The organism is Vibrio tapetis subsp. quintayensis (assembly GCF_030409945.1).
Classification (GTDB): domain Bacteria; phylum Pseudomonadota; class Gammaproteobacteria; order Enterobacterales; family Vibrionaceae; genus Vibrio; species Vibrio quintayensis.
Genome location: NZ_JAUFQV010000025.1, coordinates 1 through 115,343, shown reverse-complemented (window position 1 = coordinate 115,343; position 115,343 = coordinate 1). Strand labels below are relative to the sequence as shown.

The window sequence follows — 115,343 nt, the reverse complement described above, 5'->3', positions numbered from 1 at the left end:
TTGGGGACTATTTTGCATTGAGTGTGGACTATGACCTAGTAGAAAGAGAAAAGTTTGTCGGTGTTAATGATAATGAACAAATGCTTCGCGTGGGAATTGAGGGTGACATCATGAGACAAATGCAGCTAAGGGCAGGTTACTATACTAACTTAGCACGTGCAGATGATGATGGCACGATCACCGCAGGTATTGGCTTATCTCCACTTAATATCATCACACTCGATATCGGTGCAAGTTACACGAACAAAGATTCAATGGGCGTATACATTAATTTCCTTTCCAATTATTAAAATATTCGCTATTCTCGGCCTCCAATTATGGAGGCCGACATGTTTCAAGATATAAGCTTATCTCACCAAGAACAGCAACTCGCAGTAGAGCGAATTCAAAAACTTATGGAAGAGGGCATGAGTACCGCCCAAGCCATCAAAGTCGTTGCTGAAGATATCCGCAAAGAACAAAGTGAAAGTAAAGAAGACTGATTTTTAGAAGCACCCAATAGGGTGCTTTTTTACATTTAGTGCACTATAACTAAACACCGCATACACGGACTGTAATTGAACTCTTTCTACCTCTCTACATAAACCCCCATCCTTTTGTTACCCAGAATGCAATAACCAAAGCTACGACGTCCATAAAATCAACTATTGGTCAGTGTGTACCAGAGAATAAAGAAGTGACAGTGCTAATGTGTGACAAGGTGAGCTAATTACTAAAGTGAGCACTTACTATCTAGTGAGATAAACTGCATTTGTATCTCTCTACTTTTAAAACAAAGACTTAGTAGTGTTTGTTTTGATGGTTGGATTAGCGTGAAGCATTATTCTACGGTACGAGTTAGCATAATCCTGTGGGGGATGCTTACTATCTCACACCAGAACTCAAACTTATACACAGGTTATTCATGAGCTGTAATTTTATTACGTAAAGTCTTCGACGAGGTTTTTTATATTGGATATAGTTAAATACGAGTTACGATGTAACTTTTCGTGTATTGAAATAGTAACGAGACGATGTGTTTTGGTATCGTTGGAGCCGATAAGGTGACAAGTGTACGTATTTGAGTGGGCAAGAAAAGAAGAAGTCCAGCTACTTATGTGGCGCTGGACTTAGGTATCAGTGGATCAATGAAAATTCAATTAAGGGGATGAACTTTTCATTGAAGATACAAATTAATGTACCCAATGTAAAAACGCACACCGTTAATAGTGAACGAAAATGAATTGGATGAGCCTATAATCACAGAATTATCAGCAAAGTGATGTGGGAACTTTGTAAGGGTATGTAATGAATTGTAGCGCTGGGATTTTCGGCTCGTTTCGACAACTTTGAGAATGTTAGCGAGCGCGTTTATGCATCGTTAGGTGGCTAACGTATGAATAACGACGGCCAATACTAATAAGTCGTAATTTTTGCGCCTTCAACGCTAGGCAGATCTCTATATTTAGAGCTGTCTCTGACATAAAAAGACTCATCTCCTAGAGATAAGGCAACTTCCTTACTGTAAATTAGAGGGAATAAATCTTCATAACGCCAGTTTTTGATGTCAAAGAGGAGGGGTACGTTTAGGCTGTTTACGTCTTTTTGACAAACTCTTAGGGCGACAAACCAATCCTTATAAATCGGAACTTGGCCGTTAGGAATCCTCATTGAACGGTCAATATCTACCGCCTGGCTAGCAATACGTTGGCAGGCGTTATTAGCTTGGTTATGGCTAGCTATGACGATAACTCCTCTTAAAAAGAACACAGCCATCAATATGGCAGAAATTTTTCTATAAGTCATAGTTTTACTAAGTTCTCTAAGTTATTGTTGCGTAAGATAATATAACATATTCAATGATAGGAAACTAAAACTAAGATCCCAAGAACAAATGCACGGCCAGAGACACTAAGCGAGTAATGCCGTTAGATTTAGTTACGGGGTAACTGTTGATTGTCATAATGCTCGTTGATTAAGCTTAAACCTTCGCAGCATCAATATTAGACCCTAAAGTGGAACGCAATGGTTAAGCTTAATAGTACATTTTAAAATAGGTCAAACCGGAGATTACTAAATTGCTCTTACAACCTCAGTGCGCATTATGTATATTATGTTAAATAAGGTATTGTAGTAATCGATTGGATCCCCAATCACTATCCCCCTATAACCCAACAAGCTACTTACGTAGGCTATTTAACTATAACCGGTATTTACCATAAAATAGCTAATAATCATTACTTTAATCAAAGATTAAGTCCTGACTATTAGCTGATGTCTGTAGCTATTCTTAGATCACGCCGAGTTCGCGTAAGCGTTCCATTAGATAGCTATCTGCTGTGTATTTTTCTGATAACACAACTTCTGGTTTTGGATGCAAAAACAATGGAAGAGAAATTCTCGATTGATCTTGTCGTCCACCGGTTGGATTTATCACGCGATGCGTTGTACTTGGGAAATATCCAGCAGACGCTTCCTGGAGCATATCGCCTATGTTGATGATCAAGTTGCCAAAATCACAAGGCACATCTAACCACTCACCGTCTTTACTCTTCACTTGCAGGCCTGGTTCATTTGCGGCTGGTAAGACAGTCAGTAAGTTAATATCTTCATGAGCGGCTGCTCGAATGGCGCCAGGCTCTTCTTCACCAGTCATCGGTGGATAATGAAGTACACGCAAGAGTGTTTTATCACTTTCTCTGATCATTTCAGATAACGAAACAGAGAATTTTTCCTGAATTTCCTTTGGTGCGTGAGTTTCTACCCAACCGAGGAGCTCTTGTGCAAATGCGTCGGCTCTTTGGTAATAGTCTAAGATCTGCTCTTTTAACTCTTCAGGAATTTGGCCCCAAGGATAAACATGGAAATATTCTTTAATGTCTTTTACGGAATGTCCTTTCGCAATCTCAGAAACACTTGGTGGAAAGTATCCATCCTGGGTTTCTGCGTTGAATCTGAATTCGTTTTTGCGCTCAGTCAAGAAGAACGCATGCCAATTTGAATAAATGGACTCTACGAGCTCCTTTGGCACAGGATGATTTTTGAGAACACCGAATCCGGTCTCTCTTAGTGATTTTACGAATTGCTCGGCGGCGTCAGCAGCAAGGTAATCGACAGTTTCCAATTTCATGACTTTACTTCTTATTATGATGTAGGTGTTGAAGTCGAAGTTTAAAATTGCGCGAGATGTAAATCAAATATTAATGAAATGTTTTTGTCTGACTGCGTCATTGTTGCTCAATAACTCTCACTATCAACACGATCAGTAACGAAAACCTGTTTTGGAATGATACAAAAAAGCCAAGCAGAACGCTTGGCTTTGAAACGAGGAATTTAGCCTCCGGCTAGTTTCACTGTGTGGCCTTTCTTTTCCAAGTGCGCTTTGATTTTGTCTCGAGCGTCACCTTGAATTTCAATGGTTCCATCTTTGACTGAACCACCACAACCACAAACCTTTTTAAGTTCAGCTGCCAGTAGTTTCAGAGGTGCATCATCTAAGTCTAACCCGGAGATAATACAAACCCCCTTGCCTTTTCGGCCTTTAGTTTGTCGTTGGACACGGACAACACCATCGCCTTTTGGACGTTCTTGTTTTGGTTCTTCTTGCTTAATTCTGCCGACATCAGTCGAATATACGAGGCTCATAAACTTCTTTTCTACTTGTTAGTCACTCAGGTATTTTAGCCTTTTCTAGCGGCCGCCGCCAAGTGAGCATCAATATGTTTTTGAATAGCCGCCTTGCCGCCCTTAATTAATCGTCCATTAAAGAAGCAATACCAAGCATTCGCAGCTCCGGTATCATTTTTTAAGCTATAACCGTTGTAGTTTTCTTCTGAACTACCACCAGAAGCTGGACGATTAGCAGCAAGAGACGAAAACTCTTTAGGGTCAATGAGGGACGCAGTATCACACCACCAATCAACGCTCTTTTTAACGGCAGCAAGATTGCCAGCTAACACTCTGTTCTTAATACGAACTTGCCAAATATCTGGATTAGCGTTAGATGACTGTATTGTATAACCACGATGCATTGTATTAGCCATTAGCATGCAACTCTTAGTTTATTGTTTCTACTAATAATAATTGTAAATTTGTGTTTATCAAGTAGAATTTGTTCAATTTATCTGGTTATAGTGCGCCAACTATGAAGAAAAACATCCCTCTGATCACAGATAAACAAAAACTTTATAAAAGTTGTCAAATATTCTCTCGGCCGATTAGTTTCAATGATTTGAACACCCTTACCCACGGGTTATATTCTAGTAACTCACTTAAGTCGATGGTGAACGATTGGAACCGCTTTGTGGAATTTTGCGCGTTAAAACAAGTACATTGCCTACCAGCATCTGTGTCAGCTGTTCGGATTTTTCTGGAAAGTGAAGCCAAGCAACGAAAGTACTCGTCGATTAGGCGCTATGCACTCACAATAGGTGCAATTCATCGTTTGCATTCTATTCCTGAGCCGACCAATCATCGAAAAATTAAGTTAACGCTTTCACAATTGCGTGTCGATAAATCTGGTGATGGCCGTAGTGCAAACGCATTTACCTGTGGTCATCTAGATTCTTTGTTTACGATACTAGGAAACTCATTAGACACGAAAGACATACGAGACTTGGCGATCTACTCGCTCATGTTTGAGTGCGCAATGAAGCGCTCCGAGCTGAAACACCTGACGAACAATGACATAGTTCACACCCAATCCGGTATACAGTTATTAATAGGTGATCAGCAATACGTACTGAGTGATAGGGCCAATGGAGTTTTATGTAAATGGCTGGAGCTCAACACGGTGGCTCCCGGAAATGTGTTTTGTCGTGTGGATAAGCATGGAAATCTATATCACGGGGCGCTGGATGACTCTTCAATATACCGAGTCTTTCGAAGAGCAAGTGATTTACTTGGCTTACCTAACGACCTTAAGTTTTCGGGTCAATCAACTCGCGTCGGTGCGGCACGTGAGTTAGCATCCCAAGGATACAATATTCAAGATATTAAGGATTTTGGGAGGTGGCTGAGCCCTGCTATGCCCGCCCAGTATCTAGGGCGGAAACGTAAAGCAGAACAAGAAATTATGAAGTTTACGTTAATTAAACCGTGGGATTAACTTAACGCTGAATCTATGGCTTCTTTAAGAAAGTCGCTAAACACAATACCATGATTAGATACCATTTTAGGGAACATAGAGATTGGAGTCATTCCTGGGAACGTATTCACTTCGTTCAGGTAAATATGCCCGTCTTCCGTCAAAAAGAAATCGATTCGTGACAAATCTTTCAGGTTCATTTGTTTGAAAACTTTATAAGCGAACTCTTTGATTTGGCCGAGTTGCTCATCAGTCAGATCTTTGGCTTCAATCTCGGTTAATGAGTGGCTATCAGAACTGTATTTTTCTTCGTAGCTATAGAACATGCCCTCAGGGGCTATGACTTCACCGGGCTTACTAATATTGAGCTCACCGTTGTACTCAAACCCAGCAACTTCTAATTCACGAGGCTTAACGGACTGTTCAATAAGTACTTGGTCTGAATAGCTAAATGCATTGGTAACCGCATCATCCAACTCTTGCTTTGAAGTGACACTGTAGCAACCAACAGATGAGCCTTGGCAAGCGGCCTTAACGAATACTTTGCCCCATTTATCGAATGCAGAATGCGCTTGCTTATGCGCCTCTTCGTTGTTTTCTGATAGGAACAGGTATGGAGTATTTGGGATGTTAAGTGCGTCATACCAAAGTTTGGAAGTGATTTTGTTGAAGCTATTGGTGCTTGCTTCTGGTCCGCAGCCTAGATATGGGATTTTTGCCAGTTCGAAAAGAGATTGAACGTCCCCTGTCTCTCCTGGGTAACCATGGATGCACGGCACGATATAATCGATCGGAAAATTGTGCTTGTCGCCTTTTAGGGCCGAATGGGCGATATCAAGTTCCGTTTTTTCACCGTTTTCTAAGCGCCAGTCTGTCTTGCTCATTTCAACACGAATAACGTTGAAGTGAGAAGTGAGAGACAGTTGTTGCTGCAAATAATTTGCAGAAATCAGCGATACTTCGTGTTCGCTAGAGCCACCACCACACAGCAGCAAGATGTTTTTTTGATTCATTGCGAGGTTCTTTCCATGAAAAAACATGATTGAAACCAGTTTATAGGTTTCAACATTGAGATTCAGTAAAAATCATGTCAAACAATTCTAATTTGAACGCGACTGATTACATACCCATCAAACAGACATAAAAAAGGGGCAAACGCCCCTTTCTCTTTTCGCTTAAACTCTGTTACTTCAACTTATTCATTGATGGATAATCAGAGTTCTTAATATCGTCGATGCTTTTAGCAAAAGGTTTTAGTTTTTGGAATTCTTTTGGCAACGTAGCAATCGCGGCTTTAGCTTCGGCTCTTGATGCGTAGTCTCCATAAAGAATTGTATACCAATTAGTGCCTTTAACTTGCTTGTAGTTGCCCCAGATCGGCTGCCCGTCAGGGAGTTTATCTGCAAAACCGTTCAGTTTGCTTTCGCGATCTAATGCGATAACTTGGATTGTATAGCCGTAACGCGGGCTCATTTTCATTTGCTTGTGAGTCGGCGGTACAATTTTAATTTTTTTCTTCGCAGTTTGAGGAGCAAGTTGAACCGGCTTTTGTTCCTGTACAACAGGCGCAGCTTTCGCTGTAGCTGCTGACTCAGAGGCCATCACCGACTCTTCTTTAATCATAGTCTCGCTTTTAGCCGTGATCGGCTGCGCGATAGTGTCTACCTTGTAGTCTTCTTTGTAAGACTCGCTAGTCACACCTTTTTCATACGTATCAGAGGCACACGCTGTTAAAAGAACGGATAGCCCTATAATGGTAATTTTTTTCATAAGTCACACGACGCTTAAATGAATTTCTGTCAAATCATGCCCATTGATCGTTCCAGAATCAAGTACATAGTCAGTAAATTCTAGACTATCTCGTGACTTATCCCACAATATTTTGTGATTATTACGAGTTATTGATCACATAGCGAAAATATGGGCAATTAGTGTTCGTTACTATTGCTTTAGACTGAGTAACTAACATCTCAGTGTAAGGGTAGATCATGAACAGTTTGAATAAGCTCCTAAAGCCTAATTCCATCGCCGTCGTCGGAGCATCTACTCAACCATATCGCTCCGGTGAAATTGTTATGAAGAACCTCCTCCAAGGTGGTTTTCAAGGCGCAATTTTACCTGTAACGCCAAAATACAAATCGGTCTGTGGTGTATATGCCTACGCGTCGATCGAACAGATGCCTATTACCCCTGACCTTGCGGTTTTGTGTACTCATGCCAGTCGTAATATCGAGATCTTTAACCAGCTTGCTGAGAAAGGCATCGGTGCGGTGATCATTCTTTCATCAGACATGCACAGGCTCGCTGAATCTGGCAATACTATCGAGCATGAGTGCTTGGCGATTGCAAAACGGCATGGCATTCGGATCTTGGGTCCAAATAGCCTAGGCATCATGCTGCCTTGGCAAAATATCAACGCATCGTTCTCGCCTGTGACAGCGTCACGTGGGAAGATCGCGTTTATCTCTCAGTCTGCGGCGGTTTGTACCACCATTTTGGATTGGGCCAATGATAAAGACATCGGCTTTTCAGCGTTCATTTCTTTGGGTAACGCCTCCGATATCGATTTTGCAGAGTTACTTGATTACCTATGTACAGACAGTAAAACCGATGCCATTTTGTTGTATGTCGATGCAATAAAAGATGCAAGGAGGTTTATTTCAGCTGCTAGAGCAGCAAGCCGTAACCGAAGAATATTAGTTTTGAAAAGTGGACGTACGCTGGCAGGCCAACAAGCTGCCCTACTGCACACTCGAGCCACACCAAGCCTTGATGTGATATATGATGCGGCGATACGCCGTTCGGGCATGTTGCGAGTTAACAATACACACGAATTGTTCGCCGCCGTAGAAACGTTGACACATTCCGTGCCACTTAGGGGCGAGCGACTAGCCATCATTACCAATGGCGGCGGCCCTGCAATCATGGCTGTCGATACTTTGCTTGAACGTGGTGGAAAGCTCGCAGAGCTGTCAGAAGGCGTCATCGCACAGTTAGATAAGCAGTTACCTGAAAGTTGGTCTGGCAGTAACCCAATCGATATGATTGGCGATGCCAGCAGTGCGCGTTATGTCGATTCAATTAATACCATATTGAACAGCGATGATTGTGACGCACTTCTTATCATGCACAGCCCATCTGCCATTGCTCATTCTACGCAAACTGCGCAAGCCATTATTGATTGCATTAAAAATCACCCGCGTCATCGTCATTTCAATATTTTGACCAATTGGTCTGGGGAACACACGACTCGGGAGGCCCGAAGCCTGTTCACTCACGCGGGAATTCCTACTTATCGAACGCCTGAAAGTGCCGTTGTGGCTTTCATGCACTTAGTTGAGTACAGACGAAACCAAAAACAGCTGATGGAAACGCCGGTATCTGTGGGGCAAATACAGGTTGAAGAAGTCAGCGAAGCAAAAGACTGGATAAATAAACAGTTGATTGAGGATCGCGTCATTTTAGACACTCACCAAAACGCACCATTGCTCAAGCACTATGGTTTTACGGTATTACCGACATGGATAGCCAGTGAGGTTAGCGAGGCGGTCCACATCGCAGAGGGCATTGGCTACCCTGTTGCTGTCAAAGTGAGATCTCCAGACATTGCACACAAATCAGATGTACATGGCGTCATGCTCAATTTGAGAAACAGCGTTGAAGTTGCTAATGCGGCGCAAGGAATTCTCGATCAGGTTTCTCTAACCTACCCATCTGCACGCATCCATGGCTTGTTAGTGCAAGGTATGGCGAGCCGAGCTGGTGGGCAGGAGATCCGCGTAAAAGTGCACAATGATGCTGTCTTTGGCCCGGTTATTATGCTTGGGCAAGGTGGCTCTGAGTGGAACGAGGCACTTGATGCTACCGTCGCTATCCCGCCGTTGAATACCACGCTTGCTCGCTACCTGATTATACGAGCGATCAAGGGAGGCAAGTTACGACCACAGCAATTGCCCAACCCGATGGACATTGAGGGGCTCAGTGACTTTTTAGTTAGGATCTCCCAGCTGGTGATTGATTGCCCTGAAATAGCAGAACTGGATATACATCCAGTACTGGCGAACGGAAACGAATTTACCATCATCGACGCAGACTTAACATTGCAACGTTATGATGGGCATGCTCACCAAAGATTGGCCATTAGGCCTTACCCTGTCGAATTTGAACAACACGTCGTCGCGAAAGACGGCAGTGACATATTACTGCGTCCTATTTTGCCAGAAGACGAGCCATTGCATGCAGACTTTATCTCGAGTGTATCCAAAGAAGATTTGTATAAGCGATTTTTCAGTGATGTAGGTGAATTTAACCATGAAGCGTTAGCCAACTTAACGCAAATTGATTACGACCGTGAGATGGCTTTTGTCGCAACTCAACAAAAGGATGGCCAGGAAATCATTATAGGCGTAGCACGCGCATTGGCTGATTCAGAAAATATTGATGCAGAGTTTGCTGTATTGATCCGCTCTGACCTAAAGGGGCTTGGTTTGGGCCGAGTCTTGATGGAAAAAGTCATTGATTACTGCCGTCAGCGTGGCACCAAGCAGCTGTCTGGAATGACAATGCCAACAAATCGTGGAATGCTGATGTTGGCACAGAAATTAGGTTTTGAGCTGGATGTTCAATTTGAAGATGGGGTCGCGGATATGAGGCTTCCTTTGAACGAATAGTCTAGCTTCCAATGTTCTTTCATGTATTGGATGCACCAGGACTTACTCTTACCCATTTTATTGCGTCGCCATGCTAATACGATATCTATGTCGGCGTATTCTGAATCCACGATTTTGGCCAGTACGCCCTGCTCTATTAGTTTGTCAGCAACATGAGTCGGAATGGTACCAATGCCAAGCCCAGCGACGAGTGCTTCTATTTTAGAATGGAAGCTTGTTACCGTTAATCGAGGTTGGTCGTCTAAGATATTTCGGCTCAACGTGGGCGTGTCTCTTGCGGTATCTGCAATAACGATGGCTCTGTATCGTTTCTTCGCTTCGAGGTCGAAATCGCCCTTACGCTTGTGTATGTAGTGATCTTTGGCGGCAACCCAGGTCATCGACATCTTACCAATGGTTTCTACTTTCATATCTTGAGGAACAGTTTCTGGTTTCGGGCAGATAAGCAAGTCAGAACGGTCGGAGATCAGTGATTCCCAACCACCGGCCAGTATTTCTTCCTGCAGTTTTACCCGTGTTTTTGAAATGGCACCTAAATGTTCAACGAGCGGAAAGAAACAGCTTATGGGAATGATACCGTCATGGGCTATTGTTAGGTCAAGCTCCCACCCATGAGCAAGGATATTTGCGTCAGAAACCATTTCCTGAGCAGCATTCAGTAATTCTCTACCTCTTTCAAGTAGAAGTTTTCCGGCTTCTGTAAAAACGGCTTTGTGGCCTGAACGGTCAAAGATGTTCAGATCCAATTCTTGTTCTAGCTTTTGAATTTGATACGTAAGAGAAGACGGCGCTCTATCCAATTCATTCGCTGCAGACGCAAAACTGCCACGTCTGTCTATGGCGTCTAGGATGTGCAGTGCTTCTAATGTGATTGGGCTATTCAATGAAACAATCCTGTAGCTTCGGGCAAGAAATACATAAAGTTGATAATGCGTTTATTGAATCATTAACACAAGAACTTGCTTAGTATCTGTGACCAAAATGTTTAAGTTTACATTGAGCGGTTTTGTACAGGCGATAAAAAAGCCAGCATAAGCTGACTTTTCTCTATTAAGTTCATAAAAAGTAAAATAAAAGTGAAATGAACTAAATGTATACAGTTATCTCTCTGCCATCTCTTTCTTTACCATTACCACTGCAGCAACGATAAAAGCGATGATTAGCGCGAGCTCCATGAGCATTCTCCACAATCGGTTGATTAACAACTTTAGTTAGAATAGTTAAAAAAATGTTTTTTAACCTCTAAAAATAAGCAACATATATATTCTAGCAGTTCCAATTGTTATAGGAAGTAACAAATCCAATTAATCGTAAAAATGTCGATTTAGATCAAAAAAGAGTCAGGACGGCTTCTTTTTAGACTTATTGCTTACAAGTATTTGTAATATCATTGGACGTGCGTGGCTGGCGTAAAGTGAACGTTTTGAGCGATTATCACTAAGGAAATGCATTAATTGGTCATTAGTCATTCAATCACTGAATGTTAGTTTAAACATGAAATTATGTCCAAAAACGTTGTTTTCGCAACAAGTATCATACTTTTAAGATCTTCGACTAATATTTATCTTGGTAAATGATTAAGCTCATAGTCATGAAGACGATGGAAGCAAGTGGGTTAAACATAAAGTGACGATCAACAAAGCAAGAATAAAACTTAACTGCGACATCGGCGAAAGCTTTGGTCAGTGGTCTATGGGAATGGATGAAGACGTAATGCCATGGGTTGATATGGCCAACATAGCCTGTGGATTTCATGCCTCTGACCCAGATATTATGGCGAAAACCCTCTTGTTAGCGAAACAGCACAATGTCATGATTGGCGCTCACCCAAGTTATCAAGACTTACAAGGGTTTGGCCGGCGAAGTATTCCCCTTTCTGATGATGAAATAACGCATTGTGTTATTTATCAAGTCGGTGCGCTAGTAGCGATGGCAAGAATGTACGACTGCAAAATCGAATACATTAAGCCCCACGGTGCCCTCTATAATGACATGATGAGTCGCGAGTCGGTATTCGTTGCCATCTTGGCTGCAGCGGAAAACTTTGGCCTCCCTGTTATGATTTTGGCGGGCGTGAATAACAACCGCTACTTAGACCTTGCCGATCAGTTCAATGTTCCTTTGTTGTTTGAAGCCTTTGCTGACCGAGCCTACCAAGATAACGGCCTACTTCTTCCTCGAACTCACCCGAAAGCGGTACATCATTTGCAAGATGACATATACCATCAAGTCATTCAACTCGCTCAGTATGGCAGTATCACGAGTATTAACGGCGCTAAGATCACACTTGAAGCTGACACCATCTGTGTTCATGGTGATAACGCCGACTCAATTGCGATGGTACAAAGAATCTCTCAAGGGCTAAAAAGCTTAGGAGGCTAGATGTGAAATCTTTTCGTATTGATCCTGTAGCAGAATGCAGTGTCATGGTTCAGCTTGGCGACCGTATTGATCCCAAGTTTTCTTTACACATTGGTCATATTGCCGACACCATTAGAATTGAATTGATGGATGTGATCATGAACGTCACGCCATCGTATGCCAACATACTTGTTGATTACCTGCCGTTTCTGATGTCAGAACAAGAGGTGATCGCTAGGCTTTCTTCTATCGTAAAAAGAGAGCTGGAATACCCCCCAACCCAACCTGCCCATCATATAGAAATTCCTGTTTACTACCATGAAAGCGTTGGACCTGATCTTAAGCGTTATCAACAAGAGCGGGGTCTGACAGAAGAAGAAGTTGTCGAGTTGCATTGTGGCCACCTTTATCACGTGTGTGCGATGGGTTTCGCGCCTGGCTTCGCTTTTTTGGCTGAAGTACCTAATGAGCTTGTTCTACCGAGGCACAGTACGCCTCGCTTGTCGGTGCCTGCTGGTAGTGTTGGCATTGCAGCAAACCAAACGGGCATTTATCCAGAAAGCTCGCCTGGAGGTTGGAATATCATTGGTAACTGTCCGATCCCGCTTTATAACCCTACAGGCGAAGTTATCAGCCCCTTTAGCATTGGCGATACCGTTTCTTTTTGTGCCATTGAAAGAGAAGAATTTGACGAATTGGGAGGCAAACTATGGGACTTATAGAAGTCATCAAACCTGGTCAATTAAGTCTTATTCATGATTTTGGTCGTTTCGGACATAGTCAGTTGGGATTAACCCAAGGCGGACCAATAGACGACTACGCCTACAGTTGGGCTAATTTCCTGCTTAAAAATGACAAAAACAGCGTCGTTATTGAGATTACGTTAGGGCAAGCTGCTTTTTTTATCCATCATGAATGCTTGCTTTCGATATGCGGAGGAGATTTACAGGCTAAGTTAGATGGTAAGCCAGTGTTAAATTGGTCATCTTTTGTTGCTAAGAAAGGTCAATTGCTGTCATTTTCGTTACCACGTAACGGACTTAGGTCCTATTTGGCGGTCAAAGGTGGGTTTGAAGCACCAGAACATTATGGAAGCTGCTCTACCGTTCAAAGAGACCAACTTGGTGGGCTTAACTGCGATGGACAAAGCTTAAATGCGGGAGACCTTATACCCTTTCACCAGCATGAAACCAAAGCTAAACAAAGGCACGTTACATTTAGGTTTACACCTGACTATAACTTACCATTGGTACTTCGCCTTATAGAGTCGTATCAAGCCGACACATTCAGTAATGCTGCAAAATCAACGCTGTATGAAAGTGAATACATGGTGAGTCAATCATCAAATCGTATGGGATATCGGCTTGAGGGCCCTGCGTTAGATACGCCTAAACAGAGCTGCCTTTCTGAAGGAATTGCTTTAGGTGCGGTTCAGATCCCTCCAGATGGGCATCCCATTATTTTGTTAAACGACAGGCAAACAATTGGTGGGTACCCAAAGATGGGTTGTGTTGCTCGCATCGACTTACCGCGCTTAGCACAAGCTAAGCCAGGGCAGAAAGTCTTTTTCACACAAGGGGATCGAGAGGGCTTGCAAAAGGTGTGGTGTAAGTGGGCAAGGTTCTTCGGATACTAGTAACGGGTTCTGACTTTTATAAGCTGACTGATTGCCCCTTAATGACAGCTAGGTAAAATAAAGCGTTCAGTTATTAAGATAACTGAACGCTTTTTGTTGCTATGGTATTTGTAAACTTCGTTAGCTGCTCTTAATTGATATCAAGTGGGTTTAGTATGATCACATCCCCTGCTTGTACCCCCTTTCGTACCATATTGTTGGCGGCTAGTTGTACTAGTTGGGTGCGAATAACCCCTTCCTTTATCACTTTGACGTAATCAAGTTGGCCGACTTGATAGACAGCCTCTTCAGGTAGTTGTAATGCCTGTAGAGCGCCACTCTGCACGGAAACCTTGCCGAAAACGCCGGGGTACACGTTGTCGATTCCCTCAAGTGCAATTTTTACCAAAAAGCTCCTAGAAGTGGTGTCAGCAGCCGGCGCAATTTCAACAACTTTACCTATGCCTGATTGCTTAAACGTGGGTAACTCGAAAGACAGTTCCGTGCCAATTTGAATATCACTAATTAAAGACTCAGAAATGTTTACCTCTAGTTGTAGCGTTTTCGGGTTATACAAGGTAACAAGTAGCATTCCCGGAGATGCGGTGTCTCCTTGGTTGATCGGCCTTGTTGTAATCACTCCATCAAACGGTGCGGTAATGATACTGAAACCAAAGGTCGCCTCTGCTTCACGAACGGCAGCCTGAGTTTGTTTGTATTTGGCTGTGGTGGTATCTAGTTGGCTTTTCACACGATCATATTCCGATTGAGGCAGCAGTTTCTTACTCACGAGTTCGGTCACTCGTTGATATTCTTTACGAGCCGCATTAAGTTGCGCTTGTGCAGAGGACAACCCCTGTTCCGACTGCATCACCCGCGCATCTAGATCATCACTTTCTAAGCGCATGAGTACATCATCCTTAGTGACATTGTCACCTGAATGGGCAAGTACTTCTGCTACTTTCGCTGTTAATCGGGCGGATAATGACGCTTTTTGGTCAGCAACTACAGTACCGGTAAATTGTCTGTGTTGATCATAAACTGACGACTGCAATTCAATGGTTGTTAATGCGGAAATCTCATGATCAGACAGCTTAGATGGTGCTTCCTGTGTACCAAGCTTCGGCGTAAAGAAGCCCGCCATATAAAGAAACAACACACCGAGTATTGAGAACAGCGCTATACCTAACGTTAGTTTTGATGATTTCATGCTTCTTCCTCCTTGTGTACTGGTAAACCATGGCCTTCAACGTTTTGGTACGCTAAATGGTAAACTATGGGTATAACGGCTAGTGTGAATACCGTTGATGCGGTAATACCGAATATGATTGACCACGCAAGACCATTAAAAATCGGGTCTAGTGTTATCACAATGTTTCCTAGCAATGTGGTGCCTGCTGTTAATAGAATAGGCCTCATTCTTACCGCTCCAGCTTCAATAAGGGCATCTTGAAGTTTTTGCCCTTCCGCTAGAGACTGATGAATAAATTCAATCAATACCAGAGAATTACGAACCACTATTCCGGCAAGTGCTATCATGCCAATCATTGCAGTCGCGGTGAACAAAGCAGGGTTTGGGTAACCGTTAATATCAATGCCCATCATGTTAAGTACCCAAAACCCGGGCATGATACCAATGACTGTTAACGGAATGGCCAACATGATGATGCCAGAAACCGCTGGTAGCCCAGTTTGAATCAACATGACAATGAACACACCAAGCAACGCTGCGCCATAGGCAATTCCGAGATCCCTAAATACATCTACGGTGATTTTCCACTCGCCCTCACCTGACCAGACGACGTCTATGTCTTTGCCGACGCTCCAGCCATCGCCAGCGCCATTGTTAAAATAGGTGCGATCTGATGTTGGAATTCGTTCATCGCTAGGCGGTGTATCTTGGTCAGATAATACATCAGCAATGATTTCGCCCGGAACTCGGCCTACACTTTCTGCGTATACATAGACCACTGGTTTTAAATTCTTATGGTAAATCGGCTGATCTAAGTCTCGTTTTTCAAATCGCCCCAATTCAGATATTTGAACCAAAGGTTGTGGTGTATCTTCTAGTGCACCATTCACTGAAACTTTAGTGATACCAGCTTGACCACGGACGTAAAGCGCCAATAGGCTATCCAATCTATCTCGCTCATTTGATGGCAACCTAACACTGACTGGCAGTGGCTCTAGTTCTCGTTCAGCTTTTAGATTGGCAAGCACGAAACCTTGGTTAGCAGCCGAAATGGTTCGGTTGATGTCTGCAACGGAAATACCCGACAGTGCGGCTTTTTCGCGGTCGACCACAAATTGCCAGACTTGACTGTCCCCTTGTACTGAGCTGTCGACTTCCGATACAAACTCTTCTCGTTTGAGCCTATCAACGACAACTTGTGCTTGTTGCTGAAGGCGTTCATAGCTTGTGGTTTCTTTGCCGTACACTTCGGCGGTCAGGGTTGCAATTACTGGTGGGCCTGGAGGCACTTCAACTAATTGGATATGAGCTCCATATTGTTGTGCGATAGTTTCAAGATCAGTCCGCAATCTTGTAACAATTTCATGAGACTGCATGTCCCTTCGGTCTTTCTCTGCTAATACAATTCGCAATTCACCTTGGCTAGGCTGGCTTCGCATAAAATAGTGGCGAACCATACCGTTGAAATCCATCGGAGATGCAAGGCCTGAGAACGCAGACACAGACTCCACTTCTGGCACCTCTACTAAGAAAGAAGAGAAATCACGCAAAGCATTCGATGTACTGACAAAACTACTGTTGTCTGGCATATCAAGTACCAGTTGGAATTCATTTTTGTTGTCGTAAGGCAATAGCTTCAATGGCACCTGCCTCATTGCGGGTAACATGGCGGCCGAGACAAATAGAAGTGCGACCACACCCAAAAACATCCAGCTTTTTTTACGGCTTGCGAGTAGTGGTGTTAAGCCCTTTTTGTAGACTTTATATAAGAAAGTCGTTTGGACATTGTATTCGCCTTGATCTTGGGCTGACCTCAGAATTTTCTTAGCAAGCCAAGGAGTAATCATAAACGCAACGATCGTACTAAATACCACACTGATCGGCACATTGAACGCTAACGGCGCCATATATGGTCCCATCATTCCTGTAATGAAGAACATTGGCGTAAATACGATAACGATCGCAACGGTCGACATTAACAGCGCGCTGCGTATCTCGGCCATTGCCAAGACAATCGCCTTTGTACGGCTGAGGTCTTTACGTTTTAAGTAACGTTCAATGTTGTCAATACTTGCAATCGGATCATCCACAATCAGGCCAAGCGCTAAAATGAGAGCAAACAGGGTCACGCGGTTGATGGAGTAGCCAAACGCTAAGTCCATACCCAACGCTGCACCATAGCTAATAGGTATCGCGATACCCACGACCAACGCACTTCGCCAGTTTAGAAACAATCCAACAAAAACGACCACCGTTAGAATTGAAATGCCCAAGCTAGATACTAAGTTAGACACTTTGTCATCGGCGGTTTGTCCGTAATTACGGATAATATCGATTTCGACGCCGTCAGGTAATTGTTCACCTTTTAGTGTATCGAGTTCAGCTAACACATCTTTTGCCACTGAGACGGCATTCGAGCCCTTCTGTTTGGCGACAGATAGGAATACTGCAGGGTGAGTGTCGCTTACTTGCCCACTGGCAGAACCTTTTTGATACCAAGTATCATTTTCTGCTTCGCTCGGCCCATCGGTGATGGTTGCGACATCTCGTAAGTAAACCGGTTTGCCGTTCACTACGTTGACGACTAACGAACCAAGCTCTGACGCATCACTAAAAAATTGGCCGGATTCGAGATGGAACACGTTGCCTGCTTGATGCGTGATGCCTGCGTTCTGTTTTTGATGGCTGAGCTGAAAGGCATTCTGCAGGTCATCAATAGTGGTCATCCGGCTTGCCATTGCACTTGGGTCGAGTGCGACTTCTATGACACGTGGTTGCCCGCCGAATACTTTTACTATATTGGTACTATCGAGTGCCTTTAAGCGTTGAGTGGCTTGTTGCGCGATACGGCGTAATTCAAAGGTAGAAATGCCGTCTGGCTTGGTTGAATACAGTGAGGCTACAACAATCGGGACGTCGTCTATTTCGACTGGTTTGATGGCCCAATTTGTCACCGACGGCGGGATCTTATCTTGATTCGAATAGATCTTGTTGTATAGCTTGATCAAAGCACCTTCGCGGCTTTCACCAACATAATAGCGCACGATGACTTGGGCACCATTTTCCATTGACGAAGAATAGACATCTTCTACGCCATCTATTTGGCTTAGCAGCTTTTCTAGTGGCTCAGTGACTTGCTTTTCAACTTGTTTGGCACTTAAACCGGGCGCTTGAATCAGCACATCGGCCATTGGCACAATGATCTGAGGATCTTCTTCTTTCGGTGTTAACCATAAAGAGATGCCACCAACAACAAGGGCTAATACAATGAGTATGGGTGGGAAATAGCTGTTCATGACTTTATGAACAAATCCCTGATTAGTTGCGTGTTTCATTTTGCCTCCTTGCGATGTTCAATCTTTCGTAATACATACTTAATGTCAGCCCTAATCAACTAGATCACACTAACGCTAACTTGCGTTGTTGGCTTTTCTCTAACGCCATGACCAGCATAAACCCAACACACATACTGGCAAAAAATAACCAAAAAGCCGTGTTGCCGAGCGCTAATGATGAAACAACCGGCCCAGGACAAATACCAGCAAGCCCCCATCCCATTCCAAATAGTGCGCTACCACCTATGAGTTTACGGTCTACGTTTTTTTTGCTTGAAACGCAAAATTCATTACTGACCAGAGGTTGTTGATTTTTCTTAATAACCAAAAAATACATCGGCAAAAAAACTGACAATGCGCCACCCATCACAAAAGCCAAACTCATATCCCAATTACCGGCTATATCTAAAAAACCAATCACGTTAGCAGGGTCAGCCATACCTGAAATGGTCATCCCTAAACCGAACAACAATCCGGACAACAAAGAAATCACTCTAAACATCATAAAACCTTCAACTACTGCTTAAAATTACAAGAGATGTAAACGCACGAACACAACTAAAGCCGCGACCAGCATAAATACGCAAGTTGCGATGATAGAACGCTTAGATAAACGGCCAATGCCACAGATCCCGTGACCACTGGTACAGCCATTGCCCAACTTTGTTCCGACTCCGACTAATAGGCCAGCTAATGCGATTAACCACATAGGTTGGTCCGTTTCCATTGGCACATCGGCACCAAATCCAACGACCCCAAATAGACCTCCGGCGATCATTCCCATAACGAAAATGAGCCGCCATGAGAAATCACGTTTCTCTGCTTTTAACAGACCACTTAATATTCCACTGATCCCCGCTATCTTACCGTTCAACAGTAAAAGCAAGGTCGCTGACACGCCGAGTAACATGCCACCAATTAACGAATGCATAGGAATAACGTCGAACATTGTTTACCTCATTACCAAGTTATAAATAGATAGAGTAATTAGCTGTGCTAACTGCAAAAGACATCATGTAAATTAGTAATCAGCTTCTCAACTCTTGGATCAGCCAATGAATAAAAAACCTGTTGGGATTCTTTGCGAACTTTGACCAGTTCATGCTTTCGTAAAACGGTTAAGTGCTGCGAAAACGCGGATTGGCTCAATGGAGACTGGCTTTGCAACTGTCCTGCTCCTACTTCGCCGTCAACAAGCTGGCAAAGCACCATTAGCCTATCTGGATGTGACATTATCTTTAATATTTCAGCGACTTCTGTCGCATTGGCTTTCATTTTTTCCAATTCCATATCGGCACCTCATTGCTAACTCTAAATTAGATATTACTAAATTAGAGTTGAGTGTCAATAGTTAATTAGTAATAACTAAACTACTTGAATTTTTATTAGACATTTCTAAATTAGTCAAATATAGTTAACTTGGTTGAATGGAGGACGCAATCATGAAAATAGAAAATGGCATTCGAGTTTTAGCAGGATCAATGGTAATACTGTCGGTAGTATTAACGGCTTTTGTTAGCCCTCATTTTGTGTGGCTATCCGTTTTTGTCGGTGTGAACCTCATTCAAAGCGCTTTTACAGGCCTGTGCCCCGCCGCTTTTGTTCTCAAGAAGTTGGGTTTGCAATGATAGGCCAAGAAATTTTAGATATTGGAGTAATAGTGAAATGACCAAGATTGTAATTGTTGGTGGTGTTGCTGGTGGCGCATCGGCTGCTGCACGCGCTCGTCGTTTAAGTGAAGATGCCGAAATTATCATGTTTGAGCGTGGCCCGTTTGTTTCCTTTGCAAACTGTGGTTTGCCATACCATATCGGTGGAGACATCCAAGAACGCAGCAAGCTACTTCTGCAAACGCCAGAAAGCTTTTTGGCCCGTTTCAATGTTGATGTTCGAGTGATGAACGAAGTCGTTAGCATCAACAGACAAAACAAATCGGTCACGATTAAAAACTTGCTCGACAATTCCGAGTATACCGAAAGCTACGATTTTCTTTTACTAAGTCCAGGCGCAGCTCCTATTGTTCCACCTATCCCTGGTGTCGATAATCCCCTCACGCACTCACTGCGTAATATTCCTGATATGGATAAAATATTGCGTACTTTGGAGATGAATAAGCCAGAACACGCAACAGTTGTAGGTGGTGGCTTTATCGGGCTAGAGATGATGGAAGCATTTCATCAGCTAGGAATCAAAACGACATTAGTCGAAATGGCTGACCAAGTGATGACGCCCGTCGATAAAGAAATGGCTGGTTATGCGCATGCAGAAATCCGTTCTAAAGGCGTAGATTTGCGGTTAGGTGTTGCATTAGAGTCTATCGTTTTTGAGCCAAACACTTCTGTCGCCAGTTTTGATTCTGGTGAAAGTACTGAGCACCAGCATTTAACGGGTAAATTGACTCTGAGCCTCAATAATGGCGACTCATTTGATACCGACGTATTGATAATGGCCATCGGCGTGCGCCCTGAAACCACTTTAGCCAAAGAAGCTGGGCTGCAGATTGGGGCATTAGGTGGTATTTATACCAATGATCAAATGCAAACCAGTGATCCTGCTATTTATGCAGTGGGTGATGCGATCGAAGAAAAAGACTTTGTTACCGGAAACCAAACACTGGTGCCGCTAGCAGGGCCTGCCAACCGTCAAGGTCGAATGGCTGCAGATAACATGTTGGGTAGAAGCGAGACTTATCAGGGAACTCAAGGTACAGCGATATGTAAGATTTTTGATTTAGCTGTGGCATCAGTGGGTAAGAACGAGAAGCAACTTATTAAAGAGAGCATCGACTACGAAAAAGTCTACGTCCATACTGCAAGCCATGCTAGTTATTACCCAGGAGCTGAAATTATTTCTTTGAAACTGCTTTATGCACCAGACACGGGAAAAATATTGGGTGCTCAAGCGACAGGTAAAGATGGAGTAGATAAGCGTATTGATGTTCTTGCTGTGGCTCAGCGTGCTGGAATGACCGTCGAGCAACTTCAACATCTAGAACTCACTTATGCTCCCCCGTACGGAAGTGCAAAAGATGTGATTAATCAGGCGGCATTTGTTGCGACTAACTTGATGAATGAAACCGCCAAAGGTATTCATTATGATCAAGTCGATACACTCAATGATGACCAAATGATGATTGATGTACGTACACCCGGTGAAGTCGCGAACGGTTTCATTGAAGGCGCGATTAATATCCCTGTCGATCAACTTCGTCATCGCATGAATGAGCTACCAAAAGACAAAGAAATTGTGATTTGTTGTCAAGTTGGGTTACGCGGTCATGTTGCGTATCGTCAGTTAGTTAATAATGGCTTTAAAGCGCGTAATATGATTGGCGGATACCGCACTTACAAGTTCGCTCAAGCGTAATAGCATCAACAGGTGCCAATTTTGTATCTGGTACGCCAAGCCTAAAAAAAACCAGCACTCAACGTGCTGGTTTTTTTATGAATTAAAGTCGAAATTTTAAGGTTTAGTTTCTACACCTTAAATTTTTCCAAAATCGACTCTTGTTTTTTCACTTCGTTGACTTGATCTGAGACTCTGGCATTGGTCGCATCAGAAATGGTTACGATTTGCTTACTGAGTTCGTTGATCATCAGTGTATTCTGATTAATTTCTTCCGCAACAAGGCTTTGTTCTTCTGAAGCCGCCGCAATCTGGCTATTTCGATCAGATATTTCCACTATATGGTTACGGATGTTTTCAAGCGCTAGGTTCGCTTCTTGGGCACTGGTGACTGCCCCTTCGACATTGCTCTCACTGACTTTCATTGCCGTTGATGCCGAGTGTGTTCCTGCTCTTAGCTTTTCTATCATCGTATGGATTTCTGTGGTCGATTCTTGAGTCCTATTAGCAAGAGAGCGCACTTCCTCGGCAACCACTGCAAATCCACGCCCTGCATCTCCAGCCCTAGCCGCTTCAATCGCTGCGTTCAACGCCAAAAGATTGGTTTGGTCAGCGATGCTGTTGATCACATCTAGAATCTTCCCGATATCTTCAGTTGAAGTAACAAGTGAATCCACTTCTGTTGCCGCTTCCGCCATTGTTAATGCTAGGTTTTGAATGATATTGCTTGTATTTGATACGACCAATATGCCTTGGCCACTGATAGAGTCAGCAGATTGGGCAGAACTCGCTGCAGATTGAGCGCTCTGGGCCATTTCTGTTGAGGCTGCTGTCATTTGGTTCATCGCCGTAGCCAGCTTTTCTACCTCTAGAGTTTGCTTACCCATGGTGTCATTTGACTCATTGGCCGCATCTTTAGTGAGTTCCGCTTGCTCTCTTACGGTTGTCGCGATGCTTTTAGACTCCCGCATTTGTTTCTGTAAATTGCTCACAAAAATGTTGAAATTGTTTGCAAGATCCGCAAACTCTTCATCGGTATCTGTATTAAGCCTACGAGTGAGGTCACCCTCTCCGGTCGCGATGTCTTTAATTGCATCGTTCAGTGCGTATATCGGCTTAAACAAATGGTGTATCAATGCGCTCAAAATCACCGTAGCCAGTAGTACAGAAACGATAGTAAATATGATCAGCAAATTTTGCAGATCGTCGATTGTAGAAAATACGATTTCTTTATCGATTAACGAGCCGACAAACCAGTTTTCATTCGGAACCTCTTCCAAATTAATAATGAAGTCTTTACCGTCAATCTCAATTTCTTGTCGGCCACTAACAATCTGAACGCCGGGCGCATAGTTTTCGATAGCCACGCCGTAATTTGCTTTATTTGGATGCGCAATGGTGCTGCCATCACTCGTGATCACGAACAAGTACCCTGCATCAAACAAGTTTGTTTGATTGACCAACTGAGTCAATGGCTCTAACGATACGTCAAAGACAACATTTCCTATGAAGCCTCCGTCAATATTGCTCAAAGGGGATGCAACCGAGATAATCACTTCCTGGGTTGATGAATCGACATACGGTGTGGTCAATATTGTGGCGTTGTTATTCTTTGCATCGATGTACCAAGGCCTTTGCCTAGCGTCGTAGCTACCATCCGGTTGCCAGTTGGTATTGGTGACTAAGGTCCCGTCTGATTCATAACCAATACCGATCGCCTGAAAACTCTTTTGGAGTGTGTTAGAGCCGATGATATTAGTAACAAATGACGTGTTAGTGGCATCGAGATTTAACGATTCAACCGTTGAATTGACCAGATCTCGAGTTGAACTTAACTCGAACGATATGGAGTTCATTACCGAATTGATCAGCTCATGAATACTTTGGTTGATCTGTAAATCAGCCGTCGCTCTAACCTTACTTTGCTGCATGACACCGCCAATTGTCAGCGTTGCTAAGAACAAAGCGCTAGTAGCGATAACAATTTTCGAACGAAACTTCATAGTACAAATTCTTATATTATCTAGACAAAAGAATTGTACAGCGAGCCAATATAACTATTAGGTATATTAGATATAACTTTTATTTATGTTGTTAAGCCTAATATTTGAGAAATTGTCGTGCTTGCCGATTGGTAATCAACGGGAAGCTCAGTGATCGTGCCATTTTTTTCAATAAATAAAGACGGAAAGCTGTTCCCACCGATTGAGCGTGTAACGGATATTTCGCTAAGTAACCGTTTATGGATGTCATCAGATAAAAACTCGCCCTTAAAAATGTCGCTATCTAGCCCGATGTCATCAGCTAACTGAATGAGAACCTGATCATCGCTCGGGTTCTTAGCGTCTAGGTAATAGGCCTTTTGAATCGCCTCTAACATTTCGATCTCTTTACCTTGAGTTCGTGCCGCCAACGTCGCTCTGCATGATGGGTAGGTTGACCGGCGCGGTGTGTTATTGGTCCAGAAGTCGTAATTAAATGGAGTGCCGAGATAGTTTTCGATTTTCTTCCAATATGATGCAATTTGTTTTTGCATTTCTATAGGCATAGGAATGTCTGAATCCGGAGCAAGGCCGCCCAATAGGTATTGGACTTCAACCTCTTGTTGTACCGCTTGTTCAATTTGTTTCCAAACAGGTTTGTAGCCCCAACACCATGAACACATTGGGTCATACACGTAATACAGTTTTACTGTTTTAGACATTCGGTCTTCCTTGATTCGATATTGAGGATGTCCTTTTAGTGTAACAACCTAGCATCAGGATTTCTTTGTCGAATTTTGAGTAATGAATGCTTAGACTTGGTATAGTGCGCCCAATTTCGACAGTTTAGGGACAATTCAGTGAAAACACCTTGTGTGGCCGCATGTAAAAATGCAGGTGGTATTTGTAGTGGGTGCTTTAGAACCATAGATGAAATCGTTCAATGGCAGCATGTGACCGAGCAAGAGCGAGATCTCGCGATGAAAGCGTTATCTGGTGAATTAAGCTCCCATGTCTGCCCGCAATGTGGTGAAAATGCCCAATGCGATATCAGCGCAGGAAATGAAACTTGCTGGTGCTTTTCACTGGAAAAGCGCGATACCTCGCGGATTGAAAAAAGTGATCGTTGTTTGTGTAGGAAGTGTTTGTCTCGCTTGCCGATAGAGTAAATCGATAAGCTTTAGTTAAGTCACTATTTTAAAACAAGTAATTTTAGCGTTATACTCAACGAGTATTCATGGATGATATACAAGAGAGTTTAATTTGAGTCGATACCCTTGGCTAAATGCTGGCATTAAGATGATGATCGCGACTAGCGTATTCTTGTTGCTCCCGAGCTACTTAGAAACGATTGCGACTCAGTTTAATGCGAGTCAACAAGCAATGAGCCGTTTGGCGACCATTGAATTGCTCGGTTTTGCCATCGCGCCATTCTTATATTTGCTTATTCAGAAGACATCCCTTCTCGTCATAAGCGAACGAACAACCATCGTTGCCCTTGCTCTATTTCACCTTGCTAGTGCTTATTGTCAGGATATTGCCTATTTCTACGCATTAAGAGTGGGGGCTGGGATTTGCGCCGGGTTAATTACGATGTTTACCTATGACGCGCTATCTAAATTAGACAGCCCTAGTGCTGCATTTGGGAAAGCAATTGCCATCCAAATGATATTCAGTGCGACTGCATTTTTCATCATGCCATCTTTAACGTCTCAATTTGGTGTTCAAGCGTTTTTTCTATTGTTGGCCATACTATCCGCTGCCCTATACGTATTGCCTAAGCTGCCCAAAATGCTTGCAAGCAATGATGACCTAGGAATAAAGCCAAGTACTCCATTGTTAGTTGTGTGTTTACTCGCTCTGTTCGTCTTTCTCATGACGCATTCTGCAACTTGGGCTGCGCTGAACCAGATCAGCGCGGCAATAAACGTTACAGGGCAACAACAAGGTAACATTTTGGCACTAGGGACAATATTTAGCCTTATGGGTGCATCCTTCTCTGTATATGTTTCCAATATGAGCCATAGAGTAGCGCGAGTCGTCTTATTTTCGGCTATTTCGGCTCAGGTCTTGTGTATCGCATTGCTATTTAACGTTAACGGAGTCGCCGGATACATAGTTTCCGTTTCTATCTTCATGTTTTTATGGAACTTGATCTTACCCCTGCTGATGGGGGCGATTACAGATGCGGATCATTCTGGAGCAGCGATTCGATTTGCCGTTACTGCTCAGACTGTGGGTGCGGCGTTTGGTCCGTCAATACTGATTGAGGGCTGGGGTATGGTTCAGTTAATTGTCTTTTTGGTCATCAATATGGGCCTGATCTACGCGCTAATTCATTACCCGCACCGCTCACATACCCAGCAAACTTGATATCAGACAGTAGTTGTCGCCTGCTAAATAGAAAAAGCCGCGATCGCGGCTTTTTTAGTATTACCTAACCCAAAGTAGCTGAAGGTTGGCAAGCTGTAAATTTTTATTACTCAGGGCGATTTTTACAGTGCGTGATAGCCTGATCTAATAATTCTAATGCACTTTGTTCACAAGGTGGAAGTTGGGCATCAGACTCTGCGATTGGTGTGACCCTGTCACCCCACTTAATGTGCCCTGCACCCCATGTTAAGCCTGCGCCAAACGCTGCAGTAAGGATATTGTCCCCCGCTTTAATATGCCCTTGTTCTACGGCTTCACAAAGCGCGATAGGCACTGTTGCTGCGGACGTATTGCCGTATTTTTGAATGTTAACAAACGCTTTTTCTTGTGCAATACCAGCAAAGTCACACAAAGTTTGAATGATACGAATATTCGCTTGGTGTGGGATAACGACATCAATTTTGTCGGTGCTCAGCTGGGAGCGCTCTAGAACTTGATGAGCAGCAGCCCCCATGCCTTTCACGGCACGTTTGAATATCTCTTTGCCAACGAAGTTGAAATCCCAGTAGCCGTTGTCTGCTGCAAAACGATCCATTGCGGTTCCATATTCAGGAACAGCCAAAATATCACGCCCTTTAGCATCACATCCTAGTTGCGCCTCTTGAAGGCCAACTGGATTTTCAGTACGGCTAAGAACCACCGCACCTGAGCCGTCACCAAACAATACTGCCGTGTCGCGTTGAGTCCAATCAATGTAGAACGACAAACGCTCAGCACCGATTACCAATGCGTTGCGATAATTACCGGCTTGAATCAGTCGAGTCGCGGTTTCAAGCCCATAAACAAAGCCAGTACACGCCGCGTTTAAGTCAAAAGATGCTGCAGTGCGAATACCCAAGTTAGCTTGTACTTTAGATGCAATGTTTGGGATTAAAGTGTCTGGAGAACACGTTGCAACGATGATGCAATCAATTTCACTTGCGTCGATACCGGCACAAGCGATGGCTTGCTTGGCGGCCACGGTGGCAAGATCCGACGTGTTAACATGGCTAATACGACGGCTTTCAATCCCAGTACGGGTGCGAATCCAATCATCCGACGTTTCTAGGAACGTGCCCAAATCGTGATTTGAAAGTGCAGCGGGTGGAAGGCATTTGCCCCAACCTGTAATTTCTGCAAAAACTCGGCTCATAGTTCCTCTCTTGATCTATGTTTTTATAGTGTGTTGTTTTGATCTGAATTGCGTAGCATTAGATATTACTGAAGAAAAACAGATAAAGATAACCAATAGTGACAAACAGACTACCGAAACTGCGTACCAAATAAAACGTAAACGTTTGCTTCGTGATAGCAAGCACACAAAAAAAATGGCCTACATCGAAATGCAGACCGAATTCCCTGTGGAGCAAGGACACATCACCTAAGGGGGAGTGATAGTTAGACTTGAAATACATAGTCCAATGGGCGCCATAACTGCTGAAAAGTTGTTTCAATTGGCATTGTTTAAAACAACCTGACGCTTTAAGCTGCGACGCGCTTTTCTGAGGGAACGTCGATTAGCCAGCAAACATTAATGCTACCCACTCCCTCCATCGACTCCAATTGGGTCATCAGGATTGACTGTATGTTGGCCTGCTCTGCCTCACGTTTAAGTACGAGCGTTACCTGTTTGGCTAACGCCTCATCTTTATAAGGGCTAGCGCTGAAATATTTCGGCATCACACCGCGTAAAATAGTGAGACGATTCAGTAGCGACGGGTTATCTGACAATGCCCATATAACGGCATTACTGCGGCATCGCGACATAAGCAATGGCGTTTCACCTTGTTGTGTGAGTATGGCTACACCAAGGTCTTGGTGAACTTTCGTTGCGGAGATCATGGATGAAAGAGCAAAACTTTTACCGGCATCACTACAAAGATGTTGCAGTTGATCCCAACATCCTTGTGCGCAGGTTTGTTCTTCCTCTGCACCTTTGGCAATTCGAACCATTGCTTCAACGGCTTCAACTGGGTAGTCCCCTGCGGCCGATTCGGCTGATAGCATGATGGCATCGGTTCCGTCGATGATCGCATTTGCAACATCAAGGACTTCTGCTCTGGTCGGCAATGGGTTGTCGATCATTGATTCCATCATTTGAGTAGCGGTAATGACGGGCTTTCCTAAGAATCGTGCACGATTGATCAGTTGTTTTTGAACTGAAGGTAACCGAGCATCTCCGATTTCAACGCCCAGATCGCCACGGGCAACCATGATGACGTCGGATGCATTGATGATATCATCCATATTGTCCTGGTTTTCCACAACTTCCGCTCGCTCAACTTTTGCAACTATCTGAGCATCCGAACCCGCTTTATGTAAAAGATCGCGAGCATCGTTGATATCCGCGCTATTTCTTGGAAACGATACTGCTACAAAATCCGCTTTTAGTTTTGATGCGGTTACAATGTCTTGCTTATCTTTTTCCGTTAATGCAGGTGCAGAAAGCCCTCCGCCCTGCAAATTGATGCCTTTGCGGTTTGAGAGCTTGCCTTTGTTTATAACCCGAGTTTTTGCCCACTGTTCGTGTTTGTTCACTTGTGTGACTTCCAGTTGAATACGACCGTCGTCAAGCAATAGCGTGTTACCAACTATAAGATCTTGAATTAGCTCTGGGTAATCCAAACCTACGCGTACTTTATCGCCGGCATTAGCGTCGAGTTTGGCATCCAAGTAAAACGTGTCGCCTTGATCTAAATACACCGAGTTGTTTTGAAAACTAGAAATGCGAATTTTTGGCCCTTGTAAATCAACAAGTACACCAACGTGTTTGTCTAAATCTGAGGCTATGGTCCTTACCATATTGGCGCGCTCGATGTGTTCTTCGGCAGTACCATGCGAGAAGTTAAGCCTAACGACGTTGACACCTGCATTGATTAACTTTGTGATCATCTCTGGGCTTTGTGAAGCAGGGCCAAGAGTCGCCACGATTTTGGTTTTACACATCATAATGATCCTATTAACGACAACTTATAAAAAGGAGAATTGAATAAATAAGTAGTAGGCAGGAACCAAGGTCCCTGCTCTACGTCTACGTAAGAATCAATTGACGTTGGTGACTTTTTTAGCGTTCCATACCGTAGTGGCAAGAATCATCGAAAGCACACCAGACGCTAGCCAAAAGTATTGAGCTTGGCTGAAGTCGTAGGTTTGCACGCCATCAATTTCAGTAATTTTGATAAGAGAAGCTGAAACAAGCTCTTGTCCTGATGCTGCCATGTAAGAGAACAAGCCGATAAAGCCTTTCACCGCACCAACCGCATTCTTTGGCATTAAATCACAAGCGGTTAAGCCCGCTAGGAATACAACCAAACCACCGATTGCGAAACCAATAAGCCCTAGAGCGACTGCGTCGACCATTCGATTGTCTGGCCCGAAGAACATCAAGCACATACCTGCGATATTCGCGAATCCGTACAATAGTGTTGGAATATGGCGGTTAGCATTAAAAATTTTGTCAGAAACGATACCAGATAAAATTGCCCCAGCTAGACCTGCAATCGGGTAAGTCGACATCGCAAAACCGGCATCAATCAGTGAATAACCTTTTGTTTCTTGCAAGTAAAGTACAGCCCAAGAAGACATAGCGTAGCGAGAGATGTACATACATGCACACGCGGCGGCAATCAACCATACTGTTGGCTGTTTAAGGATAAATAGCTGTGCCTTTCGAGTTGCGTTTGGATCGTCTGTTTTCTTAATTTCGGGCTCTTCACCGAATGCGGTTGCTGCATCTGGCAGTCCATAAGTTTGTGGGCGGTCTTTAAGGACGAAGAACATGCAAAGTGCTGCGGCAATGGCTGCAATACCTGCTCCGATAAAGCCTGCACGCCAACCAAAATAACTTACTAGTGTAGCGGTAAGAACCCATGTAATGCCTTCTCCGATATTTCGTGACCCACCCCAAACTGAGTAACGACTACCGCGTTGCTTAGGCGAGAACCACTGGAATAAAGAGACACAAGACGGTGCAGAACCAACCGACTGGAACCAACCGTTTAATCCCCAAAGTAAAACAAAGAAGAATGCCGTCGTATTAAGCCCCATGGCGATGGCAGTGATGCCTGACAGGAGCAGTGAGAACGACATAAATCGGCCAATATTGGCATAATCAGAAAGGAAGCCGTTGGAGAACTTACCAATTGCATAAGTAAAGAAGAAAGCGGAACCCATAATTCCAAGCTCTTCTATCGAGACAATGCCAGCGTCCAGCATGGGTTTTTTAACAACACCTAAACTCATTCGTACAACGTAAAAAGTCGCGTAGCCAAAAACGAGTCCTAAGAATACTTGCCACTGGTACCGCTTAAAGCGGGATTGCATTGCGTCCGTTGATCCATCCGAAAGCGGAAGGTCTGTACGGGTTTTAAAGAAATTAAGCATATCGCTCTCCATTCAAATGTATAGGCCATTACGTGGCCGTGTTCTGTTGACGGATTGAGTATGTCGATATCGCTTACTATTGTTAAAAGTGTCATTTTGAGACAAAGATGACTCATTTAAGCTTTCTTTGTGGGTCAAAAGTGGGAAACGTACGCTCGGATTTGTTTGATTTGTTGATAGAATTCTAATTCTTGAAATTTTGCATGCGTCACGAATGACCCATCTTAAAAAATACTTTTTTTGTGGTTTCTATTCGAGTTTTGATGAGGCGCACATTTTATAAGGTTTACTGCAATGAAACGGGTTCTTTATGGTTATTTTCCCTCTCTATTGTTCCTCATAGGGGCTTCATTCTGTGCTCCTGCGTACGCGCAAAAAGAGCAACTGGTCATCCTGACCACCTTTTCACAAGAGCCTCTTCTACCATTGGTCGCTGAGTTCAACAAAATCCATCAAGATGTAGAGGTAAAGTTATTACACCGAAGAACATCGTCAAGCATTCAGTTGTTAAGCAAAAGCTATATCGACGACATCGATCTAATACTGACCTCTTCCCCTTATCTTATGAGTCATTTAATAAAGGCAGACAAATTGGTTGATATGCCGTTGAAACTTAAAGCGCCAGAATGGTTGATGCCCTATGTGCTTCCGTCCACCAGCAAGGTCGTAACGATCGGTTATTCTGGGGCGGGTATAGTGTGGAACGAAGATTACTTTGATGGTCACCAACTCCCTTTACCGCAAGGTTTTTCCTCCTTGGTTGACCCTGCGTACTTTGGCCATGTCACAATGAGCACTCCATCCCGCTCAGGGACAACCCAGATGATGTTGGAAAGCATCCTGACTCAATACGGTTGGGATGACGGTTGGCAGATTATCCTTAATGTCGCGGCTAACTTTGCGACCATATCCTCCCGCAGTTTTGGTGTAAGCGACACCATATCTCGCGGTGGCCTTGGGGTTGGCCCGACAATAGACAGTTACGCCCATATTTTGCAGCGGAAACTAGACTATGTGCAATTTAGCTACGATAAAGACTTCACATTAATGCCGACTTACGTTGGGATGATTAAGCAAACGGCCAGTGATAAGCATGCCCTCGCCTTTATCGAAATGTTGCTATCTGACAAAATCCAGTCTCAGATACTCAAAAACAGTTTTTCAAAATATTCGATTAACGATGACCAATTGCTTGAAAATCCCCATGTTTCTTTGAATGTTGAAACACTTATGCGCCGTGAAATTGGTATCAACCTATTATTTGATATCGCCATTACTAAGAGGTTGGCGGTGCTCAGTGACACTTGGTTAGCGATTACCCATTCTGAGCAACGTGCTCAACTCGACCCTGATAAGCTATTGCTCATTCAAAAAGCTAAAGAGCGGATTTTTTCTATGCCAATCTCAATTAGCGAATTTGATGCCCAGATGGCGCTATTTTCAAAATTACAACGTGATCAGTCTGCTGAAGGGCTGGCTCTATTTCTGGCAAATAAAGAAGAGTGGCTTCATCATTTAGGTATCAAGCTTAGCCAAAATCAAATGCTGGCTAACGATCTATTGAAGCAATTGAATGGCAGCGTTAATCCATGATTGGCTCTTCTCGATACCATACCATCGGCACGAAACTGGTACTGGCCTTTGCAACGAGTACATTTCTATTATTGGTTGTGAGCGTCGTGGCTTGGGGAACATGGAACAACTTAGATAGAAGAGTCAGTTCACTTTTTAGCAATAGCCTTCCCTCTTACAATGCAAGTTTTCTTCTTGAAAGTCGTAGTGCACAAATTAGAGGGTTAACGAACCAAATTGCAGAAACCAAAACCAAGTCTGAATTGCAAGCCAACTTGCACAAGGTGCAAACTGAATTGAGTTTTATACACTCAACCTTGGTGACACTCTCTAATCGGAATGATGCGAAGACGTTACAGGGTAGCTATAACTCACTTGCGTCAGTTATTGAAGCTTACTACGGAGATATCTCTCTGGGCATTGATTTAACAAGAGAGCTTGATCTTCTTGATGAGCAGATTGAGTGGATCCACCAAGATATTGTTTCTGAGTTAAAACCATTAAGACAAGAAGTACAGTGGCAACTTCAACGAGAGGTTCATGGTCATTCGTTTGATGGTTTGTTAGAACATTGGAATTCAATCCAAACACTGTTAGATGACGAAGAAACGTTAATAGTACTGACTGAAGACGTTCTAACGGCAAAGCACTTAAGCCAAGTTGATAATGGCGTGAAAGTTATACAGTACAAATTGAAAGAACTGCTGACCAAAAGCGCACCTATTTTTAACCAGCCCTCTGCTATTGCCTATCAGCAGTTACTGACTGAGCTTTCTTCTTTACTTGCGACCAATGGCAGCTTGCATGATAAATTGAAGCAAAAGGTAACGATCGACAAGCGCATCACGCAAAGAAAAACCATCATTAATAACGCACTCAATAACTTGCATGTTCGCATCGCTAACTTAGTTAAAGTCGCTGACACAGAATTTCGCTTGGTTCAACAAGACACAACGGCAATGATCAACTATGGCAACCATATTCTTGTGGTTTGTTTTAGTCTTTCGATTTTGATTAGCCTCTTCCTGACTTATTACTTCATTAACCGACGTATCGTGCGTCGGCTTGCAGCGCTGAGTAATAACATTGATGCCATTACACATGATCAGTCAGAAAAGCCCATCTCTATCGATGGCAAAGATGAGATTGCACGTCTGAGCGACAAACTCCACATACTGTACGACACCATGCAAGAGATGGAGCGCACAAACGCACTGAACTTAATAAACAATACCCAAGCCTGTTTAATTACGTGTAATTTGGACGGTCACGTTGAATCCGTTAACTCCAGTGCAAAACAGCTATTTGGGAATGGCGAATTGAGTTATACCGGCCTAATTTGGGAATGGTTGCCCTTGGAGCAAAGTACTCAACTAGAGCGTGCGTTTGTTAATAGCGCAAAGTTAACTTTTGATGGTGCAGACAGCGTTACCCTTTCGCTTGGTACTCAATCTCAACCACACTATTTACGATTCTTTTTGCGGGTATTTGCCCACGGAAACACGAGTAAAGTGATGATCACCGTAACAGACATTACTGAACAAGCTCACGCCAACTACATACTTGAACAAAGAGTACAAGAAAAGACCCAGTCGTTGAGATTGGCCAACCAAGACTTGCAAAAAGAAGTCGACGTTAGACGGCAAGCGGAAACCCACTTAAAGGAAACCCAAAGTGAGTTAATTCAAGCAGCCAAGATGGCCGTAGTAGGACAAACAATGACAAGCATGGCTCATGAGTTAAATCAGCCACTCTCTTCGATAAATACCTACTTGTTCAGTGTTAAATTAGCCCTTGAGCAAAGTGAGCCAGATTCTGCTACTCATGCTATCGAGCAAGTGGAAGCCATGGCCGCGAGAATGAGCAAAATCATCAACAATTTGCGTCATTTCGCGAAAAAGCCACTGCATGAACCTACACCGGCTCCTATTTCGTTTACCTCTGTATTGGATCAAGCTGAACTGTTGATTGCAACTAAGGCCAAGCGTCAGCAAACCACAATAGTGACGAGCATTCATGAAGACCTACTTATCTATGCAGACGCCATCAGCATTGAGCAAGTGCTGGTGAATCTTCTTGTTAACGCTCTTGATGCGACATTTGAAGTGCAACAACGCATTGTGTCTGTTTCTCATATCAAGACCGAGAGTAACCACCTTATTTGTATTAGCGACACAGGCGACGGGTTTGACTCTGCCGTACTAGACAATTTGTTTACCCCTTTTACGACGACAAAAGAAGTCGGTTTAGGGCTCGGGCTGAACATTAGCCGTTCCCTAGTCGAAAAAAATAACGGTTTTATTTATTTAGCCTCTACCTTAGACCAAGGTGCGATGGTTGTTTTGGAGTTCCCTCATGTCTGATTTTTCTGTGCTTCTTGTAGATGATGACCAAGATGTTTTAGATTCTTACTCTCACTTAATGTCTCTTGCTAACTTAAAGTCTAAGGCGCTCATCGACCCCACACATGCAAGTGGCAACCTTGATAGTGATTGGGCTGGTGTTGTGGTTGTTGACATGTACATGCCTCAGATGCATGGAATGACGTTACTTAAGATCATTAAGTCGATTGATAGTGACATACCCATTATCGTTATTACGGGACACGGCGATATTCCCATGGCGGTCGAAGCGGTGAAGCTAGGCGCGAATGACTTTTTGGAAAAACCAATTAACCCAGGTCAGTTATTGGAACTCATTAAGAAGCATTTAGCGCGTCGGCAATTGTTTGTTGAACAGAAACGAAATTTGAATAAGTCGATAAAAAAAGAGCTAATAGGTAAGTCTGCGCAGATGGAAATCATTCGAGATCATGTCGCTCAGTATTCTATGTTGCGAAATCATGTGGTTATTACAGGTGAGTCTGGTGTGGGCAGGCACAGTATTGCGTATTTGGTGCACCAACTTAACGAGAATCGCTCTCGAACTCTGGTTGAGCTAGAAGGAAGCCAGATAGCGAGTGTCGAGCACCTGGATACGAAACTCAATGCCATTGAATCTGGAACCATCATATTGAGCCAACTAGAAAAACTAGACGAATCAATACAGCAGCACCTTACTCAATACCTATTGCGACAAGAGCGTTTATCAAAAGATAAAATTAGGCTAATCGGAATTTTTGGACAAGATCCTGAATCCCTTATCCGGAACCAGCAATTGCAACCGGAACTTTATTATCTCATTAGCCAAGGTATCATTGATGTACCACCGTTACGGCTTCGCCCTGATGACATCGCAACTTTATTCCATTACTACTTAAAACGGAGTTGCAACAAACTTGGAAAGTCTGTGCCCGATGTCAGTTCACAATACTTGCAAAGCTTAAGAAATCATCTTTGGCCAGGCAATGTAAGAGAGCTGCGCAACGTTGCTGAATTGTTTGCTATTGGCATCATTAAACTTGCAGGCCAAGACCGCATTAAGCATCAAGAGTCCTCAGAACTGCCCTTAGACAGCCTTGTTGATGGCTATGAAAAGCAACTGATTGAAGATGCCTTGTTTTTGTTCTCTGGCAAAGTTAATGACGTGGCGGTTTACTTACAAGTACCGAGAAAGAAACTTTACCTTAGAATGAAAAAGCATGGCATAGACAAAGATAATTTTAAAACTCGGGGTTAGCTTTGGTATGATTCTGTGGAACAGCACAGCTGTCGAAAATACATAATAAAAAGAGAAAGTATATGACCAGTTTCAACACACGCTGCCCTTCTTGCCAAGGGCTAAACCGCATTCCTAACGAGCGCGTTTCAGAATCTGCTACCTGTGGCCGTTGCCAGTCTTCTTTGCTAGACGGTGCACCTATTGAGGGGACAGAAAGCAATCTTTCTGCATTACTAAATAGCGACCAGCCGGTGGTGATTGATTTTTGGGCGCCCTGGTGTAACCCATGTGTCGGGTTTGCGCCTGTTTTCTCGGATGTCGCTCAAGAGCAATCAGGCAATGTTCGTTTTATTAAAGTGGACACAGAGGCTCAGCAAGCATTAGCTGCACAATATCAGATTCGTAGTATTCCTTGCATCATGGTATTTAAAAACGGGCAACGCGTAGATATGTTGAATGGAGCACTTCCTAAGTCTCAGTTCAACGAATGGCTTTCCCAAGCTATCTCTAAATAATATACGACTTCCCTTTTACGTTGCCTGATAACTCAGAGTGTTAGGCAACTCTTGTTCTGTTTCTATTTTCTTTTCCCTCTTTCTGTTTATTTTTGGATCTTCGTACCATCTGTAACTTGAGCTGCATACGAATGCATTGACTCCTTTTATTGGTGGAGTAAATACTCTACCCTGTCACTGTTGGCTCGACTTTATAAGATAAATACTATGAATAGATCGCTATTGTTACTTTCCGCTCTGATCCCTACTCTTTCTTTCAGTGCTGTGGCTTTGGAAAATAGGGATAATATCGTTACCCCTGAAGCCATAACTGCTGCTGAAGTCACTAGTGTTCAGGGTTCAGAGACATATACTTATGTTCGTTGCTGGTACCGAACCCATTTTAATAATGATGATCCCGCGACTACATGGGAATGGGCTAAAAACACTGATGGGAGTGATTTTACGATAGATGGTTATTGGTATTCGTCAATCTCGTTCAAAAACATGTTTTATACCAATACCCCACAAACACAGATCCAACAACGTTGTAACGAAACTTTAAATGTCGACCACCAAGCTGCAGACATAAGTTATTACGCTGCAGATCACAGAATGTCTTACAATCATTCTATTTGGACAAACGACCATGCATTCCAGCCTGATATGATCAATAAAATGGTCGTGTTTGGGGATAGCCTGTCGGATACGGGCAATATGTTTAATGGTTCTCAGTGGTTATTCCCAAACCGAGATTCTTGGTTTTTGGGACGATTCTCAAATGGCTTAGTTTGGACTGAGTACGTCGCAAAAGCTAAAAACATACCGCTTTATAATTGGGCTGTTGGCGGAGCCGCTGGCACCAACCAGTATGTCGCGCTTACAGGGATCTACGATCAAGTAACGTCCTATCTAACTTATATGAAAATGGCCAAAAACTACCAGCCTAAAAATACACTATTTACCTTGGAGTTCGGTCTTAATGACTTCATGAACTACAACCGAGAGGTCGCTGATGTAAAAGCGGATTTCAGTAGCGCAATGATCCGGCTAACGGACTCAGGAGCGACTAACATTTTGCTTTTAACCTTACCGGATGCAACTCGAGCACCACAATTTAAGTATTCAACCGCACAAGAAATCGAAAAGGTCAGAACGAAGATAAACAAATTCAATGTATTTATCCATGAACAAGCCAACTACTATCAAAGCAAAAACATCAACGTCGTATTAGTTGATGCAAACAAAATGTTTGGCCAAATCACAGACAATCCCAAACAATTTGGTTTCGAAAATTCAAGTGATGCCTGCATGAACATCAATCGTAGTAATGCTCTGGATTACCTTTATAGCCACAGCTTGACCAATGATTGCGCTTATCATGGATCTGACAAGTATGTATTTTGGGGTGTAACTCACCCAACCACAGCAATGCACAAATACATCGCAAATCAAATTTTGAAGCAATCGCTAGCGAGTTACGCGCTTTAAATGTGTTCAGTAATAAAGGGGGCATCCTTGTGCTCCCTTCTCTATTAATCTTCCTATCTTGCCAGCAAAACCACCCCCAATTTTTAAGCTCATTCCCCTTCTCCCTCGATAAATTATTTTTGTCGTAAACAATAATATTATTCGTTGTACTCTTTATCCTCTAAGCCTCATATTCGCCCCGAAATACGTTGAAATTTATTCACTTTCGGAGGCTCCAGCGTTGGAAAATACGTTAACCAATCAAACTCAAAATACGATCACTGTACCTGTTCTCGCTCTTGCTTTATTCGCAGTGGCGACGGGATACTTAATGAGTTTGATCCCATTGATGCTTCAACAATATGGCATGGGCACGCATCTCGCGAGTTGGTTGGCGAGCAGTTTCTATGCTGGTTTACTTGTAGGCGCTGTTTGCATTGAAAGCTTGGTCAGTAAATTGGGGCACACCCAATCATTTATTTTTTGCCTGGTTGTGCTGGCCGTAACCGTTATCGTTAAGCCGCTATTTCCAGTAGAAGCTATTTGGCTATTTGCTCGATTCGTTGCTGGTATCGCTGTTGCAGGAGTTTTCGTTATTGTCGAGTCTTGGTTATTGACCGGTGATGAAACCAGCCGAGGTAAGAGACTTGGTATTTACATGGCGGCGCTATACGGTGGCTCTTCAATAGGACAACTTGGTATCAACGTTATCGGTGTACATGGTTATGCTCCGTTCATTACCATTGTGAGTCTAATTGACGTCGCGATCCTTGTTTTGTTTACGGCTAAAACAGCGAACCCGGTTTCAAGTGGTCATGAGAGCCTAACGCTTCGTCAAATTCTTAAAATGAACAAAGCAGCATTAATTGGTTGCATAGTGTCTGGCTTAGTCTTAGGAGCCATTTATGGGTTAATGCCGATTGAATTAAAGCAACGCAATATCGAAACAACGCATATTGGTAGCTTAATGGCATTGGTGATCTTGGGTGGCATGATAGTGCAACCTATCGTCACGTGGCTATTAAAGCATATTGCGCGCACCCTACTAATGGCGCTGTTCTGCTTAGTTGGAGTCTTTGCCGTGGGCTTAACCAGCGTATCAAACAGTGAAGTGATTTTGGCGTTTGCGTTAGCGCTTCTTGGTATGGCGACATTTGCGCTATACCCGATTGCTATCAACTTGGGTTGCGACAAATTACATGAAAGTAACATTGTATCGGCGACTCAAGTCATGCTGTTCAGCTACAGTGTTGGGTCTGTGTCAGGGCCTATTGTTGCGAATCAGTTTATGAATAGCGCTGAAGGATTGATGGGTTACTTGTTTATTGCATTGTTAGCCACCAGCATTTACATGTTGCTCGCAAGCTTAAACCATCAACCTACCGTTATGGCTGGGGAGTAACAAGATAAACAAGGGCACTTAACCTAGTGCCCTTGATGTGCCGTACTTGTTAATTTGTGAAAATAACAGTAAGCTGCGCGCTCTGTAAATTCTGACTGTCTTGACGAGTACTGACATGAACCGTAAAAAGAAGATCAACCAGATCCTTAAGAAAAAACAAAAGAAGATGAACTCTAAACTGCACACTAGCAACAAGCCGAAGTATGTATCTAAGGCTGACCGAGCTAAAATGGAGTTAGAAGAGGCTGCATCGACTTCTGTCGAGACAGAACAAACTGAGAACATTGAAAGCGAAGCGCCATCAGAGCAGTAATTCGCCTTCTATTGGTGTGTATTGCGTAGCGGCTTCTATTAAAGATTGAGCCGTTAATGCGTGCACACCATACACTTCAAAACGCTTACCGTACTTTTCTGTTACTCTTCTGGCTAACACATCAAAATCGCCATCTCCTGATACAAGGATGATAGTGTCAACTTCAGGTGCAATTTCTATTGCATCAATAGCAATACCGACATCCCAATCTGCTTTCGTACTGCCATCGCTGCGTTGAATACAGGGTTTGAGTTGCACTTTGAATCCGATGCCACGCAGAATATGATGAAACTGACGCTGTTTTTCTTGAGTACTTGAAATTGCATAAGCAAACGCTTGAACTACCTCTTTACCCTTAGTCGCTTGACGCCAGAAAGTGTTGTAGTCGAAGTTCTTTCGGTGAGTTTCTTTGCAGGTGTAATAGACGTTTTGCACATCAACTAAAATAGCAACTTTTTCCACGGGATATCTCACAAGTAAAGTTATGCTTGAAGAATACCGTAAAGGCTTCTAATAAGAAATGGTTAGCCTATTGACTGCTAGAACTTTTCTTCCCGCAGTACGTTCCATGCCTCACACAAAACGCGGAATCGGTCAGAGTTCCCTCCGTCTCTATCCGGGTGCCATTTAAGCGCCATTCGACGCCATTGCTTACGGATCTCCAGCCTTGTTGCGTTACTGTCGAGTTCTAATAAACGTAACGCCTTTTCTCTGCCCATGTCTTTATTGTTGGAGCTACCCACATGGTGTTGATAACGCGTCCAGAATTCGTTTAATAAACGCTTGACCTCTCCGTCTTGTGCTTCGTAGTTACTCCAACAGGTGTAGTAATCTCTCAGAGGGTCTTCTAAATCGATGCTATGTCCCGTCGCAGCAGCGGCGTTCATCATTTGAATGTCCATCGCTTGTACTTGTATCCACGCATCTGGGTACATAAAATCCTGCAGTTGATACAAGGCGTTCATCATTAAGAAGTTTCGTTTGAACAGATCTTTTTCAGGGCTGTCGTCTAAAAAAGGGATAAAGCCCAACTCCGCTAGGTGGGAGCATAAAGTGTGAACCTTCCAGCCGCTGGTCTGCTTACGCAGTACTTCCAATGTTGGCCATACTAACGGATTTTCAATGTGAGAGTCTTGACTGCTTACAAGATTGGTATCGGGCATAGTGCTCTATTATATAAGTTTATTCTCTCTACTATTCAAAGCCATTCCAGCTCATTTGTCACTTTTGTTTGATCTGTTGGCGTCACAGAATTGAGTTTGTAACGGGGTTTAATCTATGACAGAATATTTTTTATAACAATAAATCAGTGAGTTATGTTTAGGTGGTAGCATGGAATTAGTTGTACCGAGTATGGAACAGAAATCTCAATTTTTGGACTTCTATTACGACTTAGCAGATAACGACCCGGATAACGCTGACTACTATTCGCTCGCCAACGAGAGTTTTTCCCGTTACATCAAAAGCCTAGAAGACGAAGAGAAAGGGCAAAACTTACGGCCTCAACATGTCCCATGTAGCCATCGATGGTTGTGTGATTCAAATTCGCGTATCGTCGGTGTCATTCGGATCAGACATAACATTAGCACCCCTATCCTAGAAAAATTTTGCGGTCATATTGGCTATGATGTTGCCCCTTCTTATCGCAACTTAGGCTATGCGACCTTCATGCTCGGATTGGGGTTAAAAATGGCAAACCAGTTGTCCATCGATTCCGTTTTGATATCTGCAGACGAAGATAACTTTCCTTCAAGGAAGGTGATTGAACGTAATGGCGGAAAGCTCGATACCATTGTTTATTCTACAGAATTCGAATCAAATATTGCCCGTTACTGGATTCGAACTTAATCCTCAAGTTCACCTAATGTCGATGAGCACAAAACATTAATTGTACAGTGTTCGATAGTGTGGGAGACTATATTTAGTCAATCATGATTCGTCAGGATGAAAAATGGAAAAGCTAAGTTTAAAACAGAACCCTACACTACTATCACTTAGCGGCATGTATGTCGCTGTTTTGATTTTTTCGATGATGAACCCGTTGTCTTGGGCTGTCTGGATTGCCGAGATCATTCCTGTGCTCGCCGTTTTCACACTGATCGTCGTTACCCATTCTAAGTTTCAATTTAGCAACACCGCTTATATCCTGATGTTTGTTTGGTTAGTTATGCACACGATAGGAGCGCGCTATACCTTTGCTGAAGTCCCTTTTGATTGGTTTAATGAACTAATTGGATCAGAGAGAAATCACTATGACAGAGTAGCTCATTTCTCCATTGGATTTTATGCCTACCCAATTGCCGAATATTTGTATCGAAAGGGACACTGTAACGCTGTTTTGGCATCCATGTTTGGCCTGTTCGCGTTAATGAGTGTGGCTGCAAGCTATGAGATTATTGAATGGTGGTATGCCGAATTAGCCGGTGGAGACGAGGGCATCGCATTCTTAGGCTCTCAAGGTGATATATGGGATGCCCAAAAAGATATGCTATGTGACACGTTAGGAGCGGTGTCTGCTTTGGTTTTGTTTCACTTTAATTCAAGACAAATGCTTATCAGTAAAGCTGAATAATATTATGTTTTAGTTGAAGCCTTGATCCAGTCCAGGTATTCGTTAAAGCCTGCGGTTATTGGCAATTGCACGATTTGCGGTACATCGTAATTGTGCAGTTCCTGAATTTTATAGTTAATGTCTTCAAATAACTCGGCCGTTGATTTAATGATAAGCAGGCGTTCATTGTCGCAACACACTTCACCTTTCCATAAATAGTGACTTTCTATCGGCATGACTTGAATACAGGCTGCCAACTTTAGCTCTAATAGTACCTTAATGATCTGTTTTTCTATGGATTCGTTGTTGCACGTTGTCAAAACAGTACAGAACGCATTGTGGTTCATTGTTGTGCTCCTTTTTCTGAGTTGTGAGTTGCTGATTAATTTCGATAATTATTTCATGAAGACTTTACCGCCAATCATTTTAAACGCTGGTACACCTTTTATTAGCGTTTCTCGTGCAAATTCACTTCCGCAAGATGGACAAATACACGGCACCAGAGTGTTGTTTTCGACAATACGTTCGATGAAACACTTAACCAACGTCCCTTTTCCGCCTTTTCTGTATTTATAGAGGTGTTGTTTGCATTTAGAGCAATAAATACCAACCGTCTTTGTTGGCCCTTTTTTGTTTGGTTTTGCCATATTAGTCACTCGATAAAGCTTGATGGATTGGAATGGCTCGCTCGTGGTTCGTTAGGTTTTAGCTAATGTCTGGTTTTACCCATACCCGATGAAAATCAAACCAACCCAGTGCGTTTGCTTTTGCGTTTTGCAACGAACCACAGTGATCCTTACTGAGTCCTAACCAACAATGAAATTGTGGGATCAGTTGTTTGTTTTCGACAAGACTTTTGCCTAGCTGGCGCGCAGGGAAAGAGGTGTTTGGCGAATGACGCCATTCATTAACCAAAGTTCGCCATTTTTCAAAGTCCTGCTCTTCGCTCATACGTTCAATATCGCCGTACCCCAATAACCAACCGAGTAACCCGTCGTCGCGGTTATTGCAAATTCCCATTGGCTTCATCCAAATGTCGACTTCGGCATCATGGGGGAGATCGACATCGTAACGTACGAAGTTTACGTCGAGTCCATCTCTTTTAAGCAGGGTTTCTATGGCTTTAGACTGTAACTTAAAGCCAGGGTGATAACAGTGATAGGCGATGTTCACTTTACGTTGTGCAGGAGGATCGAGTTTTTTGATTGCTGGCTTAGTATGAAACCATCCTGGCTTTAAGCCATACGCAGGCAATAAACCGAGCTCTCCGATTTTGTCTTTAGGGAGCAATTCGAAAATAGCGATACTGTTAAGGGTCGCGCAAAAATACGTTGCCCACTCTTCGTCTTGAGCAAGACCATTCTTTTTATTGAGTAACAGATAGGTACAGCCGGGGTCTAACTCAACCTCTTCGTGATCGTGATTATCAGGTTTCACTGGGTGCTGTAAGCTCGGGTATACCAAGGTAGAGAACGCTTCATCTATCACCCAGACTTCGACTTTATCAAGTAACGGTCGGAAACCATAATAACCATCAAACGCTTCTAAAATAAGTTGCTTTTCATCGTTTATTACCACTTTGAATGGCCCGGTTCCGATAGGCAGCAAATCGAAATTCTCGGGGAGATTGTGTATTGAAGGAACGATCTTGGCTTTGGTCTCTGCAAGTAATACCGGCAAATGCCAATCAGGTTGAGAAAGGTGTATGTCGATGACCCAAGGGGATGGCTGTTCAAATCCAATTAAGTGACTAAAAAGAGGTAGCTTAGCCGATTCGGTTAAACTGGCAATGATATCGCTACACTGTAGTAAGTTACCATTATGACACCTCACCCCTGAGCGCAGGTAGAACCGCCAATGTGTCTCGTTTATCTCTTCCCAATTGTGAGCGAGCTCACCTTGTAGATTTTCATTTTCATCAAGGCGGGTTAAGCCACTAAATACCTGACGAACAATGTGTTGTTCCGATCGACGAGTTGGTTTTTGTGGGTTGAGCATGGAGAGTGGCCGATAGTACGGTAAACGCACCACTTGTTGGCCTTCTTGATGCTGTAGGCCGAGATAATCTTGTATCACTTGCGTAAGCCGACCTGCGTCTCTTTCTAACACATTAAGCGCTTGGCCTATTTTTCCTTCTTCCAAATAGCGCTTTGCCAAGTTTTCGCTGACATCTTGCTTGTTTTGTTTAAAAACCAGTGAAGACAGCTTTCCTCGACCCGCCGCAGGGTGCCACTCTATCCAGCCTTCTTCTTGCAATTTGTTTAGCACAATGCGTGCATTTCGCCTTGTGCAAAACAAAACTTCCGTTATTTCTTCTAATTGCACACCGCTATTTTCACCTTGGTAGTGTTCAAATAGAGTTTCAAATTGGGTACGAAGTCGCGGGCTACTCATAATGAGGAAATCCATTTAGGAATGTTAAACGTACGATTTCCTTATTTTAGCATCTAAGTAGAGTTAACTCTATGATCTTACATACAGCGTAGACCAAAAAACGCTCACCCTATGCCAACGCCTAGCGCATCTGCTACCGCTTTTAGTTGGCTCTCATCATCTAGCTTTATTGACCATGTCGACTCTGCACCTTGCACTGCAATAACATTCGCGCCGCGGCCAATAAGTGAAACCGCGTCAGTTTGAGCTTGCATAGCAATATGGTGCTCCCCTGTAATGCGAACCACGATTTCAAATTGAGTTACGATGATTTTTCCTGCGCTAAATTCAATAACCACTAATTTTTTGCCTTACGCTTTTGTTTTACTGCGATGGTTAATCGGCTGGTGCAAACGAGCCTTTGTTGTTCGTCTACCATGGTTATTTGCCAAACTTGGGTTGAAACTCCGATATGGATTGGGGACGCTGTACCCGTTACGTAACCCTTTCGCATGGCTCTTACGTGGTTGGCATTGATGTCTAACCCCACGCAATAGGCGTTATCATCTACGCAAAAGTTAGCAGCAATTGATCCTAAAGACTCGGCAAGCACAACAGAAGCCCCACCGTGCAACATACCAAGTGGCTGATGCGTTTTAGAGCAGACTGGCATAGTGGCAGAGATGGTTGTGTCTGTTATCTCGCTATACACAATCTCTAAGTGTTCCATTAGTGTATTTTTTGATGAGCTATTTAGGATCTCTAAGCTGATCTCTTTTTTCCAGATACTCATTTTGGTTCCTTTTGGTGAAGCAAGTCGTAAATCAATATATAATCTAAGCAGGATAATTACTTACTACAATATGGAGATAGCGAATGGTTGATTTTCGTGTCGTATCCACTGCTATTTTGCTTAGCGCTCTTACTGCTTGTTCTACTTCTCCTACGGGACGAAATCAATTAATCATGTTTTCGGATCAAGACATGGCACAGTTGGGCGCACAGTCTTTTGAACAAATGAAAAAAGAACAAAAGATATCGACAAACAGCAAAACAAACGCTTACGTTCGTTGTGTGACAGATTCTATAACGGCGCATGTTCCAGCTCAACCCGGCTTTACAGAATGGGAAGTGGTGGTATTTGATAGCGATCAAGTGAATGCTTTTGCCCTACCTGGCGGAAAAATAGGCGTTTATACCGGGTTACTGGCTGTTGCAAAGAACCAAGACCAGCTCGCAACCGTCATAGGTCACGAAATTGCACATGTTTTGGCAGATCACAGCAATGAAAGACTCTCCAGTAGCCAACTAGCCAATGCTGGGCTGCAAATAAGTAGCGCCGTACTAAAAGATCAACAATATCATGATACGGCCATGAGTGCTTTAGGGCTTGGTGTGCAATACGGGGTCATTTTGCCATATGGTCGTACGCAAGAATCTGAAGCCGATATTGTCGGGTTAGATTTGATGGCTAAGTCAGGCTTCAACCCTAACCAAAGTGTTGAATTATGGAAGAATATGGCAAAAGCATCTGGCGGAAATCAGCCACCGGAACTTTTGTCTACGCACCCTTCTCACTCGACTAGAATTAACGATCTACAAGCTCGAATAGGTACCCTGCCAAATACTCAAGTAAAAGCTCCAAACTGCCAATAACGCCTCTTATATAAGTAAAAGCTAGACCAGCATTTGTTAAAATACTGGTCTTACCATGCATTCATTTCTAAAATAGATCTAGACCATTAATATATAACGGTTTTATCATTCCTCACCTCAGAACTTGTTCCATATAAAAACCCATCAAATGTCTCAAAATTTATATTTAATTAAAACATGTGTTTAACAATTCATTTACATTCGTCTAGTATGGAATGTAGCCTAATGGTGAAACGCAAATCTAAAAAACATAATAACCATACCCTAGGGGGTCAAGGATGAATATTAAGCACTGCTCTCTGCTGACAGTTTCGATACTGTTAGCGTGTAATGTTAACGCTGCTGGTTTCCAAGTTGCCGAACACTCAGCTTCTGGTCTTGGACGCGCTTTCTCGGGGGAAGCCGCAGTTGCGGATAACGCCAGTGTTCTCGCTCGCAACCCTGCCGCCATGACGTTGTTCGATACGGCGCAGTTTTCTGGTGCGCTTTCAATTGTGGATCCAGAGGTGAACGTTACCGACGTAACGGACCCATCTAAACCACAAAAATCTAAAGATGTAGCTCCGATGGCATTTGTGCCAGCAAGTTATTACATCAGTCCTATCAATGACCAATGGGCTTGGGGGCTTGCACTCTTTACTACCTACGGCGTAGCAACCGATTATCCAGATGATATCGATGCTGGAGACATGGCGGGTAATACGGCACTCACTTCTGTAAATTTAAACCCTAATATTGCCTACAGAGTAAATGATAACTTGAGCTTTGGTGCTGGTGTGAACCTTGTTTATGCTATTGCGGAGTTAGATCGTCATAAGGGTGCATTACACCCAGCGTTCACCGGAACAGCAGAAGACAAGTTAATTTCTATGGAGGGTACTACTTTTAGCTTTGGTTGGAATATTGGTGCTTTGTACGAGATTAATGAAGACAACCGATTTGGTGCAGCCTATCGTTCTGCGGTTGAATTAGATTTTGATGGCACGTTTACCGATCATACTGGCGCGATCATGTCTAACGGTAGCTCTACGGATGCTAACTTAAAAGTCGATTTGCCCGATATTTTCGAGATTTCGGGTTTCCACAAACTGAATCAGTCTTGGGCTGTCCACTATAGTGTGCAACGTACCATGTGGAGCAAATTTAAAGAGCTGCGTGCAACTAGCGCTAATTGCGATAAGAAAGACGGTATTTGTTTTCTAAAAGAAGAGCACTACGAAGACAGTAACCGCTACTCTATCGGTGCTACGCATTACCTAAACGACCAATGGACTCTGCGTGCGGGCTATGCATTAGATGAAAAAGGCGGAAAAGCAACGTTAAGTATTCCCGATTCAGACCGTAGTTGGTATTCAGCCGGTGCGACTTATCAATATAGCGATAACCTAAGTTTTGATGCTGGATTCGCACTAATTGCAAGTAAGTCTGGCTCGTTCAAAGAAACCGACGCAGCAGGCCAAGAGTACACCTTTGAAAGTGAAGGTAACGCTTACATAACCGCTTTACAAGTTAACTACGTATTTAACTAAGCCAGCACGGAGCATACGAAATGTTAAAAAAACAATACCTAACACTGGTTGCATCGGCAGTCATACTTGCTGGTTGTGGTGACGAAATATCATCCGAGGGTGAGTCAAAAGTAGCCGTTGAACAATACCTAGTTGATATGCAAGCAAGATCGACCACGATAGACTTTACCTTGCAAGGCGGCAATGCTTGGGTTCCACCACCAAGTGCCCTGCTAATGGATGCTCAAGACGCTACTCTTAAGCTACCGACAGGTGGCGATGACGCGCTGTCTAATCCGAAAGCTGCAATGAATACAGCTGATGGTTGGCCGCTTACAATGCCGATATCACTTAGATTTAAAGGCGCTGGTTTTACACCAAATACCTTTATCACTTCTGGTATTACCATTTTGCAGCTTTCTGGTAAGTTAACAGATGACACTCCTCCGACAGTAACGAAGGCTTTAGTTAGCGGTACCGATTACAACGTGATCACATCCGGTGATTCAATAAATATCGCATTCACATCATCGCTTGATGAAAAGGCGAATTATATTTTCGCACTAACAGATAGCATTGTAGATAAAGATGCCAATAAGTTAGGTACATCATCTAGTTATGCCACTCTTAAATCTGCGAATACCAATTATACGGCAGGAGACCTCCAAAGCGCGCAGAAGGTTGTCAAAGGCGTCGAGCAATATATGGCAGGGGCTGGAGTAACGACTACTGAGATCGTCTACTCTGCCTGGTTCACTACCCAGTCTGTCGGTGATTCTCTTTATTCAACTAAAGCGGCTATCGCGAAGGGCTTCGACGCAAAAGATCTTAGTTTAGTTTGGAAAGGTTCCGCTAATCCAAACAATATTGATCTTTCAGGGGCCTATGGCCTTACATTTGGTACAACGCAAGACTTTGCCGCTGCGTTGAATAGTGATACAAACTTCGACAAGTACATTGCGGAAAATACAGATGTAACGGCTAAAAAATCCGCAATACTGGCTAGTTATACAGCGAGTAGTGTGTCGGTCACTAATGGTACGATCAAATTACCTTACTTTTTGGAGTCCTCCCCAGCAACTTTCAGTACCACCCCATTTGTTTCTGCAATGCCTAGCATGGCATTAATATCAAACGGCTTGAAAGATTCCGTTGAAGGTCCATCACTAAAAAGTCAATTTAAAGCGCTTAACATTAACTATGCTAATCTTGAGACAGATCCTAATGAAAGAGCGAAACTGATAGGAATTGATTTGAAAAAGAGTGATGGCTCTGTTTTTGATTCTGAAAGAGTAATCACACAGTACTCACCTATCCCTAAGATTAAGTCTTTGCCAGATGTTCCTTTCTTGTTATTTACACCTACAACACCAACCGGTGCATTTCCGTTAGTTGTCTATAGCCACGGTATAACTTCCGCAAAAGAAAATGCCTATGCCTATGCTGCAAGCATGGTTAATGATGGTAATGCGGTAATTGTTATCGATCATCCTTTGCACGGGCAACGTTCGCTTAGTGATTCGATATCAGCGAATAAGAACATTCTTTACTATTTGAACCTGACTTATTTGCCAGTCGCTCGAGATAACATGCGTCAAAGTATTCTCGATACGCTGGGTTTACGTGCTGCGATAACCTCAGCTCAATCCGCTGGTTTTTCTGGCACTCCGTTGGCATTTTTAGACAATACTGCGACCAATCCACCTCGTTTCTTAGGGCACTCATTAGGCGGGATTACAGGGACAACTGCTGTAGGGATAGCTAATGCTACTATTGGCAATGCGACAGGTGATGCGTTGTTTAAATTCTCAGCAGCAGCTTTCCCTAACGCTGGAGGTCAGATCGGTAATCTTCTACTGGCATCTGAGTCCTACGGACCTCTTATTAAACACAACTTAGCAAAATCTGCGAGCACCGATTACGCGAACTTTGTGACAGCTAACTGTACGTCACTAGACGAGGTTGCTTGTTACAATTTGTTTGACTCTCTTGCTTCAGCTGAAGACAAAGCCAAACTTCAGGCTGGTTTTAATTCGTTTATCTACGCAGCGCAAACCGTTGTAGATGCAATTGACCCGTATACCATGGCACATAACAGTACAGACTATGCTGCTTTGCCTATTCTTATCCAGCAAGCACTAAACGATGACACTGTGCCTAATAATGCAGGATCGTCAGCTCCGTTCGCAGGAACGACACCGCTAGCAACTAAGCTTGGTTTAACGACTGTGTCTGCAAGCTCGACAAATGTAGCCCGTGTATTTGCTAAATTTAATAGCACAGCAAAACACACCACGGTCATCGCTCCAACGGATAAAGTAAGTACTCCTCCTGCTGATTATAATCATCATTTGGAGATGCAACGTCAGTTACGCGATTTCTTTAAGGATAATAAACTAGATTCTGTAGATAACAGTAATTCAGTTTTAGAGTAACCGTTGTTAACGAACTCATGAAGTACTAACAAAAAAGGAGCCATTCGGCTCCTTTTTATTTGCTTCAAACAAACGTTACTACAACCTAGACGTGAAGTTTTCCATCACCGAATCAAGTAACAGATTCAGCTTCTGCTCAGACAACTCATCTATGTGGGCCGCGTTCATGTATGTGAATAGACCTTCCTCTCTCAACATGTGCTCTAGTACGGGTTTTACATCTTTAACTTGAGATTGGAATTTAGGGTCTTCATTTCCCAATACGTTAGATGCGACAATCACCGTCGGGTAATTGTTCGCGTGAGCAATACTAAACACCCACCCTTTCGGATTAATTTGACTCTCGACGGTTGGAGCCGCGAGAATGATCAGCTTCGACCAATACACGTCGTTTGAGATTTCTAACGTGGTATTTTGTTCAAAGCGCTTCTTGATCTCTTTTTCGATCATAACTTGCGCTTCAGGTGTTTCTGCAACGACCGAATAAGATACTTGGGTCGGTTCAGTAGATTCTTGAGCCAGACAAGAGAAGGAAAATAAGAGGAAAATAGAAAGATATCTTTTCATTTTGAGCCTTAGATTAGTTCAGTTTAAGCGGACACGTTAGCAAGCTCGATTTTTTTTACCATCCTAGTTTGGTCATGATTTGTCGCCGTTTTGTTAAACTGTTAACCGTTTGGTAAAACAAAGACCATCAATACTGCTAAAACAATTAATAAGGCATCAAATTTCGTGCTACCCCTTTAATTAATACGGATAAAGTGGATAATACACGCAAATAATACATGTATAAGGTGAGACCTAATGTCTACTGAAACGACGCTTCTTAATCGCTGTGGTTCTAAATGTGAACTATGTTCTGCTGAAACATCTCTGACTCCATTTGTTGTACCACCGCACAGCCACCTAACGGTTGACCACGGCATGATGGTTTGCGACAAATGCATGAGCGAAATCGATGATCCTCAAGACATGAACCACTGGCGTTGCCTGAACGACAGCATGTGGAGCCAAGAGCCTCCTGTTCAAGTGACGGCATGGCGTCAACTGACTCGCCTTTCTGCTGAAACGTGGGCACAAGATCTTTTAGAAATGATGTATCTTGAAGAAGAGACGTCTAATTGGGCTCAAATCGGTATGTCCGCAGATGACAAACCATTAGACATCAATGGCGTTGAGCTTAAAAAAGGTGACGACGTAACGGTAACAAAGGATTTGCCAGTAAAAGGCACGAACCAAGTTATCAAACAAGGCACGGTTATTCGTGGTATCAGCATTGGTGATGACCCGAAACTTGTTTCTGGTAAAGCAAATGGCGGCCAATCTATGTACGTTATCGCTGAGTTCTGCCGTAAAAAGTAAATGTAATTAGTCTTTAAAAGGCACCGATTATCGGTGCCTTTTTTATTAGCCATTAGAAATGGTATGACACGCTCAAACTCGTGATCCACTGATTCGAGCTCTTCACGATTGGTGAGTCACTAATGTTGGATCCTAAACGTGTGTACTTGGTTGTTTGTGAAATATTGATGTTCTCATTAATTGGGAATACCAATTTGTAACCTAAATGGTACGCAGCTCCACCTTTGCCGCTATAGGCTGCGCGACTTGCTGTTTTTTCTGACGCTTTAACGCCATAGTAGTAATCAACATACTTACTGTCTGCGTAACTTAAGCCTACAAACGGAACGAAGTCTACACTGCCCATTGCAAATGGGTGGTAGTAAGCCAAGCTCGACTGAAGTCCTTTGGAAGCGCCGGTTACATCTCGACGAATAGAGGTCGAAATCGTGCCATCTCCCATTACAACATCCAGGTTAAGCCCCAAATCTAGGCTCATTTTACGCTTATCCATTCCTTTCAAGCTTGATGCATCATCTGCGCTGTAACCTAATCCGCCTGGTGCAACAAACGTGCTTAGTTGGAATATTTGGCTTTGAGTGCTATAAAAGCGGTAGTTGATCCCTGCTGCATCAATATTGAAGTCTTCACCATGGTAGCCACCATTTAGCAAGAATCCTGCGGTTTTGTCTTGGCCGTCGTAAAACTCACTAGACTTCGCCCCGCCCACTTCTACAAACCAAGCGCCTTCATTTGTATAGATGTTGCCATTGCGTATATATGTTGTATTAGCATCAGCGAATGCCGACCCCACAGTTATCGCGCTTAGGCAAGAGATTACAAGCGTTGTTTTTTTCAAGTTCATTGTATTTTCCTTAATGAATTACAGTTGTGTCATTGGCGTGTTAACTTAATGAACACTGTACAAAATAAGGTGGATGCAATATATCTAGAATTTGTCGCGAGATTGTCGTTATAGGTAGTTCTTATGTCACATTGGGTCCGAAGATATGACCGAAAGCTTGATTAGCGAGCCAATAGGTAACGGGTACTCCTCCCTCCTGAGCCCGATTTCTCTAAACAACCTAGCTTTACCAACGCAGCCAAGTGCCGAGTCGCCGTAGGTTTGCTCACTTTCGCTACTTTGTGGTACTGAGAAGTGTTGATCCCTCCTGAGAAATCTCCATCTAGCATTCGGTTTAACACTTTAACCTGCTCGGCAGTTAACTGGGTTTGATCAACGTGACGCCAAAAATTGGTTTTGAAAACGGTCTGTTCTATCTCTTTTAATACTTCATCAAATGTCTCGTTTAACGTTTTCAGAAACCACTCAATCCAGATGGTAATATCTACCCCTCCCTTTTGCGTTTGCTCCAAGGTTTCATAATAACTTTTACGATTTGCAAGTATGCCCACAGACATGGCGTAGAACCGAACAGATTGTTGCTCAGCTTGTGCCAATGCCAGATCGGTAAGCAAACGTGTGATGCGGCCATTACCATCATCTAACGGGTGCAGCGTCACAAACCATAAGTGGGTAATCGCGGCTCTTAGTAATGGATCCAGAGACACGTCATCTTTAGAGCGATTAAACCAGTGTATGAATAACGCTATCTCTTGCTCAAGAGTGTCTCTTCCTGGCGCTTCAAAATGAACAACAGGTTTGTCTATACGGCCTGATACCACCTGCATCGGAGCATCTCCGCGTAGTTTACCGCCAATAACAGGGTTGAACATGGTGTAATCAGAAGGAAACAATCTGTCATGCCAGTGAAGCACTCTTTCAAGGGTTAGCGGGGTATCAAGGTTGCTCACCGCATCAAGCATAATCTCGGCGAGTCCATCGGTTTGCTGCGTAGTAGGGAAAGGTCTTTCTTCAATTAGGCCGAGTTTGTTAGCCAAGGACGAACGCACAGAAAAAGCGTTCAATTTTTCGCCTTCTATGGCACTTGAATGAACGATGTTCGCAAGCAATGTATCGAGCATGCTTTGCTTTTCATCTTGGGGCTGACTCATCATTTTCCCCAGCAAGATCCCTTGATTCAGACGAGTTTGCCTTATCATCGGTTCGATGGTGTTTTTATCCCAACTAAAGTTAGGCCAGTCTGCCTGCTTCCAGATCCACATAACGAGTCCTTGATTTGAAAAACAACTTATTCAAATCACAGTATGATTTCTTTACAGAATACTTTCAAATCATAATTTGATTCGATTATGGTTAACTTTCCCATCAATTACTTGAACCGTGTACCAGGTTCCCTTCAAATGCTAAGGGGAATAAGACGTTCAGACAGCATCACAATCGTGCAAGTAGTTATCACGGTTGAATCCATTTATTGTATTAATGGCAGACAAAAAAATAGCCCCAAGAACTCTCGGGGCTATTTTATTCAATCACTTTGTCATCCGTTGTTCGGATTTAATTTAGATTATTCCCAATCAAGAATAACTTTACCTGACAAACCGCTGCGCATTGCGTCGAAACCTGCTTGGAAGTCATCAACCTTAAAGTGGTGAGTGATGATTGGCGTTAAGTCCAAACCAGATTGAATCAAGCTTGCCATCTTGTACCAAGTTTCAAACATTTCACGACCGTAAATGCCTTTAATCACAAGACCTTTAAAGATCACTTGGTTCCAATCAATACCCATATCCGATGGTGGAATTCCGAGCAACGCGATTTTACCGCCATTATTCATGTTCGTTAACATGCTATTGAACGCTGATGGGTTACCAGACATTTCCATGCCCACATCAAAACCTTCAGTCATGCCGAGCTCTGCCATCACGTCTTCAAGTTTTTCTTCCATCACGTTTACCGCTCTGGTCACACCCATTTTACGAGCAAGATCTAGGCGATATTCGTTTACGTCTGTGATAACAACATGACGAGCACCAACGTGCTTAGCAACGGCTGCAGCCATAATGCCGATTGGTCCTGCCCCTGTGATTAAAATGTCTTCACCGACCAAGTCGAAAGACAATGCGGTATGAACTGCGTTGCCAAACGGGTCAAAGATCGACGCTAGATCATCAGAGATCTCAGTGGGGATTTTAAATGCGTTAAACGCAGGAATCACTAAGTATTCAGAAAACGCGCCAGTACGGTTTACGCCAACACCCGTTGTGTTGCGGCATAAATGAGTACGTCCACCACGACAGTTGCGGCAGTGACCACAAGTAATGTGGCCTTCACCAGAAACACGGTCGCCAACGGTAAAGCCACGAACCTCTTGGCCCATACCAACAACTTCACCTACGTATTCGTGACCAACAACCATAGGTACTGGAATGGTTTTTTGTGACCATTCGTCCCAGTTGTAAATATGGACGTCAGTACCACAAATTGCGGTTTTCTTAATCTTGATAAGAATGTCGTTATGCCCTACTTCTGGCATATCGACTTCGTTCATCCAGATGCCTTCTTCAGGCTTAAGCTTAGACAGTGCTTTGATTTTCATTATTTGATGATCTCCATGTCTTTACCAACTTGGATAAATGCATCGATTGCTTTATCTAACTGTTCACGACTATGCGCTGCAGACATTTGAGTACGAATACGCGCTTGGCCTTTAGGTACAACAGGGAAAGAGAAGCCAACAACGTAAATGCCTTTCTCTAGAGCACGCTCTGCAAATTCTGCCGCAACTTTTGCGTCGCCCAACATGATTGGAATGATAGCGTGATCAGCACCACCCATAGTAAAACCAGCTGCTTCCATACGAGTACGGAAATGCGCCGAGTTTTCCCATAGGTGATCTCGTAGGTCGCCACTTTCCGCCAATAGATCTAGAACGCGGATAGATGCAGATACGATTGCAGGAGCCACCGAGTTAGAGAACAAGTAAGGACGCGAACGCTGACGCAACCAGTCGATTACTTCTTTTTTACCAGAAGTGTAACCACCTGACGCGCCACCCATTGCTTTACCCAAGGTGCCAGTGATGATGTCAATACGGTCTACAACGTCATGAAATTCATGAGTACCCGCGCCATTTGGCCCCATAAAGCCAACTGCATGTGAATCATCAACCATGACTAGAGCGTCGTATTGGTCTGCAAGGTCGCAGATAGCAGGAAGGTTCGCGACTACTCCGTCCATTGAGAATACGCCATCGGTAACAATCAAAGTATGGCGAGCACCCGCTTCTTTCGCTGCGATAAGTTGCTGTTCTAGCTCTTCCATGTTGTTATTTGAATAACGGAAACGCATTGCTTTACAAAGGCGTACGCCATCGATGATAGAAGCATGGTTCAGTGCATCAGAAATGATAGCGTCTTCTTTGCCTAGAATCGTTTCAAATAGGCCAGCATTTGCATCAAAGCAAGATGTGTAAAGGATCGTGTCTTCTTTACCCAAGAATGTTGAAAGCTTGTCTTCTAGCTCTTTGTGAGAATCTTGAGTGCCACAGATAAAACGTACCGATGCCATACCAAATCCGTGCTCATCCATGCCCTGCTTAGCGGCTTCGATAAGTGCTGGGTGGTTCGCAAGGCCTAAGTAGTTATTTGCACAGAAGTTAAGTACTTCTTCGCCTGTAGAGATTTTTACTGCCGCTTTTTGCGCCGAAGTAATGATACGCTCAGACTTATACAAACCTTCCGATTTGACTTCAGTAATTTGGTCTTGGATCTGATTATAAAATGCAGAAGACATAGGTCTATCCTTCCTAATTATTCTAAGTGGGTCGTTTCAAAGCCGACCTTGTAGGGAAAACGACTAATTACGCACACATTTTAGGTGGGAAAATCAGCCGCTTGAAATCATTCATTTGATAATAAAGTATCCCAATGAAAAGGATAATGCCTTATCATGGAAAAACATTAGTGAATGACAGGCACAAATAGATGCTAAACCAAAAATTAATTGCGCTACTACCCGACTTAGCTTCATTTATCTTAGTCGTAAACGAAGGGAGTTTCACCGCTGCTGCGCGAAAATTGAACGTGACGCCCTCAGCGCTAAGTAAACTCATTACGCGGTTAGAAAAAGCCCTGTCCGTTAAGCTGTTGGAACGTACAACGCGCAAACTCATCATCACTCAAGCTGGGCAAAAAGTGTATGATCAGAGCGTTGTAATGGTAAATGCGGCGCAGCAAGCCGTCGACATCTCAACATCGGATCACACCGAGCCGTCCGGCGCATTAACGGTCGCCGCGCCTGAGGCATTTTTGAATTCAGTTCTGCAACCGTTTGTTTTGCCTTTTCTTTCTAAATACCCAGAGATCCAGCTACAACTTCGAGCCGCCGATGGTGCGATAGATATCTTCAAGCACAATATCGACATCGCGTTCAGGTTAACTGACAAACCCGATGAGAATTTAGTATCAAAAGAAATAGCAAAAACCAACTTGGTACTGTGTGCTAGCCCTGAATATATTGCGTCCAAAGGTCAACCTAATACACCAAACGAACTCATCAACCATGATTGTTTGTATTTGGCAGAAACAAACCGCGACAACATTTGGGATTTTCTAAAGGACGACGACTTTCACACCATCGCGGTGTCTGGGCGTTATGCGGTTAACCATTCTCAAATGAGGCTAAGCGGAGTAAAAAGCGGTTTAGGTATTGGTATTTTTCACGATTTTGTGATCAAAGATGCATTGTCCGAAGGCAGTGTCGTTGAAGTTCTAGCCGATTGGACTATCAAAAGTAACTATCATGGCGCTATCGCTCTTCAATATGCACAAACGAAGTACATGCCTGCAAGGCTTAGAGTGTTTATTGACTTTGTCGTAGAGAACCTAAAAATATAAGAGCTCTCGACACCATCAGCCGTTAAATTTTTTACTCACTTGGAAGCGTAACCAACGAAAGTCGGCAAGATAATCATCAATTGGCTTTTGCTTGGTTAAACTTGAATTTCTCTCAACCAACCATCTATTCAACTGTTTTCCTGCGTACCATGCTGCGATAACATTTGAAACCGCCAGCGCTACCCAAATAAACACCACTCCGAACTGGTTAGCAATCAGCACCAAAGGAATCGTTAACCCAATGGCTCTAAATAGAATAATTTTGAGTGACTGTTTTGGCTGCTCTACACCGTTAAAAAGTGACGTTGTAATGAGAGCCAACCCAAAAGCAGGAAAAGAAAAGCCAACGATCATAAAGTATTGTTGACCGTATTGAATAACTTGATCATTGTCGGTAAAGAAGTGCATCAAAGATGATGCGCTCATTATCATTATGATGTAAAAAGCCATTCCCCAGTAAACGGTCATTCTACCGGAAGTAGCAATGGCATTATCAATCCGTTGCTGCCGGTTAGCACCAAAGTTTTGCGCCATAAACGAGGTCAAGATGACACTTAAGGCTAAAATCCCTGTGAGCACCAATGATTCCATCCGAGTGACAATACCAAAAGCCGCCACCGCATTGTCGCCATGACTAGAAATTGCCCGAGTTACAAACGCAATGGCAATAGGATTCAAAAGCTGTGCTGCGATTGCTGGCGATGCCATCGTCATTATCTTTTTTAATACCTTTAACGAGTGGCTCCATTGATCGCCCCCAGAAAGCGTTATTAACTTTTCCTTAATTAACAAGGCAATCATTAACAATAGAATACAACTCCAAGAAATCACCGTCGCCAACGCAGCCCCGTTAAGTGCCAATGCAGGAAAAGGACCGACACCAAATATCAATAGATAGTCAAAAACTAGATTGATTACACCACCAGCCGCCATGACTAACGTTGGTTTTAGCATAATGCCTTTAGCCATTAACACCGAATTCGCAATTAACCCGCCGACTAAAGCGAACATGCCCACATACAAAGGAAGCATGTAGCTTTTAACCAATTCCAAGCTGTCTTCAGGTGTGCCGAGTAACCTAAATACCTGATCTGCGGTTGCCACACCCGCTAGCCCTAAAAGCATGGCCAAAACCATAAAAGTAAGTAACGCAATCATGGTGGCTTGATTTGCTTTTTTCGAGTCCCCTTTCCCCAGAAAACCACCGACAACGGCAGAAACCCCGGCAGAACACCCCATAAACAAACTAATGATTAAGATATAGGCAGGATAGGCATAGCTCATTGCAGCCAGTTCTTTGGTGCCTAACTGGCCAACAAAATAACTATCGACTAACTGGAATAAAAATGTCATCAACATGCCGAAAGCGGCGGGCATTGCCATAGTTGTCAGTGAGCGCGTAACCGAGCCTTCAAGCATGTTTATTGACATCATCGACTTCCTATACGTTGATAGCGTTCACAACCGTCTTCAACTCGGATGCGATTGCGTCATCGTGGATCACGCCATTTTCCGCGTCATAGACATTATAAAAACTAGAAATAGAAAGCTGGCCTTTAAGGTTCGCTCCAAAATAGGGAGACGATGCCGTAGCGGCTCCTAATACAGACTTTGCGCCACCAGGACCGGGGGATGTAGATAGCATGACAACCGGCTTGTCTTGAAACACTTTCATGTTTACCCGTGAAGTCCAATCAAACAAATTCTTATATGCTGCCGTGTATGAACCATTATGTTCAGCGAACGATATGATGATGCCATCGGCTTCACCCAGTTTGCCAAAAAACGCTTTTGCCAATTCAGGCTGACCGAGTTCTTTTTCTCTGTCTTCACTAAATAACGGCATCTCGTAATCATTAATATCTATCACCTCAACATCTGCGCCTTCTACTAGGCTCGCGGCATAAGTAACAAGTTTTTTATTGATCGACTCTCGGCTGCTTGAAGCAGAAAACGCAATAATTTTCATTCATTTCTCCTTGATAGTTGTACTTACTATAGTTTGGAAACAATTGTTTATTAAGTCGCTATTCGTGGATTTATTATTTCCATTTGAGGGGTAATAGGATAAATTAACTCAACAGAAATTATGAGTAAGGTGGAGTATGGATACTCAGCTATTTGATGGAATGACGGTGTTTACTGAAGTCGTTAGGAAGGGAAGCTTTACTAAAGCGGCAGAAAGCACCGGGTTTTCGACTTCGTACATTAGCAAGGAAGTGGGTAAGCTCGAAGCTCGTCTTAATCTTCGTTTACTCAACCGAACCACACGAACATTAAGGCTAACCTCAGAAGGACAAGTCTACTTTGATTACTGCCAGCAAATCGTTTCGGATACACAAGATCTGGAAGCGATACTAAGTGGGCAACATGCCAAACCAAAAGGCAATCTGAGAATTTCCTGTCCGACTAGCGTTGGGCTGACCCACCTAAAAGCAATCATAGCCAAATACAGCGAGATGTATCCAGAAGTCAATTTAGAGGTAGACCTAAGCGACCGTAAAGTGGATTTAGTTGCAGAAGGCTATGATGTGTCTATTCGAGGAGGACGGCAACTCGATGACTCAAGCTTAATTGCAAAGAAACTGTTGAAGTCCCATAGCGTCACTATTGCCGCCCCCTCCTATCTTAAAAAGTACGGAACACCTCAGCGACCAGAAGATTTATCATCCCATCATGCTCTTTGTTATAGCCTGACGAAAAATGACGACCAGTGGGCTTTTGAAACACAAGCTGGCGATAGCGTTACAGTAAAAGTGAAAAAAAGGTTTATTACCAATAGCTCTCAGCTTGAACTAGCATTGTGTAAATCAGGGCAAGGCATCACTCGAATGCCCGTTTTTAACTTAAGTGACGAACTAAAAACCGGCGAGCTGATTGAGCTCTTTCCTGAGTTACCCAAATTACCTATCTATATTTACGTTGTTTATGTCAGTAGAAAACACGTATCGGCGACAGTACGAAGCTTTGTAAATTTTATTACGCAAGAAATTGGCGAATAATTATCACTGGAATAAACACATAAAAGGACAATACGCACTATGTTTAAACGAATTCACCACGTCGCGATTATTGCCTCTGACTACCAACGATCGAAGACATTTTATACCCAGATTCTAGGGTTGCGTGTTATCGCCGAGAATTATAGAACGCTTCGCAAATCTTATAAGCTGGATTTGGCTTTACCCGATGGCAGCCAGATCGAACTGTTTTCTTTTCCAAATGCGCCTATACGGCCATCAACTCCTGAAGCTCAAGGCCTGAGACATTTGGCTTTTGTGGTTGATGACGTAGAACACACTAAACGTGAGTTGGAAGCGAAAGGGATTGAGGTAGAAGCAATCAGAGTCGATGAATTCACCGGAAAAGCATTTACGTTTTTCAAAGACCCTGATGACTTGCCGCTGGAACTCTATCAAGCATAGTTTTTTACAAACTAGACTTTTTACAAGCTAGGCTTTTTATAAGTCTGCGTATTCTGTAATGGGCTCACGACCACGAAGCTGCAAAAATTGCAAAAACTGCCTAGGGCTATGAGTAATCACTTTATCGGTAGGCATGTCTATACGATCTAAAAGCGATGCGACCAGATCTAACTTCCCAATATAAGTGCAGAAATGAGCATCAGATCCGGTGGTAATATAGGCCCCTATTCCTTTTGCAACTTCTGCTATTTGTTCGCATCGGTTTTCACTACCAACCCGGCTCGTACCGGTTAACGAGGTATTGTTAAGCTCTATAGCAACGTTATGCTCCTTTGCCACGGAGATGACTTCATGGAAATCAAAATCGAAATTTGGGTTTCCCAGATGACCTAGAGCATCAACACGACCTGACTTAATCGTGTTAATCAGTGCAAGAGTATGTGCTTCGGAACTTGATGGTTTGAATACGGGTTCATGGAAACTGGCGATCACCCAATCTAAGTTTCGATCAACACTCGGATGCAAATCGACTTCACCATCTATGTTAAGAATGTTGACTTCCGCACCACGAATTATCGCAACGCCTTCAAGAAAACGAGGTAATACTCGTTGGTTACTGAAAAACCAGTAATGAGGAGCACCGGGCATAGAATCAGTATGGTCTGTGGTACAAAACATCTTAATCCCTGTTTCTGACGCTGATTTTGCATTTTCAATCAATGTGCTATAAGCATGGCCACTTGCGTAAGTGTGCGTATGGGTGTCTACCAGAAGTTTCATTGTTCGCCCTTTAAATTCGAAACGTCAATTCCTCATATTATACACAAGCAGGCTCACTGGTGGGTAAAGATGAAAATGATTATATCTAACAACTCATTTCTCAAAATTAGAACAACCCTGCAAACTCTTGAACAAACATGCCTTTCGAATTGTGGGTTATTATACGTTTAGAGTAGAGTCAATCAATCGATAGAGATCATGTCATTGAGAGGACTTATGATAATAACAACGACACAAAGCATCGACGGGAAAAACATCAGCCAATATAAAGGTGTTATCGCAGGAGAAGCGATTCTTGGGGCTAACCTGTTTAAAGATTTATTCGCAGGTATCCGAGATCTCGTCGGCGGTCGCTCTGCCACTTATGAGGCAGAGTTACAACGAGCAAGAGAGATAGCACTACAAGAATTAGAACAAAAAGCACTAGAGCTTGGAGCAAATGCAGTCGTCGGAGTCGATATTGATTACGAAGTACTTGGGCAGAAAAATGGCATGTTGATGGTCTCTGCAAGTGGTACAGCGGTCGTTGTTTCTTAAATTTCTGCCAATATAAACTAAAAAACGCAAAGTAGCGGCTACTTTGCGTTTTATTACGTTTCATAGAGCAATGCGTTAAGCTTTTTGCTTAGCCATCGCTTTTACGTATTTCTTAACTTTCTTCATTGCCATGTTGCGTTTAAGCGGAGAAAGGTAATCGATAAACAAGTTCCCACTTAGGTGATCAATTTCATGCTGAAGCGCGATGGCTAGGAATTCGTCATTTTCAATTTTTACGTCGTTACCTTCGCGATCAAGGCCGGTAACAACCACTGAAGTAAAACGCTCAACCTCAGCGTAATAATCTGGAACCGAAAGGCAGCCCTCTTCACCTAGTTGCTTGTTTTCGCCACTCACCACTTTTGGGTTAATCAGAACCAGTGGTTCATTGCGTTCGTCAGACAAATCAATCACGATTACCGCTTCTTCACGGCCAACCTGAGTGGATGCCAGGCCAATACCATTGTCTGTGCTATAAAGCGTGTCTAACATGTCATCGATCAGCGTTTGAACCGTTGAAACATCAGCGACATCTTTAGCGTTAATTTTCAAGCGCGGATCGGGTGCAGTAAGTACTTCTAAAACAGCCATGGTTTTCCTAAATAACGTAAAATAAGCACGCTTTCTAAAGGCGGAATACGGCCTTTCGTTAGCGTAATTATGTGGTAATCAAAATATTGGCGCTGATTATCCAAATACTTGACCATTGATGTCAAGTTTCTTATGTCTTTCTATGCCGTATGTTTAACGCACAGCCTCACATTTACTGTGAATTACGGTTAACCCGTTAGCTTTAAGCACAAGAAAAACGCCATGCCTAGCAACGTTGTTAGCAATACGTTCTTCTTCCAGACGGAAAGCGCAACACAAACTATCGCCGCTAACACGTAAGGGCTTGTCACTTCAAAATTTGGTTCTCCATCAGGTATAAACACGATCGGTGCCCAAATGGCGGTAAGAACGGCAGGGCTGGCGTAACTTAAAAATCGCTGAGCGTTGTGGCTTAACCTGAGAGGAACTCGGGGCTCGATGAATAAATATCTGCTGGCGAATACCACCAGTGTCAACGCAAATATCGTGAAATAGACCATTTACCCTTCCCTCACTTTTTCACAGCCATAACCCGCCATCATCGCAATCACACTAGAAAGCACCAAGCCTGATTCCAACTCAAGGTAAGCAAAGTAAACCGATAGCACAACGGCAACACTAACAGACACAAGAATCGCAATGTTTTTGATAAGAGGTACAACAATACCAATAAACGTCGCGGCGACGGCAAACTCTAAACCATAATCCGTTAAGTTAGGGATGAGGTTCCCGGCAACAATGCCTGAAAACGTTGCCAAATTCCAAATAACATAAAAGCTAAAACCAGCGCCAAACGCATACCATGGCTTAAATTCTTTGACTGATTGATGACCACAAAATGCAAATAGTTCATCGGTTAACAGAAACCCTAAGACGAGCCGCCAGCGCAAAGGCTGTATACTGAGCTTGTCTCGCATTGTTGCACCGTATAAGAAGTGCCGAGAAGTGATGAAAAACGTAGTGAGTAACATCGCACTTAACGTGGCTCCTGATTTTATCATCCCCATCGCTACCAATTGGGCTGCGCCAGCGAAAAGAACCAATGAAAATGCCTGCCCCTCGAGCGCAGTTAACCCAGAATCAATGGCAAATGAACCAGCCAATATTCCCCACGGTACAACTGCAATGCTTAACGGTAACATTCTTAACGCACCCTCTAAGCAAAGCTTAAAGCGGGATTCTTGTTTATCGCTTCTTTTTTGGGGCCTACTTTGCAGATGGCGACCTTCTTGTTTCATTATGGTTCCTAAAAGTGGATGGAAAAGAATCAGAACATAAATATTGCAATCGAACTTGTACAAAATTGCTCACATACTCTTGATGTAATCACCTGGCGTGACACCAATCGCTTTTTTGAAATGGCGATGAAAATGGCTTTGATCGTGGAAGCCTGCTTCCAGTGCTGCATCGGAAATTTTGAATCCTTTTCTCAATAGCCCTTTAGCGTACCGGAGGCGTGATTGTATTTGATAAGAATGAGGAGGCAGGCCAAATTGTTTTTGGAAACAACGAACAAAATAATAGGGGCTTAGATTTGCTAATTTGGCTAGGTCTTCAAGGGATACATCCGCTTGGGGAAAATCATCAAGAAATTCTTTTACAATGATTAAAGTGTTCCCTTGCCTCTTAGTAGACAAGTCAGCTTTTTTCTTACCGTGCCTTTGAATAAGCATCGACAATGTTGCATAAACTAAGCTTTCTCGAAGCAAGCGATTATGATCTTCTTTAAGCGTTTTGAACAGCAATCGAAGTTGTGCCGCTAAATGAGGGTCATGAACAACGGGTTCTGGAAAATAAGGCACTCGATGTTGGGCTTCGTCTAAATACAGGGATTCAAAGTGACAGGGTAATGGGTACATCGCTTTATATGACCAGCCATAATCCGTTGCTGAATGTCCATTATGGACTTCTTCCGCATTGACTAAGATGATGCTGTCTTGAGGAGCAATATGATTACCACCGGTCCGGAAGAAACGTTGGGCACCCTGCTCTATCACGCCCACCGTAAACCCTTCGTGACTATGTCTAGAAAAGTTTTGCTTGTTGTAGCTTGCGTCAAGTAGCTCTAACCCTCCCAATTCCTTTGCTATTTGGAAATCTGCCACTTCGCCGCGCTCATTATCCTTTTTCGTGACCATTCATCCCTCTATGTCGCAGTGATTATACTCTTTCAGTTATCACTACTGCCTTTTTAGCACATCATCCAATGATTGTGTTGTACAAACTTGCTCTATGTAATCTTAGTACTTATCTCTTAAGTTTGTCGCGGCCAACATTTTTAACTCTAAAACCAGAATCGTGGGATAAAAAAAGCACCGGAAAGGTGCTCATAATAGGCTAACAGATGTGGACTTTCGATATCGTTAAAGCAACTCTTTGGCAATCAAATGCAGTAAATAGGTTTCGCGTTCTATGCTCATGCCCTTTTTATCACTCTCTGCGATGGTTTTTTCATTGTGAGCGATGGCTTCATGAATGTTAATCCAAATAGCTTTCATGCCATTTTTTATTTCATAATCTTCGTAGTTGGTTTCACCCATCTGCTTATCCGTTTTGCAGGTATAACAATACGACACCATGTGCATCACATCTGCATTGTCTTTATGCCACGGACGAAACTCTTCATAAATGCCGTAAGGCGCAATTGCGTGAATGTTTTGTGCACCTGTTTCTTCTTGTAGTTCGCGTACCATGCCGGCGATAACGTCTTCATCTTGGTCCAAGCCACCACCAGGGATCGAGTAGTCATGATAGCGTTCAGTGTAAAGCAGAAGTATGTTGTCGCCATCTAATACGATAGCTCGTGCTGCTTTACGTTGAATAATGGTTTTGTTATCAAGATGGTCAATATCTGGATGGGTGGTAATACGTAGATGTCTCATAATACGGCTTCAATTCATGGTAATTGAGCGCAGTGTAATAGGACTGGTGAATAATGGAAAGAGAGAATAAAAAATGCCTTCGAAATTTGTTCAAAGGCATTTGCGTATAAATGGAATCTAGCGCTAACAACTAACCATCGGCAGTGATGGCGTCGATCAATTCTTGCTGCACTCGCTCCGAGTCGGATTCTAGTATCTGGCAAGTACCTGCGGCTTGGTGACCGCCACCATTATATTTAAGCATCAATTCGCCAACGTTGGTTTTAGAACCGCGGTCAAAAATTGACTTGCCTGTTGCAAACACGACATTCTGCTTTTGGAAGCCCCACATTTTGTGAATCGAAATGTTGCACTGTGGAAATAGTGCGTAAATCAAGAAGCGATTACCGGCGTAAATGACGTCTTCATTGGTTAAGTCCAATAACACAAGGTTTCCGTGAACCGTTGCATTTTGTTGTATTTGCTCAGCGAATTTTGTGTTGTGATCTTGATAAAGCTCAATTCGTTCTTTAACGTCTGGCAAGTCTAAGATCTGTTCGATTGAGTGATTCTTACAGTAGTCGATAAGATCCATCATCAAGTTGTAGTTTGAGATTCGAAACTCTCTAAAACGCCCTAACCCAGTCCTAGCGTCCATCAAAAAGTTAAGTAGGTTCCAACCCTGTGCATCTAGAACTTCATCACGCGAAAATTGAGCCGAATCTCCTTTATCGACGGCTTCCATCATGCCTTGCCATTCTGATGGGAACGTATCAAAGCCTCCATAGTATTCCCAAACCACTCTTGCCGCAGAAGGAGCATCCGCATCAATAATATGATTTTCCAATCCATCCTTATTACGCAAGGTTTCAGATAGATGGTGATCGAAAATAAGGTGAGCATTTTCGACGTAAGGCAAATTAGTTACAATATCATTACTTGTGATTTCGACTTTTCCATCTTGCATGTCTTTCGGATGCACAAACTTAATATCGTTAATGAGGTCTAGCTTTTTAAGTAATACAGCACACACCAAACCGTCAAAGTCACTTCGGGTAACCAAACGAAACTTATTCTCAGACATTATTCTTCCTTTAACCTGTCTCAATACGAAAATCATTCATCTAACAAATGATATAGATTTGACATGATATCACTATTCATAAATGCAATATTGTCTATAGTGACTGCCAAGAAAACAATCATTCTCAATTTGAAAGCACAGCGAGTCGGCCTCCATACTTTAATATAGACCGATTGGCTTTATTTTTCTGCAATCATCGTAAGAATTCTTGATTAGATCACTGAAATTTCAGTTTTTTGGAGCCCACAATGAAAAATCTATCCTTGTAACCTCAATGAGTCTTTTAGCCCTATCCACAACGCATGCATCTGCTAACGATTTGGCATCGAAGGCATCTACGTGTTGAGTGATGTGACAGAAATAGGTCAATGGGGCTACTTCCACCAGCGTGAGTCGGGATCTGTTTCAGGGTCAAGTAACCGATTTAGCATGGTCAAATTAACATCCAACGTTGCAAGCCAACTGACGATATCACTACGTGGCTTATCATGAGCGGTTGATTCGACGCTTTGCTTTAATAGAGGCATGATAGAACGGACCACCGTGCATTTATTCGCAAAATCATTGGCTAACTCGATGTTATCAACCTTCGTTAAAATGGAATCTACACACTCAAAAGCATTTGATGCTACACGCAGGGGTTGGTGCCTAACTTCCTCAATTTTCCTCGTAAAACTGTTTGCTACTACACCTTCTAGGTAAACTCTGTATGTGGTTAACGCCTCTATCGCCAAAAATAATTCAGCTTGCATTGTTTTTGTAGGATAAGGCACACAAACATGCCGCTCCAATTGATACGGGATATTAAGCCGCAGTCCTGAACTCAAGCATGTAGCCTTGAGTGTCTTTAACAGGCCTTGTTCATCCAAATAATGTTGAATCTCGAAGATCCGCTCTAGGTGATAGTCGTTGGAGACAAACGTGACTTGTACTGCGCTATTCTCAAGTATCAAATCTGACTTGATGAGCTCTATAGCTAAATGACGAATATTTTCAATGGTGCTGGTAGAAAGCTGTTCTAGTAACACTGGGATATGATCGGCAAGTAAGTTGTAAGCGCTCGCTTGATTCAGATAATACTCGTACATCACCTGCGCTTCTGAGCGTGTTTGCCTTGATGTAACACCACCACAAAAGCCAATAACCGTTTTCTCCATATTATTAGTGGCGATGTAATCAATGAGTGCATTTACCCTTGATCTTCCCTCTGCGGTCAGTTTGTCTTTTTGAAGGCGTTTTCCAAGTACGATGATCAGATGTTCAATTTTCATTACTCTGTTTTTACTCTTTCTATTTGAGGGTTTTCTGATGAAGTCGGCTAAGAAACCGCCTTATTCGCCGTTGCAATTTCACTTAAGCAGCCCAGTAATTTATCAACTTCTATGGGCTTTGCCATGTGATCATTACAGCCACACTCAATGACTCGTATTTTGTCTTCGGGCATCACATCTGCTGTGAGCGCAATAATTGGCAGTACGTTGAGAGGGTAATCTTCTCTTATTTTTCTGGTCGCTTGGTAGCCGTCCATTACTGGCATTTGTATATCCATCAGAATGACATCAAATTTATTACTCTTAACTAGGTCACACGCCTCTTTACCGTTAGAGGCCAATACTGGATCCATACCGGCTCTCTTTAATATGGCTTGGATCATCATCTGATTCACTGCGTTATCTTCGGCAACCAGCACACGTAAGCCTGAAAGGTCATGAGCGTCGTTTTCACTATGATAAGTCTCTTGCGCCGGAGCCTGATCGAACCAACAATTGACAATAAACTCTGAGCCCTGCCCCTCAATGCTTTTTGCCGAAATGTTCCCACCCATTAAGCGTGCGAGTTCACGAGATATCGTCAGCCCCAGTCCTGTGCCACCAAAGCGACGAGAGGTCGATGTATCAGCTTGATTAAATGCTTCAAACAATTTCTCTAGCCCCTCGCTCGATATACCGATACCAGTGTCTCTCACAGTGAATTCAATTAGACTGCGCCCATCTTTTTGGATCTTCTCGTTTACTTCAAGAGCAACCTCACCTTGGCCGGTAAACTTGAACGCATTGCCACATAGGTTGATCAGTATTTGTTCGATTCTTGTTGGGTCGCCACAAAACCAACCATCCCACTTCATGTCAGACGATACGGTCCAATTGAGCTTTTTCTGTACGGCACTTGATTCGAAGATCACTTGTAGCTGGTGCAATATTTGATTCAAGTCGAATGGAATGGTCTCTAACGTCAGTTTTTCCGCTTCAATCTTGGATATATCTAAGATGTCATTAACAATGTTTAGCAAGGTTCTCGATGACAATTCGATTTTTTGTAGATAGAGACCCACTTCCTCTGGCTCGTCAGAATGCTTAACCAACGAAGAAAAACCAATGACAGCATTTAAAGGGGTTCGAATTTCATGGCTCATGTTGGCCAAAAATCTACTTTTAGCTTCGCTGGCTTGTTCTGAAAGTTTACGGGCGAGCTCAAGCTCTTTGGTCCGAACCTCAACCATTGTATCCAACGCGATTCTTCGGTTGTTAGAGATAAGAATGAATAAAACGAGGAATGTGACCACTGTAAACTGCAACAAAATCATGATACGCGTGGATTCTTCTTGATAGTGAAGAAGAAAGTTGTCTCTTGCGACTAAGTTCATGCTCCATGTACGGCCAGCCATTTCTAAAATGATGACTTTTAGGTTGGGTTCGTCTTGTAGACTGAACGTTGGCTCTTGCGTATTTCCAAGGAAAACCTTGTCACTGTCCTGCTCTACCATTTCGTACAAAAATAAACCCGGCGGTACTTTTTCCATTGCAACATCGATCATCTGCTGTACGAGAAAAATTCCCGTTGCGTAACCTACTAACTTTCTTTGTGGGATGGACACATCATTACTCGATGCCCGTTCAGGCACGGCAAAGACAGGGGCAAATAACAAGAAACCAGCTTCACTCGACTCAGATTGAACCAATTGAATGATAGGAGTTGCAAGCGGTCGGAATAAGGAATCCGGTTTAGAGAGCACCGATTTGCGCGATGGGTTTGAATACACGTTAAAACCGATTGCAGCTTCATTCCCTTGCTCTGGTGTGATGATTTTTACAGCGACTAAATGGTCTTCAGCCTTAAGAGGTTCACCTTTTACTTTGATCTCTCTGCCGTATAAATCCGCTAACTGTTTTTCAAACTGGCCGACTTCAGCCTGTGACAGAATAACATTCCAAGACATCCCTTTAATGGCTGATTGCTCTTGCATTAGACCTTTGGCAAAGACTTCAAAGTCACGCTTACTAACGTAGGGGCTGTTTTGAATAAAGCTAGAAAGGGTTTGAATATGAGCCAAGCTTTTATTAATTTCACGGTATAGGCTGTTCTCGATCAGCTTAATTTCGTGTTCAACCATATTTTTTGTCGTTTCTCGGCTGTTTGATGCAAGATAATGACTGGTCATGGTCACCGAGAAGAACATGATGGCCGTAGTTAACATGATGGCAGCACGGGCTTTCTTTATTTGAATGTCTTTGGAAGAGAAATTGAGCAAGCAAAAAAGCAATAACGTGCCAAGTAATACGCCTAACGAATCACCCAACCACCAATTCATTACATTGTACCAATAGCGCTCTGCACTATATTCAATGTTGTACGCACTAAGAGCCATTACTCCAATGTTAGAAGATATTAGGTTCGTCAGCAAACCAATTATGGAGACAAAGAATAATGAGTTAAAGTCGGAGTTTGAGTCTAGTGGGTTACCGAGCCAACGGCGCAAAATTGAGCCGCCAACGATGCCTTGAAGTGATGCTCCTGATGCAATGATAAACACTTCTCGCCAATTATCCGCAACTAAGTGAGCAAGGTCGTGATTAGATAGATTGAACGCCATGGACGCAAAGAAAATGGCAGGAACGAATCGCCAAGACCAGATATAACAACCAAATAGGCCGACGCCAGCAGGTAACCAAACCGAGACAACCTGCGACTGAGTTAAGAACTCAGACAACACAATGCCACTAACAAAGTAACCTATAGCTAATCCCCAAAACCAAATCACCAATTTTTTTGACGAGGGATTAATCATTAAACCGGGTCCTTTTAGGAAAACGCTAGCGTTAGGTATATAAAATCAGTCTGATATTAACAAAGCATAGCATGTGATAACACGTGGCCTCAATATTTCAACGCCTAACCAAGTGTTTGCGCAACGAATTTGTGATAGCGGTACAACCAATGAGACTTAGGCGATGTACAAGAATAAGTTCACTAAGAAAAACGCAAACTTAGACAAAGCGTAAGTTCTTAGTATCTTGAAGTAATCGCTGCACTTTTTGACCAAAAGCGATACCACCGTCACTGGTGTAATGCGATTTGTCGCAAAATGCCGTTACTTCTCGGCGGTTTCTTAACTCGTTAAGCGCGTGGCAAACAAACATCTTGGCCAATGTGTTGGCTAACCGTCGTCCTCTGTAGTCTGGACGAATGTATATATAGTGTATTTGAAAGAAATAAACACCCTGCCCATCATTTCTTGGGCTTTGCACAACGTCCGTCCAAAAAGAACAATAACCGATGGGTTGCTTGTGATCGTCAAGCAGTGTGTGCACGTGAAATAGGTCATGCTCTATCGACTGTTTAAAGCGCTTACTGCACACTCCGGATACATCATCAAATGCGTGAGTCGTAATATGTTTTGCTGCAACCGGATACCCCACCGAATTAATACACACCATGATTATGCTCATTTTCCTTTATGACGCTTATTACAAGTGTTGCTTATTTATGCCATTTTTCAAATTGAAATGGGAAGCGTATCCGGAAAGTGGCGATTTTTATTGAGCGATAGCTTGATTCGCCTTACAATTTTGAGTCAATTTTTAGGAAAATAAATAACCTATGGATGCTCTAATCAGTTACCTGCGTAACGATATCTTTCTGGTGCAGCAATCTTGGTTCAGTGATGTATTGCTTATTACTGGGCTAAGTTTTTGTATATGGATTGCTTGGCGAATTATCTACTCTCGTATTGATACCCTAACGGAGAAAACGGTTAACAAGTGGGATGATGCCGTTGTTCATGCACTTAAAACCCCCATCAGTACGCTTATTTGGTGTTGGCCTGCTATCTCATCCATTGGGCATATTTTACAAACCTACGTCGACAGTGAACTTAATTGGTTAGGCTCAATACAGATGCTGTTTTCAATCGCGATCGCTGTCTGGATCGTATTTCGATTGATTAACAATATAGAAACTGAAATGCTCGAACAGAGTCGTCACGATGAAACAACCGTTCAAGCCATCGCCAAAATCGCCCGCCTTGTTTTTGCGTTACTGGGGCTACTCAGTATTATGCAAAGTTTTGGTCTGAGTTTATCTGGCCTACTTACCTTTGGTGGTGTGGGTGGTTTGATTGCCGGTTTGGCGGCTAAAGATCTGCTGTCTAACTTTTTCGGCGGCGTGATGGTCTATTTCGACCGTCCATTTAAAGTTGGTGATTGGATTCGTTCGCCAGATCGTCAAATAGAAGGGACTGTTGAGAGAATTGGCTGGCGAATGACCGTCATCCGCACGTTTGATAAACGCCCTTTGTATGTACCCAACTCGGTCTTTAGTAATATCGTGGTTGAAAACCCATCACGAATGAAGAACCGCCGCATTCTCGAAACCATTGGTCTGCGCTACAACGATAGTGCGAAAGTTGCTTTGATTATCAGTGATGTCAAAGAAATGCTGCAAAACCATCCAGACATAGATGCCAAACAAACTTTGATCGTCAACTTCAATAGTTTTGGGCCGTCTTCATTGGATTTCTTCATTTATACCTTCACTAAAACGGTTAACTGGGTGAAATTTCATGAAGTAAAACAAGCGATTCTATTAGACGTGATGGCCATCATCAAAAAACACGACGCAGACATCGCATACCCAACTCAAACCGTTAACGTCAACCATCTTCAAGGCTTAACTTTAGCCGAAGAGCACCCTTTGAACCCAAGTTAGTATTGGACTAACGGGTATAAAAAAGAGCCTCTATACTTAGATGGCTCTTTTTCTTTGTATAATAGATTAGTAATTTATTAATTTAGCGTCTCAGATACTTTGTCTGCTAACTCGCTAGCAGCTTCAGTCATGTTATCCGCCGCATCTTTTAGGGTATCAATATGCTCCTGAGCACTTTCTACCTGATCACTGTTGATCACATCTTTAATATCATCGCTGTACGTAACGCCAACATAAACACCCAACCCAACAAGCGCGATAACAATGTACTTAATCATGTTTTTCTTTCCCTTTTACAAAACTAGCAGTTATTCAGTCAATTTTGCTAAATACTTAAGCCGCGAGTCTAACAAGATATCCACCAAGTGTCAGCACCGTTAATTCCTGAAATGCAATGCACCTCATTGCATTTATCACAGTGCTTACTCGCATTCTGCGAACGATTGTCTACTCTTTGAATAATAGAGAATTAATTACGCGACTAAGGATGGGTTATGTTAAAAGTAGCAGCCGCAATAATACTGGGTATCTTCGCAACTAACGTAACCGCGGAGGACATCAGCTTTGGCATTGTGCCACAACAAAGCGCAAAGAAATTGGCGTCTAAGTGGGGGCCTATTTTCAAATACCTTAACGACAAAACCGGCCATCAGATCACGTTTGCGACGGCGAAAGATATTCCAAGTTTCGAGCTTAGATTATTGGAGGGCCAATACGACATGGCCTACATGAATCCTTATCACTTTACCGTTTTTAACCAAAAACCTGGATATCAAGCGTTCGCAAAACAGAAAGACAAACAGATAAAAGGCATCATCGTCGTGCCAAAGGATAGCCCAATTAATGAGTTATCTGAACTAAACACCAAAGTACTTGCGTTCCCCTCGCCTGCAGCGTTCGCCGCCAGCGTACTACCCAGAGCGAAACTGGAGCAAGATGGCATTAATGTGACGCCGAGCTATGTTTCATCTCACGACTCTGTTTACATAGGCGTATCAAAGGGCTTCTTTATTGCTGGTGGCGGTGTATATCGTACCTTTGGCAACGCTGACCCCGAAGTAACAGAACAACTTCGCGTTTTGTGGGAAACGCCGGGATACACCCCTCATGCGTTCGCATCAAATCCAAATTTGGACCCAACCGTGGTGAATGATATCCAACAAGCGATGCTCAATATGAATACTGACCCAGAAGGGAAAAAGTTACTTAAATCCATTAATTTTAATGGCATAGTGACCGCTCAAGATTCCGATTGGGATGATGTTCGTGATCTTGAAATTAAACTTTTACAGCCGCTTCTTTCTAAGGAATAGGTGTTACATTGTCACTTAGACTCAAAACCATTTTGGGCATCGCTGTCATCGAGGCCGTTTTATTGGCTTTGTTGTTGGCGCTTACGCTTAGTTATCTAGAAACAACCAACTTTGATGGTTTGACCAAGCGTGGTGAATCCACCGCAAAACTCTTTGGATCTACCGTTAAAGATGCCGTGTTGTCTTGGGACTTTGCGTCATTAGAAGCTTATACATCCGAACTGATGACCAATGCAGACATCGTTTACGTTCGAGTAATAGACAAAGAAGGCCGACCATTGTCCACAAGAGGGCCAGATGAATTTGTTAATAACTATCATAAGCCTGAACAAAGCGCAGAGTGGGTGACCGATGGTATCTACGATGTATCTTATTCAATTCAGGAATCTGGTATTCAATATGGGTTAGTTCAAATTGGTTTTGATATGTCGGCGCTGAATAAACAAATTAATCAGGCAAAAAAATGGAGTGGTTTGATTGTTGCGGGTGAAATGGCGTTAGTTGCCCTATTCTCCTATGTTTTAGGGGCCTATTTAACACGTCGTTTAACTCACCTTGAAAGAGCTACTCAGCAAATTGCCAGTGGCCGCCGAGACATTAGCTTGGCAGATCATGGGCACGATGAAGTTGCTAACGTCGCTAAGGCTTTCAATAACATGGTTACTAAACTAAGTAAGTCTGAACGCGCATCCGTCAGTTACCAAAAACAACTCGAGTTAATGAATGCGTCGCTTGAAAGCAAGGTCAAAGAAAGGACTCAGGAATTAAGGGCTAAAAACGTACACCTAGAACAAATGAACGTACAGTTAAAGGACACCCAAGCCAGGTTGATACAGTCTGAAAAGCTCGCTGCAATAGGGACGTTAGCTTCTGGCTATGCGCATGAAATTAACAACCCGCTCGCGACAATAAACAGTAACTTACAATCAGCCACTCAATATCTGGCTGATTACCAAAACCTAACGTCTGAGATCAAACTAAAACTTGCGCAACCAACAACTGAAATCCACGATATTACTCCCCTGCTTAACAATGACGATTTCACGTACTTACAGCAAGACTTTGTCGAATGCTTAGAAGAATCTCAAGAAAATGCAAAAAGGATTAAGTCGATTGTCGCAGGATTGAAAAACTATTCTCACTTTGAGAATTCAACCATGTCCCATGACGTGAACATCAATGAATTGGTTGCGCTGGCTGTCAAAGAAAGTGAATTGACACTAAATGCAGACCTTAACTTGAACATCACTTTCGGTACTGTCTCCCCTCTTATTGGGAATCCAACAGAAATTCAGCAAGCCATTGTATATGTTATAAAAAATGCACACCTTGCCACGAAAGACCAGTCGAATTCAAAGATTGAGATCGCGACGAGTCAATACGACAACTTCGTCACGATGGAGATCAGTGATACTGGCTGTGGCATGAATAGTGCTAACCTATCAAAAGTGTTCGATCCATTTTATACCACCCGTACTTTTGGTGATGGGTCTGGATTGGGCCTGACATCAGCGAAAAATATAATCGAGAATCACAACGGGAAAATTGAAATTGAAAGCGTCGAAAACATAGGCACAACGGTAACGTTTTCTCTTCCAGTAGAGACAGACTTAGAAATTGCGTTTCGGTCAGAAACTTAAATGCCTAACGTTAAGTGAGCATAGAAATGAGCGGTCAAACTCGCCTTGATGCTGGAATAGAAACAGAGACTTTGGGAGAAGCAATGGACGTTTCGCTAAATAACTTTATAGACAAACCCAAGTTACTGATTTTGGATGATGAGCCGGATATCGTAAAGGCACTAACACGAGTATTACGAAAGGACTTTGAGATTTCAGCTTTTGTATTTCCGCTGGAAGCACTGGCGTATTTAGCCGATAATGATGTCGACATTATCCTATCCGACATGCGAATGCCTAAAATGGATGGCGCAGAATTTTTTGCTCAGTCTAGAAAGACACAACCACATGCTATTCGGGTTTTACTCACAGGCTACGCCGATGTAGAAGCAACCACCAGGGCAATCAACGATGGAGGCGTTAATAGCTACCTCACTAAACCTTGGGACAATAACAACCTGCGTTTTTCGCTGTTGCAGTCTGCATCTTTGTTCACGCTGCAATCAGAAAAGAAAAGACTTAAGGCTGAAATTGAACAAAAGAACAAAGAACTTGAATTAGCCAATGCGACATTAGAAGACAAGGTCGCATCAAGAACAGAAGCACTAAGAGCTTCCTTTGCTAAGCTTAAATCGACACACCAAAGTCGTTCGGCTTTGTTCCGAGATATTTTGTCTCTGATTACAACGCTAATCGAATACCGAACAGATATCGATGCGCACGATTTAGAACGCATTGCCTATCAATGTAAGCAAGTGGCTATCTTAATGGGCTTAGATGATGGTGACATCAAGCAGACGTATATGAGTGCAATCATGCACAAGTTGGGCTTAATTGGCGAAGACCCGAGTGCTACCAGCAGTCAGAATTTCGCACAATCTCACATAGCACCGACCAATAACCCACTCACTGCCCATGAAATAATTTCAAACATGACTCGATTCAGCGCGCTTGCTAACTTAGTCAAGTATCAAGATGAAAACCTCGATGGCACAGGCTATCCCGATCATATCAAAGGTGACGATATCCCAACACCATCGCGTATTATTCGCGTAGTTAAAGACTATGATTTTATGGTAACCAATAGCAACAAATCGCTAACGAAATCCCCTGCCGCTGCAATGAACTACCTTGAAACACACTGTGGCACCATCTACGATCGCAGTGTACTCACGCAATTCAAAAAGGTACTCAGGGACAGGCCACAAGATGACGTCCATAATATCGTTTATTGTGTGAGTGTTAACGACTTGGCCGTTGGCGTTATCATCAAGCGCGACGTGGTATTACCCAATGGTACAACAATGTTAACCCAAGGCAGTGAGATTAATCAGTCTACTCTTGAACGACTAAGAGAATACGAATCCAATCATCGCACCGCATTAGCCTATTTTATCTAGGAGCATGATATGGATGACAAAAAGCCAAACACCGACGTTGACTATAAACAGTCCTTCTACGAGCAACAGGAAATATCAAAACTGCTTGAAGAAAAACTAAGATTGCTAGAAGAAAAACTGTATCACAGCGAAAAATTGGCCTCTATGGGCTACGTTGCGGCTGGTGTTCATCACGAACTGACCAATCCGCTGAGTGTCTCTACGGCGAACTTCCAGTTGATCAAAGATCAGGTCAATGAGTTGCTACAATTGGATACACTCGCATGGCAGATCATAAGTTATGGTGCGGTGAGAGAAGAGTACCTCATACAACATCAGCTGATGTGTGAGAACGATGGGGTTCAAGAACTAAAGGATTTACTGGTAGATACAGAGCAAGGATTAATGCAAGTCGCCGAAATTAATGACAGCATAAAAACCTTATCAACCACTCATCATGATAGTAGACCATTGTCAGACATCAACCAATGCATTGCCAGTGCACTAATTGCCGTTAAAAATGAGCTAAAATATACAATCACCGTACACCAAGAACTTGAGTCATCACTACCACTAGTGCCCTTTCACTTTGGTAAAATTCAACAAGTATTGGTCAATTTGTTGGTCAACGCCAAACAAGCCATTTCAACGGATCCCCTTAGCGGGCAAAACATATGGATACGAAGCTCGATACAAACCGAGTGTAACGGCCGATACGTCGAAATTTCGGTTATTGATGACGGTATTGGGATCACACAAGAAATACAGAGCAAAGTATTCGATCCATTTTTCACTACTAAAGAAAATGGTGGGGGAACGGGCCTTGGGCTTGCCATATCTAAGAACATCGTCGAACAACATAATGGCGTTTTGCTGTTGAAAGTTGAAGATCCGCAATTTACTCAATTGATTATACGCCTACCGATAGAATGTACATTAAATAACCAGTAAAATATTGATAATACGAAAAATAACTCCATCGACATTTCCCCTATTCACATAGAACTGTCGTACAATGGGCTCACTATCACCTAAGCAGACAAATACAGTGGCTCTTAAACCTACCATTTACAAATTTCGTATCACATTAACGGATATGAATCGCGACTATTACGACTCCCTTAGCCTTACTATTGCTCAACATCCTTCTGAAAACGAACAACGAATGATGGCGCGCGTATTGGCATTTTGTATCAACGCCCATGAAGATCTGCAGTTCTCTAAGGGACTATCTAACATTGAAGAGCCAGCCGTTTGGTTGAAGTCGTTGGACGACCAAGTTCAATTATGGATTGACGTTGGTGAGCCCGACACTGAGCGCGTAAAGAAAGCAACTCGACAAGCAAAGCAAGTGCATGTCTATAGCTTCAATACTAAGTCCGATGTTTGGTGGAACCAAAACAAAGGCAAATTTGGTATGCTAAAAGCTGCAGTAACCCGTTTTGATTGGGAAGGAATCAGCGCCATGTCCCAACTATTGACCCGCACCATGGACATGTCAGTCATGATCACAGGTAACTCTGCATACGTAACAGCAGATAACGGCGATTGCGAAGTAACTTGGGAAACTCTACAAGAATAGAGATATTGAGCCAGATATATAAGATAGTTGATGGTAAAATATCTTGCCATCAACTATCTTTTCATAAATAGCGAGATAGCCCTCGCCGAACGACTAACATGTTAAACAAGGATTTATTTTGACCTCTTTGAGTGATTATTTTGATCAAGCTGGCTTAGGCGAGTTAAATCTGAATCCACAAGATCAGACCATCTATCAAGAATTGTGCGAACGCTATCAAACCACGTTTAATAACGCCTGTGAACACAACCAAGATAAGCCCAGCTTTCACATGTTACTAGGTACGCTCACTCAAGCTCATATCCAACTGTCTTCGCAACTAGAACACCACCTTCAGTCACTACTAAAAATGCAGCAAGCCATTACAGAGGGCGTTGGCGAAGAACATGCAGACAAGTTCAAAAATACGGCCACCGTCGAGTTACTCATGCTGACCAAGCTTTGGGTACTGGTGCAAGGCTATTTAAAAATGGATTTTAGCCTAGCCAATGACCACGCTCTAAACTCGGCCAAGCTTGTTAATAACGTACTCGGCGCCGATCCTGATATTCTAAGAACCGGTATAATGCAAGCATTTTACGTCGGTCAAAAAGCCAGCCCTATTCCAGATAAGGCTCCCAATATTTTCGATAAGTTGAAATCATGGTTGAACTAACTAATAATAAACAATACGCTATTCAACCTAATAGCTAACAAATTACGTACTAAAGCCTGACATTACGATGACGGGAACGTGTTTTGACTGCCGTACTATTAGAAAAATTCTTCTTGATCGTAGGTAGTTATGTCCTCCATCTCGTCTCGATGTACTGTTAGTGCATTAGTCCTTTCGTTATGTTTACCGGCCTATGCACAAGACCCAGTTGCACTGCTTACTGTCACACAACCTATTAGTTACTCCGATTCCGCAAATATCATCAAACACACCTACGAAACACAGCTCTATACCTTGCCTCCTTTTAAAGAGGGGCACTATGGTTTAAGAATGTATAGGCAAACACAAGATCCCAAATACAAATCGGCGATTTGGTCAGACATTGCGCGTGTTGCTGATAATCTGAACAAAATTGCTGATCAGACGTACACCGATAAGCAAATTCACGCTTATTCTATTAATCGCCTCTCCGGTTACCTTGATGAAACCGATGAACGAAGCTTGCGTCGATTTAATGCAACGGTAAAAATGCCTGAATATGTCTTCTTAGGTGTGTCTCTATTGGGCTCGATGGCTCGCGCCAACGAATATGGCCTTAAACACCGAGAAGATGAAAAGCTCAGAGCTATTTTGCAACGACATGACTTTACTCCTTACGTGACAAATCAAAAGATGATTAAAGCCTGGGCTGCTCAATTAGCAAATCAGGTGTTTTGGTTGCAACAGTTAGGGGAACAAGATGTTGTAGAGCCTTTTATCAATGCTTTTCGAGAAACCTACCCAGATAACTTAGACACTTCACTGACCAAGCAGCAATACAGTAATAAGGTGTATGGGTTAACCCATATTATTTTTGCGGATTCAGGCTATTATCAACACCCGATTAACGAGAAAGAATACCAGTGGTTATACGACTATCTAAGAGAAAACATTGATACTATCATCAGCAGAACAAAAGAAGACGTGATTGCCGAAGTGGGCATTGCATTCCTGCTAGCAGGGTTAGACGATGACCCCGTAGTAGAAAAGACAAGAAAGCACATTCAAGCCTCGATAGATAAAGAACACGGGCTCATTCCATCAGAAACCGGTGATTTCGGCCTAGTGTATGGCGAGCATCGAAACGTCTTAGCCGTAATGCTACTTGACTGGCAAGGCGCACACGCCGTACCTAACGTCACGAACAATCCTAAAATCATCACGAATGCTCCGTATGGGTTAATAAAGAAATAACGTCGTCGTAATTTTTAAGTAAACCATTGGACACGGCTTTGATTCTTCAAAGTCGTTTTTTCACGCCCCGACCTACCCTGACTAGAAGTCTATAATTATTTAGCCCCTATAAGTATCACTATAATATTTTTATTATAATCAATAGCTTTAATCAATCACTTCCTGCTAATATATCATTTACATTACCCCAAACGGTATATTATAGTTCTATGGACAGGACATTAATGAACAAGACCAAGATATCACTCCACATCACCGTCGGTAGTATGTTTGTAATCGCAACGATACTTACCGCGCTCATTGCCGTTTCACTTCAGTATCACTTCAGCAAGAAAATGGTCACTGAGCAGACACTCTCAAAATTAACGATGGTATCTGAGCAACTCAATAAGTACATCGGAAAAGTTGATGCCGACGCCGTTAATACGGTCCAGCTATTATCCACGATCAATGAATCGGTAGACCACGTACTTTCCGAGCAGGAAACGCGCGCGATTCTGTCAGAAGCCATTAAAGATAATCCTCTCTTCTACAGCATTTATATCGGTTCTTCCAATAACGATTTCTTTCAGATCATTAACTTGGATTCTGCTCAGGAAATTCGAACCAACCTCGATGCGAAAGCTACCGATCGATGGGTAGTGACAAAAATTAGCGGAGACGGCGATAAGCGAAACCGTATCACCAGTTATTTTGATGAGGCTTTTAATCTAAGAACAGAAACCGTTACTGGTAGTAATTATTATCCAACTACACGCCCTTGGTACGTCGATGCCTCGTTTGATGCAGTCGGTAAGACCAACCCATATCTATTTCAGCACTTACAAATCACTGGCCAAACTTATTCGCTCGCTTTTCAATCGAAAAAAAAACATGTCCACCAACATGTTATCGGCCTCGATATCACCCTCTCTTCTTTATCTGAACAGATATCTGCATCATCATTAGGCTTGGCTAGTGACAGCAACGTCGAGGCATTTATATTCTCAAAATCTGGTCAGATTATTGCGTCAAATAGAGTTCGAGAATCTAAAGGCTCCTTTCTTAGTAGTGCGAGTGTAACTATAACTGATCAGCAACAAACCTTTATCGAAAGTATCAACCCTATCTTGATATCGAATCAAAACGATTGGGGCCCAATGGACTATTCTGTCGCTGGAAAACCCCAAGGTTATGTAATAGACCTACTTTCAATCATCTCTAAAACAACCGGCATTCAGTTCGATTATGTAAATGGTTTTTCTTGGAATGAATTGGTGGATCAATTTGACCGAGGCGACTTACATGCACTTCATTCATTACAAAACCCAAAGGGCAACCTGATAGACAGAATGGGGGGGCTTTATACCGACCCTATATACTCACTGCCATTTTCCGTTGTTACTCGCTCAACAGCTCCCCCCGTAACTCGATACCAACAATTAGCAGGAAAAAAGGTGGCCATACTGGGAGGCTGGTCCATTATTCCATCGTTGAAGAAAGATTTCCCAAATGTTGAATTAGTCGAGTTTCCATCGTTACAAACAGCTTTTGACTCCGTCAATAAGGGTGAAAGTTATGCTGTACTGGACTCTAAAGCGGTACTTTCATTTGTACTGGATAGGCTTTTTCATTCGGACTTGATCGTAAACGAAACTCTGGCTGAACTTGATGAACAGTACTCAAGTGAATTTCATATTGCACTTAGGCCTGAATTTGCACAAATCGTCCCTATCATCAATCTTGCCATTGCCAATATTACTCAGCAGCAACGAGACGACCTTGATCGTAAATGGTTTAATAATCAAAATAAGAAAAGTGATAACACGATCCCCTATAACCAGATTTACGACATGGTACAAGCGTCGGAACTCAATCGGGATATAAGACACGTATTCTTGGGTGGCGAAATGAAACATGTCTACTTAAAACAAATCGATACAGGCAGCAATTATTCAGAGTTTTTTGCCGTAATCATGCCAGAATCGGAAATCTACGATAGTGTCCACAGCCGTGTCATCACCTCTACACTCATTACACTTGCACTCATGTGTTTGATACTGCCGTTGGCTTGGATATTTGGTGCACCTATTGTTAATCCAATACGAAAGCTGAGAATTCAAACGCAAAAAGTACAGCGTCGAGAATATGATGAAGTAGAATTAATCGAAACACGCATCAAAGAAGTGTGGGAACTGTCTCAGGCAATTAAAGAGATGGCATGCGATCTAAAAAGGCATGAAAAAATTCAAGAAGAGTTTGTCGAATCGTTTATTAAGCTTATCGCCCAAGCCATCGATGATAAATCACCATATACGGGCGGCCATTGTCATCGAGTTCCTGAGTTAGGCATGATGCTGGCAGAAGCGGCAGAAAAATCAGACCTTCCAGCCTTTAAAGCATTCCGCTTTAAAAATAGTGATGAAAAACGGGAGTTTAGAATCGCAGCTTGGCTTCATGACTGCGGAAAAATTACAACTCCCGAACACATTGTCGACAAAGGTACTAAGCTCGAAGTCAATTATAACCGTATTCACGAGGTGCGCACTCGATTTGAAGTGTTGTGGCGGGACGCAGAGATAACCGCATTACATCAAGTAGTTGATGGCAAGATAACCAAGGCTGAAGCACTGGCTCAAATTGAGTCAGCTCGTATTATACTGCAACAGGACTTTGAATTTATCGCAAATGCGAATGTTGGTGGTGAGTTTATGAGTGATGACAAAGTTAAGAGGATCAAAGAAATTGCTAAAACCCCCTGGATGCGCCACTTTGATGACCGCTTAGGTTTGTCACCCATCGAAGAACTGAATAGAAACCCGAACAGTTCGCCACTACCTGCTCAGGAAAATCTGTTGTCTGATAAACCCGAGCACATCATTACCCGCGACAGACCTATTGAGTTCGATCCAAGCCATGGAATCAATATGACTGTACCGGTACATCTGTACAACTTAGGCGAAGTCTATAATTTATCTATTGCACGCGGAACGCTGACGTCAGAAGATCGATTCAAAATTAACGAACACATGATTGGCACGATAAAAATGCTTGAGAGCTTACCTTTCCCTAAGGAGTTAAGCCGCGTTCCACGCTACGCATCTACCCATCATGAGACAATGAAAGGCACGGGTTATCCAAGACAACTTACTGGCGATAAGTTATCCATTCCTGAACGCATTCTGGTTGTTTCGGATATATTTGAAGCCTTAACCGCGTCTGACCGTCCATACAAAAAGGCCAAACCTGTCAGTGTCGCCATTGATATCATGCATAAAATGGCATTAGACGAGCACATAGACATGGAAACATTCCTACTCTTTTTAAGCAGTAAAACTTATATGAAATACGCTCAAGAATACTTGAAACCAGAACAATTGGACGAAGTTGACCATAGTAAGTATTTGATAAGTTAAATAACAAAAGACGGGGGGTGCGGATCAAAAAAGGGGCTCTAAGCCCCTTTTTTATTATTTTCTATCAAACAAACTAAAAGTCACTGACTAGGTTCTGTAAAGTACTTTAAGTACATGCCAACCAAATTTTGTTTTGACTAGCTGTGGCGTTAAAATTTCGCCAGAAAACACGGCTTTATCAAATTGAGGCACCATTTGGCCTTTTTTGAATTCGCCTAAGTCACCGCCTTTTTTACCTGATGGGCAAGTAGAGTGCTTTTTTGCTAACACTTGAAATTTCGCGCCCTTTTTGAGCTGTTTGATAATATCTTCAGCTTGCTCTTTATGCTTAACTAAAATGTGCACTGCTGCTGCGGTTCTTGCCATGATATGTCTCTCAATCAATCTTTATCCGCGGAGTTTAACCAAAACAATGAACAAAATCATCCTTTATGGGCTTATTAATAAAGGATACGTCGGCAAAAATTTGATATAAATTAACCCCAAATGCTGTATTAGATTATACACTAGTTATAGAACCTACTCTTGGAATCAGATATGAAAAGTAAGGCTAATCAGTCTCAAGGTATGTTGATGTTCAAGTTGACCATTCAACATAGCTTCGCTATTGGTACATTAAAAGTACGTGAAATTGTTCCGTATGCGCAAACGACTCAAATTCCCTACTCTCATCCTCATGTCATTGGTACAGTACCAATCAGAGAGATCACCGTGCCTGTCATCGATATGGCAGCGGCTATTGGCTTTAGACCAATATCACCTGAAGAATATAAAGACTGCTACTTAATTGTGACCGACTGCCTACGAACAGTCGTAGCGTTCATGGTGCGTGAAATAGAAAAAATAATCGAGTGTGATTGGCGCAACATTGAGCCAACTCCCGATACAGCGGGTGACAACGTATTCGTTACCGGTATTACCCGTCATCAAGATCGTATCGTTCAAATGCTAGATGTGGAATTATTGCTTTCTAAGATCTACCCAGACCATGACTCTGAACGTATTCCAATTTTAACTGATGTTGAACGCGAACGTTTGAAGCCTCTTAGCATTTTGTTGGTAGATGACTCCAGTTTGGCGAGAAAACAGTTATCAGACGCTTTGGATAGTATCAATATTCCCTATCAAGTCTGTAAAAACGGCATGGATGCATTGGCGCTGATGAAAAACGATGCTAACGAACATAAGCCCGTTGACATACTGGTCAGTGATATCGAAATGCCAGGTCTCGATGGCTATGAATTAGCATTTGAAGTCCAAAATGATAATGCTCTTAATCGCTCTTATCGAATTTTACACACGTCGCTGTCGAGTGAAATCTGTGTTGATCAAGCTCATCAAGTTGGTGCCCATGAAGCACTCACCAAATTTGATGCGACAGAATTGGTCAATGCTATGCTTAGGGGCGCAAAGAAACTCGAAGAGACCAGCGCAGCGCTCTAATATTTAAATCTGCCTTTAAAAAATCAGCACATCCGTGCTGATTTTTTGTTTATATTAGACCAAAAAAAGTACTATCTTCGCTCCATATCGATGACTAACCAATCGCTATATCTTTGATATAACGAATATTACTACGAACCGTTAACGAAAACTTATCGTTTAGCTCATGTTTAATCGAACCTAATTCGTTTGGTTTTTCGATTGCGTACTCAATTCGTTGTCGCCAGTGCGCTGATAATGAAACAAATTGCGCCAGATCAACTTAGCACAGCCTCGTTATGTGCAATTTTATCTCCAGACCAGAAAGTTTTATTTCATAAAATCTATAATATTTGGAGCAATACAATGACAAGTGCATTTTACATCCCGACGGTAAACTTAATGGGTGCTGGCTGCCTTACTACGGCAATGGATAACATCAAAGCTCAAGGCTTCAAAAATGGCTTAATCGTAACCGACAAGGTACTCAACCAAATTGGCGTGGTTAAACAAGTTCAAGATTTATTGCATGAACGCAACGTCGACGCGGTTGTATTCGATGGGACACAGCCGAACCCAACGATTGGTAATGTTAAGGCTGGTTTAGCGCTTCTTGAAGAAAACAAATGCGATTTCGTTATCTCACTTGGTGGCGGTTCTCCACACGATTGCGCGAAAGGTATCGCATTGTTAGCCGCCAATGGTGGGGAAATAGGCGATTACGAGGGTGTCGACCAATCTGCAAAGCCTCAGTTACCTCTGATTGCTATCAACACTACTGCAGGCACCGCTTCTGAAATGACTCGATTCTGCATCATCACCGATGAAGAACGTCACATCAAAATGGCAATTGTAGATAAGCATACCACCCCACTTGTTTCAGTTAATGACCCTGAACTGATGCTTGCAAAGCCTGCTTCGCTGACCGCTGCGACGGGTATGGATGCATTAACTCACGCCATTGAAGCGTATGTGTCTGTAGCAGCAACTCCGGTTACTGATGCGGTCGCGATTAAAGCCATCGAATTAATCCAAGCTCACCTTCGCACTGCTGTATCAAATGGTTCAGATTTAGAAGCCCGTGAGCAAATGGCTTACGCACAATTTATGGCAGGCATGGCATTCAACAATGCATCTTTAGGCTATGTACATGCAATGGCGCACCAACTTGGCGGTTTTTATGACCTACCACATGGCGTATGCAACGCTATCTTGCTTCCGCACGTACAACGTTACAACGCACAAGTATGCCCAGAAAGACTAACTGATGTAGCAAAAGCAATGGGTGTAAACGTCGAAGGGATGAGCCCGCAACAAGGCGCACAAGCGGCATTGGATGCGATTGGTGTTCTATCCAAAGACGTGGGTATTCCTGCTGGGCTTAAAGATCTCGGTGCTAAATTGGAAGATATCTCGATTCTTGCGGATAACGCTTTGAAAGATGCCTGTGGCTTTACAAATCCAAAGCAAGCGACTCACGAAGAAATCTCGGAAATCTTTGTCGCTGCAATGTAAGACCATGGATTAAAGTTACTTAACGTGGATTCATACGTATGCGAAAACAAAAATGGCTCAGTATTAGATACTGAGCCATTTTTATTACTGTGAGATTTTAGAATGTCATATGAACTAAGCTTCGACCTAATAGCCCATCAAGATCACTTCTAGAGTGCTCTCCAAATTGATCTTCAATTAAGTTATATAATCTTTCAATGCCCGCTTTTGCAAAAGGGTGCGTACTTTCAGAAATCACCGTATGGTGAAATAGCAAGCGTAGAATGGCCAAAAACTCTCTGTTGTGCAACGCCGCTAACCAACTGTTTTTAAAGCTATCTAAATCGGAATTCAACGTTAGGTGCTCAACAAACATTTTGTAGATACGTCCATCAAGAGCCGCTGTGAAGTCGGTCTTTTTTGGGAAATGATGACTGATCCCAGTACGAGAAATCCCCGTCTGTTGGCTTAGTGTCGTGTACGACATCTTGTCATAACCAAGAGTGATCAGCTGTTCAACCACGGCATCCATTATTGTCTGTACCGTAATTTCCGTATCTTCTTTACTACGCTTTGGCATATTGGGGCTCTTCTCTGTTCATACTTCAACGCCCAACATAATTCACTAATATAAGTCAGGCATTGAACATAATTATTACTATTATGTTCGAAAATAATAAAATCTCAATAAAATGAGAAAAGTTAGCATAGTGAACTGCATTAAGTCTTATATGCAAGCTCTTAACTATGGCAACTAAAATTAAATCGGGTTTAAGTATCGAAAGCACTTTAGCCCATATGTATGGCCAGCATCTAGTTGTGCTGCTAATTGCCTATAAATATGGTGAATACTTTCGAATTGACGAATCTTCTTATAAAATACTTCCACACACAAGACGTTGAATGGTCTTAATGTTCATTATCTCATCCTGTTTGGTATTACGTGATGATGATCACATCAATAACGAGTTCAGGCGATGAGCTAGAAATAGAATGTTACTCAATGGTGAGGATTTAGCCTCGAGGATGACTCAGAAATAAAAGTGTGAACTTGTTCACTTTATTCTAGCTAAGCGCATCATCTATCGGTAAAATGTCCGTAACTTAAAAAGGGGTTTGCTAATGGCTACAGAAGTAAAAGACAATCAAGAAGTATGCGAAGCTTGTGGATGTGCTGGCGAGATCGGTTTTATTATTCAAGAAGGCGACGAAGTGGCGCTACTTGAAATTAACGCAGCCAACAAAGCAGCATTAGAAGTCGAATTCGCTAAATACCTTGAACTTGCAAAGCAAGTGACCAGTGAAGTTGAACATGAAGTTCAGCCAATGGAAGATGACGCAACTCTGCTACAAGCTCGTTTCAAATTTACTTGCAGCGCAGAAAAACTGATTTTTGAACTTAAAACTCGCACTTTAACGCGTTAATCTGTTCGAGCTAAAGTCCTAAAGACAGCGATGTGCTGTCTTTTTTGATCTTACGCCTAATTTTATGGGATAGAGAAAACTGTTCGTGCGATTAACCTATCCCGTTACAAGTTTTCAGCATAAAATGGCACCCAACCTAATTGCCCATTTAGCTCGTGGTCGTTCTGGCTCTGGCATATCAAATACACGTCCCCTACCTGTATCACCGCACCAATAGAGTAGGCTCGGTCTTCGTAATAACAAATTCTAGCGCCCGCTTTTCCGTCGGTAACAACCACGCTGTTGTTTGGCGTGGAGAACTTCTTAGATACTGCATAGCTCTTAGCCCCGCCGTTCGTGACAATTAAGCTCTTGGTATCACTCCAAGCACTCGACAGTGGGAAGAATATCAGCAGTGCGCCTAGTAGGTGAGATTTCAAGCGAGGCTCCTTTGTTAGTAATGAATACGCTCCCGCGTTGGTCATTCTGTTGTATAATCTCAGCAGATAAATATGAGAATTCAGAATGATTAAACGACGGAGCTCAACAATTATAACCTTAAATACCATCACACAACGAGCTATCGTGATGTGTGGCCTGTTAATGGCTTTTTCGTCTGTTGCGACACCGTTGGATCAATACAAAGTACTTAATCACATCGATTCATACGGTAACCTGCACCTACGTAATACTCATTATACGTCACTCCCGGATAACTTTACGGTTAAAGGTAATCTTAATATCGCTAAAACACCGATTAAAAAGCTTCCCAGTGGGCTAGACATCCAAGGTAGTTTAGATGCATCAAACAGTGAGCTCACCTCCATCGCTAGAGGAACTACCATTAAAGGTTACGCAAATTTATTAGGCTCGAAAATAAAATCATGGTCACGTGGGATAAAAGTTGGCGGCTACCTCAACCTTACAGACACTCCAATTGAAACACTTCCTGCCGGGTTAGTGGTTGAGGGTGACTTAAGTATAATAAGAACGAAAATTTCAGAACTGCCCTCTCCGCTCACTGTTAAAGGTGATTTATACATCGGTGGTACTAACATCACCGAATTGCCCGAGCGGCTGCAGATTGACGGTAACTTATACCTTGGTGGAACCGGCATTGTAAAATGGCCAGATGACCTGAACTTAGGCGGTGCAGTAGCGCGCTAAGCTAAAGATACTTCATAACATTGCAATCAAATAAACATTAATAAATAAAAAAGGAACCATTTAGGTTCCTTTTTTATTTATTAATGTGTTGTTGCTTTGCGTATGTACGACTTAATCAGCGATATTGCGATTCTGTACTGGGTAGGCGTACATACCAGTCAGATAATCACGAGCCCCTTCTGGCAGCTGGGCCAGTTTGTCGTCTAGGGTACTTTTGGCTTCTTTGGTACAATCTTCACAATCAACATTGGCTGCACAGTAATTTATCGGAAACAGCTTATAGATATTGTGAATTTGGTCGTCGATTTCTTTCGCTAGCTCGTCGGGCGTTTCGAAGTCGTCTTCAATGACATCGCCAAAGCTAATGTGTACGCGCCCCTTAAAGCCAATCATACCTTTAATGATGCTTTCGATATCCTCGAACTCGCCTTTTTCATAGCTGCCCGACTCAGATTTCTCGAATAGCTCATTGGCTTTAGCGAGATCACAAGGGTCATTTTCATATGAAATAGCCACAGGAACGATCTTGAGTGTTCTAATGTAGTCAGCGAACGGCATTTTTTGTTTGCGGCCCTCGACATGAAGCATTTTCAAGATAGCAGGATCGGTTTGATCATTGCCATCTTTAGCTCGTCCTTCTTTTTGAGCAATCCAGATTGAATTTCCCGTAGAAAGAGAGTGCTTTATGTATGAAGACAACTGGCTCAATGCTTTCATCATTTCACGGGGTGCTTTCGCACTGCGTTTTACGATAAAGCTCTTGTTAATGCGCATCAGCTCGGTTGTGCACGGCTTCTTCAACAAGTTATCGCCAATCGCGATGTGACTTGTACGATGCCCTTCGTTATGAAGACCAAAGTTGACTAAAGCTGGGTCCATCGCAATATCACGGTGATTAGACATGAATAAATAGGAAGCGTTTTTATCTAACTTATCCAAGCCAGAGAACGTCACGCCATTGGTTGTCTCTTTCAAAGACTTACGTAGATACTTACCTACTTCAATTTGAATAGCTTCAACCGATGTGAACTTAGCCCACTTAAACTTTAGGTAGACTTTAAGGATGGGGCTCATTAATGTCTTGAACCAAGCGGCATGATTACTAAAACGATGTTGTAGAATCGCGTTGATGAATTCTTCATCGTTAATCAGGCGTTCAATCGCTGCAGGAATTTCTTCGTCGTTGTAAGGACGGATGTCGTGATACGGATCGTTTATGTCAGTCATCTAATTATAATATCAATACAAAATCGAGCTTATTCTACTCATAGTTAGCGAGTTAATCAGCTAGAGAATTACGGCTTATGTTCAGGTCAGACCAGAACTATAAGAGAAAGTTGCACTATAACACGAACCGTGCCGTCCAAATTACATACAAATATCAATAATGATAACCGCTAGGCAGTATTAACGCTCAAATAATCATGGCATTTCTGTTTCCAGCAATTGGCTTTTGTCGACGAAAAAGCTACTCTAAGGGCGCCAAAAAAATTGAGAAATCACCATGAATTATGCCGTTGAGCACCAACACACCGTCTATTCGTTTTTAGTCAGTACGCCACGTCGAAAAAAAACCAAATTTAGCCTTATTCAGGTTGAAGCTGGATTGGTTTTGGTTAAGTTAGGTAAGAACGAATATGCGTTAGAAGCTGGTGCAACTATTTGGTTGCCATTTGACTGTTTGACTTCCATTAGCTATTTACCCGGCTGTGAAGTGTCACAAATTGATTTTTCGATACGATTGCAAGATAAGTTCCCTACCCAAGCTGGCTTCGTAAACTTACCGCCTGTATCTCAAGCCATTCTTTCTAAACTTCTATCCAGCAAAGTTAGCGATGAGCATAGAAATAATTTGATGGCCGTTATACGCGATGAAGTCCGAACATTACGTCCACTTTTGGATATGTCTCCACTCAGCCAGAAAATTAGCCAATGGTCTGCCGATCATGATTCTGATTTAAGTAAAGAGTTACTTCTGATGCTGAGTTTGCGCGAAGCGAAGAAGCGAATGCAGTCTGGCGTGAAACGCGATGATGTGATTAAAGAGTACTTTGGTGGTTGCGAAGAAGAGTTTGAACAGCTTTCAGGGTTAGTGATGGGTGAGTGCCTTTAAAAAGGCACTTCAACTTGAAGATATACATCCCCTTCCACTTTGTTGTGCCATCGGTAGTCAATACGCATTCTTGGCTCATCACCATTTGGCTCCCCCAAACCTAAGCTGAGCAAAAATCCTTGCGCTTTGAGTTGATCATAGTAGCTGAGATCATCAAACCTATCGGCATATTCTTTTGGAGTCCACACACCAAACCCAAAATGGTTTTTGTCTAACTTAGATGTAAACAGAGGTTCACTTTCGCTGTTTAGTATCCATTCAGACCAGTAGTCCGTTTTCTCCTCTTTTGGTGCAAATTCGCTAATAGCAAAATACCTTCCCACCATTTCGTCCACTTTCTTAATAAGATATGGGCACGAGGAATTCTCTTCCTTACTCAGCATTAAGGAGCTGTTGTTATCACAATATGCCCATGCCTGAAGTGCAAAAGTGCCAGCACAGAAAACAATCACTGGAATTAGAATACGAGGCTTAATGACGGTACCTATAAAGAGACTATGTAAAACAATAAGTAATTATTATTCGAAAAAAGAATGTTCTAATAAGAAATCATTCACTAGAGGCGTTGTCATGGCTGCGACTGACTGACCTCCCACCAATTTATCACGAATCATAGTACTCCGAACCATTATTTTTTCTGGGCATGCCATCACAGACCAACGAGACAATATGTCCTGTGCGCGGTAGAAGTCTACAAATTTGAAGAAATTATCAGGCCCTATAACAAACGTTAGCTCATCTTGGGGGCATTGACGCTGAAGTTCATCCAACACCGCGTAAGTCGTTACGCTCTTTCCCGGCTTCAGTAATAACTCTTCAACGCGAGAACGCGCTACATTTTCTAATTGCAGATCTTGAATAAACAAGTCGACCATCTGACAACGTACGTCATAGGCCAGCATTTGTTTGCCCCATGCATGCGCAACGCTTGGGAGCAGCAACACCTTGTCAAAATGTGAGAGTGAATCAATGACGCTTTTGTGACCCAATGAAGGTGGATTAAATGCACTTCCAAATACCGCAATTTTTTTCATTCGAGCAATAAACCTGCAACTGTTCCTGTCTAGCCCTTTAATGACGGTACAAGATAGGATTTCAGTATTTAATAATCAATTGATTGAGGTATGATAAACCAGTTTTCAAATTGCTGCATGAAAAGGAACTCAAATGGAACATCATATCCGCAAAGAGATGTGTGTCTTACCGTCTATTGACGCACGACACGAAGTAGAACGCCGTGTAAGCTTCATTAAATCGAAACTCACCACATCCGGTTGCAAGTCTTTGGTATTAGGAATCAGTGGTGGCGTAGACTCGACAACCTGCGGCCGTTTAGCACAAATTGCCATTGACGAGCTCAATCAGCAGCACGATACCGACGCTTACCAGTTTGTTGCTGTACGTTTACCATATGGTGAACAAAAAGACGAAGACGAAGCTCAACTCGCGCTTTCCTTTATAAAACCGACTCACTCAGTTTCCGTAAACATCAAACCTGGTGTCGACGGCCTACATAGTTCATCCCATATCGCCCTTGAGGGAACGTCTTTACTTCCAACTGACTCTGCGAAGATTGATTTTGTAAAGGGCAATGTAAAGGCTCGCGCTCGAATGGTCGCTCAGTACGAAATCGCAGGCTACATCGGCGGCTTAGTGTTAGGTACGGATCACTCGGCGGAAAACATTACCGGTTTCTACACTAAATTTGGCGACGGTGCATGTGACCTTGCTCCTCTATTTGGCCTAAATAAACGCCAAGTTCGTCAAGTTGCAGCGTTCTTGGGCGCACCAGAGCTGTTAGTTAAGAAAGTGCCAACAGCCGACTTAGAAGAACTGGCTCCACAAAAGGCGGATGAAGATGCACTCAGCGTGACGTACGACCAAATTGATGACTTCTTGGAAGGCAAAGAAATCGAAGAAGACGCTAAAGCGCGTTTGATTGCCATTTACCAAAAGACTCAGCATAAACGTGAAGCGATCCCAACCATTTACGACTGAGGTTTTTTGACGACTTAAGTTTTGGTTTCAATATTTGAGTTTGATATCAACCCCCATACAAAAGAAGCGAATAATCGCTCCTTTTGTATGGGGGTTGATACTAGGCGGATAGCTTCGATTACATGAATAAAGCCAATCGCAATCCCTACACTTTAAATTGATTAATTTGCGTTTGCTGCTCGCTAGACAGTACTGAAATCTTATGCCCGACCCTTTCTGACTCTTCTGCTTGCTGCTGGATAGTTGCGCTTAAATCTCGGATATTGGTAACATTGAGATTAACCTCTTTAGATACTGACTGTTGCTCTTCTGCAGCCTTTACAATCAGTTGATTCATGTCGCTAATCTCACTAATAGAGGCAAAAATAATGTCTAATTTTTCTACGGCGTGTTCAACTTGAACCGAGGTCTCCTGAGCGAGTTCGTTTCCTTGTTCAATGACCGAGACCACGTTCTTAGTACCCACCTGCAGTTTTTCGATAACGGTTTGAATTTCACGAACTGAACCTTGTGTACGGCTAGCTAGGTTTCTTACTTCATCCGCAACAACCGCAAAACCTCTACCTTGCTCACCCGCTCTAGCGGCTTCAATAGCGGCATTAAGCGCCAACAAATTTGTTTGCTCTGATATCCCTTCTATAACGGTTAAGATCGCATTAATACTCTGGTTATTTTTTGATAGGTCTTCGACAACCGGAACCGCTGACTTCATTTTTTCTACTAAATGCTCCATTTCACTAGAAGAACTCTTAATCACCGACTGCCCGTCTTTTGCTGCACTATTTGCTCGCTCTGCAGAGATCACGGCCATATTCGCATTTTCAAGTACCATGCAGGCTGTCTGGGTCATTTGTTCTGACGCCGTTGCGACTAAGTCGACTTCCTTAAACTGTTCGTTGCTGCTGTATCGCGTGATTGAAACGGACTTTTCGCCATCTTTGCTGCTTTCCGCCACTTGATTGCTAGTTTCAATTATCGTTTTCATCGTCGACTGTAATTTATCTTGGAATAGATTAAAGCCTCTGGCCAACTGACCTATCTCATCTTTGGTGTTAACCGATAAGCGCTGGGTAAGGTCACCGTCTCCAGATGCGATGTCATCTAATCGAATAACGACGTCTTTAATGGGCTTAACTAAGCGTGAGGACGCGATACCGATAATGAGCAACCCTAAAACAATAAGGAGTGCACTCGCGATAAGTTCAGAAAAGATACCCTCGTTAATTTTAATTTCAATCGATTGATCTAATGTCATCGCGTCCGCGACAATACTTGCTCTTGGAGCTTCTAAAATGACTGCCCATTGCTTGTCTGCGAATGTTATTGGAGCATAGGCAATTAGCCATTCTTGGTTCGTACTCCATATTGACTGAGGCAGACTATTTGAAAGTAGTGCATCAATTTCTTGTTGGCTTGACACATCATTGACCAGTACTTCTCCAATTTGATCTTTAGTGTCGTCGCTCGCAAGCAATAGCCCATCACTTGTGATAACCCTAACCCTTCCTTTGCCATCAAATAGATTAGAGTCACTTTTTACAGCCATCGCAATCAGAGGAGATAAATTGAAATCGATGCCTAAAATACCGATCACCTCCTGCTCAAACTCCAAAGGCATAGAGATTGACGTAATGAGATCACTGACATCACCATAGTCACTGTATCTAGGGTCTGTTACGCAGGTAAAACCGGTTTTAATTGGGCAAATGAATCGATCATAGTTGCTTGGCTCACTAATAATGCCCTCATATAAAATATTCTGAAGTGCTTTGTTCCCATCAAGGGATATTGCCCAGTTTGAAGCAAATCTACCGAGTTCGTTTGAGGCTGCATAATCCGCCCCAGCAAACTCGCTGTCTTTTTGATCCAGAGCATTTGGCTCAAACACCAAGTAAGCAGCTTGAATGGTGGAGAATTGTTCTACCGATTTTCGTATCATATCGTCTTGCGATATCCGTAACTCTTCGCTTGGTGTATCGTTATAATCCGCCGAGTCTTTTAGTACCAGCGCACTGCTAACGAGCATTTCTGCACGGAATTGAGCTTCAGAAAGGTAATTAGTAATTTCTCGCGCAACCAATGTCGCTTCGCTCGAAAGCAATTTCCTCGATTTATCGATGACAGACTCAGAACTTTGTTGACGTATTGTTTGCTGATTTTCTTTGGCATTATTAACAGAAAAACTAACTAGCAACAGGGCTGTAACTAACAAGCACAATCCTGAAAGAGTCATTATTTTCCATTTAACTGTAAACATTCCCACTTAACCACCTCTTTTCAGACGAGATTCATTCCATTAATTACAATAAGTTAATTACCGCTTATATGTTATCAATATGTCAAAACCCATTAAAGCTTAAGAAAGAAGCAATTAAAATGTAAACGTATCCACAACAGAATTCAAATCACACAATTAGCATGATAAGAGCAAAAAGAACGGTGAACCCGCTCTTTCGGTTAGTTTTTTATATGATTGCCAGCTAGGCTCAGCTTTCTAAAATGAGGTCACTTCGAGGGACACAACAACAGGCAAGTACGTGACGATTCGCTTTATCATCGGGAAGCAAGGCTGGAACTTCCGCTTGCAAGTAGTCTCCCTCTGTCACCGTTACTTTACACGCTCCACATAGCCCCGCACGGCAGCTGTTGGCAATGAATATGCCTGCATCTTCCGCTTGTTCTAAAATCGATGCCTTGTTGTTACCAATGAACTGAGCACCGTTTATGGATATCGATACACTTTTTTCAATTGCATTATCCAATAACGCCACTCCGAATGCTTCTTGATGATAATGACTGCCCGGTACTCCCATTTTCATTAGAAGGTTTTTCGATTTCTGCATAAACCCCTCAGGACCACACACAAAAACTTGTCGATCATTGAGTTTAGGAAGTGACCTCAAATGGCTTAAGCACACTCGGCCTCTCAATCCGCTCCACTCGGCATCAGGTTGACTTAACGCAATATGCAATTTCAATCCCACGTGATTGGCTTCTAATGCCTTTAGTTCGTCTTTGAACGGGAGATCGCGGAACGTTCTACACTGGTAATAGAAAACAACATCACCGAGTTTAGCTGTTGACTCTAAATATCGAATAATCGACAACATTGGTGTGATACCACTTCCAGCCGCCATCAAAAGTAAGGGCTCAGATGAATTTGCTATATGAAACTCACCTGCGGGCGCTTTGGCTAATACCGTATCTCCTAGGTTGAAATGATCCAAAAGCCAATTGGAAACCTGCCCATCTTCAACCCGTTTTACGCAAATTTGATATTGATGGAGGTCGAGCGGATTGGATGACAACGTATAGTTTCGGCTGTATTTTTTATTGTCTATGCTTAACTCTATCGGTAGATACTGCCCTGCTTTATAACTAGGCAACAAAGCGTCAGCCCCTTCAAATGTAAAGGCCACAAAATCAGGGCTGATTTCACGTTTATCGATACATCTAAGTTCAATCAAGGTAGATTCTTCATCGAGGTAAACTTCTTTGTCTTTCGTTTCAAGTACGACAACTGTATCGCCAGCTCGTATCATCCCTTCATTTTTTGCGACTAGGTTTTGCCCAAAAAAGACACCACCCTTTTCGTTCGCCCGAAACTTCCCAAGTGTACTTAATGGTTCTTTGCTTGCTCTAAAATCTCCGGTTCTTGTATCAACCGTTGTCAATATACAACGCTCACAAGGTTTAACCGCTTCAAATTCCACCTCTCCAATGCGAATTCGTTTCCAACTGTCTTCAATAAATGCATCATCACCCGACACAACCAGATTGGTACGAAATTGGTCCATCAAATGTTCTTCATTGCTTCTTCGGTTCAATTCATCAAGTGACGCCTGGCTGATAACAAGCAATGGATAGCCATCAGCAAAGCTGACGTTATGACCGATTTTGTCACGAATACGATTAGATTGAGCACCACTGAACAGCAGTTGAACCGGGCGCCCTACGACTTGTGAAAACCACTTATTGGCGGTGAGTTGAGTGGTGTACGCAATAAAACGGTCATTCCAAACCTGCGTGCTTACTTCTTCCATTAGAAATTCATCATAACGTAATCTGAGTGGTGTCTTTCCTGGATAACTCAATACAATACCATCAGGAAGTAAGCTCGACTGCACATTCACCATGTGGGGGAATTTACGGGCGGTCACCATAGCACCATCAGAAAATGCGAGCATAAAACGGCGATCAAAACAAAGCCCCTGTTTCTCTACCCACGCACTAGACAAGGTAATCCCGGACACGGATTTAATCGGATAGATATTAATTTCAGTTAACTTAGATTGATTGGAATTCGACATAACATGCTCTCAAATTGGTTGCTTATTATAAATATCGGCGTTGAAACACAGATGCTTACCATTGTAATCGGTAATTAGATGAAAAAAAACGTGAAACCTATGTGGTTTTCTACTATTATCCTGTCGCCTAAACGGTTGCGTTATCGCGCTTTGTTAGTATTTTACCGCTTAGGCTCCTTATTCGTTTTCTAATACCCGGTGGGAGCATCAAATGACTACACTTACTATCACTCGTCCTGATGACTGGCATGTGCACCTTCGCGATGGCGAAGTACTGACAGATACAGTTCGCGATATCAGCCGTTACAATGGCCGCGCACTGATCATGCCAAATACCATTCCCCCAATTACTGATACAGAGCTTGCTTTGGCATACCGCGACCGCATTATGGCAGCGAAACCTAAAGCACAGTTTGAGCCATTAATGGCGCTATACCTTACAGATAACACGACACCTGATGAAATTCGTAAAGCCAAAGCAAGCGGTAAAATTTTTGCTGCTAAGCTATACCCTGCAGGTGCAACAACCAATTCAGATTCAGGTGTCACTAGCGCAAAAAACATCTACCACGTCCTAGAAGCGATGGAAGAAGTGGGTATGTTATTGCTTATTCATGGTGAAGTGACCGCGCACGATGTTGATATTTTTGACCGCGAAAAAGTTTTCCTTGAAACGGTACTGGCGCCAGTTGTTAATGATTTTCCTAATCTAAAGATCGTACTTGAGCACATCACCACCGCTGACGCGGCTAACTTTGTGCACAATGCAAGTGACAACGTAGCGGCAACAATCACCGCTCATCACCTGATGTACAACCGAAACCACATGTTGGTCGGTGGCATCAAGCCGCATTTCTATTGCCTGCCGATCCTTAAGCGCAATACACACCAACAAGCATTGGTAGAAGCGGCGACCAGCGGCAGCAAAAAATTCTTCTTAGGTACAGACTCTGCACCTCACTCAAAAGGCAACAAAGAAGCCGCATGTGGTTGTGCGGGATCTTACACGGCTCACGCAGCTGTTGAACTGTACGCTGAAGTATTTGAGCAAGAGGAAAAAATTGAACACTTAGAAGCATTCGCAAGCCATAACGGACCAGATTTCTACAATCTGCCTCGCAACAGCGATACCATTGATCTTGTAAAAGAAAGCTGGGATGTTGCTGAAACTATGCCGTTTGGCAATGATATCGTTGTGCCAATCAAAGGCGGCGAAGCCATTGAGTGGAAAGTAAAGTAATCCTCGCTTGCTCAGTAAGCAAACTAAGTGGCTTACGTTTCCTCTAGCTCAATAAATAAAAAAACGTTCGCAAATGCGAGCGTTTTTATCCCTGCCAAATATTGAACTATCTATGTATTTGACTGATTCATGAATGTGCATTGGCCTTGTTCATTTTATACTGTTCTGGTGTAACGCCAGCGTAGCGCTTGAACATAGTGATGAACGGACTCGCTTGGTTGTAACCTAATAGAAATGCAGCCTCTTTCACTGATATGCCTTTTTGCAACAAGGTTAACGCATGGAGATAACGCATCCTTAAACGCCACTCAGTAAAGCTCATCCCTAATTCACTTTGGCAATAACGAGCAACCGTTCTTTCTGTGGTGTGTACTATGCTCGCCCATTCTCCCAAAGTTTTTGCATCAGTTGGATTGTCTTCCAGACCATTGAGAATTGGAGATAGTACTTTATGGTCACTCGTCGGCAAGAAGTGTTGTTCTGGTTTGGCTAACGACAGTTGATCCAACATTACCTGCATTAAACGCTCATCTGCTGCCGTTTCTGCCATGCGCACACCTCGGATACGAAAATCCTCAATGATGGCCGTCAGTATAGGCGTTACCCCCAGTAAGCAGGTTGTATTTGGCAGCGCCAGAGTTTTGTCATGAGCGATATTCAATGAACAGTAATCCACTGGTTTTCGGTTGAAGCTGTAGTGCATCACACCGGACGGAACCCAGATGGCCAAATGCGGTGGGGCCAAAAAACGGGTACCTTCTGCATTTAGCTCTAACATTCCACCTCGTATTATCTGAACCTGCCCCCACGTGTGTGAATGGTTTCTTGTTACTGTATTTGATAAAAATGCATCGAAATTAAAATATACTGGTGCGGGAAGTTCATCAATCGAAATCGATGGATGAATATTTGCATTGCTGGTTCTACTGGATTGTTTCATTCTGTCTGACTTGGTGGTGATGCTGTCCGGTGAGAGATATATATTATCAGATTGACGTGAGATACTAGCAATCTGTTCAATTAGTTTGATGGAGTTCACATGGTTTATCTATTTCCGCTGTTCACAATTATCATCTGGGGCGGGAACTCCATTGTAAACAAGCTTTCTGTTGAAAGTATTGAACCCAGTGCAATGAGCTTCTTTCGTTGGTTCTTTGCTATGCTTATTCTTACGCCTTTTGTACTGCCATCGATCGTACGCTCATGGAAGGTCATTAAACCTTTTACATTTAAGCTTGCCATTCTCGGACTGCTTGGCATGGTTTTGAACCAATCACTAGGTTATTACGCAGCACTAACGACCAGTGTATCTAATATGGCGTTGATCATTTCGCTTGTTCCGCTCATTTCTATCTTTATCAGCGTCCCATTGCTGGGTAAAAAAATGTCTCCCCTTGGTGTTGTCGGCGCGGTTACCTCTCTATCTGGGTTGGCTTTCATGCTCGGCCAAGGCGATATCATGTTTATTTTCCAGAACTCTGTCACACCTGGAGATGCAATGATGTTGGTTGCCGCTATTGTGTATGCTTTGTATTGTGTCTTGATAAAGAAGTGGAAGATGCCGTTAACGAATTGGCAATTCATCTACATGCAAGGTGCCTTTGCGGTCCTTATGCTGTTCCCGTTGTGGATGAGCAGCGAAGTATTGCTTCCGCCTGTTGAATCATTTCCTTTGGTTGCTTATGCCAGTTTAGCGGCTTCCGTTATAGCGCCGTGGCTTTGGGTAAAATCGATTGATGCAATCGGCGCAGATTCCAGTGCGATGTTCATGAACCTGCTGCCAATCATTGCTGTAGCGCTTGCTTCAACCTTGCTGGGTGAGAGTATTTCAGAGTTCCATATTATTGGCGGTATCATGGTGATTTCAGGAGTGGTCCTGGCTCAGATTAAAAAACGTCAGATCCCAACAGTTAGAATTGCTACCACCACAGAACAAGCAACAAAACCTATATAAAAATATCTGTCCATTAATAACAAGTCCATTAACTACAAACCAGCAAACAAAAAGGCCCGTTACTGACTGAAGTAACGGGCCTTTTCAATTTGTATTCTCAACAGGGCTAGTCTTCGTCCATCCAGCTCATTTCTGGCAGTTCGTCTAAGTGAGAATTGTAGCGTTTCAGATTAAAAGCAGATTCATTTTTCATGACATCGAAGACTTCTAATGCGAGTGCACATGCCATCATTTCAATCGCTTCTTCTCTTTTTGTACCCGTCATCATTAAGCGCATTAGCGTTTCTTTGACTTTAATAGGGTCACCATCATTTAATTGGTTCTCCACTATCTCGCGCAGATCATCTCCGCTCATTACGCTGTCTTGCTCGGTCGTCATTGTTATTCTCATTTACGGTTGAAGTCCCGATTGTAACAGAGCAGTAGTTTAGGTTCTACGCAATACAGAGTCCTAGAAAAAAGTTCTAATGATCTATATTCAACGCCCATAACTTAATATAAACTTACATTTGAAATGTACCTTTATAAGCCTGTATTATGCAAAGCTCATCAATACTCATCAAGTCTCTTAATACAGAATTCAAAACCGTTTCTGCTATGGTCGAGATATACTGTAAAGCGCATCACAACACCCAAGGCCTTTGTAGCGAATGCGCAGCTCTTATCGCCTATGCTGAAACCAAACTTGACCGTTGCCCTTATGGTGATAAAAAGCCAACGTGTAATCGTTGCCCTATTCACTGTTATAAACCGGATCCAAAGGAGCAAATGCGCTTAGTAATGCGCTACTCTGGCCCGAGAATGTTACTGCATCATCCCCTTTTGGCGGTTCGCCACCTTGTTCATGAGAAAAGGCCCGTGCCTGACCATGTGCCACGAAACAACTCAAATCGATTTAAACGTAGAGACAACGCACCAACTAACGAATAGCGTGCATATTCGCTATGTTAAGCAAACTAGCGTTTCGTTTGTTAGAAATAAGCCGAGTAACTTAAATTCATTTCAGTCGCGATATCATGGTTTAGAACAAATCTAACGTCCCAGTCTTGGCTATCGCCAAAGCGGTTATCCCATTTTACGGCCACTTTTCTAATTGACTCAGTACCAAAGGTTGTTGATGGCGTCACGACCAAGTGAGTTTTCCAGACTTCGTTCGCCGTATAGAGCGCTCCGAATTCAACACCAACTCCGGTATCTTGTAACTCGGTAAAGTCAGCTTTAAGTTGAGGAAGCGCGTAAAATGAAACGCTGCCGAGCCCACGCTGTGCCCACCCCATGCCAGCATATAACCGCACTCTTTCTTCATTCTTGGTCGACAGATCTTTCTGTTCAACGGTCAAACGACCATTCCATGCCCAACGACGCTCTTTAAATAAGTCTACGTGCAAAAGATTCAGTGTGGTTACATTGAATAAATCGAACTTGCTGAGCCAGATCTCGTCTTGATTAAACTTGACTTCTGTTTCGAAAAATACGGCATTTGAGTCTTTATAGCGAGCGGCTTCTTTTGCCAAAAAGTCGTAATAACCGGCGCGATAACTTAACGTTCCTATTGCACCAAATTCGCTACTATGACCCAAGCTCACGTTGATGCGATTTGGGTTCTGGGCTTCATGCGGAGGGTCATTGGGATTGTCTTCCCACTCCAGCTCTGCAACGGGCAGTTTCAAGCTTGCTAGCATCAACTTGCGTTTTGAAACTTTCGCTTCTTGATTATCATTATCTGTGATGGCCAATTCGTAGTAATCAAACAGTAAGCTAATAATGCGATGTTTGCGTTCGGGTTCAAGGCTTAAAAATGCGTCGCCATCAAGTGCAGCATTATCATCGACAATCGATTTCGTTATCTGTTGTTGCGCACTTGAAAGGGCTTGGTATTTATCGTGAATTCTGGTGTATTTTGATTCGCGTCGATTGATACTGCGAATAAGCGGTTGCCCTTTGTGTTCAATTTTTTTCAAACTTTTGAAAATATCGAGTGGCATATCCCAAGGTTGAAAGCGTGTTAACAGCTCAGAATCATCCTCGAGCACTATTTCGATAAACTTGGCCATTTCTGTAGAGCAATTGCCACTTAAGAAAAGGTAATTGAATTTAACGTCAGATAACTCCCAGAGGTGCGCTTCGAGTAATCTAACTTCATTGTTGCTTAGATTGAGTTCGTATTCCCAAAGCTCTCTTTGTTCATTCTCGGCATAGCCGTATTCCAGTTTATAGTATTCAGCATCGCTGTAACTGGCGTCGTAGCCACCAAACAGCCCGTAGGTTACGTACTTTACTGGGTTGTCATCACGAGAAGCGTCTGCGCCAAAGTTGATGCTCCGATCTAATAAGGGGGAATCAGAATTTTGAACACCTTTCTGCATGTTCAATTTCATGAGCAAGTGACCAAAAAAGGAAGCTGGATTGCCCAAATAACCGGTGACGAAGATTAAGCTAATCGATTCGGTTTTATTCTCGCCTTTCCAAGTATTAAAATTTGGGCAGGCAATCGACTGATCCGCCCACCTTGGCCCTAGAATGCTGTCTAACCATAGTTTTCTGGCAGGGAATCGACATTGTGCATGTTGATTTACATCCCCTTTCACCACCTGATTCATACTGTTGATGGTTGCCAAGAGTTCTAATTCGGGATTAACCGATCCTTTCTCGCTTAAGAAAAACTCTCGGCTATTTATGTCACTGTTGTTGCCTTCAAAATGAAGCAATTTTAGCCACTGGTGACTTTTCGCTAAATCAGAGATAGTAGAATGGGGGGAAAACCAGGTGCCAGCAGCTTGTACCGTTTGTATAAAACTCGCACCTATTACGCTTGTAATAGCGACCAACAACAGACTAGAGCGTCTTGGCATAATGACCTGCAAATAACGTTAGACAAAAAGAAAGCGCACGGAGTTAACATGCGCTTTGTCCACTTTTAATAATTATACAGCGTTACATTGCGCCGAAAATTGATTGATGTTTTTTTCGACTAACAGGAAGTAAGCTTCTGCTTTTTCATTTTGGGGTTTGGAGGCGTAATCGGCTTCAATTACCATGCCACCAAAATCACTGCGAATGCCGTTTACAACGTCGTTTCGCGCAGCCACATCACAATCAAAGATATCTAGCATTGCCATTAAATGTTCACCTTGGCCTTGAGCTGTATCTTCTTCAAGACGTGGGTAGGTGTCGTTAATAAAGTTTGCTGCTGCCCAAAAAGGCCCACCACAAGTGCTTGGAGATAAAGAGTTGGATGTGGTTGCGGTTGTACCTAAATCCCAGGTTACGTTAGTTGTGATCGCCAAGTAGCCGTTCCATGTGGGGCCAGCTATCCAATGTCCTATACCACAGCTTTTCCAAAGGTTTGCATAAGAAGGCGTTGCTGCCATTAGGAGGGCCACTGCCAAGAGTATTTTCTTCATTTTTATCATCCATAATTCAAAGATTATCAATAAACTGTAATCGTACATGAACTGAGTTTGTCATGATGTACAGTATGAAAAACCATTTAAGTGTTTTTGTTTGCAACGCTGTGACATTCGCGGCTGAGAGCCTATTTCCTGAACAGCAAACTAAGTATAGGATAACTTTTGGGTTTTTCTTTGATACTGACTCAATTGTTTTCACGCTTCTGATTAGCTCGAATCCGTCGTTTACGTCTTATCACGGCTCCGGTAAGCATGAACAGCGAAAACAGCCCAATACTGCCTGCGTTTTCTTTACGAGGTTGGCTCACACCAAACTCTAAGTTAGATACACCATTAACGGTATGTTTCGCTGCAACCGCACCAGTCACGACGCTTTGTATCCAATAGCTATAGTCCAGTACTTCCGTAAACACTCCTTGCGATAGCGCTCCTGCATCACCACATGTGCCAGGGCCAAAGCTAGCAATACCAACTTGCCTGAATACGTTACCGTCAAACCACAGTAAGGGCCCGCCAGAATCTCCCTGGCATATGCCGTTTCTAAGCCCAGTCAGGTTACTGTAGTCGCCTTGGGTACACAAATGACTGTTATTGATTGGGCCAAATGTTCGGCAGGAGCTTGGGGATAAATAATTCACTTGGGTTTGTAGTAAGTCAAGAGAGGAATCCACATTGCTAGACGTATTCCCATGCCCTAAAGCGGTAAATACTGCCCCGTTGACTCGATAATTTGCGTCGTCCCCCGATGCAGGCAACCTAACGTAATTATTTGATGGGACATTTTGAATTTCTGATGCGAGTTTGATGATTGCTATGTCGTTGGCCCAAAGGTACGTTGCACCGCCTCGATAGTCGTCTCGAAAATAGAAACTTTCAGCAGGGATTTTTTGCGCTGACCAAAAGTCACGTTCATTGCCTAGTTGAAGTACCACGGTCGTATGATCATTATAATCAGCGTCTTGTACGCAATGTGCTGCTGTCATTACATGCCATGAGTCCAAGATCGACGCACCACAATAGTTCCCGTAATAACCATAGTCTTCTCGACGGTCGTAATACAAACTCGCCATATAAGGGTAACTTGAAATCGATGCTGTATTCCCATTCACTATCATGGGTACAACTTCAAGTTCGGTTGCAATCGTAACTTTTGAAATGCAAAGAAATACAATACTTAGAAGCCATTTGTTCATATATTCCCCTCAACGAAAACACGCTAGTTCGATGGGTCCAACTGAGTCAAAAGCCGTGCGTTTTTCTTTTTAGTCTAGATGAGATATTGAATTTATGTGAAGGGGATCAAAAAAACCCGCTCTTCGCGGGTTTTCTAATGGTATTACTAGATATTATTTCTACTTCTTTTTTCGACTTAAACCAGCAACAAAAAGCATTAATAGTCCGTAAAATCCAAGTGAAGCACCGTTATCTACCTGGTAGTTTTTAAACTTTGCTTTCGCTTCATCAGTTACAACAAATGAAGATGAAACTTTTCCAGAAATCACATCGTCTATCCAATCCTGGTAAGCAAATATCTCGGTGTATGCACTAGCGTAACCATATGGCCTACCACTTTCGGGATCTTCAACCAATCCGCAATCTTTCGTAGCATAACTAGCAACACCAATTTGCTTGTACTCTCCGTTATCTAGCCACAACAACGGGCCGCCAGAGTCGCCACTGCACGCCGAACTGTACTTACCATCTGACTTGATTTCAGATAGAACACAAAGTTTTTTATTACCAGTAGAACCGTGAGAGTTACACGAAGGTGTATAAATCATTACCGCTTGTTCTAACTGTTCAGCAGTGTCTGCTGTAATGCCTCCTCCCAAGGTTTGATTTTTACCATGCCCAATAATAAGTAACTTTTCAGAATCACTACGATAGACATTTTTGTCACTAGCCACATTATTAGAAACATAGCTTGCCGGTGAAACTTGGCTAGTCGGTAAAGGAGATGCAAGTTTAACTAATGCAATGTCATTGGGAAAAAAGTCATCGTTACTGTTTACATAATCCGGATGTCGATAAATTTCCTTTATAGGAATGGCTAATGCTGTTTGGTAGCCACCTTGGACTCCCGCCTCTTCGTATTGAACACCCGTGGCTACTTTCAAAAATAAATTCTTAAACGAGTCGTTTGCACTACTAACACAATGTGCGGCTGTCAATACAAACTCTTGATTATAAATGGTTGCACCACAGATGTTGCCGTAATAATTTGATTCGGAAATACGATCGAAATAGAGACTAGCAAAATATGGAAAATTGCTTACATCTGCGTGGTCTCCATTGATTATTAATGGAGCAATACTAGAGTGATAGGGTGCTTCACTCGCAATAGTTAAGCTAGAAATGGTCAGCAGTATAGAAGAAAGTATGAAGTTCCTTTTTTTCGACATCAGTTTATCCTTTCAAACCTTTTAGAGCGCATACTAGCACCTATCCCAGCTATACTTCTGCGTTATCATACTAATTCCATAAAAAAACCCGCCAAGTGGCGAGTTTTTAAACAACGTTTAGCGCGTACAATTATCCACGATAGTATCGCTGTGGTACGAACGGCATTTTTTCGACCGTCATTGGTAATTTTTTACCACGAACTTCTGCAAACACTTCAGTTCCAATAACGGCAAAAACAGTTTGTACATAGCCCATAGACACTGGCTTACCCGCTGTTGGGCCAGCAGTACCACTGGTTACCACGCCGATTTCGTTATCCTCTGCATCAAACAGTTTGGCACCTTCACGTACAGGCGCTTTTGTTTGACCGACCAAACCAATGCGTTTACGTACTACATTCTTAGTCGCTATTTGATCAAGAATGATGTCTGCGCCTGGAAATCCACCCGCTCGTTCGCCATCAGTACGACGGATCTTGCTGATCCCCCACAGTAGACTGCCTTCAACTGGAGACGTTGTTGTGTCTAAGTCGTGACCATACAAGCATAAACCACATTCAAGACGCAAAGAATCTCGAGCGCCTAGGCCAATCCATTCTACTTCTGAGAATTCAGTTAAGGTGCGAGCCAGCTCTTCCGCTTTATCGTTAGAAACTGAAATTTCGTAGCCATCTTCGCCAGTATAGCCCGAGCGGCTAACCAAGCACGTTTCGCCAACCAATTCAATTTCACGAGTATCCATAAAAACCATGTCAGCCACTTCTGGATTCAACTTCGCTAAAACATCAGCCGCTTTTGGTCCTTGCAGAGCAAGCAGTGCGCGATCTTCAATAACGTCCATTTTAACTGAATCAGGCAAGTTAGCTTTAAGGTGCGCAATATCTTGTTCTTTACACGCAGCATTAACGACCACAAACAAATAGTCACCAAAATTGGCAACCATTAGGTCATCCATAATCCCACCCTCTTCATTTGTGAAGAAAGCGTAACGTTGATTACCTTGTGGTAAGTCGATGATATCTACAGGAACCAATGCTTCTAATGCTTTGGCAGCATCCGCTCCATGTAAGCGTAACTGGCCCATATGGGACACATCAAACAAACCAGCCGAATCACGCGTATGTAAATGCTCTTTCTTTACACCCAGTGGGTACTGTACCGGCATATCGAAACCAGCAAAAGGCACCATTTTGGCTCCCGCTTCTAGGTGCAATGCGTGAAGTGAAGTCTTGTTGAGTACTGTCATTCTATTCTCCATATCGTCAGTTTCTACTGCGCGATGATTCAGTTGGTCTTTCCAATAAACCGCTAGTGTTTCCGATAGTAGATAATGTTTACTCGCTTGGAAACCGTCAATTGCTTTACAACCATCACAATGTGATCTTTAACAAGTTTATTACAGGTGTTAACACAACATTTCAGCGGTTAGAATCAAAACAACGTTTTCACGCGAACAAAAAAGACACATAGAAAACGTTTGCTTTTATTATAGGAAACACAACAGAACTGGTTACTTTGCTGTAACCCAAAGGATATGAGCGTCTTCTTCACTGGTAGAAACCAGCATGTGCCCCATGTTTGCATCGTAATAAACACTGTCACCAGACTTTAATGGCACAGGTTCATAAAATTCAGTATAGAGAAGAACGTCGCCCTCTAGAATAAGCAAGAACTCTTCGCCATCGTGGCGTACCCAATCAGAATAGTCATCGAAGTTTCGGGCATGAATTCTGCTCTTGAATGGCATCATCTTTTTATTAGATAACTGAGTGGCCAACAGTTCATGTTCGTAAGTCGGTGTCGGGTGCGGTTTTCCCTGGCCGGATAAGGTAACATCACGCCTACCCGTTGCGACTTTTTTTCTCGGCGGTTCAAATAGTTGCGGCATATCGATATTAAGACCCGCAGCCAGTTTCTGCATCGCCTGGAAAGTTGGCGAAATCTGTTCATTTTCAATTTTTGAGAGCGTAGAACGAGCAAGACCAGTACGTTTGCTGGCGTCTTCTAACGTCAGTGACAACTCCATACGAATCTCTTTGATCCGCTTACCTAACTTTAACGGCTCTATACTTTCTTGTTGCTGTTCTTTAGCTAACGTTAATGATGGGTATTCATCGTACATGTCTTCAGACATAAGTCCCTCTATCTCTTGTTTCCTAATTCTCTTATTTCATTGTGCACAGAGTCGCCTGAACATAAAAGTAGCAGAGTGTAAATAAACAGTGCGCTGGGTAGCAAAATCGGAAAACGTGTTTCCTATAGGAAATTTATGGTTGAATGTGCGTGCGACAAGCGCTATGTTACAACCTTGTTAGCCGTTCAATGATTTCATTCATATCATAAGTGCCACTTTGGAACGCACTGGAAGAAAATTAGCAAACGTTTGTATTCACAATTGAATATTTTCGCCATTTTTCTCACTGCGCACTGCCAAAGGATGAAATCGCACCGAATTATGCCCATGTGGTGGGATTGACCTCTCCGCATGCCGAATAACAAAAGGAAGATCGTATTTTCGCAAATGGTCAAAGAATCAAGTAAATACGAACTAGCTATAAAGGTCCCTACAATGACTCAATCTTTCAAAACACATAACTTAGAAAACTTCTTCTCAACGAACCTCGCTGCTACAGATGACGCGGTATTTGCTGGTATTCAAGCTGAACAAACTCGCCAAAATGAACAAATAGAATTAATAGCCTCTGAAAACATCGTTTCTAAAGCGGTGATGCAAGCACAAGGCACTTGTTTAACGAATAAATACGCAGAAGGTTACCCTGGACGCCGTTATTACGGGGGGTGTGAGCATGTTGACTCTGTAGAAACAATCGCTATTGAGCGCGTTAAGAACCTATTTCGTTGCGAATACGCGAACGTACAGCCACATTCTGGCGCACAAGCAAACGGCGCGGTGATGCTTGCACTATTGCAACCAGGCGACACGATTCTAGGTATGTCACTTGACGCTGGGGGTCACCTTACTCACGGAGCAAGGCCTGCGCAGTCTGGTAAATGGTTTAATGCTATTCAGTACGGCGTAGACAAAGAAACCTTAGAAATCGACTACGATGCGGTTCGTGAACTCGCCATTGAACACAAACCTAAGCTCATCATCGCAGGCGGAAGTGCCATTCCTCGTACTATCAACTTCGAGAAATTCAGAGCCATTGCCGATGAAGTCGACGCGTTGCTCATGGTTGATATGGCGCACATCGCCGGCTTAGTTGCCACAGGTGCTCACCCTAGCCCAATCCCATTTGCTGATGTCGTTACATCAACGACTCATAAAACACTTCGTGGCCCTCGTGGTGGTCTGATATTGACCAACGATGAAAGCACAATTAAGAAAATTAACTCAGCGGTTTTCCCCGGCTTGCAAGGTGGCCCTTTGATGCACGTAATTGCATCAAAAGCGGTAGCCTTTGGTGAAGCTTTGGGGCCAGATTTTAAGACTTACATCAATCAAGTCGTTTCTAACGCCAAGATCCTTGCAGAAGTATTGCAAACGCGTGGTTGTGACATTGTCACTGGAGGCACCGACACGCATTTGATGTTAGTTGATTTAAGACCAAAAGGACTGAAAGGCAATCAGGTTGAAGACGCGCTAGAACGTGCTGGGATCACATGTAATAAAAATGGCATCCCATTTGATTCTGAAAAACCTATGATTACCTCAGGCATACGTTTGGGTACGCCCGCTGGAACCAGTCGTGGTTTTGGCAATGAAGAATTTAGACTCATCGGTGAATGGATCGGTGACGTGCTTGACGGCTTAGTTGAGCATCCACAAGGTAATGCAGAAGTTGAAAAACGAGTGAAAAACCAAGTTCAACAGCTTTGCCTTAAGTTCCCTCTTTACCAATAATTTTTATAATCGTTACGGATATTTTTGGAGATATTGCAATGGATAAAACACTGAAGTTTACAGAAAGCCATGAGTGGGTACGTGACAATGGCGACGGCACTGTGACCATCGGCATTTCAGAGCACGCACAACAAATGCTTGGCGATGTCGTGTTTGTTGACTTACCTGACACTGGCGACGAGCTAGAAGCTGGTGAAAACTTTTCTTTAGTTGAATCTGTAAAGGCGGCATCTGATATTTACTCTCCAATTTCAGGTGAAGTACTGGAAATTAACGAAGAGCTAGAAGACAGCCCAGAACTTATCAACGAAGAACCTTATGAAGGTGGTTGGATCGTTAAAGTTAAACTGAGCGATGCTGCAGAGCTTGAAAACCTAAAAGACGCTGAAGAGTATGAAAACTCTTTAGAAGACGAATAAGAACATTCGATTCTGGTAGATTAAAATATGACAGAGTTACTTCAACACCTAAGCACGGATAACGAATTCATTGGTCGCCATAACGGACCTAACGATTCAGAGCAAAAGCAAATGCTTGCTGCTATCAACGCAGTAAGTATGGACGCCCTTATTGAAGAAACCGTCCCGGCGCAAATCCGTCTTGAAACACCAATGAATACTGCTCCCGCAATGAGCGAAGCAGACATGCTTACTGTAATGAAGCAGTTTGCTAACCAAAACCAGATCAAGCGAACGTTTATCGGCCAAGGTTACTACAATACCTTTACGCCAAACGTCATTCTTCGCAACGTGCTTGAAAACCCAGGCTGGTATACGGCTTATACTCCGTATCAACCTGAGATTTCGCAAGGCCGTTTAGAAGCGCTGCTTAATTACCAACAAATGGTAATGGATCTTACGGGAATGGAAATCGCTAACGCTTCTCTTCTTGATGAAGCGACGGCAGCCGGCGAAGCGATGACTTTGTGTCAGCGTGCTGGTAAAAGCAAAAGCAAAGTGTTTTTCGTTGCTGATGACGTTCACCCACAAACGTTAGAAGTGGTAAAAACACGTGCCGAGTTCATTGGTTTTGAAGTCGTTACAGGCTCTGTCGATTCTTTACCTGACCACGATGTTTTTGGTGCATTGCTGCAATACCCTGGTACAACAGGTGAAGTACGCGACTTAACAGACGTTATTTCAGCGGCGCAAGCGAAAAAGACGCTGGTTACTGTTGCAACCGACCTACTTGCCTGCGCATTACTAAAACCAGCGGGTGAAATGGGCGCAGATGTTGTTATTGGCAGTGCTCAGCGCTTTGGTGTCCCTATGGGGTACGGCGGCCCACATGCAGCCTTCATGGCAACAAAAGAAAAACACAAACGCACAATGCCTGGTCGCGTTATTGGTGTCTCTATCGATTCCAAAGGTAATCAAGCTTTGCGCATGGCAATGCAAACTCGTGAGCAACACATCCGCCGCGAAAAAGCGACGTCGAATATCTGTACTGCTCAAGCGTTGCTTGCCAACATGGCTTCATTCTTCGCGGTTTATCACGGTGAAGAAGGCTTGCGAACTATCGCTCGTCGTACACACCACATGACGGCAATTCTAGCAGCAGGCCTAACTAAGTCTGGTTACGAACTGGCGCATAACAGCTTCTTTGATACGTTAACCATTAACACTGGCGATAAGTCACAAGAACTGTACCAAAAAGCCCAAAGTGCAGACATCAACCTGCGTAATCTCAATACTCAATTGGGTGTTAGTTTTGATGAAACCACGACCATTGCCGATATTGACGCCCTATTTGCGGTCTTTGGTGTAACGGAAGACGCTAAGGCGCTTTCAGCGGATATTGGGTCAAATGAGTTCGCTGCTATCCCAGAGACATGTCGCCGAGAAACACGCTACCTAACTCACCCAGTGTTTAATACACACCACAGTGAGACGCAGATGATGCGTTACCTGAAAAAGTTAGAAAACAAAGACTTCTCGCTAACGCACGGTATGATCCCACTTGGCAGCTGCACAATGAAATTGAATGCGGCTGCCGAAATGATCCCGGTAACATGGCCTGAGTTCGGCGCACTGCATCCATTTGCTCCGCTTGAACAAGCAGCTGGTTACACCGCACTCGCTCAAGATTTGAAAGAAAAATTGTGTGAAATCACAGGTTACGATGATTTTTCTCTACAACCTAACTCAGGTGCATCTGGTGAGTACGCAGGTCTAATTGCTATCCAGCGTTACCATCAAAGCCGAGGAGAAGGCGAGCGTAATGTTTGCTTAATTCCAAGCTCTGCTCACGGTACTAACCCGGCTACTGCTTCAATGGTTTCCATGAAGGTTGTCGTTGTTAAGTGTGATGAAGATGGCAACATCGACATGACCGACCTAGCAGCAAAAATTGAAAAGCACCAAGACAAGCTTTCTAGCATCATGATCACTTACCCTTCAACACACGGTGTGTACGAAGAGCAAGTACAAGAAGTATGTGACATGGTTCACGCTGCAGGCGGCCAAGTGTATCTTGATGGTGCCAACATGAACGCTCAGGTTGGCCTTACCAGCCCAGGCTTCATCGGCTCAGATGTGTCCCACTTGAACTTGCACAAAACCTTCTGTATACCGCACGGCGGCGGTGGTCCAGGTATGGGGCCTATCGGTGTTAAATCACACCTAGCTCCTTTCCTGCCAGGCCACGTTGAAAACGGCGTGGTAAGCGAAGACTACGCAGTATCAGCAGCCGATTTAGGCAGTGCATCTATATTGCCAATCTCTTGGGCATACATTGCTATGACGGGCAGCGAAGGGTTAACCGACGCAACCAAAGTTGCGATTTTGAACGCTAACTACGTTATGGAACGCCTGCGTCCACACTACCCGGTACTGTACCGTGGTACGAACGGTCGCGTAGCACACGAATGTATTATCGACATTCGTCCGTTAAAAGAAGAAACTGGTATTAGTGAAGAAGACATCGCGAAGCGTTTAATGGACTACGGTTTCCATGCGCCAACCATGTCATTCCCGGTTGCGGGTACTTTAATGGTGGAACCAACTGAGTCTGAAGATTTAGCTGAATTAGACCGTTTCTGTGATGCGATGATCGCAATCCGTGAAGAGACCATTAAGGTGAAGGATGGCGTTTGGCCACTAGACAATAACCCTCTAGTGAACGCTCCGCACACTCAAATAGACCTTTCAAGTGAAGCATGGGATCACCCATACACACGTGAGCTGGCTTGTTTCCCTAGTGTGCAAACCAAAGCCTCAAAATACTGGCCTACGGTAAACCGTGTAGACAACGTATACGGCGATCGTAACTTGATTTGTAGCTGCCCAAGTATTGATAGCTACGAAGACTAGTATTGCTGATGATCACAGATAACCAAGTTGGAAACTGTGATAACCGAGTTGGAAACCGATAACCGAGTTGGAAACTAACTTGAATAACAAAAGGCGAACCATTTGGTTCGCCTTTTGATGTGAGCAATCAAACTGAGTCAATTGCTGCTATTGGTATCTACTGGTTAACATATATCCTTATGATGATTTCGATGTTCATGGCTTACAAACAAATGAAAGCAACATAAAAATCAAGAAGCTAAAGTAAATGTGTTATCAAAACCCTATCACAATCGTGATATGCGGTGAAACCTTTTGCTGAACGCCTCTCGTCCACCTTCCATTATTTCACAGACTTCGTCTCTAATATGTTGCTCTATTAAACTACCACTGGCTTTGATTTGTACTTGTCCTCCGCGAAACTCCATTACATTGACTAGTTCAGCGTCTCCATTTACCACAATGTTAGGGTTATGCGTAACAATGATAATTTGTCGTCGTGCCTTATTATTTTGAATCTGATTAACAATCAAGCTATAGACTAGAGCATTATCTAGATCATCTTCAGGCTGGTCGATAATGATTGGTTCCTCTCCGTGACTTAACAAGAAAGCGAGTATCGCAGCGGCCTTTTGACCAGCAGATCCTCTGCTAATACTTGCAAAATGAGTCCCATCCCCACGTGGTGAGTACTTAACTTCTAGCAAATCATCGGGCTGCCAACAGTCTAACCTTGCCATAAATTCAGGCTCTCGCTCATACCTTTCTGTAAGGAAATCCATGAATCGACGATCAATTCTGTATCCATTTGGTTGTTCACCCAATACCAATGATTTTATAGCACTCTTGAGTTCCCCAAGTGCCGATGTTTTTTCTTCGAAAGTACTACTTGCATTGAAAAGTCCATACAGTAACGAAGTATCATTTCCCTCTTCGTATACAGAAGAAGAGAATCTATCATGCCCGACAATAGTTCTGAATTGACGCTCTGCTTTGGATAAGTCTGAAAATGGTTTGATTGTCATCTGAACATAATCGTTATTGATAAGAACACTACCTATAAACTCTTGCCGCTTAGTCTGTAGTTCACGTCTAAGTTCTAACATCGTATTAAGTACACCTTCCTTTTGTGCACTTACTTCACTCAACCGCGCCTTGTCTACTTCGATGCATTCTAGTTGTTGTTCTATCCTCACTTTTTCTGAAGTCCACGACTCATATTCCTGTGTATTAAATTCAGAGCCACGTTCTTGATATTCACTAACAAGGTCTTGATAACGCTCATCCGACAACACTTTTTGCGTATGCCAATTGGATGATTGAATAGCTTGGTCACGTAACTCCTTAGCTCTAACTATCCGAGTTTTAAGTGTTTCAATTTGGCCTAGTACTTCATTCACTTCAGTTTCAAATGCACTTTGTATAGCAACAAGCTCTTCCTTAAGAGGATCCTCAAGCAACTCTATTTGAGTCGTATTCAAGCTAGGAACGGTTTCTTGAAGCAATTCATCGAAGCTGTTCGAAATATGATCGATGTTACCTGCATTCGAAAGTAGACGGCTTGATGTCGTCATCAGTTGGTTTCGAATCAATACTTGACTATGCCCACCAGACTCAAAGCCATTTATGTCGCTCATCAATTCTTGGAGCCTTGAGTTCTTAGAACCTTCTTTCGAAATGTTGCGACTTAGCTGAACTTCCTCTGAACTTAGCTCCATATAGAGTCGCTGGTGAGGTTCAAATCGAGAATTCCAGCTTTCTATATCTACAATAGGAGAACGATCGACTAGTTCTAAAAGGCTTGTTGGGTTTGAGGCAAGTGCGTTTATTTGCTTTTGGCTGTATATATTAACGGCATACCTTTCACTCACATCGCCTTCATCTACAACCCAACCTCCTTCATCAGCTCTTTCGAACTTTACGCCCCCGTCTTTAGTCCAACTGTAGTGGTCAACTAATATTGGCCACGATCTTAGAGTTTAACCAGAACAATCGTTCTG

At 43.0% G+C, this 115,343-nt stretch carries 108 protein-coding genes (1 of these 108 running past the window's edge); 49 read left to right on the top strand and 59 right to left on the bottom strand.

Going from position 1 to position 115,343, the window contains the following annotated elements; all coding sequences use genetic code 11:
- Together QWZ04_RS10280 and QWZ04_RS10275 are read left to right on the top strand one after the other, a co-directional pair.
- Positions 1 to 290 carry the 3' end of a conjugal transfer protein TraF gene (locus QWZ04_RS10280; protein WP_290327620.1) on the top strand. It extends 820 nt beyond the left edge of the window, so 290 of the gene's 1,110 nt are visible here — the last part of the coding sequence; the start codon falls outside the window, past its left edge; it ends in the stop codon at positions 288 to 290.
- A gap of 39 nt (positions 291 to 329) precedes the next feature.
- A complete protein-coding gene (locus QWZ04_RS10275; protein ID WP_290327618.1) occupies positions 330 to 482 on the top strand; it encodes a YoaH family protein in 153 nt (50 codons plus the stop codon).
- 913 nt (positions 483 to 1,395) lie between these two features.
- Here QWZ04_RS10275 and QWZ04_RS10270 read toward each other — a convergent pair.
- The 4 genes from QWZ04_RS10270 to QWZ04_RS10255 all read right to left on the bottom strand — a co-directional run bounded on the left by QWZ04_RS10270 (position 1,396) and on the right by QWZ04_RS10255 (position 4,022).
- On the bottom strand, positions 1,396 to 1,785 hold the full coding sequence (locus tag QWZ04_RS10270) for a hypothetical protein (RefSeq protein ID WP_290327616.1): 390 nt from the start codon (positions 1,783 to 1,785) through the stop codon (positions 1,396 to 1,398).
- A gap of 484 nt (positions 1,786 to 2,269) precedes the next feature.
- The gene (locus QWZ04_RS10265; protein ID WP_290327614.1) at positions 2,270 to 3,109 is read right to left on the bottom strand and encodes an isopenicillin N synthase family dioxygenase; all 840 of its coding nucleotides are present in this window, start codon (positions 3,107 to 3,109) and stop codon (positions 2,270 to 2,272) included.
- A 203-nt stretch (positions 3,110 to 3,312) separates the two neighbouring features.
- Entirely contained in the window at positions 3,313 to 3,624 is a 312-nt protein-coding gene (gene yciH, locus QWZ04_RS10260) for a stress response translation initiation inhibitor YciH (RefSeq protein WP_290327612.1), read from the bottom strand.
- Positions 3,625 to 3,659: 35 nt separating this feature from the next.
- A complete protein-coding gene (locus QWZ04_RS10255) occupies positions 3,660 to 4,022 on the bottom strand; it encodes a DUF3319 domain-containing protein (protein WP_290327610.1) in 363 nt (120 codons plus the stop codon).
- 260 nt (positions 4,023 to 4,282) lie between these two features.
- Here QWZ04_RS10255 and QWZ04_RS10250 point away from each other — a divergent pair, with 260 nt between their 5' ends.
- Positions 4,283 to 5,086, top strand: coding sequence for a tyrosine-type recombinase/integrase (locus QWZ04_RS10250; RefSeq protein WP_290327608.1), 804 nt, complete (start codon positions 4,283 to 4,285; stop codon positions 5,084 to 5,086).
- On the opposite strand, the gene QWZ04_RS10245 is transcribed toward QWZ04_RS10250, so the two are convergent.
- Both QWZ04_RS10245 and QWZ04_RS10240 read right to left on the bottom strand, forming a co-directional pair.
- The gene (locus QWZ04_RS10245; protein ID WP_290327606.1) at positions 5,083 to 6,078 is read right to left on the bottom strand and encodes a D-alanine--D-alanine ligase; all 996 of its coding nucleotides are present in this window, start codon (positions 6,076 to 6,078) and stop codon (positions 5,083 to 5,085) included. The two genes, QWZ04_RS10250 and QWZ04_RS10245, sit on opposite strands and share 4 nt — an antisense overlap.
- Before the next feature lie 172 nt (positions 6,079 to 6,250).
- Entirely contained in the window at positions 6,251 to 6,835 is a 585-nt protein-coding gene (locus QWZ04_RS10240) for an SPOR domain-containing protein (protein WP_290327604.1), read from the bottom strand.
- Positions 6,836 to 7,053: 218 nt separating this feature from the next.
- Here QWZ04_RS10240 and QWZ04_RS10235 point away from each other — a divergent pair, with 218 nt between their 5' ends.
- Positions 7,054 to 9,735, top strand: a complete 2,682-nt coding sequence (locus tag QWZ04_RS10235; protein ID WP_290327602.1) for a bifunctional acetate--CoA ligase family protein/GNAT family N-acetyltransferase — start codon at positions 7,054 to 7,056, stop codon at positions 9,733 to 9,735.
- Here the strand turns inward: QWZ04_RS10235 and QWZ04_RS10230 are convergent.
- Positions 9,687 to 10,619, bottom strand: a complete 933-nt coding sequence (locus QWZ04_RS10230) for a LysR family transcriptional regulator (RefSeq protein WP_290327600.1) — start codon at positions 10,617 to 10,619, stop codon at positions 9,687 to 9,689. The two genes, QWZ04_RS10235 and QWZ04_RS10230, sit on opposite strands and share 49 nt — an antisense overlap.
- A 748-nt stretch (positions 10,620 to 11,367) precedes the next feature.
- Between QWZ04_RS10230 and QWZ04_RS10225 the strand changes: the two genes are divergently transcribed.
- The 3 genes from QWZ04_RS10225 to QWZ04_RS10215 are packed head-to-tail and all read left to right on the top strand — an operon-like array spanning position 11,368 to position 13,732.
- Positions 11,368 to 12,117, top strand: a complete 750-nt coding sequence (locus QWZ04_RS10225; RefSeq protein ID WP_290327766.1) for a 5-oxoprolinase subunit PxpA — start codon at positions 11,368 to 11,370, stop codon at positions 12,115 to 12,117.
- A gap of 2 nt (positions 12,118 to 12,119) precedes the next feature.
- Positions 12,120 to 12,818, top strand: coding sequence for a 5-oxoprolinase subunit PxpB (pxpB, locus tag QWZ04_RS10220; protein ID WP_290327598.1), 699 nt, complete (start codon positions 12,120 to 12,122; stop codon positions 12,816 to 12,818).
- A complete protein-coding gene (locus QWZ04_RS10215) occupies positions 12,806 to 13,732 on the top strand; it encodes a 5-oxoprolinase subunit C family protein (RefSeq protein ID WP_290327596.1) in 927 nt (308 codons plus the stop codon). The genes pxpB and QWZ04_RS10215 overlap by 13 nt, the downstream gene beginning before the upstream one ends.
- Positions 13,733 to 13,862: 130 nt before the next feature.
- On the opposite strand, the gene QWZ04_RS10210 is transcribed toward QWZ04_RS10215, so the two are convergent.
- The 5 genes from QWZ04_RS10210 to QWZ04_RS10190 all read right to left on the bottom strand — a co-directional run bounded on the left by QWZ04_RS10210 (position 13,863) and on the right by QWZ04_RS10190 (position 19,528).
- On the bottom strand, positions 13,863 to 14,921 hold the full coding sequence (locus tag QWZ04_RS10210) for an efflux RND transporter periplasmic adaptor subunit (RefSeq protein ID WP_290327594.1): 1,059 nt from the start codon (positions 14,919 to 14,921) through the stop codon (positions 13,863 to 13,865).
- A complete protein-coding gene (locus QWZ04_RS10205) occupies positions 14,918 to 18,238 on the bottom strand; it encodes an efflux RND transporter permease subunit (RefSeq protein ID WP_290327592.1) in 3,321 nt (1,106 codons plus the stop codon). The genes QWZ04_RS10210 and QWZ04_RS10205 overlap by 4 nt, the downstream gene beginning before the upstream one ends.
- A gap of 64 nt (positions 18,239 to 18,302) precedes the next feature.
- Positions 18,303 to 18,743 (bottom strand): DUF6691 family protein, encoded by a 441-nt coding sequence (locus tag QWZ04_RS10200; RefSeq protein WP_290327590.1) that lies wholly within the window; start codon positions 18,741 to 18,743, stop codon positions 18,303 to 18,305.
- A gap of 24 nt (positions 18,744 to 18,767) precedes the next feature.
- Complete coding sequence (locus tag QWZ04_RS10195; protein WP_290327587.1) at positions 18,768 to 19,187, bottom strand: YeeE/YedE family protein; 420 nt, start codon at positions 19,185 to 19,187, stop codon at positions 18,768 to 18,770.
- A gap of 47 nt (positions 19,188 to 19,234) precedes the next feature.
- Positions 19,235 to 19,528, bottom strand: a complete 294-nt coding sequence (locus QWZ04_RS10190) for an ArsR/SmtB family transcription factor (RefSeq protein WP_290327585.1) — start codon at positions 19,526 to 19,528, stop codon at positions 19,235 to 19,237.
- Positions 19,529 to 19,680: 152 nt separating this feature from the next.
- Between QWZ04_RS10190 and QWZ04_RS10185 the strand changes: the two genes are divergently transcribed.
- Positions 19,681 to 19,866: a YgaP family membrane protein gene (locus tag QWZ04_RS10185; RefSeq protein WP_290327583.1), complete on the top strand. Its 186-nt coding sequence runs from the start codon at positions 19,681 to 19,683 to the stop codon at positions 19,864 to 19,866.
- A 37-nt stretch (positions 19,867 to 19,903) separates the two neighbouring features.
- Positions 19,904 to 21,604: an FAD-dependent oxidoreductase gene (locus QWZ04_RS10180; RefSeq protein ID WP_290327582.1), complete on the top strand. Its 1,701-nt coding sequence runs from the start codon at positions 19,904 to 19,906 to the stop codon at positions 21,602 to 21,604.
- 110 nt (positions 21,605 to 21,714) lie between these two features.
- On the opposite strand, the gene QWZ04_RS10175 is transcribed toward QWZ04_RS10180, so the two are convergent.
- Together QWZ04_RS10175 and QWZ04_RS10170 are read right to left on the bottom strand one after the other, a co-directional pair.
- The gene (locus tag QWZ04_RS10175) at positions 21,715 to 23,586 is read right to left on the bottom strand and encodes a methyl-accepting chemotaxis protein (RefSeq protein WP_290327580.1); all 1,872 of its coding nucleotides are present in this window, start codon (positions 23,584 to 23,586) and stop codon (positions 21,715 to 21,717) included.
- Between the two features lie 83 nt (positions 23,587 to 23,669).
- Positions 23,670 to 24,287: a DsbA family protein gene (locus QWZ04_RS10170; protein WP_290327578.1), complete on the bottom strand. Its 618-nt coding sequence runs from the start codon at positions 24,285 to 24,287 to the stop codon at positions 23,670 to 23,672.
- A 138-nt stretch (positions 24,288 to 24,425) separates the two neighbouring features.
- Between QWZ04_RS10170 and QWZ04_RS10165 the strand changes: the two genes are divergently transcribed.
- On the top strand, positions 24,426 to 24,734 hold the full coding sequence (locus tag QWZ04_RS10165) for a cysteine-rich CWC family protein (RefSeq protein WP_290327576.1): 309 nt from the start codon (positions 24,426 to 24,428) through the stop codon (positions 24,732 to 24,734).
- Between the two features lie 94 nt (positions 24,735 to 24,828).
- Positions 24,829 to 25,938: an MFS transporter gene (locus QWZ04_RS10160; RefSeq protein ID WP_290327574.1), complete on the top strand. Its 1,110-nt coding sequence runs from the start codon at positions 24,829 to 24,831 to the stop codon at positions 25,936 to 25,938.
- 106 nt (positions 25,939 to 26,044) lie between these two features.
- Here QWZ04_RS10160 and QWZ04_RS10155 read toward each other — a convergent pair whose 3' ends face one another.
- The 3 genes from QWZ04_RS10155 to QWZ04_RS10145 all read right to left on the bottom strand — a co-directional run bounded on the left by QWZ04_RS10155 (position 26,045) and on the right by QWZ04_RS10145 (position 30,360).
- Positions 26,045 to 27,130 carry a ketoacyl-ACP synthase III gene (locus QWZ04_RS10155; protein WP_290327573.1) on the bottom strand — a complete coding sequence of 362 codons (1,086 nt, stop codon included), beginning with the start codon at positions 27,128 to 27,130 and terminating at the stop codon, positions 26,045 to 26,047.
- Between the two features lie 329 nt (positions 27,131 to 27,459).
- Positions 27,460 to 28,923, bottom strand: coding sequence for a pyruvate kinase (pyk, locus tag QWZ04_RS10150; RefSeq protein ID WP_290327765.1), 1,464 nt, complete (start codon positions 28,921 to 28,923; stop codon positions 27,460 to 27,462).
- Positions 28,924 to 29,019: 96 nt separating this feature from the next.
- Positions 29,020 to 30,360 carry an MFS transporter gene (locus QWZ04_RS10145; RefSeq protein ID WP_290327571.1) on the bottom strand — a complete coding sequence of 447 codons (1,341 nt, stop codon included), beginning with the start codon at positions 30,358 to 30,360 and terminating at the stop codon, positions 29,020 to 29,022.
- A gap of 294 nt (positions 30,361 to 30,654) precedes the next feature.
- Between QWZ04_RS10145 and QWZ04_RS10140 the strand changes: the two genes are divergently transcribed.
- From QWZ04_RS10140 to QWZ04_RS10110, 7 genes are all read left to right on the top strand, one after another.
- A complete protein-coding gene (locus QWZ04_RS10140) occupies positions 30,655 to 31,953 on the top strand; it encodes an ABC transporter substrate-binding protein (RefSeq protein WP_290327569.1) in 1,299 nt (432 codons plus the stop codon).
- Positions 31,950 to 34,295: an ATP-binding protein gene (locus tag QWZ04_RS10135; RefSeq protein WP_290327567.1), complete on the top strand. Its 2,346-nt coding sequence runs from the start codon at positions 31,950 to 31,952 to the stop codon at positions 34,293 to 34,295. Before QWZ04_RS10140 ends, QWZ04_RS10135 begins: the two co-directional genes overlap by 4 nt.
- The gene (locus QWZ04_RS10130; protein WP_290327565.1) at positions 34,288 to 35,550 is read left to right on the top strand and encodes a sigma-54-dependent transcriptional regulator; all 1,263 of its coding nucleotides are present in this window, start codon (positions 34,288 to 34,290) and stop codon (positions 35,548 to 35,550) included. The genes QWZ04_RS10135 and QWZ04_RS10130 overlap by 8 nt, the downstream gene beginning before the upstream one ends.
- A 62-nt stretch (positions 35,551 to 35,612) precedes the next feature.
- Positions 35,613 to 36,047 (top strand): thioredoxin TrxC, encoded by a 435-nt coding sequence (gene trxC, locus QWZ04_RS10125; RefSeq protein WP_290327563.1) that lies wholly within the window; start codon positions 35,613 to 35,615, stop codon positions 36,045 to 36,047.
- Positions 36,048 to 36,254: 207 nt separating this feature from the next.
- Positions 36,255 to 37,517, top strand: a complete 1,263-nt coding sequence (locus QWZ04_RS10120; protein WP_290327562.1) for an SGNH/GDSL hydrolase family protein — start codon at positions 36,255 to 36,257, stop codon at positions 37,515 to 37,517.
- A 220-nt stretch (positions 37,518 to 37,737) separates the two neighbouring features.
- Positions 37,738 to 38,898: an MFS transporter gene (locus QWZ04_RS10115; RefSeq protein ID WP_290327559.1), complete on the top strand. Its 1,161-nt coding sequence runs from the start codon at positions 37,738 to 37,740 to the stop codon at positions 38,896 to 38,898.
- Between the two features lie 115 nt (positions 38,899 to 39,013).
- Complete coding sequence (locus QWZ04_RS10110) at positions 39,014 to 39,211, top strand: DUF2986 domain-containing protein (RefSeq protein ID WP_290327558.1); 198 nt, start codon at positions 39,014 to 39,016, stop codon at positions 39,209 to 39,211.
- Here the strand turns inward: QWZ04_RS10110 and QWZ04_RS10105 are convergent.
- Together QWZ04_RS10105 and QWZ04_RS10100 are read right to left on the bottom strand one after the other, a co-directional pair.
- On the bottom strand, positions 39,200 to 39,673 hold the full coding sequence (locus QWZ04_RS10105; protein ID WP_290327555.1) for a LabA-like NYN domain-containing protein: 474 nt from the start codon (positions 39,671 to 39,673) through the stop codon (positions 39,200 to 39,202). The two genes, QWZ04_RS10110 and QWZ04_RS10105, sit on opposite strands and share 12 nt — an antisense overlap.
- Positions 39,674 to 39,750: 77 nt before the next feature.
- Positions 39,751 to 40,374 carry a DNA-J related domain-containing protein gene (locus QWZ04_RS10100; protein ID WP_290327553.1) on the bottom strand — a complete coding sequence of 208 codons (624 nt, stop codon included), beginning with the start codon at positions 40,372 to 40,374 and terminating at the stop codon, positions 39,751 to 39,753.
- 169 nt (positions 40,375 to 40,543) lie between these two features.
- On the opposite strand from QWZ04_RS10100, the gene QWZ04_RS10095 reads away from it, so the two are divergent.
- Together QWZ04_RS10095 and QWZ04_RS10090 are read left to right on the top strand one after the other, a co-directional pair.
- Complete coding sequence (locus QWZ04_RS10095; RefSeq protein WP_290327551.1) at positions 40,544 to 41,059, top strand: GNAT family N-acetyltransferase; 516 nt, start codon at positions 40,544 to 40,546, stop codon at positions 41,057 to 41,059.
- 103 nt (positions 41,060 to 41,162) lie between these two features.
- Positions 41,163 to 41,783 (top strand): DUF2238 domain-containing protein, encoded by a 621-nt coding sequence (locus tag QWZ04_RS10090; protein WP_290327549.1) that lies wholly within the window; start codon positions 41,163 to 41,165, stop codon positions 41,781 to 41,783.
- A 2-nt stretch (positions 41,784 to 41,785) separates the two neighbouring features.
- On the opposite strand, the gene cutA is transcribed toward QWZ04_RS10090, so the two are convergent.
- From cutA to QWZ04_RS10065, 5 genes are all read right to left on the bottom strand, one after another.
- Positions 41,786 to 42,109, bottom strand: coding sequence for a divalent-cation tolerance protein CutA (gene cutA, locus QWZ04_RS10085; RefSeq protein ID WP_290327547.1), 324 nt, complete (start codon positions 42,107 to 42,109; stop codon positions 41,786 to 41,788).
- Positions 42,110 to 42,157: 48 nt separating this feature from the next.
- Complete coding sequence (locus tag QWZ04_RS10080) at positions 42,158 to 42,409, bottom strand: hypothetical protein (protein WP_290327545.1); 252 nt, start codon at positions 42,407 to 42,409, stop codon at positions 42,158 to 42,160.
- Positions 42,410 to 42,467: 58 nt separating this feature from the next.
- Entirely contained in the window at positions 42,468 to 44,156 is a 1,689-nt protein-coding gene (locus tag QWZ04_RS10075) for an SgrR family transcriptional regulator (protein ID WP_290327543.1), read from the bottom strand.
- 104 nt (positions 44,157 to 44,260) lie between these two features.
- Positions 44,261 to 44,494, bottom strand: coding sequence for a DUF3389 family protein (locus tag QWZ04_RS10070; protein WP_290327542.1), 234 nt, complete (start codon positions 44,492 to 44,494; stop codon positions 44,261 to 44,263).
- Positions 44,494 to 44,928, bottom strand: coding sequence for a hotdog fold thioesterase (locus tag QWZ04_RS10065; RefSeq protein WP_290327540.1), 435 nt, complete (start codon positions 44,926 to 44,928; stop codon positions 44,494 to 44,496). The genes QWZ04_RS10070 and QWZ04_RS10065 overlap by 1 nt, the downstream gene beginning before the upstream one ends.
- Positions 44,929 to 45,011: 83 nt before the next feature.
- On the opposite strand from QWZ04_RS10065, the gene QWZ04_RS10060 reads away from it, so the two are divergent.
- The 3 genes from QWZ04_RS10060 to QWZ04_RS10050 all read left to right on the top strand — a co-directional run bounded on the left by QWZ04_RS10060 (position 45,012) and on the right by QWZ04_RS10050 (position 49,734).
- Positions 45,012 to 45,791, top strand: coding sequence for a M48 family metallopeptidase (locus tag QWZ04_RS10060; protein ID WP_290327538.1), 780 nt, complete (start codon positions 45,012 to 45,014; stop codon positions 45,789 to 45,791).
- Between the two features lie 278 nt (positions 45,792 to 46,069).
- Positions 46,070 to 47,320 carry an outer membrane protein transport protein gene (locus QWZ04_RS10055; RefSeq protein ID WP_290327535.1) on the top strand — a complete coding sequence of 417 codons (1,251 nt, stop codon included), beginning with the start codon at positions 46,070 to 46,072 and terminating at the stop codon, positions 47,318 to 47,320.
- Between the two features lie 20 nt (positions 47,321 to 47,340).
- Positions 47,341 to 49,734 carry a VolA/Pla-1 family phospholipase gene (locus tag QWZ04_RS10050; protein WP_290327533.1) on the top strand — a complete coding sequence of 798 codons (2,394 nt, stop codon included), beginning with the start codon at positions 47,341 to 47,343 and terminating at the stop codon, positions 49,732 to 49,734.
- A gap of 78 nt (positions 49,735 to 49,812) precedes the next feature.
- On the opposite strand, the gene QWZ04_RS10045 is transcribed toward QWZ04_RS10050, so the two are convergent.
- A complete protein-coding gene (locus QWZ04_RS10045) occupies positions 49,813 to 50,301 on the bottom strand; it encodes a hypothetical protein (RefSeq protein WP_290327530.1) in 489 nt (162 codons plus the stop codon).
- Positions 50,302 to 50,538: 237 nt separating this feature from the next.
- On the opposite strand from QWZ04_RS10045, the gene QWZ04_RS10040 reads away from it, so the two are divergent.
- On the top strand, positions 50,539 to 51,096 hold the full coding sequence (locus QWZ04_RS10040) for a PhnA domain-containing protein (RefSeq protein ID WP_290327528.1): 558 nt from the start codon (positions 50,539 to 50,541) through the stop codon (positions 51,094 to 51,096).
- A gap of 52 nt (positions 51,097 to 51,148) precedes the next feature.
- On the opposite strand, the gene QWZ04_RS10035 is transcribed toward QWZ04_RS10040, so the two are convergent.
- From QWZ04_RS10035 to QWZ04_RS10020, 4 genes are all read right to left on the bottom strand, one after another.
- The gene (locus QWZ04_RS10035) at positions 51,149 to 51,940 is read right to left on the bottom strand and encodes a MipA/OmpV family protein (RefSeq protein ID WP_290327526.1); all 792 of its coding nucleotides are present in this window, start codon (positions 51,938 to 51,940) and stop codon (positions 51,149 to 51,151) included.
- Positions 51,941 to 52,101: 161 nt separating this feature from the next.
- On the bottom strand, positions 52,102 to 53,202 hold the full coding sequence (locus tag QWZ04_RS10030; RefSeq protein WP_290327524.1) for a Fic family protein: 1,101 nt from the start codon (positions 53,200 to 53,202) through the stop codon (positions 52,102 to 52,104).
- Positions 53,203 to 53,504: 302 nt separating this feature from the next.
- Positions 53,505 to 54,536, bottom strand: coding sequence for an L-threonine 3-dehydrogenase (tdh, locus tag QWZ04_RS10025; protein WP_290327522.1), 1,032 nt, complete (start codon positions 54,534 to 54,536; stop codon positions 53,505 to 53,507).
- Positions 54,536 to 55,732, bottom strand: a complete 1,197-nt coding sequence (locus QWZ04_RS10020; RefSeq protein WP_290327520.1) for a glycine C-acetyltransferase — start codon at positions 55,730 to 55,732, stop codon at positions 54,536 to 54,538. Before QWZ04_RS10020 ends, tdh begins: the two co-directional genes overlap by 1 nt.
- A gap of 191 nt (positions 55,733 to 55,923) precedes the next feature.
- On the opposite strand from QWZ04_RS10020, the gene QWZ04_RS10015 reads away from it, so the two are divergent.
- Positions 55,924 to 56,835, top strand: a complete 912-nt coding sequence (locus QWZ04_RS10015) for a LysR family transcriptional regulator (RefSeq protein ID WP_102525292.1) — start codon at positions 55,924 to 55,926, stop codon at positions 56,833 to 56,835.
- 15 nt (positions 56,836 to 56,850) lie between these two features.
- Here QWZ04_RS10015 and QWZ04_RS10010 read toward each other — a convergent pair whose 3' ends face one another.
- Together QWZ04_RS10010 and QWZ04_RS10005 are read right to left on the bottom strand one after the other, a co-directional pair.
- Positions 56,851 to 58,269, bottom strand: coding sequence for an MATE family efflux transporter (locus tag QWZ04_RS10010; protein WP_290327516.1), 1,419 nt, complete (start codon positions 58,267 to 58,269; stop codon positions 56,851 to 56,853).
- A gap of 7 nt (positions 58,270 to 58,276) precedes the next feature.
- Positions 58,277 to 58,804: an NADPH-dependent FMN reductase gene (locus tag QWZ04_RS10005; protein ID WP_290327513.1), complete on the bottom strand. Its 528-nt coding sequence runs from the start codon at positions 58,802 to 58,804 to the stop codon at positions 58,277 to 58,279.
- Positions 58,805 to 58,940: 136 nt separating this feature from the next.
- On the opposite strand from QWZ04_RS10005, the gene QWZ04_RS10000 reads away from it, so the two are divergent.
- Positions 58,941 to 59,837: a LysR family transcriptional regulator gene (locus tag QWZ04_RS10000; protein WP_290327511.1), complete on the top strand. Its 897-nt coding sequence runs from the start codon at positions 58,941 to 58,943 to the stop codon at positions 59,835 to 59,837.
- 39 nt (positions 59,838 to 59,876) lie between these two features.
- Entirely contained in the window at positions 59,877 to 60,260 is a 384-nt protein-coding gene (gene gloA2 / locus QWZ04_RS09995) for an SMU1112c/YaeR family gloxylase I-like metalloprotein (protein WP_290327509.1), read from the top strand.
- 36 nt (positions 60,261 to 60,296) lie between these two features.
- On the opposite strand, the gene QWZ04_RS09990 is transcribed toward gloA2, so the two are convergent.
- Positions 60,297 to 61,040, bottom strand: coding sequence for a phosphatase (locus QWZ04_RS09990; RefSeq protein ID WP_290327507.1), 744 nt, complete (start codon positions 61,038 to 61,040; stop codon positions 60,297 to 60,299).
- Positions 61,041 to 61,256: 216 nt separating this feature from the next.
- Here QWZ04_RS09990 and QWZ04_RS09985 point away from each other — a divergent pair, with 216 nt between their 5' ends.
- Entirely contained in the window at positions 61,257 to 61,577 is a 321-nt protein-coding gene (locus QWZ04_RS09985) for a heavy metal-binding domain-containing protein (RefSeq protein WP_290327505.1), read from the top strand.
- A gap of 75 nt (positions 61,578 to 61,652) precedes the next feature.
- Here the strand turns inward: QWZ04_RS09985 and def are convergent, their stop codons facing one another.
- The 9 genes from def to QWZ04_RS09940 all read right to left on the bottom strand — a co-directional run bounded on the left by def (position 61,653) and on the right by QWZ04_RS09940 (position 70,828).
- On the bottom strand, positions 61,653 to 62,168 hold the full coding sequence (def, locus tag QWZ04_RS09980; RefSeq protein WP_290327502.1) for a peptide deformylase: 516 nt from the start codon (positions 62,166 to 62,168) through the stop codon (positions 61,653 to 61,655).
- Between the two features lie 188 nt (positions 62,169 to 62,356).
- Complete coding sequence (locus QWZ04_RS09975; protein ID WP_290327500.1) at positions 62,357 to 62,668, bottom strand: AzlD domain-containing protein; 312 nt, start codon at positions 62,666 to 62,668, stop codon at positions 62,357 to 62,359.
- A complete protein-coding gene (locus QWZ04_RS09970; protein ID WP_290327497.1) occupies positions 62,669 to 63,406 on the bottom strand; it encodes an AzlC family ABC transporter permease in 738 nt (245 codons plus the stop codon). It lies immediately after the preceding gene.
- A gap of 69 nt (positions 63,407 to 63,475) precedes the next feature.
- Positions 63,476 to 64,306: a helix-turn-helix domain-containing protein gene (locus tag QWZ04_RS09965; RefSeq protein ID WP_290327495.1), complete on the bottom strand. Its 831-nt coding sequence runs from the start codon at positions 64,304 to 64,306 to the stop codon at positions 63,476 to 63,478.
- Between the two features lie 225 nt (positions 64,307 to 64,531).
- A complete protein-coding gene (locus QWZ04_RS09960) occupies positions 64,532 to 65,050 on the bottom strand; it encodes an NUDIX hydrolase (RefSeq protein ID WP_290327493.1) in 519 nt (172 codons plus the stop codon).
- A gap of 130 nt (positions 65,051 to 65,180) precedes the next feature.
- Positions 65,181 to 66,113, bottom strand: coding sequence for an exopolyphosphatase (locus tag QWZ04_RS09955; protein ID WP_290327491.1), 933 nt, complete (start codon positions 66,111 to 66,113; stop codon positions 65,181 to 65,183).
- A 374-nt stretch (positions 66,114 to 66,487) separates the two neighbouring features.
- On the bottom strand, positions 66,488 to 67,384 hold the full coding sequence (locus tag QWZ04_RS23540) for a YdcF family protein (protein WP_290327489.1): 897 nt from the start codon (positions 67,382 to 67,384) through the stop codon (positions 66,488 to 66,490).
- A 47-nt stretch (positions 67,385 to 67,431) separates the two neighbouring features.
- Positions 67,432 to 70,179 carry an ATP-binding protein gene (locus QWZ04_RS09945; protein WP_290327487.1) on the bottom strand — a complete coding sequence of 916 codons (2,748 nt, stop codon included), beginning with the start codon at positions 70,177 to 70,179 and terminating at the stop codon, positions 67,432 to 67,434.
- Positions 70,180 to 70,378: 199 nt separating this feature from the next.
- Positions 70,379 to 70,828, bottom strand: a complete 450-nt coding sequence (locus QWZ04_RS09940; RefSeq protein WP_290327485.1) for a GNAT family N-acetyltransferase — start codon at positions 70,826 to 70,828, stop codon at positions 70,379 to 70,381.
- Positions 70,829 to 70,991: 163 nt separating this feature from the next.
- On the opposite strand from QWZ04_RS09940, the gene QWZ04_RS09935 reads away from it, so the two are divergent.
- Positions 70,992 to 72,098 (top strand): mechanosensitive ion channel family protein, encoded by a 1,107-nt coding sequence (locus QWZ04_RS09935; protein ID WP_290327483.1) that lies wholly within the window; start codon positions 70,992 to 70,994, stop codon positions 72,096 to 72,098.
- Positions 72,099 to 72,175: 77 nt separating this feature from the next.
- Here QWZ04_RS09935 and QWZ04_RS09930 read toward each other — a convergent pair whose 3' ends face one another.
- Positions 72,176 to 72,376, bottom strand: coding sequence for a YtxH domain-containing protein (locus QWZ04_RS09930; RefSeq protein WP_290327481.1), 201 nt, complete (start codon positions 72,374 to 72,376; stop codon positions 72,176 to 72,178).
- A 216-nt stretch (positions 72,377 to 72,592) separates the two neighbouring features.
- Between QWZ04_RS09930 and QWZ04_RS09925 the strand changes: the two genes are divergently transcribed.
- The 8 genes from QWZ04_RS09925 (at position 72,593) to QWZ04_RS09890 (ending at position 83,274) form a co-directional block, all read left to right on the top strand.
- Positions 72,593 to 73,411 carry a phosphate/phosphite/phosphonate ABC transporter substrate-binding protein gene (locus tag QWZ04_RS09925; RefSeq protein WP_290327479.1) on the top strand — a complete coding sequence of 273 codons (819 nt, stop codon included), beginning with the start codon at positions 72,593 to 72,595 and terminating at the stop codon, positions 73,409 to 73,411.
- Between the two features lie 8 nt (positions 73,412 to 73,419).
- On the top strand, positions 73,420 to 75,051 hold the full coding sequence (locus QWZ04_RS09920; RefSeq protein ID WP_290327477.1) for a sensor histidine kinase: 1,632 nt from the start codon (positions 73,420 to 73,422) through the stop codon (positions 75,049 to 75,051).
- A 26-nt stretch (positions 75,052 to 75,077) separates the two neighbouring features.
- Entirely contained in the window at positions 75,078 to 76,430 is a 1,353-nt protein-coding gene (locus QWZ04_RS09915; RefSeq protein ID WP_290327475.1) for a response regulator, read from the top strand.
- A 9-nt stretch (positions 76,431 to 76,439) separates the two neighbouring features.
- Positions 76,440 to 77,360, top strand: a complete 921-nt coding sequence (locus tag QWZ04_RS09910) for a sensor histidine kinase (protein ID WP_290327472.1) — start codon at positions 76,440 to 76,442, stop codon at positions 77,358 to 77,360.
- Between the two features lie 97 nt (positions 77,361 to 77,457).
- Complete coding sequence (locus tag QWZ04_RS09905; protein ID WP_290327470.1) at positions 77,458 to 77,991, top strand: YaeQ family protein; 534 nt, start codon at positions 77,458 to 77,460, stop codon at positions 77,989 to 77,991.
- A gap of 118 nt (positions 77,992 to 78,109) precedes the next feature.
- Positions 78,110 to 78,646, top strand: coding sequence for a hypothetical protein (locus tag QWZ04_RS09900; RefSeq protein ID WP_290327468.1), 537 nt, complete (start codon positions 78,110 to 78,112; stop codon positions 78,644 to 78,646).
- Between the two features lie 129 nt (positions 78,647 to 78,775).
- Entirely contained in the window at positions 78,776 to 79,879 is a 1,104-nt protein-coding gene (locus QWZ04_RS09895) for a DUF3541 domain-containing protein (RefSeq protein ID WP_290327467.1), read from the top strand.
- Between the two features lie 224 nt (positions 79,880 to 80,103).
- Positions 80,104 to 83,274 carry an HD domain-containing phosphohydrolase gene (locus tag QWZ04_RS09890; RefSeq protein ID WP_290327465.1) on the top strand — a complete coding sequence of 1,057 codons (3,171 nt, stop codon included), beginning with the start codon at positions 80,104 to 80,106 and terminating at the stop codon, positions 83,272 to 83,274.
- Between the two features lie 87 nt (positions 83,275 to 83,361).
- Here the strand turns inward: QWZ04_RS09890 and ppiC are convergent, their stop codons facing one another.
- Entirely contained in the window at positions 83,362 to 83,640 is a 279-nt protein-coding gene (ppiC, locus tag QWZ04_RS09885) for a peptidylprolyl isomerase PpiC (protein WP_102525253.1), read from the bottom strand.
- 171 nt (positions 83,641 to 83,811) lie between these two features.
- Here ppiC and QWZ04_RS09880 point away from each other — a divergent pair, with 171 nt between their 5' ends.
- Positions 83,812 to 84,717, top strand: coding sequence for a chemotaxis protein (locus QWZ04_RS09880; RefSeq protein WP_290327462.1), 906 nt, complete (start codon positions 83,812 to 83,814; stop codon positions 84,715 to 84,717).
- A 345-nt stretch (positions 84,718 to 85,062) separates the two neighbouring features.
- Entirely contained in the window at positions 85,063 to 86,211 is a 1,149-nt protein-coding gene (gene yiaY, locus QWZ04_RS09875; RefSeq protein WP_290327459.1) for an L-threonine dehydrogenase, read from the top strand.
- Positions 86,212 to 86,308: 97 nt separating this feature from the next.
- Here yiaY and QWZ04_RS09870 read toward each other — a convergent pair whose 3' ends face one another.
- A complete protein-coding gene (locus tag QWZ04_RS09870; RefSeq protein ID WP_290327458.1) occupies positions 86,309 to 86,770 on the bottom strand; it encodes a TetR family transcriptional regulator in 462 nt (153 codons plus the stop codon).
- 542 nt (positions 86,771 to 87,312) lie between these two features.
- On the opposite strand from QWZ04_RS09870, the gene QWZ04_RS09865 reads away from it, so the two are divergent.
- Positions 87,313 to 87,615 (top strand): YfcZ/YiiS family protein, encoded by a 303-nt coding sequence (locus QWZ04_RS09865; RefSeq protein WP_290327456.1) that lies wholly within the window; start codon positions 87,313 to 87,315, stop codon positions 87,613 to 87,615.
- 104 nt (positions 87,616 to 87,719) lie between these two features.
- On the opposite strand, the gene QWZ04_RS09860 is transcribed toward QWZ04_RS09865, so the two are convergent.
- The gene (locus QWZ04_RS09860) at positions 87,720 to 88,034 is read right to left on the bottom strand and encodes a DUF1496 domain-containing protein (protein ID WP_290327454.1); all 315 of its coding nucleotides are present in this window, start codon (positions 88,032 to 88,034) and stop codon (positions 87,720 to 87,722) included.
- Positions 88,035 to 88,161: 127 nt separating this feature from the next.
- On the opposite strand from QWZ04_RS09860, the gene QWZ04_RS09855 reads away from it, so the two are divergent.
- Entirely contained in the window at positions 88,162 to 88,761 is a 600-nt protein-coding gene (locus QWZ04_RS09855; protein WP_435433602.1) for a leucine-rich repeat domain-containing protein, read from the top strand.
- Positions 88,762 to 88,872: 111 nt separating this feature from the next.
- Here the strand turns inward: QWZ04_RS09855 and QWZ04_RS09850 are convergent, their stop codons facing one another.
- Positions 88,873 to 89,988 carry a 1-acyl-sn-glycerol-3-phosphate acyltransferase gene (locus QWZ04_RS09850; RefSeq protein ID WP_290327452.1) on the bottom strand — a complete coding sequence of 372 codons (1,116 nt, stop codon included), beginning with the start codon at positions 89,986 to 89,988 and terminating at the stop codon, positions 88,873 to 88,875.
- 277 nt (positions 89,989 to 90,265) lie between these two features.
- Between QWZ04_RS09850 and QWZ04_RS09845 the strand changes: the two genes are divergently transcribed.
- The gene (locus QWZ04_RS09845; protein ID WP_290327450.1) at positions 90,266 to 90,874 is read left to right on the top strand and encodes an AraC family transcriptional regulator; all 609 of its coding nucleotides are present in this window, start codon (positions 90,266 to 90,268) and stop codon (positions 90,872 to 90,874) included.
- Here QWZ04_RS09845 and QWZ04_RS09840 read toward each other — a convergent pair.
- Positions 90,871 to 91,200: a hypothetical protein gene (locus tag QWZ04_RS09840; protein ID WP_290327448.1), complete on the bottom strand. Its 330-nt coding sequence runs from the start codon at positions 91,198 to 91,200 to the stop codon at positions 90,871 to 90,873. The two genes, QWZ04_RS09845 and QWZ04_RS09840, sit on opposite strands and share 4 nt — an antisense overlap.
- Before the next feature lie 192 nt (positions 91,201 to 91,392).
- Positions 91,393 to 91,908 carry a nicotinate-nicotinamide nucleotide adenylyltransferase gene (locus tag QWZ04_RS09835; protein ID WP_290327446.1) on the bottom strand — a complete coding sequence of 172 codons (516 nt, stop codon included), beginning with the start codon at positions 91,906 to 91,908 and terminating at the stop codon, positions 91,393 to 91,395.
- A gap of 133 nt (positions 91,909 to 92,041) precedes the next feature.
- On the opposite strand from QWZ04_RS09835, the gene nadE reads away from it, so the two are divergent.
- The gene (nadE, locus tag QWZ04_RS09830) at positions 92,042 to 92,872 is read left to right on the top strand and encodes an NAD(+) synthase (protein WP_290327444.1); all 831 of its coding nucleotides are present in this window, start codon (positions 92,042 to 92,044) and stop codon (positions 92,870 to 92,872) included.
- Positions 92,873 to 93,017: 145 nt separating this feature from the next.
- Here the strand turns inward: nadE and QWZ04_RS09825 are convergent, their stop codons facing one another.
- Both QWZ04_RS09825 and QWZ04_RS09820 read right to left on the bottom strand, forming a co-directional pair.
- Positions 93,018 to 95,135 (bottom strand): methyl-accepting chemotaxis protein, encoded by a 2,118-nt coding sequence (locus tag QWZ04_RS09825; RefSeq protein ID WP_290327442.1) that lies wholly within the window; start codon positions 95,133 to 95,135, stop codon positions 93,018 to 93,020.
- Between the two features lie 223 nt (positions 95,136 to 95,358).
- On the bottom strand, positions 95,359 to 97,182 hold the full coding sequence (locus QWZ04_RS09820) for a hybrid-cluster NAD(P)-dependent oxidoreductase (protein WP_290327439.1): 1,824 nt from the start codon (positions 97,180 to 97,182) through the stop codon (positions 95,359 to 95,361).
- Between the two features lie 211 nt (positions 97,183 to 97,393).
- On the opposite strand from QWZ04_RS09820, the gene pyrC reads away from it, so the two are divergent.
- Positions 97,394 to 98,422, top strand: coding sequence for a dihydroorotase (gene pyrC, locus QWZ04_RS09815; protein ID WP_290327437.1), 1,029 nt, complete (start codon positions 97,394 to 97,396; stop codon positions 98,420 to 98,422).
- A 127-nt stretch (positions 98,423 to 98,549) separates the two neighbouring features.
- On the opposite strand, the gene QWZ04_RS09810 is transcribed toward pyrC, so the two are convergent.
- Positions 98,550 to 99,362 carry an AraC family transcriptional regulator gene (locus QWZ04_RS09810; RefSeq protein WP_290327763.1) on the bottom strand — a complete coding sequence of 271 codons (813 nt, stop codon included), beginning with the start codon at positions 99,360 to 99,362 and terminating at the stop codon, positions 98,550 to 98,552.
- 99 nt (positions 99,363 to 99,461) lie between these two features.
- Between QWZ04_RS09810 and QWZ04_RS09805 the strand changes: the two genes are divergently transcribed.
- Positions 99,462 to 100,376: a DMT family transporter gene (locus tag QWZ04_RS09805; RefSeq protein WP_290327436.1), complete on the top strand. Its 915-nt coding sequence runs from the start codon at positions 99,462 to 99,464 to the stop codon at positions 100,374 to 100,376.
- A gap of 106 nt (positions 100,377 to 100,482) precedes the next feature.
- Here the strand turns inward: QWZ04_RS09805 and QWZ04_RS09800 are convergent, their stop codons facing one another.
- Complete coding sequence (locus tag QWZ04_RS09800; RefSeq protein ID WP_102525239.1) at positions 100,483 to 100,755, bottom strand: hypothetical protein; 273 nt, start codon at positions 100,753 to 100,755, stop codon at positions 100,483 to 100,485.
- 158 nt (positions 100,756 to 100,913) lie between these two features.
- Between QWZ04_RS09800 and QWZ04_RS09795 the strand changes: the two genes are divergently transcribed.
- Complete coding sequence (locus QWZ04_RS09795; RefSeq protein WP_290327430.1) at positions 100,914 to 101,306, top strand: nitrous oxide-stimulated promoter family protein; 393 nt, start codon at positions 100,914 to 100,916, stop codon at positions 101,304 to 101,306.
- Positions 101,307 to 101,347: 41 nt separating this feature from the next.
- On the opposite strand, the gene QWZ04_RS09790 is transcribed toward QWZ04_RS09795, so the two are convergent.
- The 6 genes from QWZ04_RS09790 to QWZ04_RS09765 all read right to left on the bottom strand — a co-directional run bounded on the left by QWZ04_RS09790 (position 101,348) and on the right by QWZ04_RS09765 (position 108,322).
- On the bottom strand, positions 101,348 to 103,228 hold the full coding sequence (locus tag QWZ04_RS09790) for an Lnb N-terminal periplasmic domain-containing protein (protein ID WP_290327428.1): 1,881 nt from the start codon (positions 103,226 to 103,228) through the stop codon (positions 101,348 to 101,350).
- Between the two features lie 72 nt (positions 103,229 to 103,300).
- Positions 103,301 to 103,780 (bottom strand): DUF3015 family protein, encoded by a 480-nt coding sequence (locus QWZ04_RS09785; protein WP_290327426.1) that lies wholly within the window; start codon positions 103,778 to 103,780, stop codon positions 103,301 to 103,303.
- Between the two features lie 191 nt (positions 103,781 to 103,971).
- Entirely contained in the window at positions 103,972 to 104,979 is a 1,008-nt protein-coding gene (locus tag QWZ04_RS09780) for a S1 family peptidase (protein ID WP_290327424.1), read from the bottom strand.
- Between the two features lie 159 nt (positions 104,980 to 105,138).
- Positions 105,139 to 106,188 (bottom strand): S1 family peptidase, encoded by a 1,050-nt coding sequence (locus tag QWZ04_RS09775; RefSeq protein ID WP_290327421.1) that lies wholly within the window; start codon positions 106,186 to 106,188, stop codon positions 105,139 to 105,141.
- A gap of 130 nt (positions 106,189 to 106,318) precedes the next feature.
- The gene (gcvT, locus tag QWZ04_RS09770; RefSeq protein ID WP_435433601.1) at positions 106,319 to 107,446 is read right to left on the bottom strand and encodes a glycine cleavage system aminomethyltransferase GcvT; all 1,128 of its coding nucleotides are present in this window, start codon (positions 107,444 to 107,446) and stop codon (positions 106,319 to 106,321) included.
- 252 nt (positions 107,447 to 107,698) lie between these two features.
- A complete protein-coding gene (locus tag QWZ04_RS09765) occupies positions 107,699 to 108,322 on the bottom strand; it encodes a helix-turn-helix domain-containing protein (RefSeq protein ID WP_290327418.1) in 624 nt (207 codons plus the stop codon).
- Between the two features lie 435 nt (positions 108,323 to 108,757).
- Here QWZ04_RS09765 and QWZ04_RS09760 point away from each other — a divergent pair, with 435 nt between their 5' ends.
- Genes QWZ04_RS09760 through gcvP form a run of 3 tightly spaced genes read left to right on the top strand, consistent with a single transcriptional unit; the run spans position 108,758 to position 113,364 of the window.
- Complete coding sequence (locus tag QWZ04_RS09760; RefSeq protein ID WP_290327416.1) at positions 108,758 to 110,053, top strand: serine hydroxymethyltransferase; 1,296 nt, start codon at positions 108,758 to 108,760, stop codon at positions 110,051 to 110,053.
- A 38-nt stretch (positions 110,054 to 110,091) separates the two neighbouring features.
- Positions 110,092 to 110,472, top strand: a complete 381-nt coding sequence (gene gcvH / locus QWZ04_RS09755) for a glycine cleavage system protein GcvH (RefSeq protein ID WP_290327415.1) — start codon at positions 110,092 to 110,094, stop codon at positions 110,470 to 110,472.
- A 27-nt stretch (positions 110,473 to 110,499) separates the two neighbouring features.
- Positions 110,500 to 113,364, top strand: coding sequence for an aminomethyl-transferring glycine dehydrogenase (gene gcvP, locus QWZ04_RS09750; RefSeq protein ID WP_290327414.1), 2,865 nt, complete (start codon positions 110,500 to 110,502; stop codon positions 113,362 to 113,364).
- Positions 113,365 to 113,630: 266 nt separating this feature from the next.
- Here the strand turns inward: gcvP and QWZ04_RS09745 are convergent, their stop codons facing one another.
- Positions 113,631 to 115,214, bottom strand: a complete 1,584-nt coding sequence (locus tag QWZ04_RS09745; RefSeq protein ID WP_290327413.1) for an AAA family ATPase — start codon at positions 115,212 to 115,214, stop codon at positions 113,631 to 113,633.
- Between the last annotated feature and the right edge of the window lie 129 nt (positions 115,215 to 115,343).

Excerpts from the sequence above, each read along its gene's own strand:
- QWZ04_RS10275 (WP_290327618.1), top strand. The coding sequence starts at position 330 with ATGTTTCAAGATATAAGCTTATCTCACCAAGAACAGCAACTCGCAGTA.
- QWZ04_RS10270 (WP_290327616.1), bottom strand. The coding sequence starts at position 1,785 with ATGACTTATAGAAAAATTTCTGCCATATTGATGGCTGTGTTCTTTTTA.
- QWZ04_RS10265 (WP_290327614.1), bottom strand. The coding sequence starts at position 3,109 with ATGAAATTGGAAACTGTCGATTACCTTGCTGCTGACGCCGCCGAGCAA.
- yciH (WP_290327612.1), bottom strand. The coding sequence starts at position 3,624 with ATGAGCCTCGTATATTCGACTGATGTCGGCAGAATTAAGCAAGAAGAA.
- QWZ04_RS10255 (WP_290327610.1), bottom strand. The coding sequence starts at position 4,022 with ATGGCTAATACAATGCATCGTGGTTATACAATACAGTCATCTAACGCT.
- QWZ04_RS10245 (WP_290327606.1), bottom strand. The coding sequence starts at position 6,078 with ATGAATCAAAAAAACATCTTGCTGCTGTGTGGTGGTGGCTCTAGCGAA.
- QWZ04_RS10240 (WP_290327604.1), bottom strand. The coding sequence starts at position 6,835 with ATGAAAAAAATTACCATTATAGGGCTATCCGTTCTTTTAACAGCGTGT.
- QWZ04_RS10235 (WP_290327602.1), top strand. The coding sequence starts at position 7,054 with ATGAACAGTTTGAATAAGCTCCTAAAGCCTAATTCCATCGCCGTCGTC.
- QWZ04_RS10215 (WP_290327596.1), top strand. The coding sequence starts at position 12,806 with ATGGGACTTATAGAAGTCATCAAACCTGGTCAATTAAGTCTTATTCAT.
- QWZ04_RS10210 (WP_290327594.1), bottom strand. The coding sequence starts at position 14,921 with ATGAAATCATCAAAACTAACGTTAGGTATAGCGCTGTTCTCAATACTC.
- QWZ04_RS10205 (WP_290327592.1), bottom strand. The coding sequence starts at position 18,238 with ATGAAACACGCAACTAATCAGGGATTTGTTCATAAAGTCATGAACAGC.
- QWZ04_RS10200 (WP_290327590.1), bottom strand. The coding sequence starts at position 18,743 with ATGATGTTTAGAGTGATTTCTTTGTTGTCCGGATTGTTGTTCGGTTTA.
- QWZ04_RS10195 (WP_290327587.1), bottom strand. The coding sequence starts at position 19,187 with ATGTTCGACGTTATTCCTATGCATTCGTTAATTGGTGGCATGTTACTC.
- QWZ04_RS10190 (WP_290327585.1), bottom strand. The coding sequence starts at position 19,528 with ATGGAATTGGAAAAAATGAAAGCCAATGCGACAGAAGTCGCTGAAATA.
- QWZ04_RS10185 (WP_290327583.1), top strand. The coding sequence starts at position 19,681 with ATGAAAATAGAAAATGGCATTCGAGTTTTAGCAGGATCAATGGTAATA.
- QWZ04_RS10180 (WP_290327582.1), top strand. The coding sequence starts at position 19,904 with ATGACCAAGATTGTAATTGTTGGTGGTGTTGCTGGTGGCGCATCGGCT.
- QWZ04_RS10175 (WP_290327580.1), bottom strand. The coding sequence starts at position 23,586 with ATGAAGTTTCGTTCGAAAATTGTTATCGCTACTAGCGCTTTGTTCTTA.
- QWZ04_RS10170 (WP_290327578.1), bottom strand. The coding sequence starts at position 24,287 with ATGTCTAAAACAGTAAAACTGTATTACGTGTATGACCCAATGTGTTCA.
- QWZ04_RS10155 (WP_290327573.1), bottom strand. The coding sequence starts at position 27,130 with ATGAGCCGAGTTTTTGCAGAAATTACAGGTTGGGGCAAATGCCTTCCA.
- pyk (WP_290327765.1), bottom strand. The coding sequence starts at position 28,923 with ATGTGTAAAACCAAAATCGTGGCGACTCTTGGCCCTGCTTCACAAAGC.
- QWZ04_RS10145 (WP_290327571.1), bottom strand. The coding sequence starts at position 30,360 with ATGCTTAATTTCTTTAAAACCCGTACAGACCTTCCGCTTTCGGATGGA.
- QWZ04_RS10140 (WP_290327569.1), top strand. The coding sequence starts at position 30,655 with ATGAAACGGGTTCTTTATGGTTATTTTCCCTCTCTATTGTTCCTCATA.
- QWZ04_RS10135 (WP_290327567.1), top strand. The coding sequence starts at position 31,950 with ATGATTGGCTCTTCTCGATACCATACCATCGGCACGAAACTGGTACTG.
- QWZ04_RS10130 (WP_290327565.1), top strand. The coding sequence starts at position 34,288 with ATGTCTGATTTTTCTGTGCTTCTTGTAGATGATGACCAAGATGTTTTA.
- trxC (WP_290327563.1), top strand. The coding sequence starts at position 35,613 with ATGACCAGTTTCAACACACGCTGCCCTTCTTGCCAAGGGCTAAACCGC.
- QWZ04_RS10120 (WP_290327562.1), top strand. The coding sequence starts at position 36,255 with ATGAATAGATCGCTATTGTTACTTTCCGCTCTGATCCCTACTCTTTCT.
- QWZ04_RS10110 (WP_290327558.1), top strand. The coding sequence starts at position 39,014 with ATGAACCGTAAAAAGAAGATCAACCAGATCCTTAAGAAAAAACAAAAG.
- QWZ04_RS10100 (WP_290327553.1), bottom strand. The coding sequence starts at position 40,374 with ATGCCCGATACCAATCTTGTAAGCAGTCAAGACTCTCACATTGAAAAT.
- QWZ04_RS10095 (WP_290327551.1), top strand. The coding sequence starts at position 40,544 with ATGGAATTAGTTGTACCGAGTATGGAACAGAAATCTCAATTTTTGGAC.
- QWZ04_RS10090 (WP_290327549.1), top strand. The coding sequence starts at position 41,163 with ATGGAAAAGCTAAGTTTAAAACAGAACCCTACACTACTATCACTTAGC.
- cutA (WP_290327547.1), bottom strand. The coding sequence starts at position 42,109 with ATGAACCACAATGCGTTCTGTACTGTTTTGACAACGTGCAACAACGAA.
- QWZ04_RS10080 (WP_290327545.1), bottom strand. The coding sequence starts at position 42,409 with ATGGCAAAACCAAACAAAAAAGGGCCAACAAAGACGGTTGGTATTTAT.
- QWZ04_RS10075 (WP_290327543.1), bottom strand. The coding sequence starts at position 44,156 with ATGAGTAGCCCGCGACTTCGTACCCAATTTGAAACTCTATTTGAACAC.
- QWZ04_RS10065 (WP_290327540.1), bottom strand. The coding sequence starts at position 44,928 with ATGAGTATCTGGAAAAAAGAGATCAGCTTAGAGATCCTAAATAGCTCA.
- QWZ04_RS10060 (WP_290327538.1), top strand. The coding sequence starts at position 45,012 with ATGGTTGATTTTCGTGTCGTATCCACTGCTATTTTGCTTAGCGCTCTT.
- QWZ04_RS10055 (WP_290327535.1), top strand. The coding sequence starts at position 46,070 with ATGAATATTAAGCACTGCTCTCTGCTGACAGTTTCGATACTGTTAGCG.
- QWZ04_RS10050 (WP_290327533.1), top strand. The coding sequence starts at position 47,341 with ATGTTAAAAAAACAATACCTAACACTGGTTGCATCGGCAGTCATACTT.
- QWZ04_RS10045 (WP_290327530.1), bottom strand. The coding sequence starts at position 50,301 with ATGAAAAGATATCTTTCTATTTTCCTCTTATTTTCCTTCTCTTGTCTG.
- QWZ04_RS10040 (WP_290327528.1), top strand. The coding sequence starts at position 50,539 with ATGTCTACTGAAACGACGCTTCTTAATCGCTGTGGTTCTAAATGTGAA.
- QWZ04_RS10035 (WP_290327526.1), bottom strand. The coding sequence starts at position 51,940 with ATGAACTTGAAAAAAACAACGCTTGTAATCTCTTGCCTAAGCGCGATA.
- QWZ04_RS10030 (WP_290327524.1), bottom strand. The coding sequence starts at position 53,202 with ATGTGGATCTGGAAGCAGGCAGACTGGCCTAACTTTAGTTGGGATAAA.
- tdh (WP_290327522.1), bottom strand. The coding sequence starts at position 54,536 with ATGAAAATCAAAGCACTGTCTAAGCTTAAGCCTGAAGAAGGCATCTGG.
- QWZ04_RS10020 (WP_290327520.1), bottom strand. The coding sequence starts at position 55,732 with ATGTCTTCTGCATTTTATAATCAGATCCAAGACCAAATTACTGAAGTC.
- QWZ04_RS10015 (WP_102525292.1), top strand. The coding sequence starts at position 55,924 with ATGCTAAACCAAAAATTAATTGCGCTACTACCCGACTTAGCTTCATTT.
- QWZ04_RS10010 (WP_290327516.1), bottom strand. The coding sequence starts at position 58,269 with ATGATGTCAATAAACATGCTTGAAGGCTCGGTTACGCGCTCACTGACA.
- QWZ04_RS10005 (WP_290327513.1), bottom strand. The coding sequence starts at position 58,804 with ATGAAAATTATTGCGTTTTCTGCTTCAAGCAGCCGAGAGTCGATCAAT.
- QWZ04_RS10000 (WP_290327511.1), top strand. The coding sequence starts at position 58,941 with ATGGATACTCAGCTATTTGATGGAATGACGGTGTTTACTGAAGTCGTT.
- gloA2 (WP_290327509.1), top strand. The coding sequence starts at position 59,877 with ATGTTTAAACGAATTCACCACGTCGCGATTATTGCCTCTGACTACCAA.
- QWZ04_RS09990 (WP_290327507.1), bottom strand. The coding sequence starts at position 61,040 with ATGAAACTTCTGGTAGACACCCATACGCACACTTACGCAAGTGGCCAT.
- QWZ04_RS09985 (WP_290327505.1), top strand. The coding sequence starts at position 61,257 with ATGATAATAACAACGACACAAAGCATCGACGGGAAAAACATCAGCCAA.
- def (WP_290327502.1), bottom strand. The coding sequence starts at position 62,168 with ATGGCTGTTTTAGAAGTACTTACTGCACCCGATCCGCGCTTGAAAATT.
- QWZ04_RS09975 (WP_290327500.1), bottom strand. The coding sequence starts at position 62,668 with ATGGTCTATTTCACGATATTTGCGTTGACACTGGTGGTATTCGCCAGC.
- QWZ04_RS09970 (WP_290327497.1), bottom strand. The coding sequence starts at position 63,406 with ATGAAACAAGAAGGTCGCCATCTGCAAAGTAGGCCCCAAAAAAGAAGC.
- QWZ04_RS09965 (WP_290327495.1), bottom strand. The coding sequence starts at position 64,306 with ATGGTCACGAAAAAGGATAATGAGCGCGGCGAAGTGGCAGATTTCCAA.
- QWZ04_RS09960 (WP_290327493.1), bottom strand. The coding sequence starts at position 65,050 with ATGAGACATCTACGTATTACCACCCATCCAGATATTGACCATCTTGAT.
- QWZ04_RS09955 (WP_290327491.1), bottom strand. The coding sequence starts at position 66,113 with ATGTCTGAGAATAAGTTTCGTTTGGTTACCCGAAGTGACTTTGACGGT.
- QWZ04_RS23540 (WP_290327489.1), bottom strand. The coding sequence starts at position 67,384 with ATGAAAATTGAACATCTGATCATCGTACTTGGAAAACGCCTTCAAAAA.
- QWZ04_RS09945 (WP_290327487.1), bottom strand. The coding sequence starts at position 70,179 with ATGATTAATCCCTCGTCAAAAAAATTGGTGATTTGGTTTTGGGGATTA.
- QWZ04_RS09940 (WP_290327485.1), bottom strand. The coding sequence starts at position 70,828 with ATGGTGTGTATTAATTCGGTGGGGTATCCGGTTGCAGCAAAACATATT.
- QWZ04_RS09935 (WP_290327483.1), top strand. The coding sequence starts at position 70,992 with ATGGATGCTCTAATCAGTTACCTGCGTAACGATATCTTTCTGGTGCAG.
- QWZ04_RS09930 (WP_290327481.1), bottom strand. The coding sequence starts at position 72,376 with ATGATTAAGTACATTGTTATCGCGCTTGTTGGGTTGGGTGTTTATGTT.
- QWZ04_RS09925 (WP_290327479.1), top strand. The coding sequence starts at position 72,593 with ATGTTAAAAGTAGCAGCCGCAATAATACTGGGTATCTTCGCAACTAAC.
- QWZ04_RS09915 (WP_290327475.1), top strand. The coding sequence starts at position 75,078 with ATGAGCGGTCAAACTCGCCTTGATGCTGGAATAGAAACAGAGACTTTG.
- QWZ04_RS09910 (WP_290327472.1), top strand. The coding sequence starts at position 76,440 with ATGGATGACAAAAAGCCAAACACCGACGTTGACTATAAACAGTCCTTC.
- QWZ04_RS09895 (WP_290327467.1), top strand. The coding sequence starts at position 78,776 with ATGTCCTCCATCTCGTCTCGATGTACTGTTAGTGCATTAGTCCTTTCG.
- QWZ04_RS09890 (WP_290327465.1), top strand. The coding sequence starts at position 80,104 with ATGAACAAGACCAAGATATCACTCCACATCACCGTCGGTAGTATGTTT.
- ppiC (WP_102525253.1), bottom strand. The coding sequence starts at position 83,640 with ATGGCAAGAACCGCAGCAGCAGTGCACATTTTAGTTAAGCATAAAGAG.
- QWZ04_RS09880 (WP_290327462.1), top strand. The coding sequence starts at position 83,812 with ATGAAAAGTAAGGCTAATCAGTCTCAAGGTATGTTGATGTTCAAGTTG.
- yiaY (WP_290327459.1), top strand. The coding sequence starts at position 85,063 with ATGACAAGTGCATTTTACATCCCGACGGTAAACTTAATGGGTGCTGGC.
- QWZ04_RS09870 (WP_290327458.1), bottom strand. The coding sequence starts at position 86,770 with ATGCCAAAGCGTAGTAAAGAAGATACGGAAATTACGGTACAGACAATA.
- QWZ04_RS09865 (WP_290327456.1), top strand. The coding sequence starts at position 87,313 with ATGGCTACAGAAGTAAAAGACAATCAAGAAGTATGCGAAGCTTGTGGA.
- QWZ04_RS09850 (WP_290327452.1), bottom strand. The coding sequence starts at position 89,988 with ATGACTGACATAAACGATCCGTATCACGACATCCGTCCTTACAACGAC.
- QWZ04_RS09845 (WP_290327450.1), top strand. The coding sequence starts at position 90,266 with ATGAATTATGCCGTTGAGCACCAACACACCGTCTATTCGTTTTTAGTC.
- QWZ04_RS09840 (WP_290327448.1), bottom strand. The coding sequence starts at position 91,200 with ATGGTGGGAAGGTATTTTGCTATTAGCGAATTTGCACCAAAAGAGGAG.
- QWZ04_RS09835 (WP_290327446.1), bottom strand. The coding sequence starts at position 91,908 with ATGAAAAAAATTGCGGTATTTGGAAGTGCATTTAATCCACCTTCATTG.
- nadE (WP_290327444.1), top strand. The coding sequence starts at position 92,042 with ATGGAACATCATATCCGCAAAGAGATGTGTGTCTTACCGTCTATTGAC.
- QWZ04_RS09820 (WP_290327439.1), bottom strand. The coding sequence starts at position 97,182 with ATGTCGAATTCCAATCAATCTAAGTTAACTGAAATTAATATCTATCCG.
- pyrC (WP_290327437.1), top strand. The coding sequence starts at position 97,394 with ATGACTACACTTACTATCACTCGTCCTGATGACTGGCATGTGCACCTT.
- QWZ04_RS09810 (WP_290327763.1), bottom strand. The coding sequence starts at position 99,362 with ATGAAACAATCCAGTAGAACCAGCAATGCAAATATTCATCCATCGATT.
- QWZ04_RS09805 (WP_290327436.1), top strand. The coding sequence starts at position 99,462 with ATGGTTTATCTATTTCCGCTGTTCACAATTATCATCTGGGGCGGGAAC.
- QWZ04_RS09800 (WP_102525239.1), bottom strand. The coding sequence starts at position 100,755 with ATGACGACCGAGCAAGACAGCGTAATGAGCGGAGATGATCTGCGCGAG.
- QWZ04_RS09795 (WP_290327430.1), top strand. The coding sequence starts at position 100,914 with ATGCAAAGCTCATCAATACTCATCAAGTCTCTTAATACAGAATTCAAA.
- QWZ04_RS09790 (WP_290327428.1), bottom strand. The coding sequence starts at position 103,228 with ATGCCAAGACGCTCTAGTCTGTTGTTGGTCGCTATTACAAGCGTAATA.
- QWZ04_RS09785 (WP_290327426.1), bottom strand. The coding sequence starts at position 103,780 with ATGAAGAAAATACTCTTGGCAGTGGCCCTCCTAATGGCAGCAACGCCT.
- QWZ04_RS09780 (WP_290327424.1), bottom strand. The coding sequence starts at position 104,979 with ATGAACAAATGGCTTCTAAGTATTGTATTTCTTTGCATTTCAAAAGTT.
- QWZ04_RS09775 (WP_290327421.1), bottom strand. The coding sequence starts at position 106,188 with ATGTCGAAAAAAAGGAACTTCATACTTTCTTCTATACTGCTGACCATT.
- gcvT (WP_435433601.1), bottom strand. The coding sequence starts at position 107,446 with ATGGAGAATAGAATGACAGTACTCAACAAGACTTCACTTCACGCATTG.
- QWZ04_RS09765 (WP_290327418.1), bottom strand. The coding sequence starts at position 108,322 with ATGTCTGAAGACATGTACGATGAATACCCATCATTAACGTTAGCTAAA.
- QWZ04_RS09760 (WP_290327416.1), top strand. The coding sequence starts at position 108,758 with ATGACTCAATCTTTCAAAACACATAACTTAGAAAACTTCTTCTCAACG.
- gcvH (WP_290327415.1), top strand. The coding sequence starts at position 110,092 with ATGGATAAAACACTGAAGTTTACAGAAAGCCATGAGTGGGTACGTGAC.
- gcvP (WP_290327414.1), top strand. The coding sequence starts at position 110,500 with ATGACAGAGTTACTTCAACACCTAAGCACGGATAACGAATTCATTGGT.